Annotated in this window: 81 protein-coding genes (1 of these 81 cut by a window edge); 43 read left to right on the top strand and 38 right to left on the bottom strand. The window is 60.1% G+C overall.

Annotated features, from left to right (window positions below; all coding sequences use genetic code 11):
• Nucleotides 1-10 precede the first annotated feature (10 nt).
• The 10 genes from AK821_RS03905 to AK821_RS03865 all read left to right on the top strand — a co-directional run bounded on the left by AK821_RS03905 (nt 11) and on the right by AK821_RS03865 (nt 10930).
• Complete coding sequence (locus AK821_RS03905) at nt 11-472, top strand: Lrp/AsnC family transcriptional regulator (RefSeq protein WP_064388226.1); 462 nt, start codon at nt 11-13, stop codon at nt 470-472.
• A 223-nt stretch (nt 473-695) separates the two neighbouring features.
• On the top strand, nt 696-2378 hold the full coding sequence (locus AK821_RS03900; protein WP_064388224.1) for a flavin monoamine oxidase family protein: 1683 nt from the start codon (nt 696-698) through the stop codon (nt 2376-2378).
• Between the two features lie 12 nt (nt 2379-2390).
• Nucleotides 2391-3185, top strand: a complete 795-nt coding sequence (locus AK821_RS03895) for a carbon-nitrogen hydrolase family protein (protein ID WP_064388222.1) — start codon at nt 2391-2393, stop codon at nt 3183-3185.
• 38 nt (nt 3186-3223) lie between these two features.
• Nucleotides 3224-5626, top strand: a complete 2403-nt coding sequence (gene pqqF / locus AK821_RS03890; RefSeq protein ID WP_064388221.1) for a pyrroloquinoline quinone biosynthesis protein PqqF — start codon at nt 3224-3226, stop codon at nt 5624-5626.
• A gap of 168 nt (nt 5627-5794) precedes the next feature.
• On the top strand, nt 5795-5869 hold the full coding sequence (pqqA, locus tag AK821_RS29285) for a pyrroloquinoline quinone precursor peptide PqqA (RefSeq protein ID WP_003422658.1): 75 nt from the start codon (nt 5795-5797) through the stop codon (nt 5867-5869).
• An 81-nt stretch (nt 5870-5950) separates the two neighbouring features.
• The gene (gene pqqB / locus AK821_RS03885) at nt 5951-6862 is read left to right on the top strand and encodes a pyrroloquinoline quinone biosynthesis protein PqqB (RefSeq protein WP_064388219.1); all 912 of its coding nucleotides are present in this window, start codon (nt 5951-5953) and stop codon (nt 6860-6862) included.
• Nucleotides 6863-6996: 134 nt separating this feature from the next.
• The gene (gene pqqC, locus AK821_RS03880; RefSeq protein WP_064388217.1) at nt 6997-7749 is read left to right on the top strand and encodes a pyrroloquinoline-quinone synthase PqqC; all 753 of its coding nucleotides are present in this window, start codon (nt 6997-6999) and stop codon (nt 7747-7749) included.
• Nucleotides 7746-8021 carry a pyrroloquinoline quinone biosynthesis peptide chaperone PqqD gene (gene pqqD / locus AK821_RS03875; RefSeq protein WP_064388215.1) on the top strand — a complete coding sequence of 92 codons (276 nt, stop codon included), beginning with the start codon at nt 7746-7748 and terminating at the stop codon, nt 8019-8021. The genes pqqC and pqqD overlap by 4 nt, the downstream gene beginning before the upstream one ends.
• Nucleotides 7993-9153 carry a pyrroloquinoline quinone biosynthesis protein PqqE gene (gene pqqE, locus AK821_RS03870; RefSeq protein WP_064388212.1) on the top strand — a complete coding sequence of 387 codons (1161 nt, stop codon included), beginning with the start codon at nt 7993-7995 and terminating at the stop codon, nt 9151-9153. Before pqqD ends, pqqE begins: the two co-directional genes overlap by 29 nt.
• Entirely contained in the window at nt 9119-10930 is a 1812-nt protein-coding gene (locus tag AK821_RS03865; protein WP_064388210.1) for a S9 family peptidase, read from the top strand. The genes pqqE and AK821_RS03865 overlap by 35 nt, the downstream gene beginning before the upstream one ends.
• Nucleotides 10931-11041: 111 nt before the next feature.
• On the opposite strand, the gene AK821_RS29280 is transcribed toward AK821_RS03865, so the two are convergent.
• Both AK821_RS29280 and AK821_RS03860 read right to left on the bottom strand, forming a co-directional pair.
• Entirely contained in the window at nt 11042-11200 is a 159-nt protein-coding gene (locus tag AK821_RS29280) for a YqaE/Pmp3 family membrane protein (RefSeq protein WP_003228885.1), read from the bottom strand.
• A 193-nt stretch (nt 11201-11393) separates the two neighbouring features.
• Nucleotides 11394-12677, bottom strand: coding sequence for an aspartate aminotransferase family protein (locus AK821_RS03860; RefSeq protein WP_064388208.1), 1284 nt, complete (start codon nt 12675-12677; stop codon nt 11394-11396).
• A 169-nt stretch (nt 12678-12846) separates the two neighbouring features.
• Here AK821_RS03860 and AK821_RS03855 point away from each other — a divergent pair, with 169 nt between their 5' ends.
• A complete protein-coding gene (locus AK821_RS03855; protein ID WP_064388206.1) occupies nt 12847-13761 on the top strand; it encodes a LysR family transcriptional regulator in 915 nt (304 codons plus the stop codon).
• 227 nt (nt 13762-13988) lie between these two features.
• On the opposite strand, the gene AK821_RS03850 is transcribed toward AK821_RS03855, so the two are convergent.
• The 10 genes from AK821_RS03850 to bioB form a co-directional block, all read right to left on the bottom strand.
• Nucleotides 13989-15767 (bottom strand): acyl-CoA dehydrogenase C-terminal domain-containing protein, encoded by a 1779-nt coding sequence (locus tag AK821_RS03850; RefSeq protein ID WP_064388204.1) that lies wholly within the window; start codon nt 15765-15767, stop codon nt 13989-13991.
• Nucleotides 15768-15994: 227 nt separating this feature from the next.
• Nucleotides 15995-17791: an acyl-CoA dehydrogenase C-terminal domain-containing protein gene (locus AK821_RS03845; protein WP_064388203.1), complete on the bottom strand. Its 1797-nt coding sequence runs from the start codon at nt 17789-17791 to the stop codon at nt 15995-15997.
• 90 nt (nt 17792-17881) lie between these two features.
• Nucleotides 17882-19171, bottom strand: coding sequence for a GGDEF domain-containing protein (locus AK821_RS03840; RefSeq protein ID WP_064388201.1), 1290 nt, complete (start codon nt 19169-19171; stop codon nt 17882-17884).
• A gap of 192 nt (nt 19172-19363) precedes the next feature.
• Nucleotides 19364-21169, bottom strand: coding sequence for a phenylacyl-CoA dehydrogenase (locus tag AK821_RS03835; RefSeq protein WP_008085151.1), 1806 nt, complete (start codon nt 21167-21169; stop codon nt 19364-19366).
• 275 nt (nt 21170-21444) lie between these two features.
• Nucleotides 21445-21741 carry a hypothetical protein gene (locus AK821_RS03830; protein WP_064388199.1) on the bottom strand — a complete coding sequence of 99 codons (297 nt, stop codon included), beginning with the start codon at nt 21739-21741 and terminating at the stop codon, nt 21445-21447.
• 108 nt (nt 21742-21849) lie between these two features.
• The gene (gene bioD / locus AK821_RS03825; protein ID WP_064388198.1) at nt 21850-22530 is read right to left on the bottom strand and encodes a dethiobiotin synthase; all 681 of its coding nucleotides are present in this window, start codon (nt 22528-22530) and stop codon (nt 21850-21852) included.
• Entirely contained in the window at nt 22527-23336 is an 810-nt protein-coding gene (bioC, locus tag AK821_RS03820; protein WP_064388196.1) for a malonyl-ACP O-methyltransferase BioC, read from the bottom strand. Before bioC ends, bioD begins: the two co-directional genes overlap by 4 nt.
• Nucleotides 23329-24060 (bottom strand): alpha/beta fold hydrolase, encoded by a 732-nt coding sequence (locus AK821_RS03815; RefSeq protein ID WP_064388194.1) that lies wholly within the window; start codon nt 24058-24060, stop codon nt 23329-23331. The genes bioC and AK821_RS03815 overlap by 8 nt, the downstream gene beginning before the upstream one ends.
• The gene (bioF, locus tag AK821_RS03810; RefSeq protein WP_064388192.1) at nt 24053-25231 is read right to left on the bottom strand and encodes an 8-amino-7-oxononanoate synthase; all 1179 of its coding nucleotides are present in this window, start codon (nt 25229-25231) and stop codon (nt 24053-24055) included. Before bioF ends, AK821_RS03815 begins: the two co-directional genes overlap by 8 nt.
• Before the next feature lie 129 nt (nt 25232-25360).
• The gene (gene bioB, locus AK821_RS03805) at nt 25361-26416 is read right to left on the bottom strand and encodes a biotin synthase BioB (protein ID WP_064388191.1); all 1056 of its coding nucleotides are present in this window, start codon (nt 26414-26416) and stop codon (nt 25361-25363) included.
• Nucleotides 26417-26506: 90 nt separating this feature from the next.
• Between bioB and AK821_RS03800 the strand changes: the two genes are divergently transcribed.
• The 5 genes from AK821_RS03800 to rarD all read left to right on the top strand — a co-directional run bounded on the left by AK821_RS03800 (nt 26507) and on the right by rarD (nt 32354).
• Nucleotides 26507-27241, top strand: coding sequence for a ComF family protein (locus AK821_RS03800; RefSeq protein ID WP_064388189.1), 735 nt, complete (start codon nt 26507-26509; stop codon nt 27239-27241).
• 183 nt (nt 27242-27424) lie between these two features.
• The gene (locus AK821_RS03795; RefSeq protein WP_064388186.1) at nt 27425-28189 is read left to right on the top strand and encodes a TOBE domain-containing protein; all 765 of its coding nucleotides are present in this window, start codon (nt 27425-27427) and stop codon (nt 28187-28189) included.
• 70 nt (nt 28190-28259) lie between these two features.
• On the top strand, nt 28260-30161 hold the full coding sequence (locus AK821_RS03790) for a PhoX family protein (RefSeq protein ID WP_064388184.1): 1902 nt from the start codon (nt 28260-28262) through the stop codon (nt 30159-30161).
• A 170-nt stretch (nt 30162-30331) separates the two neighbouring features.
• Nucleotides 30332-31306 (top strand): serine/threonine protein kinase, encoded by a 975-nt coding sequence (locus AK821_RS03785; RefSeq protein ID WP_016983182.1) that lies wholly within the window; start codon nt 30332-30334, stop codon nt 31304-31306.
• 160 nt (nt 31307-31466) lie between these two features.
• Entirely contained in the window at nt 31467-32354 is an 888-nt protein-coding gene (rarD, locus tag AK821_RS03780) for an EamA family transporter RarD (RefSeq protein ID WP_064388182.1), read from the top strand.
• 223 nt (nt 32355-32577) lie between these two features.
• On the opposite strand, the gene AK821_RS03775 is transcribed toward rarD, so the two are convergent.
• Nucleotides 32578-33096, bottom strand: a complete 519-nt coding sequence (locus tag AK821_RS03775) for a glycine cleavage system protein R (protein ID WP_064388181.1) — start codon at nt 33094-33096, stop codon at nt 32578-32580.
• Nucleotides 33097-33600: 504 nt separating this feature from the next.
• Here AK821_RS03775 and AK821_RS03770 point away from each other — a divergent pair.
• The gene (locus AK821_RS03770; RefSeq protein ID WP_064388180.1) at nt 33601-35778 is read left to right on the top strand and encodes a malate synthase G; all 2178 of its coding nucleotides are present in this window, start codon (nt 33601-33603) and stop codon (nt 35776-35778) included.
• Nucleotides 35779-36108: 330 nt separating this feature from the next.
• On the opposite strand, the gene AK821_RS03765 is transcribed toward AK821_RS03770, so the two are convergent.
• On the bottom strand, nt 36109-36555 hold the full coding sequence (locus AK821_RS03765) for a response regulator (RefSeq protein WP_064388178.1): 447 nt from the start codon (nt 36553-36555) through the stop codon (nt 36109-36111).
• 252 nt (nt 36556-36807) lie between these two features.
• On the opposite strand from AK821_RS03765, the gene AK821_RS03760 reads away from it, so the two are divergent.
• From AK821_RS03760 to AK821_RS03725, 8 genes are all read left to right on the top strand, one after another.
• Nucleotides 36808-38748, top strand: a complete 1941-nt coding sequence (locus tag AK821_RS03760) for a DUF294 nucleotidyltransferase-like domain-containing protein (RefSeq protein ID WP_064388176.1) — start codon at nt 36808-36810, stop codon at nt 38746-38748.
• Nucleotides 38745-39452, top strand: coding sequence for a 3'-5' exonuclease (locus AK821_RS03755; RefSeq protein ID WP_064388174.1), 708 nt, complete (start codon nt 38745-38747; stop codon nt 39450-39452). Before AK821_RS03760 ends, AK821_RS03755 begins: the two co-directional genes overlap by 4 nt.
• A 353-nt stretch (nt 39453-39805) precedes the next feature.
• Complete coding sequence (locus AK821_RS03750) at nt 39806-40282, top strand: RNA polymerase sigma factor (protein WP_236429421.1); 477 nt, start codon at nt 39806-39808, stop codon at nt 40280-40282.
• Entirely contained in the window at nt 40279-41253 is a 975-nt protein-coding gene (locus tag AK821_RS03745) for a FecR domain-containing protein (protein ID WP_064388172.1), read from the top strand. Before AK821_RS03750 ends, AK821_RS03745 begins: the two co-directional genes overlap by 4 nt.
• A 207-nt stretch (nt 41254-41460) precedes the next feature.
• Nucleotides 41461-43899 carry a TonB-dependent siderophore receptor gene (locus AK821_RS03740; protein WP_064388171.1) on the top strand — a complete coding sequence of 813 codons (2439 nt, stop codon included), beginning with the start codon at nt 41461-41463 and terminating at the stop codon, nt 43897-43899.
• Nucleotides 43900-43973: 74 nt separating this feature from the next.
• A complete protein-coding gene (locus AK821_RS03735) occupies nt 43974-45104 on the top strand; it encodes a PepSY-associated TM helix domain-containing protein (protein ID WP_064388233.1) in 1131 nt (376 codons plus the stop codon).
• On the top strand, nt 45101-45280 hold the full coding sequence (locus AK821_RS03730; RefSeq protein ID WP_064388170.1) for a hypothetical protein: 180 nt from the start codon (nt 45101-45103) through the stop codon (nt 45278-45280). The genes AK821_RS03735 and AK821_RS03730 overlap by 4 nt, the downstream gene beginning before the upstream one ends.
• 176 nt (nt 45281-45456) lie before the next feature.
• The gene (locus AK821_RS03725; protein WP_008078080.1) at nt 45457-46086 is read left to right on the top strand and encodes a glutathione S-transferase; all 630 of its coding nucleotides are present in this window, start codon (nt 45457-45459) and stop codon (nt 46084-46086) included.
• 181 nt (nt 46087-46267) lie between these two features.
• Here AK821_RS03725 and creD read toward each other — a convergent pair whose 3' ends face one another.
• Nucleotides 46268-47638 (bottom strand): cell envelope integrity protein CreD, encoded by a 1371-nt coding sequence (gene creD, locus AK821_RS03715; RefSeq protein WP_064388168.1) that lies wholly within the window; start codon nt 47636-47638, stop codon nt 46268-46270.
• A gap of 141 nt (nt 47639-47779) precedes the next feature.
• Here creD and AK821_RS03710 point away from each other — a divergent pair, with 141 nt between their 5' ends.
• Complete coding sequence (locus AK821_RS03710) at nt 47780-48781, top strand: acyltransferase family protein (protein ID WP_064388167.1); 1002 nt, start codon at nt 47780-47782, stop codon at nt 48779-48781.
• A gap of 2 nt (nt 48782-48783) precedes the next feature.
• Here the strand turns inward: AK821_RS03710 and creC are convergent, their stop codons facing one another.
• The 3 genes from creC to rloA2 form a co-directional block, all read right to left on the bottom strand.
• Entirely contained in the window at nt 48784-50202 is a 1419-nt protein-coding gene (creC, locus tag AK821_RS03705) for a two-component system sensor histidine kinase CreC (protein ID WP_064388166.1), read from the bottom strand.
• Nucleotides 50202-50882, bottom strand: a complete 681-nt coding sequence (gene creB / locus AK821_RS03700; RefSeq protein ID WP_064388165.1) for a two-component system response regulator CreB — start codon at nt 50880-50882, stop codon at nt 50202-50204. The genes creC and creB overlap by 1 nt, the downstream gene beginning before the upstream one ends.
• Before the next feature lie 73 nt (nt 50883-50955).
• Entirely contained in the window at nt 50956-51459 is a 504-nt protein-coding gene (gene rloA2 / locus AK821_RS03695; RefSeq protein ID WP_008078089.1) for a retropepsin-like aspartic peptidase RloA2, read from the bottom strand.
• 257 nt (nt 51460-51716) lie between these two features.
• On the opposite strand from rloA2, the gene AK821_RS03690 reads away from it, so the two are divergent.
• Nucleotides 51717-52604 carry an acyltransferase gene (locus tag AK821_RS03690; protein WP_064388164.1) on the top strand — a complete coding sequence of 296 codons (888 nt, stop codon included), beginning with the start codon at nt 51717-51719 and terminating at the stop codon, nt 52602-52604.
• A 1-nt stretch (nt 52605) separates the two neighbouring features.
• On the opposite strand, the gene AK821_RS03685 is transcribed toward AK821_RS03690, so the two are convergent.
• Nucleotides 52606-53163 carry a DUF2780 domain-containing protein gene (locus AK821_RS03685; protein WP_064119218.1) on the bottom strand — a complete coding sequence of 186 codons (558 nt, stop codon included), beginning with the start codon at nt 53161-53163 and terminating at the stop codon, nt 52606-52608.
• A gap of 148 nt (nt 53164-53311) precedes the next feature.
• Here AK821_RS03685 and AK821_RS03680 point away from each other — a divergent pair, with 148 nt between their 5' ends.
• Together AK821_RS03680 and AK821_RS03675 are read left to right on the top strand one after the other, a co-directional pair.
• On the top strand, nt 53312-53947 hold the full coding sequence (locus AK821_RS03680; RefSeq protein WP_064388163.1) for a sigma-70 family RNA polymerase sigma factor: 636 nt from the start codon (nt 53312-53314) through the stop codon (nt 53945-53947).
• Nucleotides 53944-54618 (top strand): anti-sigma factor, encoded by a 675-nt coding sequence (locus AK821_RS03675; RefSeq protein WP_064388162.1) that lies wholly within the window; start codon nt 53944-53946, stop codon nt 54616-54618. The genes AK821_RS03680 and AK821_RS03675 overlap by 4 nt, the downstream gene beginning before the upstream one ends.
• Before the next feature lie 120 nt (nt 54619-54738).
• On the opposite strand, the gene fdhA is transcribed toward AK821_RS03675, so the two are convergent.
• The 8 genes from fdhA to AK821_RS03635 form a co-directional block, all read right to left on the bottom strand.
• Nucleotides 54739-55938 carry a formaldehyde dehydrogenase, glutathione-independent gene (gene fdhA, locus AK821_RS03670; protein ID WP_064388161.1) on the bottom strand — a complete coding sequence of 400 codons (1200 nt, stop codon included), beginning with the start codon at nt 55936-55938 and terminating at the stop codon, nt 54739-54741.
• 153 nt (nt 55939-56091) lie between these two features.
• Complete coding sequence (gene purU, locus AK821_RS03665) at nt 56092-56949, bottom strand: formyltetrahydrofolate deformylase (RefSeq protein ID WP_008086918.1); 858 nt, start codon at nt 56947-56949, stop codon at nt 56092-56094.
• A gap of 215 nt (nt 56950-57164) precedes the next feature.
• Nucleotides 57165-57797 carry a sarcosine oxidase subunit gamma gene (locus tag AK821_RS03660; protein WP_064388160.1) on the bottom strand — a complete coding sequence of 211 codons (633 nt, stop codon included), beginning with the start codon at nt 57795-57797 and terminating at the stop codon, nt 57165-57167.
• A gap of 158 nt (nt 57798-57955) precedes the next feature.
• Nucleotides 57956-60973 (bottom strand): sarcosine oxidase subunit alpha, encoded by a 3018-nt coding sequence (locus AK821_RS03655; RefSeq protein ID WP_064388159.1) that lies wholly within the window; start codon nt 60971-60973, stop codon nt 57956-57958.
• Nucleotides 60970-61299 carry a sarcosine oxidase subunit delta gene (locus tag AK821_RS03650; protein ID WP_007913119.1) on the bottom strand — a complete coding sequence of 110 codons (330 nt, stop codon included), beginning with the start codon at nt 61297-61299 and terminating at the stop codon, nt 60970-60972. Before AK821_RS03650 ends, AK821_RS03655 begins: the two co-directional genes overlap by 4 nt.
• A gap of 14 nt (nt 61300-61313) precedes the next feature.
• Nucleotides 61314-62564, bottom strand: a complete 1251-nt coding sequence (locus tag AK821_RS03645) for a sarcosine oxidase subunit beta (RefSeq protein ID WP_003206307.1) — start codon at nt 62562-62564, stop codon at nt 61314-61316.
• 20 nt (nt 62565-62584) lie between these two features.
• A complete protein-coding gene (locus tag AK821_RS03640; RefSeq protein WP_007913117.1) occupies nt 62585-63838 on the bottom strand; it encodes a serine hydroxymethyltransferase in 1254 nt (417 codons plus the stop codon).
• Between the two features lie 257 nt (nt 63839-64095).
• On the bottom strand, nt 64096-64806 hold the full coding sequence (locus AK821_RS03635) for a TraX family protein (RefSeq protein WP_064388158.1): 711 nt from the start codon (nt 64804-64806) through the stop codon (nt 64096-64098).
• Between the two features lie 126 nt (nt 64807-64932).
• Here AK821_RS03635 and AK821_RS03630 point away from each other — a divergent pair, with 126 nt between their 5' ends.
• The gene (locus tag AK821_RS03630; RefSeq protein ID WP_064388157.1) at nt 64933-65973 is read left to right on the top strand and encodes a threonine aldolase family protein; all 1041 of its coding nucleotides are present in this window, start codon (nt 64933-64935) and stop codon (nt 65971-65973) included.
• A gap of 173 nt (nt 65974-66146) precedes the next feature.
• Nucleotides 66147-66971 carry an SDR family oxidoreductase gene (locus tag AK821_RS03625; protein ID WP_064388156.1) on the top strand — a complete coding sequence of 275 codons (825 nt, stop codon included), beginning with the start codon at nt 66147-66149 and terminating at the stop codon, nt 66969-66971.
• 181 nt (nt 66972-67152) lie between these two features.
• Here AK821_RS03625 and gbcB read toward each other — a convergent pair whose 3' ends face one another.
• The gene (gene gbcB, locus AK821_RS03620) at nt 67153-68253 is read right to left on the bottom strand and encodes a glycine-betaine demethylase subunit GbcB (protein ID WP_064388155.1); all 1101 of its coding nucleotides are present in this window, start codon (nt 68251-68253) and stop codon (nt 67153-67155) included.
• 297 nt (nt 68254-68550) lie between these two features.
• On the opposite strand from gbcB, the gene gbcA reads away from it, so the two are divergent.
• Entirely contained in the window at nt 68551-69846 is a 1296-nt protein-coding gene (gene gbcA / locus AK821_RS03615; RefSeq protein ID WP_064388154.1) for a glycine-betaine demethylase subunit GbcA, read from the top strand.
• Nucleotides 69847-70795: 949 nt separating this feature from the next.
• Here gbcA and etfB read toward each other — a convergent pair.
• The 6 genes from etfB to AK821_RS03585 all read right to left on the bottom strand — a co-directional run bounded on the left by etfB (nt 70796) and on the right by AK821_RS03585 (nt 78599).
• Complete coding sequence (gene etfB / locus AK821_RS03610) at nt 70796-71566, bottom strand: electron transfer flavoprotein subunit beta (RefSeq protein WP_064388153.1); 771 nt, start codon at nt 71564-71566, stop codon at nt 70796-70798.
• 9 nt (nt 71567-71575) lie between these two features.
• Nucleotides 71576-72796: an electron transfer flavoprotein subunit alpha gene (etfA, locus tag AK821_RS03605; RefSeq protein WP_064388152.1), complete on the bottom strand. Its 1221-nt coding sequence runs from the start codon at nt 72794-72796 to the stop codon at nt 71576-71578.
• Complete coding sequence (gene dgcB, locus AK821_RS03600) at nt 72796-74745, bottom strand: dimethylglycine demethylation protein DgcB (RefSeq protein ID WP_064388151.1); 1950 nt, start codon at nt 74743-74745, stop codon at nt 72796-72798. Before dgcB ends, etfA begins: the two co-directional genes overlap by 1 nt.
• A 162-nt stretch (nt 74746-74907) precedes the next feature.
• Nucleotides 74908-76968: a dimethylglycine demethylation protein DgcA gene (gene dgcA / locus AK821_RS03595; RefSeq protein ID WP_064388150.1), complete on the bottom strand. Its 2061-nt coding sequence runs from the start codon at nt 76966-76968 to the stop codon at nt 74908-74910.
• Nucleotides 76969-76983: 15 nt separating this feature from the next.
• The gene (locus AK821_RS03590) at nt 76984-77514 is read right to left on the bottom strand and encodes a DUF5943 domain-containing protein (protein ID WP_064388149.1); all 531 of its coding nucleotides are present in this window, start codon (nt 77512-77514) and stop codon (nt 76984-76986) included.
• Between the two features lie 107 nt (nt 77515-77621).
• Nucleotides 77622-78599 carry a dipeptidase gene (locus AK821_RS03585; protein ID WP_007962626.1) on the bottom strand — a complete coding sequence of 326 codons (978 nt, stop codon included), beginning with the start codon at nt 78597-78599 and terminating at the stop codon, nt 77622-77624.
• Nucleotides 78600-78833: 234 nt separating this feature from the next.
• On the opposite strand from AK821_RS03585, the gene AK821_RS03580 reads away from it, so the two are divergent.
• The 3 genes from AK821_RS03580 to AK821_RS03570 all read left to right on the top strand — a co-directional run bounded on the left by AK821_RS03580 (nt 78834) and on the right by AK821_RS03570 (nt 80009).
• Entirely contained in the window at nt 78834-79235 is a 402-nt protein-coding gene (locus AK821_RS03580) for a lysozyme inhibitor LprI family protein (RefSeq protein ID WP_008083168.1), read from the top strand.
• A gap of 212 nt (nt 79236-79447) precedes the next feature.
• On the top strand, nt 79448-79702 hold the full coding sequence (locus AK821_RS03575) for a type II toxin-antitoxin system RelE family toxin (protein WP_064388148.1): 255 nt from the start codon (nt 79448-79450) through the stop codon (nt 79700-79702).
• On the top strand, nt 79686-80009 hold the full coding sequence (locus AK821_RS03570) for a helix-turn-helix domain-containing protein (protein WP_064388147.1): 324 nt from the start codon (nt 79686-79688) through the stop codon (nt 80007-80009). Before AK821_RS03575 ends, AK821_RS03570 begins: the two co-directional genes overlap by 17 nt.
• A gap of 63 nt (nt 80010-80072) precedes the next feature.
• Here the strand turns inward: AK821_RS03570 and AK821_RS03565 are convergent, their stop codons facing one another.
• Complete coding sequence (locus tag AK821_RS03565; protein WP_064388146.1) at nt 80073-81038, bottom strand: tyrosinase family protein; 966 nt, start codon at nt 81036-81038, stop codon at nt 80073-80075.
• A gap of 229 nt (nt 81039-81267) precedes the next feature.
• On the opposite strand from AK821_RS03565, the gene AK821_RS03560 reads away from it, so the two are divergent.
• The gene (locus tag AK821_RS03560) at nt 81268-81684 is read left to right on the top strand and encodes a DUF3010 family protein (protein ID WP_064388145.1); all 417 of its coding nucleotides are present in this window, start codon (nt 81268-81270) and stop codon (nt 81682-81684) included.
• Between the two features lie 84 nt (nt 81685-81768).
• Here the strand turns inward: AK821_RS03560 and AK821_RS03555 are convergent, their stop codons facing one another.
• Nucleotides 81769-82713: a GlxA family transcriptional regulator gene (locus AK821_RS03555; protein WP_064388144.1), complete on the bottom strand. Its 945-nt coding sequence runs from the start codon at nt 82711-82713 to the stop codon at nt 81769-81771.
• 191 nt (nt 82714-82904) lie between these two features.
• Between AK821_RS03555 and AK821_RS03550 the strand changes: the two genes are divergently transcribed.
• From AK821_RS03550 to AK821_RS03525, 6 genes are all read left to right on the top strand, one after another.
• The gene (locus AK821_RS03550) at nt 82905-83849 is read left to right on the top strand and encodes a choline ABC transporter substrate-binding protein (protein ID WP_064388143.1); all 945 of its coding nucleotides are present in this window, start codon (nt 82905-82907) and stop codon (nt 83847-83849) included.
• Between the two features lie 82 nt (nt 83850-83931).
• Nucleotides 83932-84819, top strand: coding sequence for a 3-keto-5-aminohexanoate cleavage protein (locus AK821_RS03545; RefSeq protein WP_016983621.1), 888 nt, complete (start codon nt 83932-83934; stop codon nt 84817-84819).
• A 142-nt stretch (nt 84820-84961) separates the two neighbouring features.
• Entirely contained in the window at nt 84962-85927 is a 966-nt protein-coding gene (locus AK821_RS03540; RefSeq protein WP_064388142.1) for an L-carnitine dehydrogenase, read from the top strand.
• Nucleotides 85928-86168: 241 nt separating this feature from the next.
• Nucleotides 86169-86645 carry a thioesterase family protein gene (locus AK821_RS03535; protein WP_064388141.1) on the top strand — a complete coding sequence of 159 codons (477 nt, stop codon included), beginning with the start codon at nt 86169-86171 and terminating at the stop codon, nt 86643-86645.
• Between the two features lie 24 nt (nt 86646-86669).
• Nucleotides 86670-87833, top strand: a complete 1164-nt coding sequence (locus tag AK821_RS03530) for a gamma-butyrobetaine dioxygenase (protein ID WP_064388140.1) — start codon at nt 86670-86672, stop codon at nt 87831-87833.
• A 345-nt stretch (nt 87834-88178) separates the two neighbouring features.
• On the top strand, nt 88179-88442 hold the full coding sequence (locus tag AK821_RS03525) for a hypothetical protein (protein ID WP_016983943.1): 264 nt from the start codon (nt 88179-88181) through the stop codon (nt 88440-88442).
• Between the two features lie 88 nt (nt 88443-88530).
• Here AK821_RS03525 and AK821_RS03520 read toward each other — a convergent pair whose 3' ends face one another.
• Nucleotides 88531-89634 carry a GlxA family transcriptional regulator gene (locus tag AK821_RS03520; RefSeq protein WP_007949927.1) on the bottom strand — a complete coding sequence of 368 codons (1104 nt, stop codon included), beginning with the start codon at nt 89632-89634 and terminating at the stop codon, nt 88531-88533.
• Between the two features lie 513 nt (nt 89635-90147).
• Nucleotides 90148-91524, bottom strand: coding sequence for an L-serine ammonia-lyase (locus tag AK821_RS03515; protein ID WP_064388139.1), 1377 nt, complete (start codon nt 91522-91524; stop codon nt 90148-90150).
• Between the two features lie 436 nt (nt 91525-91960).
• Here AK821_RS03515 and AK821_RS03510 point away from each other — a divergent pair, with 436 nt between their 5' ends.
• On the top strand, nt 91961-92735 hold the 5' portion of the coding sequence (locus tag AK821_RS03510; protein WP_064388138.1) for a choline ABC transporter substrate-binding protein. 173 nt of this gene lie beyond the right edge of the window; the window shows 775 of its 948 coding nt (coding positions 1-775); it begins with the start codon at nt 91961-91963; its stop codon lies off the right edge, out of view.

Here is a 92735-nt window from a genome sequence, read left to right as displayed (position 1 = left end):
AACCGCCCCCTTGCCAGACACCCGCCCGCCCGTGCTTGATGAAATCGACCGGCAGCTAATCGCCGCCCTGCAAATCAACGCTCGCGAGAGCGTGGCAATGCTTGCCCGCCAATTGGGCATTGCGCGCACCACAGTGACGTCGCGATTGGCGCGTCTGGAAAAAGCCAAGGTGATCACCGGTTATGGCGTGCGCTTGGGTCAGCGGGTGGTCGATGGCGGCTTGCAGGCCTACGTCGGAATCAAGGTGCAGCCGCGTTCTGGCAAGGAGGTGGTGCGCCGGTTGAGTGCGATGGCCCAAGTGCAGCAGTTGTGTGCGGTGAGTGGCGAGTTTGATTATGTGGCGTGGTTGCGTACCGATTCGCCGGAGCAGTTGGATCAACTGCTGGATCAGATTGGCAGCGTGGATGGAGTGGAGAAGACCACCACTTCGATCATTTTGAGTAGCAAGATTGATCGGGGGCAGCCGGTTTAAAGTTTTGATCGAGCTTCTCGGGTGAATTTCAGAGCCTCTTCGCGAGCAGGCTCGCTCCCACATTTTGGTCGGTGTGTATTCGCTACTCGTCATATTGATCGCTAATCTGGCAAAACGACGACAATTTGCGTCTTATTAACGTGTTCCACGCTCCCTAGAATGGCTGGCATCTTTTCCTATACTCAGACGCGCATCCTGCGTCGGGTCGCCAGCAAGGTCAGCCATGAACAAGAACAATCGCCATCCTGCAGACGGTAAGAAACCAGTTACCATTTTCGGCCCGGACTTTCCGTTCGCGTTCGACGACTGGATCGAACACCCGGCCGGTCTCGGCAGCATTCCTGAGCACAATCACGGCGCTGAAGTGGCGATTGTCGGCGCGGGCATTGCCGGTCTGGTGGCGGCTTACGAGTTGATGAAGCTCGGCCTGAAACCGGTGGTTTATGAGGCGTCGAAGCTTGGCGGTCGTTTGCGCTCGCAAGCGTTCAACGGCACTGACGGCATCGTCGCTGAACTCGGCGGCATGCGTTTCCCAGTGTCTTCCACCGCGTTCTATCACTACGTCGACAAGCTCGGCCTGGAAACCAAACCTTTCCCGAACCCGCTGACGCCAGCCTCCGGCAGCACCGTGATCGATCTGGAAGGCAAAACCCATTACGCACAGAAACTGGCGGATCTTCCTGCATTGTTCCAGGAAGTGGCTGACGCTTGGGCGGATGCGCTGGAGGCCGGTTCGCAGTTCGCCGATATCCAGCAAGCCATCCGCGATCGCGATGTGCCCCGTCTGAAAGAGCTGTGGAATACCTTGGTGCCGCTGTGGGACGACCGCACGTTCTATGACTTCGTCGCCACCTCGGAAGCCTTTGCCAAACTGTCGTTCCATCACCGCGAAGTGTTTGGTCAGGTCGGTTTCGGCACCGGCGGCTGGGACTCGGACTTCCCCAACTCGATGCTGGAAATCTTCCGCGTGGTGATGACCAACTGTGACGATCACCAACACTTGGTGGTCGGCGGCGTTGAGCAAGTGCCGCAAGGCATCTGGCGGCATGTGCCGGAGCGCTGCGTGCACTGGCCGGAGGGCACCAGCCTGAAATCCCTGCACCGTGGTGCGCCGCGTTCCGGCGTGAAGAAAATCGCCCACGCGCCGGATGGCCGTTTCGCGGTCACCGACAACAACGGCGACACCCGCGAATACGCCGCTGTGCTGACCACTTGCCAGAGCTGGCTGCTGACCACGCAGATCGAATGCGACGAAAGCCTGTTCTCGCAGAAGATGTGGATGGCCCTCGACCGCACCCGCTACATGCAGTCGTCGAAAACCTTTGTGATGGTCGACCGGCCGTTCTGGAAGGACAAGGATCCGGAAACCGGCCGCGATTTGATGAGCATGACCCTCACTGATCGCCTGACCCGTGGCACTTACCTGTTCGACAACGGCGACGACAAACCGGGGGTGATCTGCCTGTCGTACTCGTGGATGAGCGATGCGCTGAAGATGCTGCCGCATCCGGTGGAGAAACGCGTGGAGCTGGCGTTGAATGCATTGAAAAAGATCTATCCGAAAGTCGACATCGCCGCGCGGATCATTGGTGATCCGATCACCGTTTCCTGGGAAGCCGATCCTTACTTCCTCGGTGCGTTCAAGGGCGCCCTGCCCGGCCACTATCGTTACAACCAGCGCATGTACGCGCACTTCATGCAGGACGAGATGCCGGCCGAGCAGCGCGGGATTTTCATCGCCGGCGACGACGTTTCCTGGACGCCGGCATGGGTTGAAGGCGCGGTGCAGACCTCGCTCAACGCGGTGTGGGGGATCATGAAGCATTTCGGTGGTTCGACACATAAAGCGAACCCTGGCCCGGGTGATGTGTTCAAAGACATCGGCCCTATCGCCCTGCCCGAGTAAGAGGAATCCCTGATGCGTGTAGCCCTTTACCAATGCCCGCCGCTGCCCCTGGACCCCGCCACCAACCTGCAACGCCTGCATCAAGTGGCGATGGAGGCCAAGGGCGCTGACCTGCTGGTGCTGCCGGAGATGTTCATGACCGGCTACAACATTGGCGCCGAAGCGGTCAGCACATTGGCCGAGGTCTACAACGGTGAATGGGCGCAGCAGATCGGACGAATCGCCAAAGCCGCAGGTTTGGCGATTGTTTACGGCTATCCGGAGCGCACTGCCGACGGGCAGATCTACAACGCCGTGCAGCTGATCGATTCGAGCGGTGAGCGCCTGTGCAACTACCGCAAAACGCATCTGTTCGGTGATCTGGATCGCTCGATGTTCAGTCCCGGCGATGATGACTTCCCCATCGTCGAGCTCAACGGCTGGAAGCTGGGTTTCCTGATCTGCTACGACCTGGAATTCCCGGAAAACACCCGACGTCTGGCGCTCGCCGGCGCCGAGCTGATTCTGGTGCCGACGGCGAACATGATCCCATTCGATTTCGTCGCCGACGTCACGGTGCGTTCGCGTGCCTTCGAAAACCAGTGCTACGTGGCTTACGCCAACTATTGCGGCAGCGAAGGCGAGATCCATTATTGCGGGCAAAGCAGCCTCGCCGCGCCGGACGGCAGCCGTATTGCCCAGGCCGGACTCGACGAAGCGCTGATCATCGGCGAACTGGATCGACAGTTGATGCTCGACTCGCGCGCGGCCAATCGCTACCTCAGCGATCGCCGCCCCGAGCTTTACGGCGCGCTCAACCAGCGTTAATCCGCTAGCATTGGCACTTCACTGTTCTGGAAGTGCCCATGCCTGCGCTGACTCACCCCCGCCCCCACACTGAAACCCTGGCCAACGGCTTGCGTGTGACCCTGCGTCATGTGCCCGGTCTGAAGCGCAGCGCCGCCGCGTTGCGCGTAGCTGCAGGTAGCCATGACGTGCCATTGGCGTGGCCGGGGTTGGCGCATTTTCTCGAGCATTTGTTGTTTCTCGGCACTGAGCGTTTTCCTGCGGGCGAAGGGCTGATGGCCTATGTGCAAGGTCACGGTGGCCAAGTGAATGCCAGCACCCGCGAACGTACTACAGATTTTTTCTTTGAGTTGCCAACACGTTCGTTCAGCGCTGGGCTGGAACGTCTGTCAGACATGCTCGCCAAGCCGCGTATGAATCTGCACGATCAGTTGCGGGAACGCGAAGTGTTGCAGGCGGAATTTGTCGCCTGGTCGCAGGATCCTGCAGCGCAGCAGCAGTTTTCCTTGTACGAAGGTTTACCGGCAGAGCATCCGCTGCGCGGATTTCATGCGGGTAACCGGGAAAGCCTGAGCGTGGAAGATCCGGCGTTTCAGCAGGCGTTGAAAGATTTCCACCAACAGTTTTATCAGACCGGGCAAATGACCTTGAGTCTGACGGGCCCGCAAAGTCTTGAAGAACTCAAAGCGCTGGCTGAGTCATTCGCGTCCAAGTTGCCGGTTGGGGATAAAGTTGCGCAGGCCGCGCCCCTGCCGCTGGCGGTGAAAAGTTATCAACAGGTCGCTGAGAGACGCGGCAATCTTTTATTCGCGCTTGATGCTTTGCCTGAGTCATCTGTCGAAGCTTTGGCGTTTCTCTGCCATTGGCTAAGCAGCGCCAAGCCCGGCGGACTGCTGGCGTATTTGCAGCAACAACAACTGGCGGATGGGTTGAAAGCCACGCCGGTTTATCAGTTTGCCGGGCAAGCGTTGTTGCATCTGGAACTCACCGCCCCCTCGGAGCCGTTAAACGCCATTCGCGAACAACTGCTGGATTGGCTGAGCTTCTTTGCTCAGCAGGATTGGACACCATTGCGCAAAGAATACGCGGCCTTGCTTCAGCGGCATCAGCAAGTCAGCGGCGCACTGCAACTGGCGCGACTCGACAGCGAACAGCTGGATAATGGCCTGTCCGAGGCGGGCGTAGCAGCCCTCACGCAGATCCTCCGTGAAATCGGCACTGTGGATAACTTCGCCAACCAATGGCACCTGCCCGCCGCCAATCCTTTTCTGCGAACCGGCGAACCGTTGGCCAACGCCGGACTGATTCGCGGCCAGACCAGCGCCCACCGTGGCCTGCGCACGTTTGCTCAGGATCGCTCGCGCGGCCGGCGCGAACGCTCACCGATGCAGTTCAGCCAGGCGTTGCCGGACGGCGGCGATGAAGGCGCGATTTATCTACGCTGGCAGGTGGAGGCCGCCGCCAGCGCAGATCTGCAATCGCGGTTGCAGCGTAGTCTCTGGCAAACGCAGCAGGACGCGCGCGAGGCCGGCGTTGACTTGTCTTTCAGCGCCACGGGCAATCAATGGCTATTGAAACTGACCGGCCTGCAGGAGCCAATGCCCAGCGTCCTTGAGCACGCGCTGAAATGTCTTACGCAAGTTGAGGCGGATTCGCCGCTTACTGCGCCTAAAACGCCGCTGATCCCCATTCGCCAATTGCTTGAAGTGCTGCCGGAACGGGTTCTGCAATCTGCCAAAACCGGTGACGATGCCAAACAGCTGTGGACAACTTCGCGCTGGGACGGACTCGCGCTGGGTCTGAACCAACAAACGCAATCTGCCATGGGCCTGGCGCTGAGCCGTATTCCCGGCATTCCGGACAATCAGTTGCCCGCGCCGACGGCGCTCACCGCGCAAAAACAGTGGCGCCACATCGACACCGCCTCCAGCGAACATGCCTTGCTGCTGTTCTGCCCAACCGCCAGCGGCGACATTGCCGACGAAGCCGCATGGCGCCTGCTCGCGCAGCTTTGCCAGACGCCGTTCTATCAGCGCCTGCGAGTCGAATTGCAATTGGGTTACGCGGTGTTCAGTGCCCTTCGCCAGGTTCAGGGACAAACCGGCCTTTTATTTGGCGTGCAATCGCCAAGTGCCAAACCCGCGGAGTTGCTCGAACACATTCAACAGTTCCTCAAAGGCGTTCCCGCCTTGATCGAACAGCTTGATGACGCCAGTCTCGACCGGCACCGGCAAAACCTCGCCAATCAATTCGATGCTGCCACCCTGGCGGACAAAGACGCCGCTGAACTGTTGTGGCAGGCCAGACTCGCCGGCCACTCGTCGGATTATCTTGAGCAACTGATAGCCGCCATCGGCCAACTGAATCGCCAAACACTGCTCAACGCAGCGCAGCGCTTGATCGACGCAGAGAGCGGCTGGCTCAGCCTCGCCAGCGATCCAGCGCCCGAAACCCCGTGGTGAGCGGCAAATTGATCATTACCGAGGCTGCAAGGAGCTTTCTCAAAGATTCATGGGCATTTACCCGGAAATTTTGAGTAACATAGCAGCCTAACTATTTGGAACATCTATGCACTGCCGTGGACTATAACTATGGACAGCGCTATCCCACCACCCCTGAAGGAGACACCCATGTCCTGGACAAAACCAGCTTACACCGACCTGCGTATCGGCTTCGAAGTCACCATGTACTTCGCCAGCCGCTGAGTTCTGCTTACGTAGAATTGCAGTGCAACGCCTCGGCTCGCCGGGGCGTTTTATTTTCCGCGTTGAAATGATGGAGTGTTCATGTTCGTCCAGATTCTGGGTTCGGCCGCTGGCGGCGGTTTTCCGCAGTGGAACTGCAACTGCGTCAACTGCGCAGGTTTTCGCGACGGCAGCCTGAATGCCAAGGCCCGTACCCAATCGTCCATCGCGATTTCCGATGACGGCGTGAACTGGGTGCTGTGCAACGCCTCGCCGGACATCCGCGCGCAGCTGCAAAGCTTCGCCCCGATGCAACCGGGTCGCGCCCTGCGTGACACCGGCATCAGCGCGATCATCCTGATGGACAGCCAGATCGACCACACCACCGGTCTGCTCAGCCTGCGCGAAGGTTGCCCGCATCAGGTCTGGTGCACGGACATGGTTCATGAAGACCTCAGCACCGGTTTTCCGCTGTTCAAGATGCTCACGCACTGGAACGGCGGGCTTGACTGGAACCGCATCGAACTCGACCAGAGTTTCACCGTGGCCGCGTGCCCGAACCTGCGTTTCACTCCGCTGCCGCTGCGCAGCGCCGCGCCACCGTACTCGCCGCACCGTTTCGATCCGCATCCGGGCGACAACATTGGCTTGATCGTTGAAGACCTGAAGACCGGCGGCAAACTGTTCTACGCGCCGGGTCTGGGCAAGGTCGATGCGCCGTTGCTGGAAATCATGGCCGGCAGCGATTGCCTGTTGGTCGACGGCACGATGTGGGATGACGATGAGATGCAGCGTCGTGGTGTTGGCACCCGCACCGGTCGCGAGATGGGACATCTGGCGCAGAACGGACCTGGCGGCATGCTGGAAGTGCTGGAGCAGTTGCCGGAGCAGCGCAAAGTGCTTATCCACATCAACAACACCAACCCGATTCTCGATGAGGATTCGCCGGAGCGTGCGGAGTTGGCGCGGCGTAATGTTGAAGTGGCGTTCGATGGCATGAGTATTGTGCTGTAGCGGATGGCCCCATCGCTGGCAAGCCAGCTCCCACAAGGTTCTGTGGCGTACACAAAACCTGTGGGAGCTGGCTTGCCAGCGATGACGTCCTGACAGACACCACAGAATCCAACGGTTGTTCCCGGAGAACAGACATGACTGACACGCCAATGTCCCCCGCCGAATTCGAAGCGGCCCTGCGCGCCAAAGGCGCCTACTACCACATCCACCATCCGTATCACGTGGCGATGTACCAAGGCCGCGCCACGCGCGAGCAGATTCAGGGCTGGGTCGCCAACCGCTTTTACTATCAGGTGAACATCCCCCTGAAAGACGCGGCGATCCTCGCCAATTGCCCGGATCGGGAAATCCGCCGCGAATGGATTCAGCGCCTGCTCGACCACGACGGCGCCCCTGGCGAAGACGGCGGTATCGAAGCCTGGCTGCGTCTCGGTCAAGCGGTCGGTCTCGACCCGGATCAACTGCGTTCCCAGGAACTGGTATTGCCCGGCGTACGCTTTGCCGTCGACGCCTACGTCAACTTCGCCCGCCGCGCCAGTTGGCAGGAAGCCGCCAGCAGTTCGTTGACCGAGCTGTTCGCGCCGCAGATCCACCAGTCGCGCCTCGACAGCTGGCCGCAGCATTACCCGTGGATCGATCCGGCCGGTTACGAATACTTCCGCACCCGCCTCGGTCAGGCGCGGCGTGATGTCGAGCATGGTCTGGCGATCACGCTGGAGCACTACAAGACTCGCGAAGGTCAGGAGCGCATGCTGGAAATTCTCCAGTTCAAACTGGACATTCTTTGGAGCATGCTCGATGCCATGAGCATGGCCTACGAACTGAACCGCCCGCCGTATCACAGCGTGACCGAACAACGGGTCTGGCATAAAGGAATCACCTTATGAGTTTCGACCGCAGCAAAGTCCCGAGCTGGCGCCCTGGCTACCGCTTCCAGTACGAACCGGCGCAGAAAGGTCACGTGCTGCTCTATCCGGAAGGCATGATCAAGCTCAATGAAACCGCGGCGTTGATCGGCGGCTTGATTGACGGCGAACGCGATGTGGCGGCGATCATCGCCCAACTCGATGAGCAGTTCCCCGGCGTGCCCGAGCTCGGTGACGACATCGAGCAATTCATGGAGGTTGCCCGTGCGCAGCACTGGATCACCCTTGGCTGATCTGCCGGCAAAACCTGAAATCGGCCTGCCGCTGTGGCTGCTCGCCGAGCTGACGTATCGCTGCCCGCTGCAATGCCCGTACTGCTCCAATCCACTGGATTTCGCCGAGCAGGGCAAAGAGCTGAGCACCGAGCAGTGGATCAAAGTCTTTCGCGAAGCGCGGGAGATGGGCGCGGCGCAACTGGGCTTTTCCGGTGGTGAACCGCTGGTGCGGCAGGATCTCGCCGAGCTGATTCATGAAGCGCGGCAGTTGGGTTTTTACACCAACCTGATCACTTCCGGCATCGGCCTGACTGAGCAAAAAATCAGCGACTTCAAGAAGGCTGGTCTCGATCACATCCAGATCAGTTTCCAGGCCAGCGACGAGCAAGTGAACAACCTGCTCGCCGGTTCGAAAAAGGCTTTCGCGCAGAAGCTGGAAATGGCCCGCGCGGTGAAGGCCCACGGTTATCCGATGGTGCTGAACTTCGTCACCCATCGGCACAACATCGACAAGATCGACCGCATCATCGAACTGTGCATTGCGCTTGAGGCCGACTTTGTTGAACTCGCCACTTGCCAGTTTTACGGTTGGGCGCAGCTCAATCGTGTCGGCCTGCTGCCGACCAAAGAGCAATTGGTGCGCGCCGAACGCATCACCAATGAATATCGGGCGAAGCTGGAAGCCGAAGGGCATCCGTGCAAGCTGATTTTCGTCACCCCGGATTACTACGAAGAACGCCCGAAAGCCTGCATGAACGGCTGGGGTAGCATCTTTCTGACGGTCACTCCGGACGGCACCGCCCTGCCCTGCCATGGCGCCCGACAGATGCCGGTACAATTTCCCAATGTGCGCGATCACAGCATGCAGCACATCTGGTACGACTCGTTTGGCTTCAATCGCTTTCGCGGTTACGACTGGATGCCGGAGCCGTGCCGCTCCTGCGACGAGAAAGAAAAAGACTTCGGCGGCTGCCGCTGCCAGGCATTCATGCTCACCGGTGATGCGAGCAACGCTGACCCTGTGTGCAGCAAATCCGAACATCACGGCGTGATCCTCAAGGCCCGCGAAGAAGCCGAGACCGCCACCCAAACCATCGAACAACTGGCCTTTCGCAATGAACGAAACTCGCGCCTCATCGCCAAGGGCTGAGCCTTTCAGCGCTTCGCAAGCCGTCGCTGCCGGCATGGACTTCGCCGAGTTGCAGCTCGGCGCCAATGGCCTGTTCTGGAATGAATATCGCCCGGAAGATGCTGCGTGCCGGATCTGGCACTGGCGCGACGGCGTGGCGAAATGTCTGACGCCGAACGGCTTCAGTGTCCGCAGTCGCGTGTACGAATATGGCGGTGGCGCGTTTTGTCTGACGCCGGATGGGGTGGTTTTCGTCGCGGAGGCGGATCAGCAGCTGTATCGGCAGACGCTGGATGGAGCACCTGAGGCGCTGACGTCGGGCGAGTGTCGGTTTGGCGATCTGCATTTTGCGTTCGGCCAAGTGCTGGCGGTCGAAGAACAGCAAGATCAGCATCGGCTGGTGGCGATTGATCTGGCTGACGGGACGCGGCATTCATTGGCTGAAGGCGCGGATTTTTATGCGGCGCCAATCCTGAGTGTGGATGGCCAGCGTTTAGCATGGATCGAGTGGAGTCGCCCGCATCAGCCATGGACGTCGACTCGGTTGATGGTGGCTGAGCGATTGACTGACGGGGCATTTGGTTCGCCGCGATGCGTTGCCGGCGCCGAGTTTGAAGAGTCCATCCAACAACCGCGATTCGATGCCGAAAATCGCCTGTATTGCCTGACCGATCGTGGTGGATTCTGGCAGCCGTGGGCTGAGCCTCCCGACGGTTTGGACCCATTGCCTGCTGCACAAGCCGATCACGCGCCAGCACCGTGGCAACTGGGCGGCTGCACTTGGCTGCCTGTTGATAATTCGTATTTGGCGAGCTGGAGCGAAGGTGGTTTTGGCCGCCTGACGCTCGGTGACGAAGATTTCACGGGTGACTACAGCCGCTTCCGTCATCTCGCTGTGGATGAGCGACTTATCTACTGCATCGCCGCCTCACCGATCAGTCCTTCGGCGGTCATCGCCATTGATCGAACCACGCGAGAAGTGAACGTGCTGGTGGGTGGCGTGGCGCCCTTGCCTGCTGAACGCATCAGTCGTCCGCAAACACTGCGCTACCCAAGTGGTTCAGGCCAAGCTCACGGGTTCTTTTATCCAGCCATGAGCGGCGAGGCAAAACCGCCGCTGGTGGTGTTCATCCACGGTGGCCCGACATCGGCCTGCTACCCGATGCTTGATCCGCGCATTCAGTACTGGACGCAACGTGGCTTCGCCGTTGCTGATCTCAACTATCGCGGCAGCAGTGGATATGGCCGGGAATATCGCCAGGCCTTGTACCTGAGCTGGGGTGAGGTGGATGTCGAGGATGCTTGCGCGGTGGTGAGTTATCTGGCCGAGCAGGGTTTGATCGACGGTGATCGCGCGTTCATTCGGGGCGGCAGCGCGGGCGGTTACACAACGTTGTGTGCGCTGGCGTTCAAGCAGGTCTTCCGCGCCGGCGCCAGCCTTTACGGTGTCAGTGACCCGGTAGCGTTGGCTCGGGCGACGCACAAGTTCGAGGGGGATTATCTGGACTGGCTGATCGGCGATCCCGAACAGGACGCCGAACGCTACGCTGCCCGCACGCCGTTACTGCACGCGAGCAACATCCGCGTGCCGGTGATTTTCTTTCAGGGTGAACTGGACGCTGTGGTGGTCCCGCAACAGACCCGCGACATGGTCACGGCCCTGGAGCAGAACGGCATCCCGGTCGAAGCCCATTACTACCCCGACGAACGCCACGGCTTCCGCCGTGCGGCCAATCAGGCGCATGCGCTGGAGCAGGAGTGGAAGTTCTATCGGCGGGTGATGGGATTTACAGACTGAAACCCTCTCCCTGTAGGAGCTGCGGCACGCTGCGATCTTTTGATCCTGATCCTCGAATTAAAATCAAAAGATCGCAGCGTGCCGCAGCTCCTACAGGTTTATGCCGCTGACTCAGCGCTTGGCGATGATGTACACCGCATGCACGATCCCCGGAATATACCCGCACAACGTCAGCAGAATGTTCAACCAGAACGCCCCGCCAAACCCGACCTGCAGAAACACACCCAGTGGTGGCAACAGAATAGCGATGATGATGCGAATGAAATCCATGGGGCAGCTCCTGTATGGGGGTTGGCTCACTTGAGCCATACAAGCTAATCGACCTGCGCCGTTCGTCAGGGTTCAGTGCAACTGCCATTTGATCGCCACCACCTCAAAAAAAACGCCCCACGCCAAAAGAATCAGGCGTGGGGCGTGCGTTATACCGCGAGACGGTTCTGGAAATCAGGTAGGAAACTTCAGCTCAGACGGCAATCCCTTTGCGGCATTGCAGTTGTGCGGTGCGCACTCGCGAGAACGCGCGGCCCAGGCGCAGGAGCATTTCGTCGATGTTGGCTTTGCTGACCGTGAGTGCCGGGGTGAAGCGCAGGCAGTTGGCTTGCGGGGCGTTGAGCAGCAGGCCTTCGTGGAGGGCGGCGTGGACCACGGCTTCGGCGGAATCGTCTGACAGGGTCAGTCCGTAGAACAGGCCTTGGCCGCGCAGTTCGCCGTGGTCGTAGCGGTGCGCCAATCGAGCCAGACCCTCGCGCAGGTGCTGACCGTTGTCGTTGACCTGCTGGAGAAAGCTGCGGTCGTGCACGCTGTCGAGCACCACCAGACCGGCGGCTGTCATCAGTGCGTTGCCGTGATGCGTACCACCGAGTTCGCCCGGCTCGAAACAGCAGGCCTTGCCCCGCGCCAACAGCGCCGCCAACGGCACGCCGCCGCCCAGCCCTTTGCCGAGCACGACGATATCGGCGCGCACGCCGTAGGATTGTTCGGCGAGCAAGGATCCGCAGCGGCCGATGCCCGTTTGCACTTCGTCGAGGATCAGCAGAATGCCCAGCTCACGGCACAGGCGCTCAACACCTTTGAGGTAATGTTCGGTGGCCGGCACAACCCCGGCATCACTCTGGATCGGTTCAAGCATGATTGCCACGGTTTGCGCATCGACCGCCGCATGCAGCGCCGGCAAGTCGTTGAATGGCACCAGATCGAAACCTGGCAACAGCGGCGCGAAACGGTTGTGCAGGTTGCAACTGTCCGAGGCAGAAATCGTCGCCAGACTACGGCCATGACACCCCTGCTTCGCGACAATAATCCGCGAGGCGCCGCCGCGATGCAGTTGGCCCCATTTGCGCGCCAGTTTGATTGCCGCTTCACAGGCTTCGCTGCCGCTGTTGAGCAAGTACGCCTGATCGCTGGAAGTGGCGGCGCACAGACGCTCGGCGAGGTTGAGCATGCCGCGATTATGCAGATTGAAACCGGGGTTGATCAGTGCTTGCGCCTGACTGCTGATGGCTTTGACCAACGCCGAGGGGCTGTGGCCAAGGCTATTGGCGCCACCGGCCTGGGAAAAGTCGAGATAAGCGCGGTCATTACTGTCCCACAACCACGATCCCTGCCCCCGGACGAACACCTGTTGCGGTCGTTCGACGCTGGGCATCAGGCGCTCGGCGCTGAGATTTTCGCTGTGGTCAGAAGGATTGGCCTCGAAAGCAAGGTCATCAAGACTCGGCATCTGGCGCCGCAAACTGAACAGATTCATTGAAAAACACCTCGTTTGAGGTGTTTTGAACTGCCTATGTAAATACTATCAAAGCGAACGCTATTCATCGCGCTTTCTGGCCCTGTAAGCCTTGTGAATGCGGTTAGACTAGGCTTACTGACGCTTTCGGGCCATTTCGATTTCCCAGCATTTTCGATAAGCATTACTTATGGATTTCAAACAACTGCGTTATTTCGTCGCGGTCTACGAAGAAGGCCATGTCGGCCGTGCCGCTGAACGCCTGTCGATCTCGCAACCGGCGCTGTCGCAGCAGATTCGCCAGCTCGAACAGAATCTTGACGTCACCCTGTTCGAGCGCAGCAGCAAACGCCTGCTGCCCACCCTCGCCGCGCATACGTTGTACAACCACGCACTGCCGCTACTCGATGGTTTGCAACGGGCACGCGAGGCGCTGGGCAACTTCAAGGGACAGGCCTTGCGCACGCTGGCGATCGGCGTACTGCAAACGGTTCACACCAGTCTGGTGCCGCAAATGCTTGAGCGGGTGCGCAAGGCGCAGCCGCATCTGGTGGTGCAGATTTACGAATTGACCGGGCTTGAGATCGAACGACGTCTGCTCAACGGCTCCCTGGATATCGGCATCAGTTATCTCCCGCCGCGCCAACCGGGCTTGCACGGCGTGATGCTCTACGAAGACGAACTGACACTGGTGATCCCGGCGGATCATCCGCTGCGCGAATTCAAGAAAGTCTCGATGCGCCAGGCCGCTGAATTGCCGATGTTGCTATTGGGCGAAGAGTTTCAGATCCGCCAGATCTGGCAGGCACAACTCACTGCCCTCGGGCGACGTCCGCAGGTGCAGGCCGAGCTGAATAATATGGTGGGGATTCTCGACAGTCTGCCGCACACCAAACTGGCGACGGTGCTGCCAGGGCGTTCGCAGAAGGAATACGACGATCAGGACCTGTTGTGGAAACCGCTGAGCGAACCACGGGTGCCACTGAAGGTTGGTTTGGTCTGTCGTGATGTACAGCGCCAGCAAGCACCTTTGGCGCTGTTGCAGACATTGCTGGAGGAAGTGATGCAGCGCGAAGTGAGGCCTGAGCAGGAACCTCTGGGCTGATCACTTTTCTGCGGGCAAAAGAAAACCCCGCCGAAGCGGGGCTTTGCAGACTGTTTCCCTGACATCCATTTCACTCCGCCACCCTGGCAGAATCCTACGTGTCCGTGTTGTTGCTTTGCGCTTCCTGCGCGACGTCCATGAAATGTAGATTAGCCGTGGATCCAATCTACGCATATGGGAGAACAGCAGCACGTCATGTAAGAGAATGCTTACATGACGCTATCGCATCAGAATTGCGCTGCATCCAACAGGAACAACGACTCGCTACCGGCCTTCACTGAGGCGCTCAACGAGTGGATGCGCGGCAGCAGACGGGCGAAGTAGAAGCGCGCAGTGCCAAGCTTGCTGGCGTAGAAATCGTCCTGCGTTTCTTTGCCCAGCGAAGCCTTGGCCATCAGTGCCCACATGTAGGCGTACGCCGTGTAACCGAACGCTTGCAAATATTCGACCGAAGCCGCGCCGATTTCGTTCGGATTGTTTTTCGCCCGATCCAGCAACCACGACGTCAGTTCGTCGAGGGTGTCGACAGCGTCGTTCAACGGTCTGGTGAATTCGCCCAGATCGGCACTGGCCGTTGCGGTGAAATGACGGATCTCGTCAGCAAACAATTTGTAGAACGCGCCGCCGCTGCCGACGATCTTGCGACCAACCAGGTCCAGCGCCTGAATGCCGTTGGTGCCTTCGTAGATCTGGGTGATGCGCACGTCACGCACCAGTTGCTCCTGCCCCCACTCGCGGATGTAACCGTGGCCGCCGAAAATCTGCTGGCCGTGCACGGTGGTTTCCAGACCCAGATCGGTAAGGAAAGCCTTGGCCACTGGCGTCAGCAGAGCGACCAGATCCTCGGCTCGCTTACGCGTTGTAGCGTCTTCACTGAACTTGGCGGTGTCGAGTTGCATCGCCACGTAGGTGGAGAACGCACGGCCACCCTCGTTCGAGGCTTTCATGGTCAGCAGCATGCGACGCACGTCCGGGTGGACGATGATCGGGTCAGCGACTTTGTCTTTGTTCTGCGCGCCGGTTGGCGAACGGCTTTGCAGACGGTCGCGGGCGTATTCAACGGCGTTCTGGTACGAACGCTCACCAGTCGCCAGGCCTTGGATACCAACGCCCAGACGCTCGTAGTTCATCATGGTGAACATCGCGGCCAGGCCTTTGTTTGGCTCGCCGACCAGATAACCGAAAGCTTCGTCGAAGTTCATCACGCAGGTCGCGGACGCCTGGATGCCCATTTTATGTTCGATCGAACCGCAGTTCGCCGGGTTGCGTGCGCCCAGGCTGCCGTCGGCATTGACCATGAACTTCGGCACCAGGAACAGCGAAATGCCTTTCGGGCCCGCCGGGGCATCTGGCAGTTTGGCCAGCACCAGGTGAATGATGTTTTCGGTAAGGTCGTGTTCGCCACCGGTGATGAAGATCTTGGTGCCGCTGACCTTGTAGGAACCGTCGGCCTGAGGCTCGGCCTTGGTGCGAATAATCCCCAGGTCGGTGCCGGCGTGCGGCTCGGTCAGGCACATCGAACCGGCCCAGACGCCGGCGTACATGTTCGGCAAGTAGGCGGCTTTCAGCTCTTCGCTGGCGTGGGCGTTGATCGACAGGCAGGCGCCAGCGGTCAGCATCGGGTACAGACCGAAGGACAGGCTGGCAGAGTTGACCATTTCTTCGACCTGCGCCGACACGGCTTTGGGCATGCCCATGCCGCCGTATTGCGGATCGCCACCGACGCCAACCCAACCGCCTTCAGCATAAGTCTGATAAGCCTGTGGGAAACCGGCCGGGGTGGTGACGGCACCGTCCGACCAGTGACAACCTTCTTCGTCAGCCGCACGGCTCAGAGGCGCGATGCTTTTGCTGGTGACCTTGCCGGCCTCTTCGAGAATGGCTTCAACGGTTTCGGCGTCGACGGTCTCGGCCAGCGCCGGCAGTTCGGCCCAGAGTTTGGCGACTTCGAACACTTCATTGAGGACGAAGCGCATATCGCGCAGCGGCGCTTTGTAGTCAGCCATGGCAAACCTCGCAAGATCTAAACAGGTGATTCGTGGAATGGTGTTTTCGTTGAGCCGGAGTGTACCTCAACAACTTTTGCGACACATAGGGTCAACCGGTGACTGATTTGTTATTTTTAGTCACAACAAAAAAGATCGCAGCCTTCGGCAGCTCCTACAGAGAAATTAGATCCCGTGTAGGAGCTGCCGAAGGCTCGGGCCGCGATCGGACGATCTTTTGATCTTCCTTAAAGCGCAAACACCTCCGCCGGCAACTTCATCAAACAATCACTCCCCGCCTCGATCGCCGCTCGATGCGCCGCCGTACGCGGCAACAATCGCTTGAAGTAAAACTCGCTCGTCGCCAATTTTCCCCGCAGGTAATCCGCCTCACCCTCGCCCGCTTCCAGTTGCGCCTGCGCCACCAACGCCATGCGCAACCACAGATAACCGAGAATGATGTAACCGCTGTACATCAGGTAATCCACCGACGCCGCGCCCACTTCATCCGGATTCTTCATCGCCGCCATGCCGACCTTCATGGTCAGGTCGCCCCACTGCTGGTTCAACTGATTGAGTTGCGCAACGAAACTGCCCAGTTGCGGATGTTCGGCGTTGGCTGCGCAGAATTTGTGGACGATTTTGGTGAAGCCACGCAGCAACTTACCCTGACTGCCCAGCACCTTACGTCCGAGCAGATCCAGCGCCTGAATGCCATTGGTGCCTTCGTAGATCGGTGCAATCCGACAGTCGCGAACCAACTGCTCCATGCCCCACTCGCGAATAAAACCGTGGCCACCAAACACCTGCATGCCGTGGTTGGTCACTTCCAGCCCGGTGTCGGTCATGAACGCCTTGCAGATCGGCGTGAGGAACGCCAACAGGTCTTCCGCCTCCTGCCGTGCCTCGGCGTCGCTGCTCAGATGCGCGACATCGAGCAACTGCGCGGTGAAGTAGGTCAACGCGCGGTTGCCTTCGTTGAAAGCTTTCATGGTCAGCAACATGCGCCGCACGTCCGGGTGGACGATGATCGGGTCGGCCGCTTTTTCCGGGGCTTTGGCGCCAGTCAGTGAGCGCATCTGCAAGCGGTCGTTGGCGTATTTGATCGCGCCCTGAAAGCTTGCCTCGCCCAGACACAACCCCTGCATGCCGGTGCCGAGCCGCGCGTGGTTCATCATGGTGAACATGCAGTTCAGGCCCTTGTTCGGTTCGCCGATCAGGTAGCCCTTGGCGCCGTCGAAGTTGAGCACGCAAGTGGCCGACGCTTTGATGCCCATCTTGTGCTCGATCGAACCGCAAGACACGCCGTTGCGCTCGCCTGCTTCGCCCGCCGCATCCGGCAAGAACTTCGGCACGATAAACAGCGAAATCCCTTTGGTCCCTGCCGGCGCGTCCGGCAGTTTCGCCAACACCAGATGGATGATGTTGTCGCTCATGTCGTGCTCGCCGGCGGAGATGAAAATCTTGCTGCCGGTGACCGCATAACTGCCGTCAGCCTGAGGTACGGCGCGGGTCTTGATGATGCCCAGGTCGGTACCGCAATGGGCTTCGGTCAGGCACATGGTGCCGGTCCATTGGCCGGCGGTGAGTTTGCTCAGGTAAGTTTCTTTTTGCTCGGCAGTGCCGTGGGCATGGATTGCCGACATCGCGCCGTGGGTCAGGCCCGGGTACATGCCCCAGGAGGTATTGCTGGAGCCGACCATTTCGCTGATCACCAATCCCAGCGAACTCGGCAAGCCCTGGCCGCCGTAAACCGGATCTGCTGCCAGACCGTGCCAGCCGCCCTCGACGTATTGTGCGAAGGCTTGCTTGAAGCCTGTAGGCGTTGTCACCACACCGTTGTCGAAATGGCAGCCCTCTTCGTCACCGCTGCGATTGAGCGGCGCGAGGACGTTCTCGCAGAACTTCGCACCCTCTTCGAGAATCGCGTTGATCATGTCCGGGCTGGCGTCGTGCGCGCCGAGGGCAGCGTAATTGGCGTGGAAGTCGAAGACGTGGTTGATCAGAAAGCGCATGTCGCGCAGGGGAGCTTTGTACTCAGGCATGGTGGCTTCTCCGTCAGCAGATTTCTCCAACCTACTGCTGGCCACCACGCCCCACAATCACTGTGCAGACGCTGAATGCGCCGTCATCACTCAACCTGCGGCCGTGTCCATGCGCACCGCGCCGCGGCGGTTTTGTCCGTATGCCACCACGCAGTTACGCCCCGCGCCCTTAGCGGCGTAAAGCGCCTCGTCGGCGGACTTCAGCACTTGCTCCGGATTGCGCTGTTCCACTCGTTCGGCGACGCCGATGCTCACCGTCACCGATACGCTGGAGGCACCCGAGCCGGCGCGGCGCTGACGACCCTGTTGGTCATCCTGCGGACGGTTTTCCTGATTGCGCAATTGAATGCTGTAGGAAGCAATCGACTCGCGGATCACTTCCAGATGCGGCATGCACTCTTCAAGGGTTTTGCCTGCAAACACCAAGGCGAATTCCTCACCACCATAGCGATACGCCCTACCGCCACCGCTGATTTTCGACAGTTTGCTGGCGACCAGACGCAGCACCTGGTCACCGACATCGTGGCCATGGGTGTCGTTGAATTTCTTGAAGTGATCGACGTCACTCATCGCCAGCACGTAGTTACGGCCAAGGCGCTGCATGCGTTCGTTGAGCGCGCGGCGCCCAGGTAGACCGGTGAGTTCGTCGCGGAAGGCCATTTGATATGCCTCATGCGCAACTGCTGCGGCAATCATCAGCATCACCTGGCTGCACATGATGTTCAGGGTGAACGGCAGGATGAAGGTTTTCGGCAGCATCCAGAACACGCCGAGCAAGCCGACCAGTTGCGCCGCATGCAGTGGGCGCGGATTGCGCCAGTATTGCCAGGCGAGCAACAGGAATGCCGAGATAAACACGGGATAGGATAGCTGGATCAGACTCATCCATGCGCCGTGCAGCGCCGGCCAGCGGATCTCCGACAGCCAGATCAGCAAAGCCTGGGGATAACTTTGCTCAAGGCCCAACGCCACGCTGCCGAATGCCAGTAAAACGGCAAACCGCGCGACCATGTCCTGAAACAGATGCGTGCGCTCCTGCCACGCGGCGAAGAGGCCGAACAGTAAGGGCAGCAACAGGCAGACCAGATGAAACACTACCGCAGCGTCTTCGCGCACCTTGCCGTTGTCACGGTAATAATCGGTCTGGGTATCGAGAAGAAAGTAGGCGATGTACACCGTGAGCATCAGAAACAGTTCCCGCTGACGGCGGTAAACCGCGCAATAAGCACCACCCAACAACAGCACCAACGTCGGCAACACATTGAACAGCGAAGTGAAGAACACGTTGAGGTCTTTGACGTACGCAGCCGCCAACCCCGCGAGTAACAACAGCAGTGAAGGTAGGAAATGACTGAAACGTACAGCGGAAGAACGTGGCAAGGGTAAAGCTCCGACCCGTCATGGCAAAGAGATGGCATTGTGCCTGCAAAGTGCAGCCAAGCCCACACAATGTGATCCAGATCACACACTGTCTCTTTAACGGCCGGAAGCTCGACTATCTGAGCGATTCGCCAACAAAAAAACCGCTGCCCCCTAACGGGAGCAGCGGTTTTCATGAGACAGCGCTAGAGCTTAGTAACCCAGCGCGAAGTCTTCTTCTTTCATGTCCATCAGGTTGTTGGCGCCCGACAGCATGGTGGCCACGTGCGTACGGGTACGCGGCAGGATGCGCTGGAAGTAGAAGCGCGCAGTTTGCAGCTTGGCGGTATAGAACGCTGCGTCGCCAGTGCCTTCTGCCAGCTTCTCGGCAGCCAGACGCGCCATGTCGGCCCAGAAGTAAGCCAGGCAGGCATAACCGGAGTACATCAGGTAATCCACGGAGGCCGCGCCGACTTCTTCGCGATCTTTCATGGCAGCCATACCGACCTTCATGGTCAGCTCGCCCCACTCTTTGTTGATTGCCGCCAACGGTGCGACGAACTCTGCAACGGCTTCGTTGCCTTCGTTGTTCTGGCAGAACTTGTGGACGATCTTGGTGAAGCCTTTCAGAGCTTCGCCTTGAGTCATCAGCACTTTACGGCCGAGCAGGTCGAGCGCCTGAATACCGGTGGTGCCTTCGTACAGCATCGAAATGCGGCTGTCGCGAACGTTCTGCTCCATGCCCCACTCGGCGATGAAGCCGTGGCCGCCGTAGATCTGCACGCCGTGGTTGGCGGATTCGAAACCGACTTCGGTCATGAACGCCTTGGCGATCGGAGTCATGAAGGCCAGCAGTGCGTCGGCTTTCTTCTTCTCTTCTTCGTCCACACCGTATTTGACGATGTCGACCTGTTTGGCGGTGAAGTACACCATCGCACGGTTGCCTTCGGCGAACGCCTTCATGGTCAACAGCATGCGGCGTACGTCAGGGTGCACGATGATCGGGTCAGCGGCTTTTTCCGGCGCTTTCGGGCCAGTCAGGGAGCGCATTTGCAGACGATCGCGAGCGTATTTCAAGCCACCCTGGAAACCGATTTCGGCGTGGGCCAGACCTTGCAGCGCGGTGCCCAGACGTGCGGTGTTCATAAAGGTGAACATGCAGTTCAGGCCTTTGTTCGCCGGGCCGATCAGGTAACCGGTAGCGCCGTCGAAGTTCATCACGCAAGTGGCGTTGCCGTGGATGCCCATCTTGTGTTCCAGCGAACCGCAGGTCACTGCGTTGCGCTCACCGACAGTGCCATCGGCATTCGGCATGAACTTTGGAACGATGAACAGCGAGATGCCTTTGGTGCCAGCCGGCGCGTCCGGCAGGCGAGCCAGCACGATGTGGACGATGTTGTCGGCCATGTCGTGTTCACCGGCCGAGATGAAGATCTTGGTGCCGGAGACTTTGTAGGAACCATCAGCCTGAGGTTCGGCCTTGGTACGCAGCATGCCCAGGTCGGTGCCGCAGTGCGGTTCGGTCAGGCACATGGTGCCGGTCCATTCGCCGGAAACCAGTTTGGTCAGATAGGCTTCTTGCTGCTCAGGGGTGCCGTGCTCGGAGATGGTGTTCATCGCGCCGTGCGACAGGCCTGGGTACATGCCCCACGACCAGTTGGCTTCACCAACCATTTCGCTCACTGCCAGACCCAGCGACTCAGGCAGGCCTTGACCGCCGTGCTCGACGTCGTGAGCGAGGCTCGGCCAGCCGCCTTCGACAAATTGCTTGTAAGCCTCTTTGAAGCCGGTCGGGGTTTTCACGCCGGACTCGCTCCAGGTGCAACCTTCGAGGTCGCCCACGCGGTTCAGCGGTGCCAGTACCTGCTCACAAAACTTGGCGCCTTCTTCGAGAATGGCGTCAACCATGTCCGGAGTTGCGTCTGCGCAAGCCGGAAGGCTCTGATAGTGCGCTTCGTAGCCGAGCAGCTCGTCACGAACGAAGCGAATATCACGCAAGGGGGCCTTGTAGTCAGGCATAGCGATAAACCTCTGCTGATGTAACCGGGAATGAACGACCGTGTTGATTTGTTGTGACGGTCAAACAGTTGTTTGAAACATACGTTTACGCCGAAATCTTGTCAAGCATCGATCTTTTGCCGTTCGTCATCAGATTTTTAAAACGTCGGACACAGCAAACCGCCATGCACTCGAACGAGCCACGGGCGCTGAAAAAAGATTAGTTGAGGGAGAAGGACTTACAACAAAAAACGCCGCGAAAGGTCGCGGCGTTCAGCGTGCAGAAGACAAGAAAATCAGGCGAACGTATCGATGATCGTACCGAGCACTTCATCGGAAGCCTTGGCGACTTTCACACCCAGCTCTGCCTGGATCTTGCCCTGAGACATCTCGACCACATTGCTGGCCAGATCCGATTGCTGGGCACGATCGACACCACGCAGACGATCGATTTGCACTTCGGACGACTGGCTGGTCACCGAGCGTTCGATGGTGTTGTTGGCTATCTGGCTGGCCGCTTGATCGACGCGGTTCTGACCGCTCTGGATCGAGCTCAAACCTGCATAAAAAGCTGTGTTACCGGAGATTTCCATAACAGTTCTCATCCTTGGGAAGGATCAATGACCGCCATTGAAGCAGAGGCGTCAGAAAAACACCCGTCAAAAACACTAATGGCACAGTGCCTGCCCATAGAGAAAAGCTTAGTCGAGCAGATCCAGCTGTAAATGATCTGCCACCGCTTCTGCACTCAAGGCCTTGAGTTTAGGCACGCGTCCAAGACACGGTGCCGGAATCCGCTCAGCCAGCGTCGCGAGATTCTCCTCCAGCCGCGAAGTCTTCGGGTCGATGATATTCGCCACCCATCCCGCCAGTTGCAAACCATCACGGGCAATCGCCTCGGCCGTCAGCAGGGCATGACTGATGCACCCCAACCGCACGCCCACCACCAGAATCACCGGCAGCTTCAGCGCAATCGCCAGATCCGACAGATTATCCTGATCGGCCAACGGCACGCGCCAGCCACCTGCACCTTCGATCAGAGTGAAATCGGCGTTCATCGCCAGAATCTCGCGCATCGGCGCCAGCAGCGATTGCACGGTCAGCGCCACACCCGCTTCACGCGCCGCCAGATGCGGAGCGATCGCCGGTTCGAACGCCACCGGATTGACCTGTTGATAAGTCAGCGGCACGGAACACTCGGCCAACAGCGCCAACGCGTCCGAGTTGCGCAAACCCTTGGGTGTCACTTCGCAGCCGGAAGCTACCGGCTTGCCCGCCGCCGTGCTCAGCCCGGCCGAGCGCGCCGCGTGCAGCAACCCGGCGGCCACCGTGGTCTTGCCGACATCGGTATCGGTTCCGGTGATGAAATAGGCTGCGCTCATACGGGTTTCTCCAACACGGCGTAGACCACCTGATAAGTCGCCGGCAATCCCGACGCCTCACGGAACTGCTCGTAAGCTTCGACCAACCCAAGAATCCGCGCGCGCCCGGTCAAACCGCCCGGTCGCCCCGGATTCAGATTGTGCGCACCCAACGCTTTCAATTCATGGGTCAGGCTGCGCACATCCGGGTAATGCAGTACATGCGCCTGATTCTCCAGACTCAGCGTGCGCAAACCACTCGCCGTGCACAGTTGCTGATAGCGGGTGAACTCGCGGAAGCGGTTGACGTGCACCAGCCCGTCGACCTGCCGCCAGCTATCGCGCAGCTCAAACAACGTCCCTGTACAAAGACTAGCAAACGCAAAGATTCCGCCCGGTTTCAATACGCGAAACGCTTCGTTGAGCACTGCGTCGAAATCCGCACACCACTGCACCGCGAGGCTGGAGAAGATCAGGTCGCAGGTCGAATCCTGTAACGGCAGCCGTTCCGCATCGCCGGCAATGAAATGCTGCGCGCCACCCAACGGACGTGCGTGCTCGAGCATGCCCTCGGCAATGTCCAGCGCCACACCGTGGCTCTCGGCAAACCGCGAAGCCAACGCGCGGGTGAAGTAACCCGTGCCACAACCGAGATCCAGCCAGCGCGCCGGGACGAAATCCGTCGACAGGCGCTGAATCAACTGTGTACCAACATCACGTTGCAACTCGGCGACGCTGTCGTAACTGGCCGCTGCACGGGAAAAAGACGCTGCGACCTGACGCTTGTCAGGCAAGCCGCCAGGCAGCACAAGAGACAAATCAGTCATCACCGCACTCATGTAAAAAAGCCTGGATCGCACCCGCCAGTCCGTGGGGGTCTTCCAGAAGAAACGCATGACTGGCCTGTTCGATCAGGCCAATTTCGATATCCGGCAAAAGCGCGAACAACGCCCCCGCCGCTTCGGCCGGGACCAGACCGTCCTGCCCGCCGAACAAATGAAACTGCGGGCCACGAAACGCCTGCAGCGCGTCGCGGGTGTCGATCTGCGCGAGCAATTCCAGTCCCGCCATCAACGCCGCCGGCGTAGTCTGCGGTACGCCGCCGAGCATCAATCGCGACAAGCCGCGCGGATCCTGCGCACCTTGAGCACACAGCAGCGAGAAACGTTTGAGGGTCATCCGCGAATCAGCCTGGCAACCGGCAAGAAACGCATCGAAGGTCTCACCCGGCATCGCGTTCGGCCAATGTTCATGGGCAACAAAGGAAGGATTGCTCGCCAGCGTCAGCAAACCACAGCAACGCTCGCCACGCCGTGCCGCCAATTCGGCCGCAAGCATGCCGCCCAGCGACCAGCCGCCCAGCCACACGTCCTGAGGAATGCGCTCGTCGAGTTCGTCGAGCCAGTCTTGCAGGTCGCTGGAATCCAGCTCCGGCAACGGCTCGATTTCAACGTTGAGATGTTCATCGAGCCCCTGCAGTGCCGCCGCCAGAGGCTCCATCGGCGAAATACCGAGGCCCCAGCCGGGCAGCAGAATCAGGCGATTACGCATGCTTTGGCTCCGGCGTCAGTTGGGCAAAGCAATCAGCCAGTCCCTCTAACAATAGCTGCACCTGCGCCTCGCTGTGAGCAGCGGTCAGGGTCACGCGCAGCCGAGCGCTGCCGGCAGGAACGGTCGGCGGGCGAATCGCAGTGACCATCAGCCCACGCTCGCGCAACATCTGCGACAGACGCACCGCGCGCCCGGCATCGCCGATCATGATCGGCTGGATCGGTGTGAAGCTGTCCATCAACTCCAGCCCGATCTGCTCGGCGCCACGGCGGAACTGGCGGATCAACGTCTGCAGATGCGCTCGGCGCCAATGCTCGGTGCGCAGCAGTTCAAGACTTTTCAGCGTTGCACACGCGAGCGCCGGCGGCTGGCTGGTGGTGTAGATGTACGGGCGGGCGAACTGGACCAGACTTTCGATCAACTCCTCGCTGCCAGCGACAAATGCCCCAGCGGTGCCGAACGCTTTACCAAGGGTGCCGACCAGTACCGGCACATCCTCCTGGCTCAAACCGAAATGCTCGACGATGCCACCGCCATTTGCCCCCAGCGGCCCGAAACCGTGAGCGTCATCGACCATCAGCCATGCACCTTTGGCCTTGGCTTCGCGGGCCAGTGCCGGCAGGTCGGCCAGATCGCCGTCCATGCTGAACACGCCGTCGGTGACCACCAGCGTGTTGCCGGTGGCTTTCTCCAGGCGCTTGGCCAGACTGTCCGCGTCGTTGTGTAGATAGCGATTGAAACGCGCACCGGACAACAAACCGGCATCCAGCAGCGAAGCATGATTGAGGCGGTCTTCCAGCACCGTATCGCCCTGCCCGACCAGCGCAGTGACCGCGCCGAGGTTGGCCATGTAGCCGGTAGTGAACAGCAGCGCACGCGGGCGACCGGTGAGGTCGGCCAAGGCTTCTTCGAGGGCATGATGCGGACTGCTGTGGCCGATCACCAAGTGCGAAGCACCGCCACCGACGCCCCATCGCTGCGCGCCGTGACGCCAGGCTTCGATGACTTGCGGGTGATTGGCCAGGCCCAGGTAATCGTTGTTGCAGAAGGCGAGCAACGGTTTGCCGTCGACCACCACTTCGGGCCCCTGCGGGGACTCAAGCAGCGGGCGCTGGCGATAGAGGTTTTCGGCACGGCGGGCAGCAAGGCGTGCGGCGAGATCGAAAGACATGCAGGCCTCACATCTGAAAAATGACTGTGTAGGAGCTGCCGAAGGCTGCGATCTTTTGATGTTGTTTTTTAAAGACAAGATCAAAAGATCGCAGCCTTCGGCAGCTCCTGCATGGGATCCGTGGGGCGATCAGACGGCGGCGTTGTAGAACTGCTCGCTGCTCTTCTGCTCCACCAACGCCTGCTCGATCGCAGCCTGGTGAACCTCGTCGGCATGCTCTTCACGCGCTTCCGGCTGTATACCCAGACGCGCAAACAATTGCATGTCCTTGTCCGCCTGCGGGTTGGCGGTGGTCAGCAGTTTGTCGCCGTAGAAAATCGAGTTGGCGCCGGCGAAGAACGCGAGCGCCTGCATCTGCTCGTTCATCGCTTCGCGGCCGGCGGACAGGCGCACGTGGGATTGCGGCATGAGAATGCGAGCCACGGCGAGCATGCGGATAAAGTCGAACGGGTCGATGTCTTCGGCATTTTCCAGCGGCGTGCCGGCGACCTTCACCAGCATGTTGATCGGTACCGATTCCGGATGCTCCGGCAGATTGGCCAACTGGATCAACAGATTGGCGCGGTCATCCAGCGATTCGCCCATGCCGAGAATGCCGCCGGAGCAGATCTTCATCCCCGACTCACGCACGTAGGCCAGCGTTTGCAGGCGCTCGCTGTAAGTGCGGGTGGTGATGATGCTGCCGTAGAACTCAGGCGACGTGTCGAGGTTGTGGTTGTAGTAATCGAGGCCAGCCTTGGCCAGCGCTTCGGTCTGATCCTGATCGAGGCGGCCGAGGGTCATGCAGGTTTCCAGGCCCATGGCCTTCACGCCTTCGACCATCTTCAGCACGTACGGCATGTCTTTCGCCGAGGGGTGCTTCCACGCCGCCCCCATGCAGAAACGCGTCGAGCCGATGGCTTTGGCGCGGGCAGCCTCTTCGAGGACTTTCTGCACCTCCATCAGCTTTTCTTTTTCCAGACCGGTGTTGTAGTGACCGGACTGCGGGCAGTACTTGCAGTCTTCCGGGCAGGCGCCGGTCTTGATCGACAGCAGAGTCGAAACCTGAACACGGTTGGCGTTGAAATGTGCGCGGTGCACCGTCTGCGCCTGGAACAGCAAGTCGTTGAATGGCTGTACGAAGAGTGCTTTGACTTCGGCCAGAGACCAGTCGTGACGCAGGGTGGCGGTGGTGCTCGCGCTCATGGCTAATTCCTTGGTTATGCTTGCTGGCGGCTGCGGGAACGGAATACCCACAGGCGCTACACGGATGTTCGGCATATTTAAGGAAGAGACATGCGCTGTCAACCACCATGCAAAGAGTCGGTTTACATCTGTTTAAAAAACGTACAAACCTGTTTGTTGTGTGATGAGCCGGCAGAAGCAGAAATGCCAATGTGCGTGGCCTGCGAAACTGAATTGCCCTGGCTCGGCGATCACTGCATCTCCTGTGCTTTGCCGCTTCCCTCCGCCGGTCTGACCTGTGGCGAGTGCCAGCTAGAGCCGCCGGCGTTCGAACAGGTTGTGGTGCCGTGGTTGTATGGCTTCCCGATCGACAGTTTGGTTACACGGTTTAAACACAACGCAAAATGGCCGTTTGGCCACCTGCTCGCCGACGTTCTCGGGCAATACCCGCAACATCGCTTCGATGAGGGTTTGCCCAGACCCGATGCGTTATTGCCGGTGCCGTTGGCGCGTAAACGTCTGCGCCAACGGGGATTCAATCAGGCTGCGATGCTGGCGCAGTGGCTGAACAAGTCGCTTGATCTGCCAATTGAGGAGACTGTTCTGCGTCGCATCAAAGACACTGATGCCCAACAGGACCTCGATGCCAAGTCGCGTAAACGCAATCTGCATAAAGCCTTCGACCTCATGCCGGACGCGCAGGTGAAAGGCCGGCATCTGGCGCTGGTTGATGATGTGCTGACCACTGGCGCCACTGCGCAGGCGCTTGCGCGTCTATTGGTGGACGCTGGCGCTGCGCGGGTCGATGTCTATTGCCTGGCGCGCACGCCGAAACCCGGAAGCTGAAGCCAACACAATCCCCCTGTAGGAGTGAGCCTGCTCGCGATAGCGTCATCAATGCCAACATCTATGCTGACTGAACCACCGCTATCGCGAGCAGGCTCACTCCTACAGGGATTTGGGTTCGGCTTGACTCTCGCGTCGCTAGCGGCCAACTTCCACGTCCACCGCCACAAAAAGCACCCATCCATGTCCATGCCTTCCCTGTTGTCCCAGCACATCGTCCGCCGTCCGCAGCGTATCGCCCTGCTGCAACACATCGCCGAACAGGGCTCGATCACCCGCGCGGCGAAAAGCGCAGGCCTGAGCTACAAAGCGGCGTGGGACGCGATCGATGAGCTGAACAACCTCGCGCAGAAACCGCTGGTCGAGCGTGCCGTCGGCGGCAAGGGCGGCGGCGGCGCGAAACTCTCCAGCGAAGGCGAGCGCGTTTTGCGTCTGTACCAAAAATTGCAGGCCTTGCAGGCGCAGGTGCTGGAGGCAGCGGAAGATGCCAGCGACCTCGATCTGCTCGGTCGGTTGATGCTCAGAACCAGCGCGCGCAATCAGTTGCACGGCAAAGTCGTGGCAATCGAAACGCAGGGCCGTAATGACCTGATCCGCCTCGAACTGGCCGAAGGGCTGTGCCTCGACGCGCAGATCACCCACGACAGCACCGTGCATCTGGAGCTGCAAGCCGGTACCGAAGTGGTGGCCCTGATCAAGGCCGGCTGGCTGGAATTGCTCGGCAGCGAGCAATCTGCAACGTCTGGTCACAATCTTCTGCAGGGCACCATCGAAGCGATTCTCGACGCCGAAGACGGCCCGAGCGAAGTGCGGATTACCCTGCCCAACGGCCATACCCTCTGCGCCCTGGCTGAGCCGCTCGACTTGCGCACGCGCGGATTGAGCGTGGAACAACCGGTGCAGGTGCAGTTTTCGCCGTCCAACGTGCTGATCGGCACACCGCTGTAATCAGGCGCTGCAACGAAAGCGTCATCGACGCTCATTAAGGTGGCTGCCAAAACCAAGCAGGGAGCCTGATGTGAGCCTATTAGAAGAAAACCAATCCACTGACCTGGAAAAAATGGTCGGCCTCAGCCGTCGCGGTTTCATCGGCGCCGGTGCGCTGTGCGGTGCGGCGATGTTCCTCGGCGGCAGCCTGTTGAGCCGCAGCGCGCTGGCCACAGGCATTAGCGCCGGCAACAGCCGTTTGCTCGGCTTCGAGAGCATTCCTGCCGCGACCACCGACGTCATCACACTGCCCAAAGGCTACAAGTCTTCGGTGCTGATCAGTTGGGGCCAGCCCCTGCAAAAGAACGGCCCGGCGTTCGACCCGAGCGGTAACGGCACCGCTGCCGCACAGGAAGTGCAGTTCGGCGACAACAACGACGGCATGAGCTTGTTCGCCTTCCCCGACGACCGCAACCGCGCGTTGATGGCGATCAACAACGAATACACCAACTACCGCTACCTCTACCCGCACGGCGGCATGCCGCAATCGGCCGAAGACGTGCGCAAGGCACTGGCTTGCGAAGGCGTGTCGGTGATTGAAGTGCAACGCAAGAACGGTCAGTGGCAGTTCGTTCAAGGTTCGCGCTACAACCGGCGCATCCACGGCAACTCGCCGCTGCGTATCAGCGGCCCGGCGGCCGGTCACGATCTGATGAAGACCGCTGCCGACAAGCACGGCAAGAAAGTCCTTGGCACGTTCCAGAACTGCGCCAACGGTAAAACTCCGTGGGGCACCTATCTGACCTGCGAAGAAAACTTCACCGACTGCTTCGGCAGCAGCAATGCCCAGCAGCAGTTCGACCCTGCGCAAAAACGCTACGGCGTCTCGGCTGCCAGCCGCGAGATCAACTGGCACCCGTACGACCCGCGCTTCGACATGGCGAAGAACCCCAACGAACTTAACCGTCACGGCTGGGTGGTCGAGATCGATCCGTTCGATCCGCAATCGACCCCGGTCAAACGCACGGCACTGGGCCGCTTCAAACATGAAAACGCCGCCCTGGCCGAGACCGACGACGGTCGCGCCGTGGTGTACATGGGCGACGACGAGCGTGGCGAATTCATCTACAAATTCGTCAGCCGTGACCGCATCAACCATCGCAACGCCAAGGCCAACCGCGACATTCTCGATCACGGCACCCTGTACGTGGCGAAATTCGATAATGGCGACAGCAACCCCGATCACCCGAAAGGCCAGGGCCAGTGGATCGAGTTGACCCACGGCAAAAACGGCATCGATGCCAGCAGCGGCTTTGCCGATCAGGCTGAAGTGCTGATCCATGCGCGCCTTGCCGCCAGCGTAGTTGGCGCAACGCGCATGGACCGTCCGGAATGGATCGTCGTCAGCCCCAAGGATGGCCAGGTTTACTGCACCCTGACCAACAACGCCAAGCGTGGCGAGGACGGCCAGCCGGTGGGTGGGCCGAACCCGCGTGAGAAAAACGTCTACGGGCAGATTCTGCGCTGGCGCACCGACCGTGACGATCACGCGTCGAAGACGTTTGCCTGGGACCTGTTTGTGGTCGCTGGCAACCCGGGCGTGCACGCCGGGACGCCGAAGGGCGGCTCAAAGAACATCACCCCGCAGAACATGTTCAACAGCCCGGATGGCTTGGGTTTCGACAAGGCTGGGCGCTTGTGGATTCTCACTGATGGTGATTCGAGCAACGCCGGCGACTTTGCCGGGATGGGCAACAACCAGATGCTGTGTGCCGATCCGAAGACCGGTGAGATTCGCCGGTTCATGGTCGGGCCGATTGGTTGCGAGGTGACGGGGATCAGCTTCTCGCCGGATCAGAAAACCCTGTTTGTCGGGATTCAGCATCCGGGGGAGAACGGCGGTTCGACCTTCCCTGAGCATTTGCCGAATGGCAAGCCACGGTCTTCGGTGATGGCGATTACCCGCGAAGACGGCGGGATCGTCGGCGCCTGACAGGCCCTCATCGCGAGCAAGCTCACTCCTACATTTGGCATGCGTGCGTTCCCCTGTAGGAGTGAGCCTGCTCGCGATGGCGTCAGCACAGACACCAACCACCTGCCCCGCTGCCATCTGCGCTACCATGCTGGGCCGGACGCGGCAGCCTGCTGCGCGCAGGAGTCAGCATGGCCCACCCGTTTGAAACCCTCACACCCGACCTCGTGCTCGATGCCGTTGAAAGCATCGGCTTCCTCAGCGATGCGCGCATCCTGGCGCTCAACAGCTACGAAAACCGTGTCTATCAGGTCGGCATCGAAGACTCCGAACCGCTGATCGCCAAGTTCTACCGCCCGCAGCGCTGGACCAACGAAGCCATCCTCGAAGAACACAAGTTCACCTTCGAACTGGCCGACGTCGAAATCCCGGTGGTGGCGCCGCTGATCCACAACGGCGAAACCCTGCACGAACATGCCGGTTTCCGCTTCACGTTGTTTCCGCGTCGCGGCGGCCGGGCGCCGGAGCCGGGCAATCTTGACCAGCTGTATCGCCTCGGTCAGTTGCTCGGGCGCATTCATGCGGTTGGCGCGACCAAGCCCTTCGAACACCGTGAAGCCCTCGCCGTGCAGAACTTCGGCCACGCCTCGCTGAACACCTTGCTCGAAGGCAATTTCATTCCGAAAAGCCTGCTGCCGGCCTACGAGTCCGTCGCCCGCGATCTGCTCAAACGCGTGGAAGATGCCTACGCCAACACACCGCACCAGAACATCCGCATGCACGGCGATTGCCACCCCGGCAACATGATGTGCCGTGACGAAATGTTCCACATCGTCGACCTCGACGATTGCCGCATGGGCCCTGCGGTGCAGGACATCTGGATGATGCTCGCCGGTGATCGTCAGGAATGCCTGGGGCAGTTGTCGGAATTGATGGATGGCTACAACGAGTTCCACGATTTCGATCCGCGTGAACTGGCGCTGATCGAACCGTTGCGTGCCTTGCGCCTGATGCACTACAGCGCCTGGCTGGCGCGGCGCTGGGATGATCCGGCGTTCCCGCACAGCTTTCCGTGGTTCGGCACCGAGCGTTATTGGGGCGATCAGGTGTTGGCGCTGCGTGAGCAACTGTCCGCGCTTAACGAAGAACCACTGAAACTCTTCTGATCAAAGATCAAAAGATCGCAGCCTTCGGCAGCTCCTACCCTGGAATACATTCCCATGTAGGAGCTGCCGAAGGCTGCGATCTTTTTGCGTTCTGACACGACACATCTATACAACCTCCTTACAATCCCTCCTTTGTCAGCTGCCTGAGCAAGGATTCTGCATGCAAGCCGCCAACCCGCGTCGCGGGTACATTCTGGGCCTGAGTGCCTACATTATCTGGGGCCTGTTCCCGATCTACTTCAAAGCCATCGCCGAGGTGCCGGCGGTCGAGATCATCATCCATCGGGTGCTGTGGTCGGCGCTGTTCGGCGCGCTGCTGCTGATGGTGTGGAAACACCCGGGCTGGTGGCGCGAACTGCTGGACAACCCGAAACGTCTGGCAATTCTGGCGTTGAGCGGGACGTTGATCGCGGCCAACTGGCTGACCTATGTGTGGTCGGTGAACAACGGACGCATGCTCGAGGCCAGCCTCGGTTACTACATCAACCCGCTGGTCAACGTGCTGTTGGGGATGTTGATTCTTGGTGAGCGTCTGCGGCGGATGCAGTGGCTCGCGGTCGGTTTGGCGGCGGTTGGTGTGGCGCAGCAGGTATGGCAAGTCGGCAGTCTGCCGTGGGTGTCGCTGGTGCTGGCGTTGACCTTCGGTTTCTACGGCCTGATTCGCAAACAGGCACCGGTCAAGGCGTTGCCAGGGCTGGTGGTGGAAACCTGGATGCTGGTGCCGATTGCCATTGCCTGGCTGCTGTTCAACCAGACCGCGACCAGCGCGCAACCGGAGTTCTGGACCACGTCCCAAGCCTGGTGGCTGGTGGCGGCCGGCCCGGTGACATTGGTGCCGCTGGTGTGCTTCAACGCCGCCACGCGCCACTTGCCGTACACCACCATCGGTTTCCTGCAATACCTGGCGCCGACCCTGGTGCTGTTGCAAGCCGTGCTGTTGTTCGGTGAGCATCTATCGTCCAGCACACTGATCGCGTTCATCTTCATTTGGGCCGGTCTGGCCGTTTATAGCGTCGACGCCGTGATCAGTTTGCGCCGGCGCAGCTGATCAAAAACCGCACAAACCCTCGCAGGCCGCGGTTCTCGTGGCCTGCATCGTTCTTTCCCAAGGTTATCCACAGCGTGATCCCCGCCGTTTGTGCGCAAGTCACTGAATGTTGGCGGTTTTTTGATCAACTCCAGCAAAGCCACGGCGGGCTTGGCGATGCGGGCAGTCTCTACAGGTTATCCACAGGCAGGTGCACGTTTAAACTGGATAACCCGGGAGACGCTCAAAGGTCTGTGCGTAACACCAGTTCGACCATCAGATCATCGGCCAGGGTTTCCAAGCGCGACTGCAAGACGTCGAGTGACAAAGTCAGCGGTACCGCGAGAATCGCCTCAGCATGGAACAGCGGCTCGCTGCTCATCGGTGCCGGGCGCACTTCGGTTACAAGCCGCTCAAGGTTGACGCCCTGCTCGCTCAACAAGCGGGTGATGTCGCGCACAATCCCCGGCCGATCATTGCCCACCAACTCCATGGCGATCGGTTTCCAGGTGCAGGACTGCTCGATACCACTCTCGGCAATCAATACGCGGATGCCATGCGTCGACAGTGCTTGTAGGGAATCGACTAATTCGTCGTAAGCCTCCGCCGGCACGCCCACCCGAAGAATCCCGGCGAACTGCCCGGCCATCCGCGACATGCGGCTTTCCAGCCAGTTACCGCCGTGCTCGGCGATGCATTGGGCGATGCGCTCGACCTGTCCAGGTTTGTCCGGGGCGAAAACAGTGAGTACGAGATGGTCCATGGCGTCGCCCTCTTGTCATGACTTTTGTTATAGAAGGGGAAGTATAGGCAAGGGTCGATTTTGCGTTGAGGCGACCGACGCTTTCGCGAGCAGGCTCGCTCCCACATAAACCGCTGCCATAGCCGCCAAATAGTATTTATGTGTACAACTTTTGATATTTAGCTGGAACAATCCAATGGTTTTTTGAGAACATCCTGTTCCGCGATGTGACCGCAATGCGACATGAGGTCGCAGAACGACGTAATTAGTCTGATTTTCACAAGCGCAACTCATCATGTAGTATGCCGCAGCGCGCACTACATAACGCTGAATCGATGTCTGCCCAAGGCATGTTCGCAACCCTGAAAGCCCCGTCAGCAAGGCCCCAAGCCTTTGATTGGTCCCAGCCCAGCCGCCAGCAATGGCATGTACTGGTCGGCAGGTTTGTGGTTTAAATGGCCAGAGGCTTCATTGTCAAAATTGAAGAGCTGAAAAGCGAAATAGCTGAGCAGAGTGAGGCAAGCAATGACTGAACACGTTCAAGTCGGTGGCCTGCAGGTCGCCAAAGTCCTGTTCGACTTCGTGAACAACGAAGCCATTCCCGGTACCGGCCTCACCGCCGAAAAATTCTGGGAAGGTGCCGACAAGGTCATTCATGACCTGGCGCCGAAGAACAAAGCCCTACTCGCCAAACGCGATGACTTCCAGGCTCGTATTGACGCTTGGCACCAGGAACGCAACGGTCAGGCGCACGACGCCGTGGCCTATAAAGCCTTCCTGCAAGAAATCGGTTATCTGCTGCCAGAAGCGGCTGATTTCCAGGCAACGACGCAAAACGTCGATGATGAAATCGCCCGTACCGCCGGTCCGCAACTCGTTGTGCCGGTGATGAACGCCCGCTTCGCTCTCAATGCCTCGAACGCCCGCTGGGGTTCGCTGTATGACGCCCTCTACGGCACCGACGCGATCAGCGAAGAAGGTGGCGCGGAAAAAGGCAAAGGCTACAACAAGGTGCGTGGCGACAAAGTCATCGCCTTCGCCCGAGCCTTCCTCGACGAAGCTGCGCCATTGGCGGCTGGCTCTCACGTCGATTCGACCGGCTACAAAATCGCTGACGGCAAACTGCTGGTCACCCTCAAGGGCGGCAGCAACACTGGCCTGCGCGATGACGCACAACTGATCGGTTTCCAGGGCGACGCCAACGCGCCAATCGCGATCCTGCTGAAACACAACGGTCTGCACTTCGAAATCCAGGTCGATGCCACCACTCCGGTCGGCCAGACCGATGCTGCCGGCGTCAAAGACATCCTGATGGAAGCGGCGCTGACCACCATCATGGATTGCGAAGACTCCGTGGCTGCCGTCGATGCCGACGACAAAGTGGTGATCTACCGCAACTGGCTCGGCCTGATGAAGGGCGATCTGGCGGAATCCGTGTCCAAGGGCGGCCAGACCTTCACCCGCACCATGAACCCGGATCGCACCTACGCCGCGCCGAATGGCGGTGAAGTGACGCTGCACGGTCGTTCGCTGTTGTTCGTGCGTAACGTTGGCCATCTGATGACCATCGACGCGATCCTCGACAAAGACGGTAACGAAGTGCCGGAAGGCATTCTCGACGGTCTGGTCACTTGCCTCGCGGCGATGCACAACCTCAACGGCAACACCTCGCGTCGCAACACCCGCACCGGTTCCGTGTACATCGTTAAACCGAAGATGCACGGCCCGGAAGAAGCAGCGTTCACCAACGAGCTGTTCGGTCGCATCGAAGACGTGCTGGGCCTGAAACGCAACACCCTGAAAGTCGGGATCATGGACGAGGAGCGCCGCACCACGGTCAACCTCAAGGCCTGCATCAAGGCTGCCAGCGAGCGCGTGGTGTTCATCAATACCGGTTTCCTCGACCGCACCGGCGACGAAATCCACACCTCCATGGAAGCCGGCCCGGTTGTACGCAAGGCTGACATGAAGGCTGAGAAGTGGATCGGCGCCTATGAAAACTGGAACGTCGATATCGGTCTGAGCACCGGCCTGCAAGGTCGTGCACAAATCGGTAAAGGCATGTGGGCGATGCCGGATCTGATGGCCGCGATGCTTGAGCAAAAAATCGCTCACCCGCTGGCCGGCGCGAACACCGCTTGGGTTCCGTCGCCGACCGCCGCTGCACTGCACGCGCTGCATTATCACAAGGTCGACGTGTTCGCCCGTCAGGCCGAACTGGCCAAACGTGCTCGCGCTTCGGTGGACGATATCCTGACCATCCCGCTGGCGGTCAATCCGAGCTGGACCCCGGAGCAGATCAAGAACGAACTGGACAACAATGCCCAGGGCATTCTCGGTTACGTGGTGCGCTGGATCGACCAGGGTGTCGGCTGCTCGAAAGTGCCGGACATCAATGACGTCGGCCTGATGGAAGACCGTGCCACGCTGCGTATCTCCAGCCAGCACATCGCCAACTGGCTGCGCCACGGTGTCGTCACCGAAGCACAAGTGATGGAAAGCCTCAAGCGCATGGCGCCGGTGGTGGATCGTCAGAACGCCAACGACCCGCTGTACCGTCCACTGGCCCCGAACTTCGACAGCAACATCGCCTTCCAGGCGGCGGTCGAACTGGTGATTGAAGGCACCAAGCAGCCGAACGGTTACACCGAGCCGGTATTGCACCGTCGTCGTCGCGAGTTCAAGGCTGCCAATGGCCTGTAAATTTGCGTAGATGGTGGATATGAAAAAGCCCTGATCGAGAGATCAGGGCTTTTTTGTTTATGCGGCGGGGCTGGGTTTTCTGGTCGACTTAAGATCCATCCCCCTCACCCCAGCCCTCTCCCCCATGGGGTAGAGGGGAAAGGGAGCAGATCTGTATGCCTTTCAAAATCTGAGCTCGGCTCAGGAATTGCCAAGGATAGAGGGGCAACGGAGCAGATCTTGGTGCTTTTCAAAACCTGAGTTCGGCTGGGAATCTCAGGTCGGTGTACCTCGAACATCCACCGCGGTCAGTCCCCTCTCCCTCCGGGAGAGGGCTAGGGTGAGGGGCTCTTAGGGTTCAATCCCCAATTCATGTTTCACCAGCGCCAACAACTTGCCCGTATCAATCGGCTTGAGCAGAAAATCCACCACGCTCAAATGCATCGCCGCAATCGCGTCTTTCACATCGGCATCGCCGGAGACGATGATGATCGGCAGCGCCGCCCGCACCGACTCACGCACCTGGCGGATCAGTTCAAGGCCATCGACATTGCCCATGCGCAGATCGGTGATCACCAGGCCAATCGAAGGTTTCTCGGCGAGCATCTTCAGGGCTGTCTCGCCACTGGCCGCCGTCATGCAACGAATACCGTCCAACGCGAGAATCTCCGACAACAGCTCCCGGGCGTCCTTGTCGTCATCGACGATCAATACGCGCTGCGGTGGAAGATCAGGTTCGAGCATGACTGCACTGAGCGCTTCTCGCTCGGCATCGCTCAAAATATCGTGGTCGGACATGGCGTTCTCTAAGTGTTCAAAACAGTCCCTTGGCAAGTGGTCAGACATCGCTGGGCAGAGCTTCAATGTGCACTTCGTCGGATTTTTTTCCAAGGGGGTAATCGAGGGAATTTCCGACTGTTTGCGTAGGGCATCTCCGAAACTTCGCCAATGGTGGCAAAACCTAGACTTACGTCCAATGGGCACCCTGTCCGTAGGGGCCGACCATGGCCATAACGATCCGACAACAACAATTCGAAAAAGACTGCGGTAATGGTTATGAGTAAAGCGGATGCCTTCACCCAGGCAGGGAAAACCGCGGTATTGCAGAACATTCAGGGCACCCTGCAATTCCTCCAGCGCTTCCCGCCCTTCAATCAGATGGAACACGCCCACCTCGCTTATCTGGTGGAACAATGTCAGCTGCGGTTTTACGCTCAGGGCGAGAGCATCATCAAACCCAGCGACGGCCCGGTCGAACACTTCTATATCGTCAAGCAAGGCCGGGTGGTCGGCGAACGCCAGCACATCACCAAACCCGGTACCGAAACCACTTTCGAGATCACCACGGGCGAATGCTTCCCGTTGGCCGCGCTGCTTGGCGAGCGGGCAACGCGTACCGAACACCTGGCTGGCGATGACACCTTCTGTCTGCAACTGAACAAACTGGCGTTCATCAAACTGTTCGCGCTCTCCAGCAGCTTCCGTGACTTCGCCTTGCGCGGGGTCAGCAGCCTGCTTGATCAGGTCAATCAGCAAGTGCAGCAGAAAGCCGTGGAAACCCTCGGCACACAGTATTCGCTGAATACCCGCCTCGGCGAACTGGCGATGCGTCATCCGGTGACGTGCAGCCCGGACACGCCACTGCGCGAAGCGGTGAAGTTGATGCACGAACAGCAGGTCGGCAGCATCGTCGCGGTGGATGAGCACAAGGCACCGCTGGGGATTTTCACCCTGCGCGATTTGCGTCATGTCGTGGCGCAAGGCATCGGCGACTTCAGTGAAGCCATCGAGCGTCACATGACTCGCGCGCCCTTCTATCTTTCACCGGATCACAGCGCATTCGATGCGGCCATTGCGATGACCGAACGGCATATCGCCCACGTCTGCCTGGTCAAGGATCAGCGCCTGTGCGGCGTGGTCTCCGAGCGTGATCTGTTTTCCCTGCAACGGGTCGATCTAGTGCATCTGGCGCGCACCATCCGCAGCGCCCAACGTGTCGAGCAACTGGTGACCTTGCGCGGCGAGATCGGTCAACTGGTCGAGCGCATGCTCGCCCACGGTGCGTCGTCGACGCAGATCACCCACATCATCACCTTGCTCAACGACCACACCGTGTGCCGGGTGATCGAGTTGACCCTCGCCGAAAAAGGCGACCCCGGCGTGCCGTTCAGTTGGCTGTGTTTCGGCAGCGAAGGCCGCCGCGAACAGACACTGCACACCGATCAGGACAACGGCATTCTGTTCGATGCCCGTGATGCGGCACATGCCGCCGAGATTCGCGGCAAGCTGTTGCCGATTGCCCAGCAGATCAACCAGAGCCTGGCGCAGTGCGGCTTCACCCTGTGCAAGGGCAACATCATGGCCGGCAACCCTGAGCTGTGTTTGTCGCGGGCGGAATGGGCGCGGCGTTTTGCGGCGTTTATTCGCGAGGCGACACCGGAGAATCTGCTGGGCTCGAGCATCTACTTCGATCTGCGCGTGGTCTGGGGCGATGAACAAGGTTGCGCGCAACTGCGCCGGGGCATTCTTGATCAGGTCGGCGACAACCGTTTGTTCCAGCGCATGATGGCCGACAACGCGCTGCGCAATCGTCCCCCGGTGGGACGCTTCCGCGAGTTTGTGCTGGCGCGCAAGAATGGCGAGAAAGCCACGCTGGATCTAAAAGTCCAGGGCCTGACACCGTTCGTCGACGGCGCGCGCTTGCTCGCATTGGCCAACGGTATCGACGCCAACAACACCCTCGAACGTTTCCGCCAGTTGGTCGACAAAGAGGTCATCGAACGGCTCGACGGCGCGGCGTATGAAGAGGCGTATCACTTCATTCAACAGACGCGCATGCAGCAGCATCAGTTGCAGACCCGCGAGAATCTGCCGTACTCCAATCGCGTCGATCCCGACAGCCTCAATCACCTCGACCGGCGCATCCTGCGTGAATCCCTGCGCCAAGCGCAGCGCCTGCAAACCAGCCTGACCTTGCGGTATCAGCTATGAGCCTGTTTTCGTGGCTGCGCCCGGCCAGTCCGGTGGTGCCGGCGCAGTTGCAGCAGCGTTTGGCGAAGCTGCCGGCGACCGGCGAGTTGAGCGACTGTACCCTGCGCGAGCAGCGTTGGGTGGTGCTGGATCTTGAAACTACAGGGCTCAATCTGAACAAGGATCGGGTGTTGTCGATTGGCGCGGTGGTGATCGAGGATGGCGCGATCGATTTCCGTCAACAGTTCGAACGCACGCTGCAGTGCCGCGAATTGAAGTTGAGCCCCAGCGTGCTGATTCATGGCTTGGGGCCGAATGCGATTGCAGCCGGCAGTGAACCCGCCGAGGCCTTGCTGGAACTGCTCGAGTTTATCGGCGACAGCCCGGTGCTGGCATTTCATGCGCCGTTCGATCAGCACATGCTCGGGCGTGCGTTAAGGGAACATCTGGGGCACAGGTTGCAGCAGGTGTTTCTGGATGTCGCTGATATTGCGCCGCTGCTGTGTCCACAGGCGCAGATTCGCGAGGCCGGGCTGGATGAGTGGATCGAGTGGTTCAAGCTTGAAGTGTTCGAGCGGCATAACGCGAGTGCCGATGCGCTGGCCACGGCGGAGCTGGCGTTGATTCTGTTCAGCCGGGCGCGTCAGCAGCAGATTCATAGTCCGATAAACCTTCAGCAACGCCTGAGCCAGTGGAAGCGGCGGCAGCAGGCGCCGTCGTTCTGAAGTTCAGTCAAGTCCAAGATCCATCCCCCTCACCCCAGCCCTCTCCCAGAGGGAGAGGGGGCCGACCGTGGTGTCTGAAGCTTTTCATCGACCTGAGAAATCGAGTCGGTTATGGATTCACTGAAAATCGTTCAGGGCGGTGCACCTCCAGAATATCCCCCGATCAGTCCCCTCTCCCTCCGGGAGAGGGTTAGGGTGAGGGCAGCCCTTCAACGGCTCACCTGACCAGTGGCCAATTGCTAACCATTCCCACCTCTGCCAGAATCGCGAACAATTCGCGTTAGTTAATATTTCCCAATCGGTGATATTTGGTGTCTTCAGCTCAGAGCCCTCACAGTGAACTCGTTGGTGCGATGTATCGCGACCATCGCGGTTGGCTATTGGCCTGGCTGCGACGCAATGTGGCGTGCCCGCAACGCGCCGAGGATCTGAGTCAGGACACTTTCGTGCGCCTGCTCGGCCGCGATGAATTGCTGACACCCCGCGAGCCACGAGCGTTTCTGGTGGCGATCGCCAAAGGCCTGCTGTTCGACTATTTCCGTCGCGCCGCGCTGGAACAGGCCTACCTCACCGAACTGATGCTGATCCCCGAAGGCGAACAGCCTTCTATAGAAGAACAGCAACTGATCCTCGAAGACCTCAAGGCCATCGACCGCTTGCTCGGCCAACTGTCGACCAAGGCCCGCGCCGCTTTCCTCTTTAACCGCCTCGATGGCCTCGGTCATGCCGAGATTGCCGAGAAGCTCGGCGTTTCGGTGCCGCGTGTGCGCCAATACCTGGCGCAGGGCATTCGGCAGTGCTACATCGCCCTGTACGGTGAGCCGACGTGAGCCCGGCCAGTTCCCGCCCCGTCCCGGCGCATGTGCTGGACGCGGCGATTGCCTGGCAACTGACCCTCGATTCGAGCAGCCCGCTGGAACGCGAAGAGTTCGCCAAATGGCACGCGGCGCATGAAGAACACGCCCGCGCCTGGCGCCAGTTGGGCATGCTTGATCAACGTTTCAGTGTGGCCAAAGGCCCGGCGCGCAATGCACTGCTGCAATCACGCGAAGGCATTCGCCGGCGAGTGCGCAAGCTCGGCAGCGGACTGGCCAGCGTTGTGGTGATCGTCGGTCTCGGGCTGTTCGCCAGTGAACAGTGGCTGCCGCTGGACTACTGGCTCGCCGATCAGCGCACAGCCACCGGCGAACAACGCACCCTGCACCTTGCCGACGGCACCGTACTCAACCTCAACACCCACAGCGCGGTAGATGTGCGTTTCGATGACAAGCGCCGACTGATCGTTTTGCAGGAAGGCGAGATTCTCGTCGAAACCGGTCATGGCGATGCGCGGCCGTTTATCGTCGAAACCCGCGAGGGCAGCATGCGCGCCCTCGGCACGCGGTTCCTGGTCAAGCGCGAGGAAGATGGCACCCGCCTGAGCGTGTTGCAGTCGGCTGTCGCCGCCCATGCGCAGGCGAATCCTGATGAACAGATCCTGCGTGAAGGCCAGCAAGTGCTGCTGCGCAGTGATGGCCTGGGCTCGATTGTCGCCCTTAATCCCGGCGCCGATGCCTGGACGCGCGGGATGCTGGTGGTCGACAACGCACGACTGAGCGATCTGGTGCATGAGCTCGGACGTTATCGCCGTGGGCATCTGGGCGTGGCGCCGGACGTGGCGGACTTGCGTATTACCGGCAGCTTCCCTCTGCATGACACCGATAAGGCTTTGAGCGCGCTGCTGCCAACTTTGCCGGTGCAGATCGAGCGGCATACGCCGTATTGGGTCACAGTCGCGAAGGCTGATTCCAAGCCTGAATGATCGGGTGGCTGAGCGGTTGCCATCGCGAGCAGGCTCACTCCTACAGTTGAAATGCGTTCCCCTGTAGGAGTGAGCCTGCTCGCGATGGCGTCATCCGCCACACCGCTGTTTTCCTTAATCAAAATTATTTTCATCCAGCCCTATCACTTTTCGAGTTTCATCCGGCACACAGGCAATTGAGAAATATTTCCATTCAGGAGCCGCCGTATGTCCCGTTCGCTAGACACCTTGTTGCGCCCCAGTCTGCTGGCCGTCGCCATCGCGCTCAGCGCGCCGCTGATCAGCAACCCGTTGCTCGCTGCTGAACAAGCGTCCAGCGTGCGCGCCTACAACCTGCCGGCTGCTCCGCTGTCGACCACCCTCAACCAGATCGCCAGCCAGGGTGGCCTCGCGCTGTCGCTGAGCCCGGCACTGGCGGTGGGCAAGACCTCGGCACCGGTCAACGGCCAATACGACGCAGCCGGCGCTCTGCGCGCAGCCCTGCGCGGCACCGGTCTGCAACTGGAGCAGAGCGGCGCTGGCACCTACACTTTGGTCGCCGTGCCTGACGGCGCGATGGCCCTGCCGGAAACCGCGATCATTGGCGTGGAAAACAGCGAAAGCGCCTGGGGCCCGGTCGAAGGCTACACCGCTACTCGCACCGCCGCCGGCACCAAGACCGACACCGCGCTGGTCGAAGCGCCGCGGTCGATCTCCGTGGCCACCCGTCAGCAAATGGAAGATCGTGGCGTGCACAGCCTCGACGACGCGGTGCGTTACATGCCCGGCATCACCGCCAGCAGCTACGGCAGCGACACCCGCATCGACTGGCTGCGCGTGCGTGGTTTCGAACCGACCCAGTACCTCGATGGCCTGGCGCTGCCACGCGGCATTTACGCCAACCCGAAACCGGAAACCTGGAACCTCGACCGCCTCGCCTTGCTCCGTGGCCCGGCGTCTTCGGTGTACGGCCAAACCCCGCCAGGCGGCCTGCTCGACATGGTCAGCCGTCGTCCGAGCGCCGAAGCCAGCAGCGAAATCCAGTTGCAGTACGGCAGCGACAACCACCGCCAGATCAACTTCGCCAGCACCGGCAAGATCGATGAAGCAGGCCAGTTCCTGTATGGCATCAGCGGCGTCGTGCGTGACAGCGATACGCAGATCGACCACATCGAAAACAAGCGCTACAACATTGCGCCGAGCCTGACCTGGAACATCGACGACGACACCAGGCTGACCTTGCTCACGCAGTTCACCCGTGACGATACCGGGGTCACCAGCCAGTTCTACCCGATCCAGGGCACCAAGATCGACATGCCCTTCGGCAAGATCTCCCACCACAAGAACCTCGGCGATCCTGACTACGATTTCTACGACCGCACCTACTACGCGCTCGGTTATGCCTTCGAACATCGCCTGAACGACGTCTGGCAATTCAAGCAGAACCTGCGCTACACCAAGTCGGATCTGGCGTTCCAGACCGTCACCGTCAATAGCTACAACCCCTCGTTCGCCGGTTTCACCGTGGACAACCAGGGCAATGTCGGTCGCGGTACCACCAACGTCGATGAGGACATCAGCCAGTTCGCCGTGGACAACAACTTCCAGGCCGACTTCGCTACTGGCGACATCCGTCATACCCTGCTGCTGGGTCTCGATCACCAGCGCAGCAACGACAACTACACCTCGATCTTCGGCAGTGCGCCGGACATCAACGTCAACAACCCGATCTACGGCCAGACCATCGTTCGTCCACCGCGCTCCAGCGCGTTTTACGATTACGACCAGAAGACCACCCAGACCGGCCTCTATGTGCAGGACCAAATGGCCCTGGACCAATGGCGTCTGACCCTGGGCGGGCGCGAAGACTGGGTGCACACCAGCACCAGGTTCTTCAACAAGGACGACGCCACCAACACCCAGCGTGACAAAGCGTTCAGCGGCAACGCAGCGATCAGCTACGTGTTCGACTCGGGCTTCGTGCCGTACCTGTCGTACGCCGAATCCTTCCAGCCGACCGCTGGCGCCGATGCCACCGCCACGGACTCCTTCAAGCCGACCGAAGGCAAGCAGTGGGAACTGGGCATCAAATACCAGCCACCGGGCAGCAAAACCCTGCTCAGCGCCGCGGTGTATGACCTGACCCAGAAGAACGTCTCGGTCAACAGCATCGTCAACAACGTGACCATCACCAGCCAGACCGGCGAAGTGAAAGTCAAAGGCCTGGAGCTCGAAGCGGTCTCCGACGTGACCGACAACCTGAAAGTCATCGCCGCCTACACTCTGGCCAAATCCGAAGTGCAAAAAGGCGTCGACAAGGGCAATCGCCTGCAACTGATGCCGAACCAGCAAGCTTCGCTGTGGACTGATTACACCTGGCACTCCGGCGTGCTCGATGGCTTCGGCATCGGTGGCGGTGTCCGATACACTGGCAACACCTACGGCGACAAAGGCAACACCTGGCTGGGCAAGGCGGACGCCTACACCGTGTTCGACGCGGCCGTGCATTACGACCTCGGTCGTCTGGACAACAGCCTCAAAGGTGCGTCGCTGGCACTCAACGCGACCAACCTGTTCGACAAGGACTACATTTCCACCTGTGACGGTTTCTATTGCTACTACGGCGACCAGCGCAGCGTCGTCGCCAGTGCCACTTACAAGTGGTAAACCACTGAGCTGAAACAGGCCCTGTTACCAGGCCGTCCTTCGTGGACGGCTTTGGTGTTTTTGAAGGTCATGAAATGAAAAGTAAAACAATTCGTCGCTGGGCGTTTATCCACACCTGGACCAGCCTGATCTGCACCGTGTTTTTGCTGATGCTGGCCTTGACCGGTCTGCCGTTGATTTTCAGTCACGAAATCGACCATTTGCTCGGTAACGCCCCGGAATTGCGGGAGATGCCGGCCGACACGCCGCAGCTCAATCTGCAGCAACTGGTGGATGCCGCGCAGCAACATCGACCGGGCGAGGTCATGCAGTACTTCGGTTATGACGACGAAGACCCGAATGCAGCGTTCGCGATCATGGCGAAAACCGCCGGCACCGAACCCAACTCCTCGCACACCTTCATGCTCGATGCGCGTACGGGTGAAGCACTGGAAACCCCGTCGGCCAACGGCGGTTTGATGCTGTTTATCCTGCGCCTGCACGTCGACATGTTCGCCGGACTGCCGGGCAAGTTGCTGCTGGCGTTCATGGGGCTGCTGTTTGTCGTGGCCATCGTGTCGGGGACGGTGTTGTATTTGCCGTTCATGCGCCGCTTGAACTTCGGTACGGTGCGTCAGGACAAGTCCACGCGGTTGCGCTGGCTCGACCTGCATAACCTGATCGGCGTGGTCACCCTGACTTGGGCGTTGGTGGTCGGCGTGACCGGCGTGATCAGCGCCTGCGCCGATCTGCTGATTGCCGCCTGGCGCAACGACGCACTGACCGCGCTGATCGAGCCTTACCGCGATGCGCCACCGCTGACACACCTGGCACCGGCCACCCGCTTGCTCGACATCGCCGCTGAAGTCGCCCCGGGCATGAAGCCGGATTTCATCGCGTTCCCCGGCACGCGGTTTTCCAGCGAGCACCATTACTCGGTGTTCATGAAGGGCGGCACGCATTTGACTTCGCACTTGCTGACGCCGGTGCTGATCGACGCCACTACCCTGAAGGTCACCGCCGTAGCCGAAAGGCCGTGGTACATGGACGCCATGGGCATGTCGCAACCGCTGCACTTTGGTGACTACGGCGGCATGCCGATGAAGATCCTCTGGGCCGCGCTTGATGTGCTGACCATCATCGTCCTCGGCAGTGGCGTGTATCTGTGGGTGGTGCGACGCAAGGCCGCCAAGCCCGTGCTGGAAACGGCGGAGGCGTCTGCATGAAGCCGCGTCAGTCGAATTTCTGGAAAGTCTTCAGCACGCCGATCGTGATAGCGCTGCTCAGTGCGGCGGGGTTGTTTGCGGCGTTGCTGGGGGATGGCATCTGGGATGCGTTGAGCTGGGTCGGCTTGGGTGTTCCTGCGGTTCTGGCCATAAGAGGTCTACTGCTGAGAAGCTGAAAAACCTTGGTAGGAGTGAGCCTGCTCGCTATAGCGGTGGGCCATCCAACATTGATGTTGAATGTGATTGCGCTATCGCGAGCAGGCTCACTCCTGCATTGGGTCCGGCGTGAGGCTTGAGCTCGTGCGCTGACGCGCTATGCTGCTCCCTCATCGTTCTGATCGAGACCCTGCCAATGTCCGCCCCCAGCATGACCCTTTACCACAACACGCTCTCCCCGTTCGTACGCAAAGTGATGGTGTTGCTGCACGAGACAGGTCAGCAGGATCGCGTCGCGCTGCAAGACTGCGTGCTCAGCCCGGTCAGCCCCAGTGCTGAACTCAATGCCGACAATCCGCTGGGCAAGATTCCGGCCCTGCGTCTGGCCGACGGCAATGTCATCCATGACAGCCGCGTGATCCTCGAATACCTCGACCATCAACATGTCGGCAACCCGCTGATTCCGCGCGAAGGCGCAGCCCGCTGGCGCCGTCTGACCCTCGCCTCGATGGCCGACGGGATCATGGATGCCTCGGTGATGGTGCGTTATGAACAAGTATTGCGGGCCCCGGAAAAACACTGGGACGAATGGCTGGAGGCGCAACGCGAGAAGATCCGCCGTGCGTTGAACCTGCTGGAAAACGATGCGATTGCCGAGCTGACCAGCCACTTCGACGTGGCGGCGATCAGTGTGGCCTGCGCGTTGGGCTACCTCGATCTGCGTTTCCCCGATCTGGGCTGGCGTGAAGCCAACCCGCAACTGGCCAACTGGTTTTTTGAAGTGAGCCAGCGACCGTCCATGATCGCGACCATGCCCAAGCCTTAGTTTTTTGGCGCCTGCTCCGGCATCATCGCGAGCAGGCTCACTCCTATAGTTGAGCGCATTTCCCTGTGGGAGTGAGCCTGCTCGCGATGGCCCCACCTCGGTTCCACAGGCAAAGAACCGATAATCCGCGTCACCAACTCATCCTTCCAGCGCTGATCCTCACGCAACCCCAGCGACCGGCTCATTCCACCACCCCGATATCAAACTCCAACGGCTTGCCCGGCTTCTGCCCGATCCCGTACCAGTCCAGTTTTCGCGTCAGCACCATAAACACGCCAAGCAAGCCGAACAGCAACAGCGAGCCCATCAGCAACGCGTAATCCTCGGCACTCAGCAATCCATACAGCAGGCCATACAAGGCCGCCAGCCCCGCCGAAAAACTCAAGCCATGACGCACGCTGTGCAGCACATGGCAGACATAAAAGCCGATCAACAACACACAACCACTGGCCGACAGCAAATACGCCAGAGCGAACCCGATGTGTTCCGACAACGACAGCAACAACAGGTAAAAGAACGCCAACGCTACGCCCACCAGTGCGTACTGCACCGGGTGCACCGCCAGGCTTTTGAGCACTTCGAACAGAAAGAAACCGGCGAACGTCAGAACGATGAACAGCAGCGCATATTTGATCGCCCGGTCACTCTTCAGGTACTGATCCACCGGGTCGATAAAACTCACGCCGAAACTGCGGCCGTTGAACGCCGCGCAATCATTGCTGGCCACACAACGGCTCATCGCGTCCTGCAAATTGGTGGAAAAGAATGTGGTCTGCCAATCAGCGTTGAAGCCCTGATCATTGATCTCGCGCTTCGCCGGCAGGAAGTTGCCGATGAAGCTTGGATGCGGCCAGTTGGCACTGAGGCTGACACTGCTGGTTTTGCCCACTGGCAGCACTTGCAATGAACCGGTGCCTTGCAGGCGCAGGTCGAACGCAAAGGCCAGCTCGGTGTTTTTGCTGGTATCGAGCAGCGGCAACGTCACGCGCACACCTTCGCCGAGCCAGCCGACCTGCGTGCCCGGCACAAAGTCCAGACGCTGTCCCTCGAACTCCAGTTTCAGGGCATTTTCGATCCCGCGAATGTCGCTGATACCGACCGCGAGAAATGGCGCATCAAACCGATAGTCAGTGAAATCTTCCTTGATGCCCAATTGCGCCGGTAGCGAGAAATGTCCGTCGATGCGATTGTCGGCGTGGAACAGCCGCGCCTCGTAAATGCCCCGGGCGCGCAGTTCAGTCTGCACCTGGCCATCAAGCTCGAAACGCTCCGGCAGGAAGTACAGACGCCCGCGCTCCTCGTGTGGATCGTCGTAGCGCTGATTGGTCTTGTCGTTGATCTTCCAGTTGTGAATCACTTTGCGATACGGTACCACCATCACCGGCCCGCTCAGTTGTTGGCTGTAACTGGAGCTGCGGGCGATGTCTTCGAGTACGCCGTCACGCAGTTGCTGACGCTCGTCGATGACGCCATCGATCATCAGCAGGGGAATCAGCAACAGCAGGATCAGCAGGGCAATCGCCCCCAGTTTCAGTGCCAGACTTCGGTTCATCAGGACGCTCCCTTGTTGGAATGGGGCGAGTCTGCGAGCGCTGTGTGGTTTTGTGATGGAGGTTGTGTGGGATTTGCGTGGAAATACCTGTAAAAGGTTTTTCCCATTTACGGGGCAGTGCTCAGACAAAGGACGATCACGTTGCGCAACAACTCTTTCGATTTGATCAGGCACCTGGCGGCGCTGATGGTGCTGGTCAGTCATCACTTTGCCCTGTCGGGCCTGGAAGAACCGGGCATTGCCGGTTACAACTCGCTGGGCGGTATCGCCGTGACGGCGTTCTTTTCGATTTCCGGCCTGCTGATCAGCCAAAGCTTTTTCAACTCGCGCAGCTTTGCCGATTATCTGGGCAAGCGCGTTGTGCGCATCTTCCCGGCTCTGATCCTTTGTGCGTTTGTGATGACCTACCTCGCCGGGGCGGTGTTTGCCGACGGCTATGTTGCGAGCTTCGGCGCCCTGGCTGACTTTCTGCGCATCTCGCTGTTCGGGCGGGCCAACATCGAACCGATCACCCAGGGGTTTATCCTCAGCGAATCCTTCAACGGCAGCCTCTGGACGCTGAAGATCGAATTCGGCTTTTACCTGTTGCTGGCGCTGGCGTTGGGCATGTATCGACGGGCACTGATGCCGTGGGTTTTGCTGGCTGTGTTTGCAGTAGCGACCTACGCTCTGGGCAATCACGTGCCCGGCGCGCTGGCGCAAAAGCTGGCGGTTTACAGCGCGGCCGGCATCGCGTTCTTTGCCGGCGCAGTGATTGCCTTCAACCAGCAATACCTGAGCGATCGCCGCGTACTTGCAATCGCTCTGGTGACAGCGGCAGGCTTGATATTTTTCAGCCTCGGCACGCCGCTGGCCAGCGTGCTGGCGACCCTGGGTGTGTGCCTCGCGACCCTGAGCCTGGGCTTGCTGTACGTCGACAAAACCATCCGCAGACGATTCGATATTTCCTACGGTATGTATCTGTACGCCTTCCCGGTGCAGCAACTGATCATCAACAAGACCTCACTGACGTTTATCCCGTCGATGCTCGTGTCGGCCTTGATCGTCATCGTTCTGGCCACGGTTTCGTGGCGCTTGGTCGAGCAACCAGCGCTGCAGTTTGTCCATCGCAGAAAGCACGCGCTGGCCGCCACGCAGCCCTGACGTTACGGCAGGCTGAGCGTCACTTCGACGCCGCCGGGCACATTGCGCACTGCCAGCCGGCCACCATGCAACTTGGCCACTTCTTCGACGAAGTTAAGTCCCAGACCGGTGCTTTTGCGGCCGCTGTCGGGACGAGGCAGTGAGTAAAAGCGTTCGGTCAGACGCGGCAAGGCGTAATCGGGAATCGGTGCGGTTTCATTGAACAGCTGCACCTCGATGTACTCGCCATGCCGTGCAGCACTGAAGCGCAGCAGGCACTGTGGCGCGGTGAAATCGAGCGCATTTTCCAGCAGATTGCCCAGCGCCTGACGCAATAGAAACGGCTCACCAATCAGCAGAAGATCCGCCGCAATCGTCTGTTCGACATGCAATTGTTTGCCTTCAATCCGCGCGGCCTGCCCTTGCAACAATTCGTCGACCAACACGGCCAGCGGCACGGCGACCCGCTCCTCCAATCCTTGGCGTTGTTCGACCTGCGCCAGATTCAGCAAGCGTTCGATCAACTGCTGCATGCGTGCACTTTCACTGTCGATATTGCCGACAAAACGCAGACGCTGAATCGGCGACATTTCCTCTTGCAGCAATTCCGCCGCACCACGAATCGCCGCCAGCGGGCTCTTCAATTCATGGGTCAACGTGTGCACGTAACGCTCGACGTAAGCCTTGCCCTCCAGTTGCGTGCGCATCTGTTCGACCGCCGAAGCCAGTTGCTCCAGCTCGCCGCCGCGATAGTGCGGCACTTCCACGCGCCGGCCTTCGCTCACGGCCTGGGCATAACCGGTCAAGCGATGCAGCGCACGGCTCAGCCACCACGACAGCAGCGCGCCAAACAACAGGCCGAGGCCGATCAGGCCGGCGCCGTAAAACAGCAAACGCCGTTCGGTGCGATCGACATAGGGCTGCAATGAGCTGTTGGGCTTGGCCACAGTGACCACGCCGATAATCTGGCCGTTGTCGCGGATCGGCGCGCCGACGTGCATCACCGATGAACTCGCATCATGCGGATCGCTGCGGCTCGAACGTGCGCCGTACTCACCGCGCAGGGTCAGGTACACGTCATTCCAGCGCGAGTAATCCTGACCGACCGCGACACCACTGGAATCGAGCACGACGATGCCCTTGGCGTCAGTCACGTAGATGCGGTGGTTGACCTGATTTTTCGACAAGCCCCAGATCGTCGCTTGTGGCTGACGTTCGCCGTAAGCGCGGAGCAATTCTGGCCAGCGGTTCTCGCTGAGGGTGTCGGCCTTGAAATCGTCGCGCAGGATTTCCGCCATCAGGTTAGCGGTATCGACCAGGGTTTCTTCGGTGGACTGGCGCACGCCGGGACGGATTTCTTCCATCACCGTGTTGAGCACGAAATAACCGGTAAGGCCGATGAACAGCACGTACACCAGAAAAATCCGCAGCCCCAGGGACATCAACTGTGCCCCGGGCTGTAGCTGTAACCGAGACCGCGATGGGTCTGGATCGGCTCGGCGTCGGCGCGCACCAGGCGCAGTTTGGCGCGCAGGCTTTTGATGTGGCTGTCGATGCTGCGCTCGTAACCGGCGTCTGCGGCCACGCCCAGTGCGTCGAGCAATTGCTCGCGGCTGAACACTCGCTCGGGTTGTTCGAGCAGGCATTGCAACAGACGGAATTCGTGGCGGGTCAGGCTCAGGTTCTGGCCGCGATAACTGATTTGCACACGTTCAGGATCGACGCGAAACAGCGCTGAAGAGGCTTCAATCGGGGGGCGCGGCGCCATGCGCTTGAGAATGGCCTTCACCCGCGCGGCGACTTCCCGCGGGCTGAACGGCTTGACCACGTAGTCGTCGGCACCAATTTCCAGGCCCACCACGCGATCAATCTCGGCATCGCGCGCGCTGAGGAACAGCACCGGCACTTCACTGAAGCGCCGCAGCTGTTTGCAGGTTTCGAAACCGCTGATGTCCGGCAGGCCGATGTCGAGGATGATCAGGTCGGCCGGCGTCTGCCGCTGATGCTCCAGCGCCGCCGCGCCGAGGCTCAGCCACGTGGTGGTGAAGCCCTCGCCCTGCAAGGCAAAAATCAGCGTGTCGGCAATCGCCGCTTCGTCTTCGACAATCAGGATATGAGGCATGGCGTCCGAGCCCGTAGGTTAAGTGCGCGAACGGTGCCCCAAGCCTGACGTTACGTCAATCAGACCACTTGGCTCAGCAGTCAGGTTTGTCTGCGGTAAAGCGACGCGCCGGGTTCACCGCCGCGCCGAATTCGCGCAAGGCCTTGGCACCGATCAGCAACGGATAATTGAAGTTGCTGCGGTCGGTCAGGTTGACCTCGACAGTACGCTTGACGTTACCCAGACACAGCTCGAGATCGACCACCGGGCGTTTGGCGACTTCGGTGCTTTCGCCCTCGTCCTCTTCATCCGAACGGCTCTTGATCTTGCTGATCCGCGCGACCTTGTGTTCGTAGACCTTGTTGCTGGCGTCCTTGGTGCCGAGGCGGAAACGCACCCAGTCATCGCCGTCGCGAGTGAAGGTTTCGATGTCCTTGGCCGACAGCGAGGCGGTCAGTGCACCGGTGTCCATCTTGGCCTTGAGCACTTCGCCGCCGATTTCCGGCAGCGCAATGTATTCGTAGCGCCCGTACAGGGTCGGCTCGGCGGCCATGACCGGCAGGGCGACGAGGGCAAACAGTGCAAGGAGGGATTTCACGTAAGGGGCTTCCTTGGGGAGTTGGGCAACGGGATTTTAGACCGTTGCGCGCTTGATCGTTCCCACGCTCTGCGTGGGCATGCATCCAGTGACGCTCTGCGTCACAGGGACGCGGAGTGTCCCGGGCGGCGTTACCACGCAGAGCGTGGGAACGATCAGGTTAACGCGACTGAAGTGAAACATTCGTCACCGCCGATTTGGCCTGCCGCGCGAAGCTGCTTATCATGGCGCGCCCATCCGTTTGCAAAGAGTTGCTTATGCGCCGCCTGCTCACCGGCTGTTTCGTCACCCTGCTGCTGTTGCTCAACACCCTGATCCTGATCGGGCCGTTGCTGGTGTTTGCCCTGCTCAAACTGGTCGCACCGGGCCGCTGGCGTGACTACGCATCGGCGGCGGTGATGTGGATCGCCGAGACCTGGGCAGAAATCGACAAACTGATTTTCCGCCTGTGCATTCCCACCCAGTGGGACATTCGTGGCGGCGAAGATCTGCGTGGCGACACCTCGTATCTGGTGGTCAGCAATCACCAGTCGTGGGTCGATATTCCGGCACTGATCCAGACGCTGAACCGACGCACGCCGTTCTTCAAATTCTTCCTCAAGAAAGAGCTGATCTGGGTGCCGTTCCTCGGGCTGGCGTGGTGGGCGCTGGATTACCCGTTCATGAAGCGCTACACCAAGGCGTTCCTGGCGAAGAATCCGGAATTGGCGGGCAAGGATCTGGAAATCACCAGACAGGCCTGCGAGCTGTTCAAGCGTCAGCCGGTGACCGTGGTGAATTATCTGGAAGGTACGCGCTACACCGCCGCCAAAAGTGTCGAGCAACAATCACCGTTCAACCACTTGCTCAAGCCCAAGGCCGGCGGCGTGGCGTTCGTGCTGGCGGCGATGGGTGAACAGCTGGACGCCATTCTCGATGTCACCGTGGTTTATCCACAGGCGAACATACCGGGCTTCTGGGATCTGATCAGTGGCAACGTGCCGCGCGTGATCATCGACATCAAGACCCGCGAACTCGACCCGGCGTTGTGGCAGGGTGATTACGAGAATGATCCGGCGTTTCGGCAGACGGTCCAGAGCTGGGTCAACCAGCTCTGGAGCGAGAAAGATCAGCGCATCGCCGAACTGCACAGCGAGCGCCGCTGAATCAGCTACCGGTGCCGGCGCCCCAGATGCTGCCCAGGCTTTGCAGCAGCGGGCCGCCGACGCCTTGGTCACCCAGATACTTGAGCAGCACCGGGGCAAACTGGCCGACCATGCCGCTGTCCATGCCCAGCGCGCCGAAGGCGTTGTTCAGGTCATTGGTGTCCTTGACGTTGCCCAGGGCGTTTTCCAGACCGGCGGACTTACCGGACTGACCGAGCAAACCACTCAACGCCGCCAGGTTGCCGCTACCGCCCGACAGCTTGTCGATGCCTGGCACTTCTTTGGCCAGTTGCGAATAATCGGTGCTGCTCAATTGATTCTTGGCCAGGCCCAGCATGGCGCTGGTGCCGCCAACCGCTTGCTGCGGCGTAACACCCAGACCGGTGACGGCCTGCAGCAGACCGGCGGTTTCCGAAGTCGGCGCGGCGGCGGTGGCAGCGTTGCCGCCCTGCATGCTCGAAGCAGCCTTGGTCACGTCGTCCAGGCTGAAACCGGCAAACACCGGGCTGGCCGCAAGGGTCATCAGCGAAGCCATTGCAATACCGCGTGAAATCTTCATTCAGACATCCTCTTGCGCTGTGAAAACCGTCCGTCGATAGACGATAAAACTGCCGGTTTGACCGGGTACTCGCGGGCATGTTCCTTACCTGCGCATCCATTTTCATCATACCCACGTATATGAATCGTGAAACCCTGGAATTACCGCGATGAATGGCACAACCGCTATCGCTGAACTAGCCTGTGAACATTCCGAGTCTAGCCCTCGTGCACTCAGCCTTGTCTGGAGAGTCGTCATTTCCATCGCCGACACCGATCAGTTGCGACAGCTGTTGGCCCAGTGTTCATTGGGTGATCGTCGCGCCTTCGAAACCCTCTACCGCAGTGTCGGCCCGCGTCTGCATGGCGTGGCCTTGCGCTTCATGGGCCGGACTGATCTGGCCGAAGAAGTGTTGCAGGAAGCCTTCGTGCGCATCTGGAACAACGCCTCACGCTACGAGGCGCACCTGTCGGCACCGCTGACCTGGATGATCAACATCACCCGCAATCAAGCCATCGACCAGTTGCGCAAGCACCGCGACCGGGCGCTGACCGACCTCGAACAAGACGCCTTGCCGGACCAAAGCCCGTCAGCCCATGACCAGTTGAACAGCGCCCGCGAGGCCACGGCCCTGAACCGTTGTCTGGAAACCCTGGAAAGCATGCAGCGCCAATCGATCAGCGTGGCTTACTTTCAGGGCTTGTCCTGCTCGGAACTGGCCGAACACCTGGCGGCGCCGCTCGGTTCGGTGAAATCGTGGATCCGCCGGGGTATGGAACGCCTGCGCCGGTGCCTTGAATCATGAATTACCAGACCCCTGCCCTGCGCCGAGCCCTCGCAGCCGATTACGCCATCGGCCTGATGTCGGCGGCGGCGCGTCGACGGTTTGATCAGCTATTGCTCGATGACGCCGCGCTCCGGGCGGAGTTGGCGCAGTGGCAGGAAACGCTGGTCAGCCTCACCGAATCCCTGCCGGAACATCCAGTGCCCGACCGCGTCTGGCAAGGCATCACCGCGCGGATCGAACCCCAAGTGCTGCATGTCCCCGAGAAACGACCGTTCTGGAACTGGCTGCGACTCACCGCAGCGGTGTGCTCCATCGCGGTGCTGGTGCTCCTCGGCTCGCTGTACAACCGCGACGACGCCCGCTATCGCGCCACCCTGCTGACCGCCGACGCGCAACCGGCGTTGAAGGTCGAGGCGCATGAAGATTATCTGCAGGTTGAGCCACTGACATTGGCGGCGGTCGATGCGGATCGCAGCCTGGAACTGTGGGCGATTCCGGCGGATGGCAAACCGATCTCGCTGGGGGTGATTCCGGCGGGGGGCAAAGGCAAGGTTGAGTTGAGTGAGGTGCAGCGGGGGTTGATCGAGCAACCGATTGCGTTGGCGGTGAGTCTGGAACCGAAGGGTGGTTCACCGACCGGGCAGCCGACTGGGCCGGTTTTGTATCAAGGGGCTTTGGCGGCTCTCTGATTGCATAAGATCAAAAGATCGCAGCCTTCGGCAGCTCCTACATTGATCCGTGTAGGAGCTGCCGAAGGCTGCGATCTTTTGATCTAAAAAAAAGGCGACCCGAAAGTCGCCCTTGCTTACTTATGCCGCACTAAACAACTTGTGCGGATCAATCACAAACTTCTTCGGCACGCCCGCATCGAACTCGCCGTAACCTTCCGGCGCCTGATCGAGGCTGATCACCTGCACGCCCACCACTTCAGCGATGTTGATGCGATCCCACATGATCGCCTGCATCAGTTGGCGGTTGTATTTCATCACCGGGGTCTGGCCGGTGTGGAAACTATGCGACTTGGCCCAGCCCAGACCGAAACGAATGCTCAGGCTGCCCATTTTTGCGGCAGCGTCGACGGCACCCGGATCTTCGGTGACGTAGAGGCCCGGAATACCGATCTTGCCGGCAACACGTACCACACCCATCAGCGAGTTGAGCACGGTGGCCGGGGCTTCGGCTTTCACGCCGTCGTGGCCGTGGCCGCGCGCTTCGAAGCCGACGCAGTCCACTGCGCAATCCACTTCCGGCTCGCCCAGCAGTGCGGCGATCTGCTCATGCAGCGGCGTGTCTTGCGACAGGTCGACGATCTCAAAACCCTGAGCCTTGGCGTGGGCCAGGCGGATGGTGTTGACGTCGCCGACGATCACCACCGCCGCCCCGAGCAGACGCGCGGAAGCAGCAGCGGCCAGACCGACCGGGCCGGCGCCAGCGATATAAACAGTGCTGCCCGGGCCAACGCCTGCAGTGACCGCACCATGGTAACCGGTTGGCAGAATGTCGGAGAGGCAGGTCAGGTCGCGGATTTTCTCCATGGCCTTGTCGCGATCCGGCAGTTTCAGCAGGTTGAAGTCGGCGTACGGCACCAGCACGTATTCGGCCTGGCCACCGGTCCAGTCACCCATGTCGACGTAGCCGTAAGCACCGCCGGCACGGGCCGGGTTGACGGTCAGGCAGACTCCGGTGTGTTGCTCCTTGCAGGAACGGCAGCGCCCGCAAGCGACGTTGAACGGTACGGAAACCAGGTCACCGATTTTCAGGTTTTCGACGTCGGAGCCTTTCTCGATCACCTCGCCGGTGATTTCGTGGCCCAGCACCAGACCGGTCTGCGCCGTGGTACGGCCGCGCACCATGTGCTGGTCGGAGCCGCAGATATTGGTGGAAACCACTTTGAGAATGACCCCGTGCTCGATCTTGCGACCGCGCGGGTCCTGCATTTTCGGATAGTCGATTTTCTGTACTTCGACCTTGCCAGCGCCGAGATACACCACACCACGATTGCCAGACATGCTTTCACCTCGCTGTTGTTTTTATGGAACCGCGTTGCCCAGGCAGGCAGCGCGTTAAGTGCTCGGTAAATCAAAAGATCGCAGCCTTCGGCAGCTCCTACATGAATCGCATCCCCCTGTAGGAGCTGCCGAAGGCTGCGATCTTTTAGCGATCTAAAGTACGACCGTACGATTGGCGTTCAAAAAAACCCTTCTTTCGATGTGATACCCAACGGCACGGGCAAGGGTCAGGCCTTCGATATCCCGCCCCTTGGCAATCAGATCCTCGGGGTAATGACTGTGATCCACCGCCTCGACGCCCTGGGCAATGATCGGCCCTTCATCGAGGTCGTTGTTGATGTAATGCGCCGTCGCGCCAACCAGCTTCACGCCCTTGTTGTAGGCCTGGTGATACGGCTTGGCGCCCTTGAAGCCCGGCAGCAACGAGTGATGAATGTTGATCGCCTTGCCATCGAGCTTGCGGCACAACTCCGGCGACAGCACCTGCATATAGCGCGCGAGGATCACCAGTTCGGCGCCGGACTCTTCGATCACCTGCCACACCTGACGCTCCTGCGACGGTTTGTCGTTGGGGTCGAGGGGGAAATGGTAGTAGGGAATCTGGTGCCAGTCGGCCAGCGGCTTGAGATCCGGGTGATTGGACACCACCGCCGCGACGTCCATCGACAACTGACCGATGCGCTGGCGATAGAGCAAATCGTTAAGGCAGTGATCGGCCTTGGAAACCATGATCACCACTTTCGGCCGGTAGTTCGGCGCTGTCAGCTCGAAGATCATGCCAAAGGCCTGACCGCGTTCGGCTAAACCGGCGCGGAAGGACTGTTCGTCGAAACCATCGGGTTGGCGGAATTCCACGCGGATGAAGAAACGCCCCGAGAGGCGGTCATCGAACGAGTGGTGCTCGGTGACGTAGCAACCCTGCTCGAACAGAAAACGCGTCACCGCGTCCACGGTGCCGAGGACGCTGGGGCAGTCGGCGGTCAGAATCCATGTGTCTGGGGCGCGGCTCATGGTGCGGTGACTCCTGTTCTTTGTGCGGGGTGGCAGGTTTTTCCCTCACCCTAGCCCTCTCCCAGAGGGAGAGGGGACTGACCGAGTTGTTCTCTCGTGTTACGCCGACCTGAGATATCGGGTCGAACTCAGGCTCGAAAACCACACAAATCTGCTCCCTTTCCCCCTCTCCCCCTGGGGGAGAGGGCTGGGGTGAGGGGGGTGGCTTTTGATCTTCAGGCCTGAACGCTCAACCCGTACTCAGCCGAAGCATCCTGCAACCACAACCACCAGTAATCCGAAAAGCTGCGACGAATCAGCAGTTCCCAAGTGTCTTCGGCGGTATGACGAATCATCAGCTGCGACTTGGCGAACACCGTGCCGACCGCTTTACCGACCGGGAAGCTGTTCGGGTGCACGTCATAGCTGGTCGATTTCATCAGCACCTGACGCACGTTCGGCCCGCTGAGTTCGAGCACCTGCTGGCCGCCGCTGACGTTGACGATCGCGATGTGCAGATCGCCCAGTGCTTCACGCAGTTTCTGTTCGGCAGCGAATTCTTCGCCGCTCGGCACGATCAGCAGCCACTCGTCCGGGCCCATCCATTGCAGGCTGGTTTCGCCTTTGACGATCACGCTCAGGGCGCCGGGCAATTCGATGCCCAGCGCTTTATGGACGCCGGCGGCGAACGCCGCATCGTGGCCATCGCCACGGATGGTCAGGTGACCGAGGAGTTTCTTTTCACGCACGATCACACCGGCGTTCTTGCGGCCCTTGCCGACCAGGCTGGCGAGGTCGGCATGGTGCAGCGACGACTCGGCCTTGGCGCCGGTGGTCGGGCGTTGTTGGTAAACATTGGCTGTGGTCATAAAGCACCTTCTGAATTCTGACTTGAGCCCTGTGTAGGCAGATCTACCGCTATCGCGAGCAGGCTCACTCCTACAAGGGGTACGCGATCACCTGTAGGAGTGAGCCTGCTCGCGATAAAGTCACCGCGGTGCAACTGCACTCCCCAGGAGCCGAACCATCAAATGTTCTGGCGATCACCCTTCGGATCGAAGAACACCGAAGACACGATTTCCGCCTCGATCACGCTGCCATCGGCCAGCGGTGCAAACACCCGCTCACCGAGGCGCTTCAGACCACCCTTGACCACACCCATGGCAAACGAGTAACCGAGGGAGTTGTGCGCGTAGCTGGAAGTCACGTGGCCAACCATGGTCATCGGAATCGCCTGCTTGGTGTTGAACACCAGCTGCGCACCTTCCGGCAGCCATACATTCGGATCGATCGGTTTCAAGCCCACCAACTGCTTACGCTGATCCTTCACGCAGTCTTCACGGTTCATGCCACGCTGGCCGATCCACGAGAACGGTTTGGTGCGACCCACGCACCAGCCCATGTTCAAGTCGTCCGGGGTCATCGAGCCGTCAGTGTCCTGGCCAACGATAATGAAACCCTTCTCGGCACGCAGAACGTGCATGGTTTCAGTGCCGTACGGGGTCAGGTTGTACTGCTTGCCGGCCTCGACGATTTTCTCCAGCACGCCCATCGCATAGTCGGCCTGCACGTTGACTTCGTACGACAGCTCACCGGTGAACGAAATGCGGAACACCCGCGCCGGCACACCGCCGACCAGACCTTCTTTCCAGGTCATGAACGGGAACGCTTCGTTGCTCAGATCAATGTCGGTCACGGCGCTGAGCAGCTTGCGGCTGTTCGGCCCGGACAGGGTCATGGTCGCCCAGTGGTCGGTGACGGAGGTGAAGTAAACCTTCATGTCCGGCCATTCGGTCTGGTGGTACAGCTCCAGCCACTGCAATACGCGAGCGGCGCCGCCGGTGGTGGTGGTCATGACGAAATGGTTGTCGGCCAGACACGCCGTGACACCGTCGTCGAAGACCATGCCGTCTTCTTTGCACATCAAACCGTAGCGGGCCTTGCCCACGTCGAGCTTGGTCCAGGCGTTGGTGTACACGCGGTTAAGGAACTCGCGGGCATCCGGGCCTTGAATGTCGATCTTGCCGAGGGTCGAGGCGTCGAGCAGGCCGACGCTGTCGCGCACGGCTTTGCATTCGCGCTTGACGGCGGCATGCAGATCTTCACCGTTTTTCGGGAAGTACCATGGACGCTTCCACTGACCGACGTCTTCAAACTCGGCGCCGTTCTTCACATGCCAGGCGTGCAGTGCGGTATGACGCACCGGCTCGAAGATGTGCCCACAGTGACGACCGGCCACGGCGCCGAAAGTCACCGGCGTGTAGTTCGGGCGGAACATCGTGGTGCCCATTTGCGGGATGGTCACGTTCAGCGAGCGGGCGGCGATGGCCAGACCGTTGACGTTGCCGAGCTTGCCCTGATCGGTGCCGAAGCCCAGCGCGGTGTAGCGTTTGACGTGCTCGACCGACTCGAAACCTTCGCGGGTTGCCAGTTCGATCGCTGCAGCGGTCACGTCGTTTTGCAGGTCGACGAATTGCTTCGGCGCCCGTGCGGTGTTCTTTTCATGCGGCACCTGGAACAGCGCCAGCGTCGGTTCTTCGTGACGGCTCAGGGCTTTCGGCAGCACGCCTTCGACAGTCTGGAAACCGGCTTCGGCAGCAGCGCGCACGCCGCCTTCAAAACCATCGGCCAGAGAATCACCGAGTCCGTAAACGCCGTTGATGCCACCGACGCACACGCGTTTCTGCGGTGCGTCGCCCGGTACGAAACCGAGGATGTCTTCACGCCAGGTCGGCTTGCCACCGAGGTGCGAAGCCAGGTGGACGACCGGGCTGTAACCGCCGGAACTCGCAACTACATCGCAGTCGAGCCACTCACCAGGACTGGTCACGGCGTGGGCTTTGACATCAATCGCCGCAACGCGGGCAGCGGTCACACGCTTGCTGCCACGGGCTTCGATCACGGCGCTGCCGGTGAGAATCCGAATGCCTTTGGCGCGGGCTTCTTCCACCAGTGCACCGCGCGGATTGCTGCGCGCATCGGCGATGGCGACCACTTGCAGACTGGCATCGAGCCAATCCAGAGCAACGCGGTAGGCGTGATCGTTGTTGGTCGAAAGAACGAGCTTCTTGCCCGGTGCCACGCCATAACGGCGCACGTAAGTCGACACAGCGCCGGCCAGCATGTTGCCCGGCACGTCGTTGTTGCCGTAAACCAGCGGACGCTCGCAAGCACCGGTTGCCAGCACGACACGCTTGGCGCGAACACGGTGAATACGCTGACGCACCTGGCCAATCGGCGCGCGGTCACCGAGGTGATCGGTGAGGCGCTCGTGAATGGTCAGGAAGTTGTGGTCGTGGTAACCGTTGACCGTGGCGCGCGGCAACAGCAGCACGTCCGGGGTGTTCTTCAGTTCAGTGATGACACTGGCAACCCAATCCATCGCCGGTTTGCCGTCGAGGCTTTCACGAGAGTCGAGCAGGCTGCCGCCAAACTCTTCCTGCTCATCGGCAAGAATCACTCGGGCACCGCTGCGCGCAGCGGCCAAGGCAGCCGCAAGACCGGCCGGGCCAGCGCCGACGATCAGCACGTCGCAATGCTGGTTCATGTAGTCGTAGGTGTCCGGATCGACTTCAGTCGGCGAGCGGCCCAGACCGGCAGCCTTGCGAATGTACTTCTCGTACGTCATCCAGAACGATTGCGGGTACATGAAGGTTTTGTAGTAGAAACCCGGCGGCATCAGCTTGCCGCCGACCTTGCCGAGAATGCCCATCATGTCGTTGTTGACGCTCGGCCAGCCGTTGGTGCTGGTCGCGACCAGACCTTGATACAACGCCTGTTGCGTGGCGCGCACGTTGGGGATCTGCGTAGCTTCGGTGGCACCGATCTGCAGCACCGCGTTCGGCTCTTCGGCACCGGCAGCAAAGATCCCGCGAGGACGCGAATACTTGAAGCTGCGGCCAATGATGTCGACGCCGTTGGCGATCAGCGCGGCGGCCAGCGAGTCACCCTCGAAGCCTTTGTAGCTCTGACCGTTGAAGGTGAAGCTCAGCACTTTGTTGCGGTCGATCCGTCCACCGTTGGACAGGCGATTGGTCTGGCTCATACCTTCTCTCCCAGCGCCGTCGTGGCTGTTTTCGCCGAATCAGCCTTGTCGGTGAATTGCGGCTTGGTGCCGATCTTGTAGGTTTCGAGAATCTCGTAGGTCACGGTGTCGCGGGTGACGTTGAAGTACTGACGGCAACCGGCAACGTGATCCCACAGTTCGTGGTGCAGACCGCGCGGGTTGTCGCGGAAGAACATGTAGTCGCCCCACTCCTCGTCGGTGCAGGCGCCTGGATCGAGCGGGCGCGGAATGTGCGCCTGACCGGATGCGTGGAATTCCTCTTCGGAGCGCAGTTCGCCGCAGTGAGGACAGAAGATATGCAACATGGGGATTTCTCCTGTTAGTGGGCGACGGCAGCAGCGCCGTGTTCGTCGATGAGTGCGCCGTTGTGGAAACGGTCGATGGAAAACGGTGCGGCCAGCGGGTGCATTTCACCCTTGGCCAGACTGGCGGCAAACACGTTGCCCGAGCCAGGCGTTGCCTTGAAGCCACCGGTGCCCCAACCGCAATTGAAGAACATGTTCGGCACCGGGGTTTTCGAAATGATCGGGCAAGCGTCCGGGGTGGTGTCGACGATGCCGCCCCACTGACGGTTCATGCGTACGCGGGACAGCACCGGGAACATCTCGACGATGGCCTGAATGGTGTGCTCGATCACCGGGTACGAACCACGCTGGCCGTAGCCGTTGTAGCCGTCGATACCGGCGCCGATCACCAGGTCGCCCTTGTCGGACTGGCTGATGTAACCGTGCACGGCGTTGGACATGATCACGCTATCGATAATCGGCTTGATCGGCTCCGACACCAGCGCTTGCAGCGGATGGGATTCGATCGGCAGACGGAAACCGGCGAGCTTGGCCATGTGCCCGGAGTTACCGGCGGTGACCACGCCGACGCGTTTGGCGCCGATGAAACCCTTGTTGGTTTCAACGCCGATGCACACGCCGTTTTCCTTGCGGAAACCGATCACTTCGGTCTGCTGAATCAAGTCCACGCCCAAGGCGTCAGCGGCACGGGCAAAGCCCCAGGCCACGGCATCGTGACGGGCGACGCCGCCGCGACGCTGAACAGTCGCGCCCATCACCGGGTAGCGGGTGTTTTTCGAGCAGTCGAGGTACGGAATCTCGTCAGCCACTTGCTTGGCGTTGAGCAGTTCGCCATCGACGCCGTTGAGGCGGTTGGCGCTGACCCGACGCTCGGAATCACGGATGTCCTGCAGGGTGTGGCACAGGTTGTAGACGCCACGCTGAGAGAACATCACGTTGTAGTTGAGGTCCTGCGACAGGCCTTCCCACAGTTTCATTGCGTGTTCGTAGAGGTGCGCCGACTCGTCCCACAGGTAGTTGGAGCGCACGATGGTGGTGTTGCGCGCGGTGTTACCGCCGCCCAGCCAGCCTTTCTCGACCACGGCCACATTGGTAATGCCGTGTTCTTTTGCCAAGTAGTAGGCAGTCGCCAGACCGTGCCCGCCGCCGCCGACGATGACCACGTCGTAGACCTTTTTCGGCGTCGGCGTGCGCCACATGCGCTGCCAGTTTTCGTGGTGGCTGAGGGAGTGTTTGAAGAGGCCGAAGCCCGAATAGCGTTGCATAGTCAGTTACTCCAGAACACTCAGCGATAAACCGGGAAGTCTGCGCACAGGGCCGACACTTGCTGGGCAACATTGGCCTCGACGTCGGCATCACCGAGGTTGTCGAGGATGTCGCAGATCCAGCCAGCCAACACTTCGCACTGGGTCACCTTGAAGCCGCGAGTAGTGACCGCCGGGGTACCGATGCGCAGGCCCGAGGTCACGAACGGCGATTGCGGGTCGTTCGGCACGGCGTTCTTGTTGACGGTGATGTGCGCACGGCCAAGGGCGGCGTCAGCATCTTTGCCGGTCAGGCCCTGACGGATCAGGCTGACCAGGAACAAATGGTTGTCGGTGCCGCCGGACACTACATCGTAGCCACGTTTGATAAACACGCTGGCCATCGCCTGAGCGTTGTCGATCACTTGCTGCTGATAAGCCTTGAAGCCTGGCTCCAGCGCTTCCTTGAAGCACACGGCTTTACCGGCGATGACGTGCATCAGCGGGCCACCCTGAGCGCCGGGGAATACGGCAGCGTTGAGCTTCTTCTCGATCTCTTCGTTGGACTTGGCCAGGATCAGGCCGCCACGTGGGCCGCGCAGGGTTTTGTGCGTGGTGGTGGTGACCACGTCGGCGTACGGCAGCGGGTTCGGGTACAGACCGGCAGCGACCAGGCCGGCGACGTGGGCCATGTCGACGAACAGCAGCGCACCGACCTTGTCAGCGATCTGACGAAAGCGCGGGAAGTCCAGAGTCTTCGAGTAAGCGGAGAAACCGGCGACGATCATTTTCGGCTTGGATTCGACGGCGAGACGCTCGACTTCGTCGTAATCGATCAGCCCGGTGTCGGTGTTGATGCCGTACTGAACAGCGTTGTAGAGCTTGCCCGAGGACGACACTTTGGCGCCGTGGGTCAGGTGACCGCCGTGGGCCAGGCTCATGCCGAGGATGGTGTCGCCCGGCTGGATCAACGCCAGGTACACGGCGCTGTTGGCCGAAGAACCGGAGTGCGGCTGGACGTTGGCGTAATCGGCGCCGAACAGTTGCTTGGCGCGCTCGATGGCCAGCGCTTCGACTTTATCGACGTGCTCGCAGCCACCGTAGTAGCGCTTGCCCGGATAGCCTTCGGCGTATTTGTTGGTCAGGCCGCTGCCTTGCGCTTGCATCACGCGTTTGCTGGTGTAGTTCTCTGACGCGATCAGCTCGATGTGATCTTCCTGACGTTGCTCCTCGGCATTCATCGCCGCCAGCAGTGCATCGTCGTAACCCTGGATCTGGTCTTGCTTGCTGAACATCGCGTCTCTCCCAGCGGCATCTGTGCGCCATTCGTCTCGGTAAGGCACTGGCAATCACGGCAGTGCCCTTTGATGCCGATGGTATGACCGGCGCAGACAGCTCAAATGCCTGCGCGCGCCACGCAAAGGTGCGTTTACGACATGGCTGAAAATGACCCGAAGAATGCATCCCCCTGTAGGAGCTGCCGAAGGCTGCGATCTTTTGACTTTGATTTTCAAGATCAACAGATCGCAGCCTTCGGCAGCTCCTACAGGGGTTATGCGAGCAATTGGCGGACGGCGAGCAGCAGGAGGAAATGAGCGGGGTAGAGGGCGTAGGCCCAGCGCCTCATCGGCGGTGGCTGAAGGTGTCGCACATGTCGCAACAGGAACACTCCGAGCATTGGCGCGAACAGACAGGTGGCGATGCCGAAAATGGCGACGCTATTACCGAAGATTGCCGACTCATACAGCACCTGCCACTGATTGGCGGCGAGACAAATCAATCCCGACAGCACGCTGAAATACCACGGGCGGCGAAACACCAGCAGCATCGCCAACGGCAGCAACACCCCGAAGAAACCAAACATCAGTCGTTCCGGAAACATGGCGGCCAGCACCAGCGCGGCGACACCCAGTAATCGCGACATGGGCGATGGATCCTGCCACCCCCGCGCCACTAACAACCCCAACGCCAGCGTCGGCATCACGTTCAGCGTGTCGGGGTCGGGAATGTACAGTCGATAAGGAATCTCGCTCACCGCACTGAACAGCAACAACCAGCCCAGATAGCGCCATTCCGTCTTCCGCGAACCATCGCGCGCCAGATTCGCCGCCATCGCCAGACAAAACCATGGAAACGCCAGCCGCCCCGGCACGTACAGCCAATCGGCGGAGAACCCAACATATCGCAGGTGATCGAGCAACATGCTCAGCAGCGCCAGCCACTTGAGCAGATCCAGCGCGCCGTCGCGTTTAGTCAGGTGCATAATCGGCCTGCGTCCATGTAATGTTCTGACAGCGACATCCCGTGTGCTCCCCGGAAGATCTTCGGTAAAGTGCGCACCATCATTGACCACGAGCCTTCACAAGAGTCTCGACCACGGAAGCCGGCCATGACCGACAAGAGCCAACAATTCGCCAGCGACAACTATTCCGGTATCTGCCCTGAAGCCTGGGCTGCCATGGAACAGGCCAACCACGGCCACCAGCGCGCTTACGGCGACGATGAATGGACCGCTCGCGCGTCCGATCATTTCCGCAAACTGTTCGAAACCGACTGCGAAGTGTTCTTCGCCTTCAACGGCACCGCCGCCAACTCGCTGGCGCTGTCGTCGTTGTGCCAGAGTTACCACAGCGTGATCTGCTCGGAAACCGCCCACGTCGAAACCGACGAATGCGGCGCTCCGGAATTCTTCTCCAACGGTTCGAAACTGCTGATCGCCGGCACTGAAAACGGCAAGATCACCCCGCAGTCGATCCGCGAAGTCGCGCTCAAGCGCCAGGACATCCACTACCCGAAACCGCGCGTGGTCACCCTGACCCAGGCCACCGAAGTCGGCAGCGTCTACATCCCGGAAGAAGTCCGCGCCATCAACGCCACTTGCAAGGAGTTGGGCCTGCACCTGCACATGGACGGCGCGCGTTTCTCCAACGCCTGCGCGTTCCTCGGTTGCTCGCCAGCAGATTTGACCTGGAAGGCTGGCGTCGACGTGCTGTGTTTCGGCGGCACCAAGAACGGCATGGCCGTGGGTGAGGCGATCCTGTTCTTCAACCACAAACTGGCCGAAGACTTCGACTATCGCTGCAAACAGGCCGGGCAACTGGCGTCGAAAATGCGCTTTCTGTCAGCACCGTGGGTCGGCATCCTCGAAAACGACGCCTGGCTCAAATACGCCCGCCACGCCAACCACTGCGCGCAGTTGTTGGCAGAACTGGTCAGCGACATTCCCGGCGTCGAACTGATGTTCCCGGTCCAGGCCAACGGCGTGTTCCTGCAACTGTCGGAACCGGCCATCGCTGCATTGACCGCGAAGAACTGGCGTTTCTACACCTTCATCGGCAAGGGTGGCGCGCGCTTCATGTGCTCGTGGGACACCGAAGAAGAACGCGTCCGCGAACTGGCCCGCGACATCCGCGAAGTCATGTCCGCCTGACCTGACTCCACACCCTCCCCTGTAGGAGCTGCCGCAGGCTGCGATCCTTTGATCTTGAAAAACAAAATCAAAAGATCGCAGCCTTCGGCAGCTCCTACACAGGTTGTGCTTCTGCTTGGTCTACATTGTCTGTCGAGCCCTTCGCTCACATAACAATAAGCAGGAGCATCGGCATGTCGTTACAAGGCAAAACCCTGTTCATCACCGGTGCCAGCCGTGGCATTGGCCGTGAGATTGCGCTGCGTGCCGCGAGGGACGGGGCCAATATCGTGATTGCGGCGAAAAGCGCCGAACCCCACGCCAAACTGCCCGGCACCATTCATAGCGTCGCCGCTGAAGTCCAGGCGGCGGGCGGCAAGGCGTTGGCGTTGCAGGTGGATGTGCGTGATGAGGACGGCGTACGCCGGGCTCTCGCCCAAGCCAACGAACATTTCGGCGCTATCGATGCGCTGGTAAACAACGCCGGGGCGATCAAGTTGACCGGTGTGCAGCACATCGAACTCAAGCGCTTTGACCTGATGCACCAGATCAACACCCGTGCGGTGCTGCTGTGCAGTCAGGCCGCCCTGCCCTATCTGAAGAAATCCGCCGGGCATATTCTCAATCTGTCGCCGCCGCTGAATCTGGCGAGCAAGTGGTTTGCGCAGTTCAGCCCGTACACGGTGACCAAGTACGGCATGAGCATGCTGACGTTGGGGATGAGCGAGGAATTTGCCAGTTACGGGATCAGCGTCAACTCACTGTGGCCGCAAACGATGATTGCCACGGCGGCGATTGAGTTTCAGTTGGGCAATCGCGAGTCGTTCAAACAAGCGCGCCAGCCTTCGATCATGGCGGATGCCGCGCATGTGATTCTGGATAGCAGCAACCGGCAGATCACCGGGCGGTTGTTGATTGATGAGGAGATTTTGCGGGAGAGCGGCGTTGGCGAGTTTGAGCATTACCGGTTTGATCGGGAAAGCGAGGCGGCGTTGATGCCGGATTTGTTTGTTGACTGAAATAGCCCCTCACCCTAGCCCTCTCCCAGAGGGAGAGGGGACTGACCGTGGTGTTTATCAGAGTTACGCCGACGTGAAATACCGAGCCGAACCCACATTTTGAAAAGCCCAAAAATCGGCTCCCTCTCCCTCGGGAGAGGGCTGGGGTGAGGGGCAAGCCGTACGCAAAAATTCGAACCACTCAAAAATCGATACGCACATCCCCCTTCGGCACACTGCAACAAGACAAGATAAACCCTTCCGCCTCATCGTCCTCGGTAATCCCGCCGTTATGCTCCATCTCCACCTCACCGCCCAGCTTGAGCACCTTGCACGTCCCGCAAATCCCCATGCCGCAGGCTTTCGGAATCATCAGCCCCAGCTTGGCCGCCGCCGCATGCACGGTCTCACCCGGTGCCACACGAATGCTCTTGCCGGACGAGGTGAATTCGACCTGATGCAGGTCGGCGATATCGATTTCCGGCGCATCCGCTGCCTGCTCGGCCTGTTCCACCGCATCGGCACGGGCTTCCGGTGGCGTCGCACCGAAGGATTCCTCGTGATAACGCGACATGTCGTAACCGGCCACTTCGAGCAGGCGCTTGACCGCGTTCATGTACGGCGTCGGGCCGCAGCAGAACACCTCGCGCTCAAGGAAGTCCGGCACCATCAATTCGAGCATCTTGTGATTCAGGTAACCGCGATATCCGGCCCATGGCTCACCCAAGCCATGCTTCTCGCAAATCAGATGCAGGCTGAAGTTGTCGATCCGCGACGCCATGTGCTCCAGCTCGCGGTGATAAATGATGTCTTTGGGCGAGCGTGCACTGTGGATAAAGGTCATGTCGACGTTGGCGTTGGTGTCGTAAAACCAGCGCGCCATCGACATGCACGGCGTGATACCGACGCCGCCGCTCAGATAGAGGACTTTCGGGCTCGGGAAATCGATGGCATTGAACAGCCCGACCGGCCCGTGCACCGCCAACTCCTGCCCCTCGTGAAGCGTGTCGTGCAGCCAGTTGGAAACCTTGCCCCCCGGCACCCGTTTGATCGTCACCGAAAAGCTGTACGGCACCGACGGCGAACTGGAAATCGTGTACGAGCGCATGATCGGCTGCCCTTCGATTTCCAGCTCCAGGGTGACGAACTGCCCGGGCTTGAAGAAGAACAGGATCGGCTGGTCAGCCATAAAGCAGAAGGTGCGCACGTCCCAGGTTTCCTGGATGACTTTGACGCAACGGACGATGTGTCGGCCATTGGCCCAGGTCTGGGTGGTGACCGGATTCAGGAAGCTGTTGGACATGCTGTTCTCCACGGCCGACTGTCGGCCTCATGTCGGCGATTCTGCGTATAGCGCGAACCGCCCGTTTACCTATCCGCGACATCGGCATACTTATCGCGACCAGCCCCCAACCACCGGGGGTTGCGCGTCGGGAACAGATTGCACCATGTCGCCCATGGATAAGGTTGCGCCCTGCGCCGGGCCCACACTCGCCCCAACACCAAGACAGCTTCTTTACACCTTGCGTAGCAACCGTTAGCAGCACACCTGATCAGCCACTTTTCGCCGGCCACGCAGATGGCCATGAGGATCACATCGATGGACGTCACCGCAAAAATCAGCCTGGGCGATCCGCTGGAACCCGCACGCAAGGCCACCGCACAAATGCTCCAGGAGCGCGAGCGGACGTTTTCGCTGCCGCAACCGTTCTATAGCGATGAGCGGCTGTTCGATATCGACATGCAGGAGATCTTCCAGAAAGAATGGTTGATCGCCGGCATGACCTGCGAAATCCCGGCCAAGGGCAACTACCTGACCCTGCAGATCGGCAAGAACCCGATCATCGTCATCCGGGGTGCCGAAGGCGTGGTGCATGCCTTCCACAACGTCTGCCGTCACCGTGGCTCGCGTCTGTGCACCAGTGAAAAAGGCAAGGTCGCCAAACTGGTCTGCCATTACCACCAGTGGACGTACGAGCTGGACGGTCGCCTGCTGTTCGCCGGCACCGAAATGGGCGCCGACTTCGACATGAAGCAGTACGGCCTGAAACCGGTGAACGTGAAGACCGCCGGCGGCTACATCTTTATCAGCCTGGCCGAGAATCCGCCGGCCATCGATGACTTCCTGTCGACGCTGAACCATTACATGGAACCGTACGACATGGAGAACACCAAGGTGGCAATCACCACCACCTTGATGGAAAAAGCCAACTGGAAACTGGTGCTGGAAAACAACCGCGAGTGCTACCACTGCAACGCGTCGCACCCGGAACTGCTGAAAACTCTGCTGGAATGGGACGACGTCACCGACCCGCGCGCCGATCAGGCGTTCAAGGACCACGTCGCCGCGTCCGCCGCTGCCTGGGAAGCCGAGAAGATTCCTTACGCCCACGCCAGTTTCGGCCTGCGCAACCGCATCGTGCGCATGCCGCTGCTCAAGGGAACCGTGTCGATGACCCTGGATGGCAAACAGGGCTGCGCGAAACTGATGGGCCGGATCAAGAACCCGGATCTGGGCTCGATGCGCATCCTGCATCTGCCACATTCGTGGAACCACTGCATGGGCGACCACATCATCGTCTTCACCGTGTGGCCGATCAGCGCACAGGAAACCATGGTCACCACCAAGTGGATCGTGCACAAGGATGCGGTTGAGGGGGTCGATTACGACGTGGAGCGCATGCGCCAGGTGTGGGATGCGACCAACGATCAGGACCGGCGTCTGGCGGAAGAGAACCAGCGCGGGATCAACTCCACGGCGTATCAGCCTGGGCCTTACTCGAAGACGTATGAGTTTGGTGTGGTCAACTTCGTTGATTGGTACAGCGAGCGCCTGTTGAGCAACCTCGGCGCCGAGCCTGCGCCGTACCTCAAAGGCGTGCCTGTGCAGGGCTGATCAAGATCAAAAGATCGCAGCCTTCGGCAGCTCCTACAGGTGGAATGCGTTCCCCTTGTAGGAGTGAGCCTGCTCGCGATAGCTATCTCACCTTCACCACATCCCTGAACCTTGATTGCACAATTTCTGATCAATCACCCCACACCCCATACCCACCAAGCCTCCCAGCCTTTCGCAAACAAGTTATCCACATAGCCACCCACAGCAAATGGGGGTAACTGTGGATGAACGAAAAAATAACTGACTGATTTATGAAGAAAAATCGTGACTTATCCAGAAGTACGGTTTGCAAGACGCATTGGTTGTTTTTTGATCATATTCCTGTAAGCCACGTTCTGCATGGTCTGTAGAGGATGACGAACACGTTATCCACAGAAGCGCCAACAGAGTTCGGGGGTAACTTTGCCTTATCTGTGGAAAAGCCTTGGAGGCTGTGTGAAATCGGGATTTGCGCGGGAGTTTTTCGTCGAAACAGATTAATTGATTGTTTTTTGATCGATTCTTCACAGGCCACGTTTTATAAGGGTCTCAGCGGATAGCGAACATCTTATCCACAGAAGCGCCAACAGAGATTGGGGGCAACTTGCTGAGTTATCCTGGCGAAAAAGCCCTGAAAATCCGTGACTTAGGCTGGCTGTTTTTTGATCGGATAGCTGCAGGGCTTGAATGACGTGGGGTGTAGAGAGGGGCGAACATGTTATCCACAGATCGACCAACAGGGACTGTGGGTAAACCGCTACCCTCATCGGAACGCCGCCCGCCCAGCCCTCTCCCGGAGGGAGAGGGAGCCGACCGAATCGCCTATTTGAACTCCATCGACCTGAACGAACATTGTGATCTCAGGCTTGGCCAAACCAACGTCACCGCGCAATCGCAGGTCGATGTAATTAGCCAATACCACTCGGTCGGTCCCCTCTCCCTCTGGGAGAGGGCTAGGGTGAGGGGCTTTTCAGCGGACGACGCCTTCTTCGATCAGCAGTTTGAGGATGGCTTCGGCACCGGCCTGCGCGGTAACTCCTTTGAGCACCTGTCCACCGCCGCCACTGGCTTTGGCGGTCGCGGCTTTCATGCGGTCGGCGCCGCTTTTGGCTTTGATCACTTTCAGGCGCTTGGGCCTTGGTTTGGCCGGTTGCAGGGTGGCGGCAGCGAGGAGTTCATCGTCGATAACTTCAACGTCGTCCGCCTCCAGCACCCCACGACGCGCCGGGCCGTAGGCACTCTGCCGAGGCTTCGGCGCAGCGTTATCCACAGTTGCCATAAACGGCAGCTTCACCTTCAACCGCCGCCGCTGCCCACGCGGCAACGCTTGCAGCACTAGCGCCGAACCGTCATTGATCGACTCCACCTGAGCCAGCCCCACTACCAGCGGCCAGCCCAGACCTTCCGCCAGCAGGAACGGCAACATCCCCGAACCTTCACCGGTTTCTGCCTGGCTGCCGGTCAGCACCACCTGCGCACCGGCATCGCGCAGATACGCGGTCAGCGCCGGCAGCGCATCGGCGCCAGCCGGTTGCTCCAGCACGTGCATCTGTTCCAGCCCCATGCCCAGGTAGGCGCGCAACGCCGGTTCCGCAACGTCGCCGGCATGCAGCACTTGCAGGTTATCCCCAGCCAGTTGCAGACCCAGTTCCACGGCGCGCGCGTCCTGATCAGCACGGCGTGGCCGCCCGGAAGTCGGGTGAGCGCCGATTGAAACCAGACTGATTACTTTCGTGTTCATAGCGTTTCCTTAAGCCGCATCGCGCTTGGCTTCGTTGCGGTAAGCCGCGACCGCTTCGATCAACGCCTGAAGAATCTCCGCGCTCTCGCCGATCACCGACAAATCGGCACGCTTGATCATGTCGCAACCCGGATCAAGGTTGATTGCCACGACCTTGTCGCAGGCACCAATGCCTTGCAGGTGCTGGATCGCGCCTGAGATACCCACAGCCACATACACCCGCGCGGTCACCCAGGTGCCGGACGCGCCGACCTGGCGATCACGGGCCATGAAGCCATCGTCCACGGCGACCCGCGAAGCGCCTTCGGTAGCGCCGAGCACTGCGGCCGTTTCGTGGAACAGCGCCCAGTCTTTGACGCCGTTGCCGCCGGAGAAAATGAACTCCGCTTCGGCCATCGGAATCGTCGCCGGGTCCACTGCCACCGCACCGAGATCCTCAATCCGCGACAGGCTGCGCGCGACACTTGTGGATAACTCCACCGGTAATGCTTCATGACGGGTTTCACTGACCGGTTCGGCGCACTCCGCCGCCGCCAGGATCAACCGAGCGACGGGACGGGCGAGATCTTGCAAACCGGCGCCAGCGCGGCCTATACATTCCTGATCCTTGACCTGCCAGACCCGCGTCGCCGGGCGCTCGCCCAATGCTGCAGCAAAACGCCGACCGAGTTCACCACCACCGCTGCGACTGTCCGGCAGCAGCCAATGCCGTGGATTGAACTGGTTATCCACAGCGCGCAAACCTTGCACGCGTTGCTCCGGTGCATAACCGCTGAATTCTTCACCTTCGAGCACCAGCAAGCGATCCACCCCGGCAGTGGCGAAAGCATTTTCCTTGTGCTCGCCAAAGACCACCGCCAACACCGCGCCGTCCTGGCCAGCGAGTTGATGGGCAAGGCCGAGCAAGTCACGGTCGTGGCTGCTCAAGCGGCCACCGACCATGTCCGGCACCACGCTGATGTAGAACGCCGGGGCCGGCACTTGATGCAGCGGCAATTGCACTTCAACAGCCGCCGAACGTTTGACCGCCCCGCCCTGTTGCGCGCCGCTGCGGTCGATCCGTTTGATGCCGTTGGGGCCGATAAAACCGATGCCGTGCAGGTTCTTGCGGATAACGCCGTTGGGCCCCATCCAGCTGTGTTGCGCCGGTTGCATGGCCGCATGCAGCGGATGCAGGCGGTTACGCGCAATCCATTCGGCGCGTGGGTCGCGGCGGATAATGTCGCTCATCAGTGGGCCTCCGCAGGTTCACGTTTGGCCGGGGTGGCAGGCTTGCTCGGCGCGGCGTCTTCGAGCAGCGCGTCGGCCACCAGTTCAGCGATGTCCTTGATCAGCGGACGCGGTTCGACCACGCCTTCGAGCATCGCCGTGCACTGTGGACAACCCACGGCCACCAGTTCGGCGCCGGTCTCGCGGATGTCTTCCATGCGCATATCAGGTATCCGTTGCTTGCCCGGAATGTCGGTGATCGGCGCCCCGCCACCGCCGCCGCAGCAGCGCGAACGGAAGCCGGAACGTTGCATCTCTTTGACTTCAATACCGAGCGCACGCAGCACTTCACGCGGCGCTTCGTACTCGCCGTTGTAGCGGCCGAGGTAGCACGGATCGTGATAAGTCACGCTGTTGCCTTTGTGCTGTCCGAGATTGAGTGCACCGGCCTGAATGATTTCCGCCATGTAGGTGCTGTGGTGCTGCACCAGGTAGTTGCCGTCGAACGCGCCGTACTCGTTTTTCAGCACGTGGAAGCTGTGCGGATCGCAAGTGACAATGCGGTTGAAGCTGTATTTGGCCAGAGTCTGGATGTTGCGTTTGGCGAGCAACTGGAAGGTCGCTTCATCGCCGAGACGCCGCGCCACATCGCCACTGTCACGCTCTTCGAGACCGAGCACGGCGAAGTCGATTTTCGCCGCTTTCAGCACTTTGACGAACGCGCGCAGGGTGCGCTGGTTACGCATGTCAAAAGCACCGTCGCCAACCCAGAACAGCACGTCGGTGGATTTCTTTTCGCTGAGCAGATTGAGGTTCAGATCCGCCGCCCAGTTCATCCGCCCGCCCGGCGCAAAACCGCCCGGGTTGTCGGTAGCGATCAGATTTTCGAGGACTTCGGCGCCCTTGTTCGGCGTCGCGCCTTTTTCCAGGGTCAGGTGACGGCGCATGTCGACGATGGCGTCGACGTGCTCGATCATCATCGGGCATTCCTCAACGCAGGCACGGCAGGTGGTGCACGACCACAGGGTTTCAGCGTCGACCAAGCCGTTGACGATCGGTTGATGCGGATTGCCGCTGTGTTCGCCCACAGGTTTGCCAGGATAAGGACTGCCGGCAAACTTGGCATCGGTGCCACCGGCGAGGCCGACGACCATGTCCTGAATCAGTTTTTTCGGGTTCAGTGGCTGGCCGGCGGCGAAGGCCGGGCAGGCTGCTTCGCACTTGCCGCACTGCACGCAGGCGTCGAAACCGAGCAACTGGTTCCAGGTGAAATCCTTGGGTTTTTCCACCCCCAGTGGTGCGTTCGGATCGTTCAGATCCAGCGGCTTCAAACCGGTGGAACGACCGCCGCCAAAGCGTTCGGCGCGACGATGCCAAGCCAAGTGCAAGGCACCGGCAAAGGCGTGTTTCATCGGCCCGCCCCAGGTCATGCCGAAGAACAACTCCGACACGCCCCACAGCACACCAATCCCCAGAATCGCCGCAAGCACCCAGCCGCCGAAGTTCTCCGGCAGGATTCCAGCCACTGGCAAGGTCAGCAGGAAGAACGACGCCGAGACCGCCGGCAGGCTTTTCGGCAGGCGCATCCACGGGCCTTTCGACAGCCGCGCGGGCGGGTTGCGCCGACGCAGATAAACGAAGATCGCGCCGACGAACATCACCGCCGTCATCAGCAGCAAGGCGTAACCGAGAATGCGGTTATGCAGGCCGAAACCGTGCACCAGCAGCGCCAGCACAATCGACGCCACCGCACCGCCGGCCGTGGCCACGTGGGTGTTGGCGATGTATTTGTCCCGCGCCACCACATGGTGCAAATCGACCATGTAACGCTTGGGCATGGCCAACAGGCCGCCGATCAGATCGACCTTCGAGGCCCGGCCCCGACGCCACATGGCCACCCGCCGCAACGCGCCAAGGACACCAAGGCCGATAGCTGCGAACAACAGGATTGGAAGAAGGGTGTTCAACATGGTGAAGCTCCCACCAGTACAACCTGGAGAAACACGGCGTTCAATGATCGTTCCCACGCTCTGCGTGGGAATGCATCCCGGGACGCTCCGCGTCCCAAAGCGGACGCGGAGCGTCCATTGCGGCATTCCCACGCGGAGCGTGGGAACGATCGTTCGCGAGGCTTAGAAATCCTTGCAGAGCCGCAGGGCGTCATAAATGGCGGCGTGGGTGTTGCGCTGCGCCACGCAGTCGCCGATGCGGAACAGCAAGTAGCCGTCGCCCGCCTCGCTCAGCGAAGGTTGTGGCTGGATCGCGAACAACGCTTCGACGTCGATCTGGCCCTTGTTGCGCGAACCCTCTTTGAGCGCGTAGTAGATTTCCTCATCCGGACGCACGCCGTTTTCCACCACCACCTGGTCGACCACCCGCTCCTCTTTGGCGCCGGTGTATTCGTTCTCCAGCACCGCAACCAGTTTGTCGCCTTCGCGATAGACCTTCTCGAGCATCATGTCGCCGGTCATGATCACTTCTTTCGGGTACATGCTGCGGTAGTAGGTCGGGAACGACGTACCGCCGATGGCCACGCCCGGCTTGATGTCGTCGGTGACGATCTCGACCTGGCTGCCCTTGTCGGCGAGGAAGTCGGCGACCGACATCCCGGTGAACTCGCAAATGGTGTCGTAGACCAGCACGTTCTTGCCCGGCGCGACCTTGCCGGCGAGCACGTCCCAGCTGCTGACCGCCAGCCCTTCGGCAGCGCCCCAGTGTTCGTTCTGTTCCAGATACGGATGCCCGCCGACCGCCAGCACCACTACGTCCGGACGCAAGTCCATGATGGTGTCGGCATCAGCCGCCGTGCCCAGACGCAGATCGACTTTCAGCCGCGCCAGTTCCAGCTGGAACCAGCGGGCGATGCCGGCGATCTGGTCGCGCTGCGGTGCTTTCGATGCGGTGGTGATTTGCCCACCGATGAATTCCTTTTTCTCGAACAGGGTCACGTCGTGGCCACGCTCGGCGGCAACGCGTGCCGCTTCCATGCCGGCAGGGCCGGCACCGACGATCACCACTTTGCGTTTCGGCCCGGTGGATTTCTCGATGATGTGCGGCACGCCCATGTATTCACGGGACGTCGCGGCGTTCTGGATGCACAGCACGTCCAGACCTTGGTACTGGCGGTCGATGCAATAGTTGGCGCCGACACACTGCTTGATCTGGTCGATCTGGCCCATCTTGATCTTGGCGATCAGGTGCGGGTCAGCGATGTGCGCACGGGTCATGCCGACCATGTCGACGTAACCGCCTTCAAGAATCCGCGTAGCCTGGTTCGGGTCCTTGATGTTCTGTGCGTGCAGCACCGGCACCTTGACCACTTCCTTGATCCCGGCGGCCAGATGCAGGAACGGCTCCGGTGGATAACTCATGTTCGGAATCACGTTGGCCAGGGTGTTGTGGGTGTCACAACCCGAGCCGACGACGCCGATGAAGTCGAGCATGCCGGTGTCGTCGTAATACTTGGCGATCTGCTTCATGTCCTCGTGGGACAAACCGTCCGGGTGGAACTCGTCACCGCACAGACGCATGCCGACGCAGAAGTCATCACCGACCTCGGCGCGCACGGCTTTCAGCACTTCCAGACCGAACTTCATCCGGCCTTCAAAGGTGCCGCCCCATTCGTCGGTACGCTTGTTGACGCGCGGACTCCAGAACTGGTCGATCATGTGCTGGTGCACCGCCGACAGTTCAACGCCGTCGAGGCCACCGGCCTTAGCCCGGCGCGCGGCCTGGGCGTAGTTGCCGATCACCCGCCAGATTTCTTCCGGCTCAATGGTTTTGCAGGTGGCGCGGTGCACCGGTTCACGGATGCCCGACGGCGACATCAGGGTCGGCCAGTTGAAGCCGTCCCAGCGCGAGCGCCGGCCCATGTGGGTAATCTGAATCATGATCTTGGCGCCGTGCTTGTGCATGGCGTCCGCCAGATTCTGGAAATGCGGAATGATCCGGTCGGTGGACAAGTTCACCGAGCTCCACCACTCCTGCGGGCTGTCGATGGCGACCACGGAGGAACCGCCACAGATCGCCAGGCCGATGCCGCCCTTGGCTTTCTCTTCGTAATACTTGACGTACCGGTCGGTGGTCATGCCACCGTCAGTCGCGTAGACCTCGGCGTGCGCAGTGCTGAGCACGCGGTTGCGGATGGTCAGTTTGCCGATCTGGATCGGCTGGAACATTGCTTCGAAAGCCATGGCGGGTTCCTCGACTTACAACGGCTTGACGGTGAACAGGCCGTCGTCGTGGCCTTCTTCAGAGCCACCGTAAACTTGCTCGGCAACCGTGCGAATCTTGCTGCCGCGCGCCTCAAGAATCTGATCCATGGCACCGGCAAACCAACCGGTGAACATGTAGTCGACTTTGCGCCCGACCTTGCCGTAGACGTAGACGAATGCCGAGTGTTCGAGCTTGACGCTGGCGGTGCCTTTGTCGAGGTCGATGTCCTGGATCCTGAACAGGCCCCAGCCGCGTTGCGACAGACGCTTCATGTAGTGCTCGAACACCGCGACGCCTTCCAGGCCGTGGCATTCAGCTTCTTTTTCGCACCAGTGCCAGGCGGATTTGTAGCCGGCCTTGTAGAGGATCTCGGCGTAGGCTTCAGCGCCCAGAACCTCTTCAATGCCCATGTGGTTGTTGACGAAAAAGTGGCGCGGTACGTAGAGCATCGGCAGGGCATCAGAGGTCCAGACACCGGTCTCGCTGTCGACTTCGATTGGCAATTGCGGGGCGATCTTGGCCATGGAAACTTAACTCCAGAAAAAATAGTGGATTCAGTGGTGACCGCTGCCCTCACCCCGGCCCTCTCCCACAGGAGAGGGGGCAGTTCGGCGGCGGTCTTGAGTCAGCGTTACTCGCCCCAGACGTCTTTGAGGACGTTGACCCAGTTTTCGCCCATGATCTTGCGCACCACGCGCTCGGAATGGCCGCGCTTGAGCAGGGTTTCGGTCAGGTTCGGGAACTCGCCGACGGTGCGGATGCCCAGCGGGTTAATGATCTTGCCGAAGCTGGTCAGACGGCGGGCGTAGCCCTTGTCGTGGGTCAGGTATTCGAAGAAGTCCTGACCGTGACCCTGAGTGAAGTCGGTGCCGATGCCGATGGCGTCTTCGCCAACGATGTTCATGGTGTATTCGATCGCTTCGGCGTAGTCGTCGATGGTCGAATCGATGCCCTTGGCGAGGAACGGCGCAAACATGGTCACGCCGACAAAACCGCCGTGGTCAGCAATGAACTTCAGTTCTGCATCGGACTTGTTGCGGGGGTGCTCTTTGAGACCCGACGGCAGGCAGTGGGAATAGCACACCGGTTTTTTCGATTCGAGGATGACCTCTTCGGACGTCTTCGAACCGACGTGGGACAGGTCGCACATGACGCCGACGCGGTTCATCTCAGCCACGATCTCGCGACCGAAGCCCGACAGGCCGCCGTCACGTTCGTAGCAACCGGTGCCCACCAGGTTCTGGGTGTTGTAGCACATCTGCACAATGCCGACGCCGAGCTGCTTGAACACCTCGACATAGCCGATCTGATCTTCAAAGGCGTGGGCATTCTGGAAGCCGAAGAGGATGCCGGTCTTGCCTTGTTCTTTGGCGCGACGGATGTCGGCGGTGGTACGCACCGGCATCACCAGATCGCTGTTTTCGCGGATCAGCTTCTGGCTGGCAGCGATGTTGTTCACGGTCGCCTGAAAGCCTTCCCACACCGACACAGTGCAGTTGGCCGCCGTCAGACCGCCCTTGCGCATGTCTTCGAACAGCTCGCGGTTCCATTTGGCAATGATCAGACCGTCGATAACGATGCTGTCGGCGTGTAATTCGGCTGGGCTCATCAGGCGTCCCCTTATTGGCGATTCATGCGCCGAATCGTCTGCCGGCGCTTTGGGGCCAGCATATGCCTCGGTGCCGGGGCGACCGGGTGCAAAAACGACAGGGGAATTGCCGAAAGCGTCAATCCGCGACAAAGGGTTGCCAGACGCTCCGATCAGCTACCTGTTCAAGCCCGCAAGCTTGAGCCAGAATCTCCCGCATCTTGGATACACCACTGGATTAGAGCGGCGACAACAATGAAATCGATCTTCCTGGCTTTGGCTTTGATTGCGACCGGCGTACACGCCGCCGAAGAGTCCGACAACAACCCCTGCGACGCCGTCGAAAACGACGTCCAGACCCTGGAATGCTCGACCTACAGCCGCACCACCGCTGAAGACCTGCTCAAGGACAACTACGCCAGCCTGACCGAACGCATGCAGACCGCGTACGGCAAAAACGCCACGCAACTGGCGGATATCACCGCCAAGCTCAAGACCGCCCAGCAACAATGGCTGAAGACGCGGGATGCCGATTGCGCGGTGGAAGCGTTCCCGGCTACCGCTGGCAGCAAGGCGTTCACAATTGCGCAGAATGATTGCGTGGCGCGGATGAGTGATGAACGGTCGGAGTTTTTGGAGTCGATTGGGCAGGAATAGTCCTCAAAATTTGAAGGAAAATTGGCACTGCTTTCTGCAATTGCCTCGTGAATCTCTTCTTCTTACGGCACATGCCGACTTCGCCTACACCTATTGCGTGAAAGCCCCGATCTACGGGCGCTTCACGCAATACCCTGACAACTGTTCTTGATTGGCCACTTTAAAAATATAAGTAAATATTCGCGAATCTTATAAAAGACTTATATTCTTCCATGAACAGCATCCACTGGACACGAAAGGCCGTTAAGCAACTCTTGAAATTGCACTCTGTGCATCAGGTACAGGTTCGAGATGCCGTTACGGCGCTTGCCGACATGCCTGATGTCGGCAATGTCAAAGCACTGATTGGCCATGACTACGCCTACCGCCTGCGTGTCGGTAATTATCGAGTCATGTTCGACTGGGATGGCGCAATCAAAGTGGTCAGTATTCAAGAGGTCAAGAAACGCGATGAACGCACCTACTGACATCCAAATCATCAACGACGCAGAGGGCAACCCAGCCTTCGTGGTCATTCCATACGCGCAATACGTTGCGCAAAAAATGCAGCCCGATCTGATCCCCCATGAGGTGGTTAGCCGCATGGTCGACGGGGCGACACCGATCCGTGCCTGGCGCGAGCACCTCAACCTGACTCAGGAAGAAGTCGCCAAACGCATGGGCATTTCGCAACCGGCGTTTGCTCAACAGGAAACGGTGTCCAAGCCACGAAAAGCAACTCGCGAAAAGATTGCGGCGGCCTTTGGAATCAGCTCTGAGCAGCTTGAGCTCTAGCCGGTAACGGCGTGTTTGCCTGCTGCAAAAGCCAGGCATTCACACCGCCACCCGATGCCAGCATCAGTCGTGAAAAGGAGACCGAGGTTTCGCGTGATCGAGGATCAGACGTGGCGCCTCATATTCATACCCCAGGTCAGCGATGTCGCTCACGTCCCGAGCAGTCTGAGCAAACGGTTCGAGCACATCATCATAGTTATGTCCTTTCGGACCATTAACCAGCGGCGCGTAATGCGGCGCCCAACGTTCGTTGCTCTGGAGCATCAGTGACTGCCAGTCTGCCCACACCTTGTCGACAAAGCAGTGATGCAGGAAGAACACCGGATCATCTGGAGAGGTCATCGGCAACATATTGCCGCCCACCCAAAGGTGGACGCGATTATGCAGTTGTGAACCCGCAGTGGTTACCTGCGGATCACCGCGCTGGGTGATCCAGCCTTCCAGACGATTTCGGAAGCCGCGCACAGTCGGGCCGGAATCATAAGGCGGGGTGTCGTAAAGACTTTCGCGCAAAGCCATTTGCAGATCTTCCGGGGTCGGCAATGAGTTTACAACCAGCCCGAACTGGCGCTTCAAACCAGGACCTGGCAAATCGTCATCCGGATAGGAGGGAACCGGCCATTGACCGTGTTTATAGGCAAACCGACCGGTTGCTACACGCCAGTCATCGCCTTCAACACCATTGCCGCCCATAAAATCCTCAGCCCACACTGGAGAGTTGTGCGGATCGGCTGCATCTTCGGTCCAGTTCCAGTACGGGATCGTGATGGAGGGGTTAATCGCCTGAAGGTCATTTTCGAACTTCAGCAAAAACGCGCGGTGCCAAGGCAGGAACGAAGGCCCACGGTGGGCACCATTGCGGTAGTTCGGATCGTTTGGTTCATGTGGCAGCACGGTGGGCTTCATGACCTGGTGATGCAGATGCACATACTCATCGTATTGGCCTGACTGTTTGAGCTGGAGGCAGGCATCGACGAAGTTGTCTTTTTCGATTGGGGTCAGCGAGCGAATGTTCTTGCGCTGCTTCATGTCTTCAATCCCTTGAGCGAGGTTAGGTGTAGAAAGGGCGACAATCGTCCCAATCCTCCGACAACCAAGCTAGGCGCCAGTCGGAAGGCCGTCTACTGTCAGAAATTACAGGTCAGCGACGATTTCTGACCAGCGGTATTGCACCGTTGGGGCGCCGACGCGAAGTGACTTGACCGCCCGACTGCGTCAACATGACCGCCATCCAATTCGCTCATAAGGTCACTCGCCCATGAACATCTGCGGCATCGAAATCAAAGGCAGCGAAGCAATCATCGCCGTGGCCGCTCTCGACGGTTCGGCTTTGAGCCATGTCCCCCTTGCCACCAAGAAGATCGCCCTCGAAGACGATGACGAGGCGGCCAACGTGAAGCTGTTCGCGGCGCAGGTGGCGTCGTTTGTGCGCGAGAACTCGGTTGACCGGATTGCGATCAAGAAGCGCAGCAAGAAGGGTGAGTTTGCCGGTGGGCCGACGACGTTCAAGATTGAGGGGATTTTGCAGCTGCTGGATGGCTGTGAAGTGACGTTGTTGTCGCCGCAGACGATCAATGCGCAGGCGAAGAAGCATAATTTCGAGCTGCCGGGGACGCTGAACAAGTATCAGCATGAGGCTTACAAGGCAGCGTGTTCGGCGCTGGTGAAGAAGTAAGATCAAAAGATCGCAGCCTGCGGCAGCTCCTACATTGGAATGTATTTCCATGTAGGAGCTGCCGCAGGCTGCGATCTTTTGATGTTAGGCCTGGGCGGTACGCCGGTCTTCGCGCGGGCAGCGCGCAAAGCGTGCCCGGTAGCTGCGGGTGAAGTACGACGGTGATTCAAACCCGCAGGCAATGCTGACTTCGAGCACGCTCATGTCGGTCTGGCGCAGCAGCTGCCGGGCCTTTTCCAGGCGCAGGCGCAGATAGAAATTGCTCGGCGTATCGTTCAAGTGCAGCCGAAACAAGCGCTCCAATTGCCGCCGCGTCACCTTGATCGAATCCGCCAGTTGCAGCGTGGTCAGCGGCGGTTCGCTGTGCTGCTCCATCTCGCCGATCACTTGCACCAGTTTCTTGTTGCTGATCCCGTAACGCGTGGCGACTTCCATGCGCTGGTGGTCTTTGCGCGGACGGATGCGCCCCAGTACAAACTGCTCGCTGACCTGAATCGCCAGCTGCGGGCCGTGGGCCTGGGCGATCAGATCGAGCATCAAATCAATCGAAGCGGTGCCGCCCGCCGAGGTGATGCGCCGACGGTCGATCTCGAACAGCTCTTGGGTCACGCTGAGCTGTGGATAAGATTCCTTGAACGCGTCGATGGCTTCCCAGTGCAGGGTCAGGCGATGGCCATCGAGCAGGCCCGCCTCGGCAAGGACAAAGCTGCCGGTGTCGATGGCGCCGAGTGTCACGCCGTCGTTATCCAGCCGCCGCAACCAGTGCTCCAGCGCTGGCGTGGCGAATTTCAGCGGTTCAAACCCAGCCACCACCAACAACGTCGCGCCTTTCTTCAACGGCTCCAGTGCCGCATCGGCATTGACCGACATGCCATTGCTCGCCAGCACCGCCCCGCCATCAGCGCTCAACACGTGCCAGCGATACAACTCGCCACGAAAGCGGTTGGCCACGCGCAGCGGTTCGATCGCGGAAATAAAGCCGATGGCGGAGAACCCCGGCATCAGCAAAAAGTAGAAATCCTGGGACATGGGCGCACTCGGTTGGCGGGTAGCGTGGGATGTTGATACGCCAGTTGTCTTCGGCATTCAAGACCGCAGGTCGCTACAGTGCAAATGCCAGTCGCCGCAGTGCGCTTTCATGGGCGTATAGCTGCGTAACTTTGCATCACCGGCACGACAGATGCCGGAACTCACAATAACGACCTGCCGAGGAACCCGACATGAAACGACTGATCAGCAGCTGTGTTCTTGCACTCAGCGGTACCGCTTTCTTGAGCGCCAGCGTCATGGCGGCCGAACCCGCCTCGTGCCAGAACGTACGCATGGGCGTGGTCAACTGGACCGACGTGATCGCCACCAGTGCCATGACCCAGGTCCTGCTCGACGGCCTCGGCTACAACACCAAACAAACCAGCGCCTCCCAGCAAATCATCTTCGCCGGGATCCGCGATCAGCGCCTGGACCTGTTCCTCGGTTACTGGAACCCGCTGATGACCCAGACCATCACCCCTTTCGTCGATGCCAATCAGGTCAAAGTGCTTGAAGCGCCGAGCCTGAAAGACGCTCGCGCGACCCTCGCGGTGCCGACCTATCTGGCCGACAAGGGCCTGAAAACCTTCGCCGACATCGCCAAGTTCGAAAAAGAGCTGGGCGGCAAGATTTACGGCATCGAGCCAGGCTCGGGCGCCAACACGCAGATCAAGGCAATGATCGCGAAGAACCAGTTTGGCCTCGGCAAGTTCCAGTTGGTCGAGTCCAGCGAAGCCGGGATGCTCGCCGCCGTTGATCGCGCCGTGCGCCGCAAAGAGGCCGTGGTGTTCTTCGGCTGGGCGCCGCACCCGATGAACGTCAACGTGCAGATGACCTATCTGACCGGCAGTGACGACGCTCTCGGCCCGAATGAAGGCATGGCCACCGTGTGGACCGTCACCTCGCCGAAATACGCCGAGCAGTGCCCGAACATCGGTCGCCTGCTGACCAACCTGACGTTCACCGCCGAGGACGAGAGCCGGATGATGCAGCCGCTGCTCGACCACAAGGACGCCTTCGAATCGGCCAGGCAATGGCTCAAGGATCACCCGGAAGACAAGCAGCGCTGGCTGGAAGGTGTGACCACGTTCGATGGCAAACCGGCCGCTGAAAACCTCCAGCTGACCAGCAAATAACCGCCACCCTCACCCTGACCGACGCTTCGCAGCCCCGAAAAGGGCTGCGGACAGACCCATCACGCCTGAAGGAAACCGCACCATGAACCACGACGTCATCATCACCTGCGCACTCACCGGTGCTGGCGACACGACCGCCAAGAGCCCGCACGTGCCGGTCACCCCGAAACAGATCGCAGCGGCAGCCGTTGAAGCGGCCAAGGCCGGCGCCACCGTCGTGCACTGCCATGTGCGCGATCCGCAGACCGGCAAGTTCAGCCGCGACGTGGCGCTGTACCGCGAAGTGATGGAGCGCATCCGCGAGGCCGACGTCGACATCATCGTCAACCTCACCGCCGGCATGGGCGGCGACCTGGAGATCGGTGCTGGCGAGAACCCGATGGAGTTCGGCCCGAACACTGATCTGGTTGGCCCGCTGACCCGTCTCGCTCACGTTGAAGAGTTGCTGCCGGAAATCTGCACCCTCGACTGCGGCACGCTGAACTTCGGCGATGGCGACACCATTTACGTCTCCACCCCGGCGCAACTGCGTGCTGGCGCCAAGCGCATCACCGAGCTGGGCGTGAAGGCTGAGCTGGAGATTTTCGACACCGGGCATCTGTGGTTTGCCAAGCAGATGATCAAGGAAGGTTTGCTCGATAACCCGTTGTTCCAGCTGTGTCTGGGCATCCCGTGGGGCGCGCCGGCGGATACCACCACGATGAAAGCCATGGTCGACAACCTGCCCGCCGATGCGGTGTGGGCCGGGTTCGGGATTGGCCGGATGCAGATGCCGATGGCGGCGCAAGCGGTGCTGCTCGGCGGCAACGTGCGGGTCGGGCTGGAAGACAACCTGTGGCTGGACAAGGGTGTGCTGGCGACCAATGGCCAATTGGTTGAGCGCGCCACCGAGATCCTCAGCCGCCTCGGTGCGCGCGTGCTGACCCCGGCGGAAGGTCGCAAAAAAATGGGCCTGACCCAGCGCGGCTAACGAACTCACCTCAAAACCCTGTGGGAGCGAGCCTGCTCGCGAAGAGGCCGGTACATCCGAAGCATCTTCAGCAGCAGAGCCAGCGCATTCGCGAGCAGGCTCGCTCCCACAGTTGATCGCCGAACTATTCAGGAATGTCGCCATGAGCTTTATCACCGAAATCAAAACCTTCGCTGCGCTGGGCAGCGGTGTCATCGGCAGCGGCTGGGTCGCGCGCGCCCTCGCCCACGGCCTCGACGTGGTGGCTTGGGATCCGGCCCCCGGCGCCGAAGCAGCACTGCGCAAACGTGTGGCCAATGCCTGGGGCGCGCTGGAGAAAAACGGTCTGGCGCCGGGCGCTTCGCAGGATCGTCTGCGCTTTGTCGCGACCATCGAAGAGTGCGTGCGCGATGCCGATTTCATTCAGGAAAGCGCCCCGGAACGTCTCGAGCTGAAACTCGATCTGCACAGCAAGATCAGCGCCGCGGCCAAGCCCAATGCGTTGATCGGTTCGAGTACCTCGGGCCTGCTGCCAAGTGAGTTCTACGAGAGCTCAAAGCACCCGGAACGCTGCGTGGTCGGCCACCCGTTCAACCCGGTTTATCTGCTGCCGCTGGTGGAAGTGGTCGGTGGCAAGAACACCGCGCCGGAAGCTGTGCAAGCAGCGATGAAAGTCTACGAATCCCTCGGCATGCGTCCGTTGCACGTGCGCAAGGAGGTGCCGGGGTTCATTGCCGACCGCCTGCTTGAAGCGTTGTGGCGTGAGGCCCTGCACCTGGTCAATGACGGCGTGGCGACCACTGGCGAAATCGACGATGCGATCCGTTTTGGCGCCGGGTTGCGCTGGTCGTTCATGGGCACGTTCCTGACTTACACGCTGGCCGGTGGCGATGCGGGCATGCGTCACTTCATGTCGCAATTCGGCCCGGCGTTGCAGTTGCCGTGGACCTATCTGCCGGCGCCGGAGCTGACTGACAAGTTGATTGATGATGTGGTGGATGGCACCAGCGATCAGCTTGGTCGTCACAGTATTTCGGCGCTGGAGCGTTATCGTGATGATTGTTTGCTGGCGGTGCTGGAGGCGGTGAAGACTACCAAGGAGAAGCATGGGATGGCGTTCAGCGAGTGATGTTTCTGGCATGACATCGTGGCCCTCACCCTAGCCCTCTCCCAGAGGTAGAGGGGACCGACCGCGGTGTTTATGCGAGCCGCACCGACCTGATTTATCGAGCCGAACTCAAGTTTTGAAAGGCCCCCGATCGGCTCCCTTTCCCCCTCGCCCCCTTGGGGGCGGTCCGACGTTTCGGGAGGGCTGGGGTGAGGGGGTAGCTTTTGATCTTGAAAACCACCTAACTGCCGGAACCCAAACCATGCCCCAGCTCACCACCTACCAAACCAAAATCATCCCCGACTGGGTCGACTACAACGGCCACCTGCGCGATGCCTTCTACCTGCTGATTTTCAGCTACGCCACCGATGCCCTGATGGATCGCCTCGGCATGGACAGCAACAACCGCGAAGCCAGCGGCCACTCGCTGTTCACCCTCGAACTGCACCTCAACTATCTGCACGAAGTGAAGCTCGATACCGAGGTTGAAGTGCGCACGCAAATCATCGGCCACGACAGCAAACGCCTGCACCTCTATCACAGCCTGCACAAGGTCGGTGACGAACAGGAACTGGCCGGCAACGAACAGATGCTGCTGCACGTCGACCTCGCCGGCCCGCGTTCGGCACTGTTCAGCGCGGACACCTTGAGCCGCCTGCAAAGCATCGTCGCCGAACAACAAGACCTGCCCGCTCCCGCTTACATCGGCCGCGTCATCGCGCTGCCACCTGCAAGGTAAATCCATCCATCGCAAGGAGCCGCCATGAACACCGCTGCCGCTGTTGCCGATTTCCGTACTTATCCGTTGATCAGCGCGCTCGGTGGCGTGCAGACCCTGGCGGATCGCGTTGCCATCGAATGGGCTGACGGTCGCGTCAGCCCGTTTCACCATGTCTGGCTGCGGGACAACTGCCCATGTCAGCAGTGTGTCTACAACATCACCCGCGAACAGGTTTTCGAGATCGTCGACGCGGCTGATGACCTGAAACCAGCGGCCGCGCACATCGATACCGATGGCTGCCTGCGCGTCGACTGGCAGGACGGTCACCTCAGCCGTTTCGATCCGGGCTGGTTGCGCGCGCATGCCTACGATGATGAATCCCGCGCCGAACGCTTGGCCGCCAAACCCAAGCCCTTTCTATGGCGTAGCGATCTGCAACTCCCGGTGTTCGAATACGCGGCGCTGATGAACGACAACGCCGCTCTGCTGCAATGGTTGCTCGCCGTGCGCGACATCGGCCTGACGCAAGTGCGCGGCGTACCCACCGAACCCGGTTCGCTCAAGCTCATCGCGCAACGTATTTCCTTCATTCGTGAAAGCAACTTCGGCGTGCTGTTCAACGTGCAGTCCAAGGCCGATGCCGACAGCAATGCCTACACCGCTTTCAATTTACCGTTGCACACCGATCTGCCCACCCGCGAGCTGCAACCGGGCCTGCAGTTTCTGCATTGCCTGGTGAATGACGCCGAGGGTGGCGAGAGTATTTTTGTCGACGGGTTTGCGATTGCCGATGCGTTGCGCCAGGAAGATCCCGAGTCATTCAAGGCCCTGTGTGAAATCCCCGTGGAGTTTCGCAACAAGGATCGGCACAGCGACTATCGCTGCCTGGCGCCGATCATTGCTCTGGATACGTTGGGGCGTGTCGCTGAAATCCGCATGGCGAACTTTCTTCGCGGGGCGTTTGATACCTCGGTGGAGCAGATGCCACGGTTGTATCAGGCTTATCGACGTTTCATTGCGATGACCCGTGAGCCACGGTTTCGGCTGATGCAGCGGCTCGTTCCCGGTGAGCTGTGGTGCTTCGATAATCGCCGCACGCTGCATGCGCGCAATGCGTTTGACCCGGGCACGGGGGCGCGGCATTTTCAGGGCTGCTATATCGACCGGGATGAGTTGTTGTCGCGGATCCTCGTGTTGCAACGCTAGACCGTTAAAAGATCGCAGCCTTCGGCAGCTCCTACATTGGAATACGTTCCCTGTAGGAGCTGCCGAAGGCTGCGATCTTTCGCTTTGCAGCAGGCAAAAAAAAGCCCCAATACCAGCCGTGACAGGATCGGGGCGCAAGCTACTGTTGAGGAGCTGCCGTGCGAGGGTGACCAAACCTTCGTGTTGCAAGCTGAGTTCAGTGTGCCCACTCCCTTGAGCGGCGAGTTAGCCGAAAACGACCTGTTCATAGCCGTCGCAGCCACTGCGACAAATCGCCCTTGCCGTACCCCGGCATGGCTACCAGAATCGAGCCACGACCTCCGTTACCGAAGAAGGATGCGCGTCATGATGTATGCCGATTTGATCGATCAGGAAGATTTGCTGGGCCAGCTCAAGGCGTTGGGTATTCAAGTACCCAGTGGCACGACCGCCGATCAGGCGTGCGAGTGTGCAGTGCGCGGCCTGGATAATGTGCGCGCGTTTGAACTGCGCAAGATGGTCAAGGACATGTACACCAGCGGCGCCAGTATCCAGCCGGCGGTGCGGCAGGCGATCGACAAGCAGTTGTTGCCGGCATTGGCGGACTATCAGCAAAGCCATAGCGCCTGACAGCAGATCAAAAGATCGCAGCCTTCGGCAGCTCCTACATTGGAATGCATATCCCTGTAGGAGCTGCCGAAGGCTGCGATCTTTTGCTTTATAGCCTTACGCTGGCAAACGTCGATTCATTGCGCGCCTGACTCAACGCCGACATCGGCCCCGACAGCGGCGACATCACGATCGCCTGCGGCAGCGGCAGCATCGCCACTTGCTGGGTGGTGTTGGAGCCTACGCGCTCGTCACGCGGCGGAATGCCGAAGTATTCGCGGTAGCACTTGGAGAAGTGCGGCGTCGAGACGAAACCACACACCGACGCCACTTCGATGATCGACATCGGCGTCTGCTTGAGCAACTGCCGGGCGCGAATCAGGCGCAGCTTCAGGTAGTAACGCGACGGCGAGCAGTGCAGGTATTTCTGGAACAGCCGCTCCAGCTGTCGACGCGACACGGCGACATACACCGCCAGCTCGTCGAGGTCGATCGGCTCTTCCAGATTGGCTTCCATCAACGCGACGATTTCCTGCAGCTTTGGCTGGTTGGTGCCGAGCATGTGCTTGAGCGGCACGCGCTGGTGATCCTGCTCGTTGCGGATGCGTTCGTAGACGAACATTTCCGAGATCGCCGCAGACAGTTCACGGCCGTGATCGCGGCTGATCAGGTGCAGCATCATGTCCAGCGGCGCGGTGCCGCCGGAGCTGGTGAAACGATTACGGTCGAGGGTGAACAAACGGGTGCTCATGGCCACGCGCGGGAAAGCTTCCTGCATCGCCGCCAGACATTCCCAGTGCACGCTGCAATCGAAACCGTCGAGCAGGCCGGCGCAAGCCAGTGCCCAACTGCCGGTGCACACGGCGCCGAGGCGCTTGGACTGACGCGCCTGGCTTTGCAGCCACGAGACGTGTTCACGGGTAACGGTGCGTTGAATGCCGATACCGCCGCAGACGATCACGGTGTCCAGGGGCGGAGCTTTGTGCATGGAAGCGTCAGGGGTGATTTGCAGACCGTCACTGGCCCACACCTGACCGCCATCGACGGTGAGTGTGCTCCAGCGATACAGCTCGCGACCGGACAATTGGTTGGCCATGCGCAGGGGTTCTACTGCGGAGGCCAGAGAAATCAGCGTGAAATTGTCCAGCAGCAGAAAGCCGATGGATTGAGGCGCACGGTTCTGGGGTTGGGCCCCGGAGTTGAACGACGTCATCGCGGTATCTCCTCACACAAAGCGGGTGATGGCCTCAGGCGAGGCTCTTGTTATTGCCAGCGTTCTCGCGTGGGAGACGGGCTTTGTTATGACAGAGCAATTGCCATGCCTAAAATTGAATGGCTGTTCAATAACTCCTGAAAACGACGTCGCGACGTGTCTATACGAGCGGTCCGACGAGAGGTATTTCGAAGTGCCATTAGCGACTGAGGAAGCCCTGCCCCAAGGTGCGTGAGCAAATCGGTAGCACTTGTGGGAACTGGCCTGCGCGCGATTTGCGGGGAGTGTCACCGCAAGCACGGGTGACGGACGGTAGGGAGGCTGGGCGCGTGTAACAGGTGGGAAAGACTCTTATCTGATTGCGACGCGCTAAAAGGTGGCGTGGTTTATTGTCTGTGTTCACTTGGTGAGCAGTTTTGACTGGTCTGACGCTATCGCGAGCAGGCTCACTCCTACATTTGGAATGCGTTCACCTGTAGGAGTGAGCCTGCTCGCGATTGGGCCGATGCGGTCTCAGCACTCCACAGCGCTGACCGCCAGGCCACCGCGCGAAGTCTCTTTATATTTGTCATGCATATCGGCACCGGTATCGCGCATGGTGCGAATCACCCGATCCAGCGAAATAAAGTGCTGACCATCGCCGCGCAATGCCATCTGTGCCGCGTTGATCGCCTTCACCGCCGCAATCGCATTGCGTTCGATACACGGCACCTGCACCAAACCGCCGACCGGATCGCAAGTCAGCCCAAGGTTATGCTCCAGGCCAATTTCCGCCGCGTTGCACAACTGCTCCGGCGTAGCGCCAAGAATCTCCGCCAGCCCCGCCGCTGCCATCGCGCACGCCGAACCCACTTCGCCCTGACAGCCAACCTCGGCACCGGAGATCGAAGCATTCTTCTTGCACAGAATCCCCACCGCCGCCGCACCCAGGAAGTAGTCGACCACGTTGGCGTCAGTCACCGCTTCGCTGAACTTCATAAAGTAGTGCAGCACCGCCGGAATGATCCCCGCGGCGCCATTGGTCGGCGCCGTGACCATGCGCCCACCCGCCGCGTTCTCTTCATTAACAGCCAGCGCAAACAGATTGACCCACTCCATCGCACTGAGCGTCGAGCCGATCACATTGGGCTTGCCCAATTCCTGCAGACTGCGATGCAACTTCGCCGCACGCCGCCGCACATCCAACCCACCGGGCAAGATGCCTTCGTGCTTGAGCCCCTGCTCGACGCAACCCTGCACCCCCCGCCACAACTTCATCAGCCCGGCGCGGATCTCTTCTTCTCTGCGCCAGACCTTTTCGTTGGCCATCATCAGTTCGGCAACGCGCAGGTTGTTGCTCTTGCACAGTTCCAGCAATTCAACCGCGCTGGAAAAGTCGTAAGGCAGTTCAGTGCGACCCAGACCGTCCACGCCACTGGACGCCTGCGCTTCATCAACGACGAAGCCGCCACCAACCGAATAGTAGGTGTCGCGATGCAGCTCGCCGTGATCGCCCTCGGCAACAATGGTCATGGCATTGGGGTGGAACGGCAGGTTCTCATCGATCAGGCGCATGTCCCGTGCCCAGACAAACGGCACCGCCAAGCGGCCATCCAATAACAGTGTGTGAGTTTCACGCAGGGCCTGGATGCGCGGGCCGATCTGCGCCGGGTCGATTGCGTCCGGCCACTCGCCCATCAGGCCCATGATCACCGCGTTGTCGCTGCCGTGACCGATCCCCGTGGCCGACAACGAACCGTACAGCTGCACCTCGATTCGCCGCACCTGTTCCAGTTGATGCTTGCCCCTTAAGGACTCGACGAACAACGCCGCCGCGCGCATCGGCCCGACGGTGTGGGAACTGGAAGGGCCAATGCCGATTTTGAACAGGTCGAAAACGCTGATAGCCATTGCTGCAGAGCTCCTGAGGATACCGGTCCGGGGCGCAAAAGCGCCCGCTGGCGGAGCTGCTACGCTCAAGCTGCGATCCGCCGGAATGCCCGCATCATCAGGCTTTTGTCGGGACGCACGGCGTCTGACACCGACGCACTCATGTCCACCAGCGCCGCGCCGTTTTCACCCCGGTTTTCACCGTTTTCATGCGGTTCAGATGGCCAATCGGGGCGAAAAAAAGCTGTAAACGACGTCACTGACACTGGATACGACCATCCCTGTACTGGATACGACCCCCCCTGTAGGCGTCAGATTTTCACTGGTACATGATCGTTATGACTCGATTGCAAGGCGCCGTGACAGAGCTGTCTCCAGAACGCCATCCAACCGCAACCTATAAGTGCGGTGGTCCACAGTCGGAACACTGCCAAAAAAAACACCAAGGAGTCCATCCATGAAAGGTTCCCCGTCGTTGTTGTTGGCCGCCATGCTGAGTCTGCCGTTACTGGCGCAAGCTGCAGAACCGGCGCAGTGCAGTACCGTTAACTTCTCCGATGTCGGCTGGACCGACATTACCGCGACCACCGCCACCACCTCCGTCGTGCTCAACGCCCTCGGCTACAAGACCAAGACCACCATGATCTCCGTGCCCGTGACCTATAAGTCGCTGGCTGACGGCAAGAACATGGACGTGTTCCTCGGCAACTGGATGCCGACCATGGAAAACGACATCAAGGCCTACCGCGACGCCGGCACCGTGGAAACCGTGCGCACCAACCTCAAGGGCGCCAAGTACACCCTCGCCGTGCCGCAAGCCCTGTATGACAAAGGTCTGCATGACTTCGCCGACATCGCCAAATTCAAGAAGGAACTCGACGGTAAGATCTACGGCATCGAGCCTGGCAACGACGGCAACCGGCTGATCCAGAGCATGATCGACAAGGACGCCTTCGGCCTGAAGACCGCCGGTTTCAAAGTCGTCGAATCCTCCGAAGCAGGCATGCTCTCGCAAGTGGATCGCGCGCAAAAACGCGACACCGCCGTGGTCTTCCTCGGCTGGGCGCCACACCCGATGAACAAGCGCTTCAAGATTCAATATCTGACCGGTGGCGATGATTTCTTCGGCCCCGATTTCGGTGCGGCGACCGTGGCGACCAACACCCGCAAGGGTTACGCCGCGGAATGCAGCAACGTCGGTCAGTTGCTGAAGAACCTGGAGTTCACCGTCG

The organism is Pseudomonas sp. RIT-PI-r, assembly GCF_001297015.1.
Taxonomy (GTDB): Bacteria; Pseudomonadota; Gammaproteobacteria; order Pseudomonadales; family Pseudomonadaceae; genus Aquipseudomonas.
The sequence above is the reverse complement of the archived record's forward strand: the minus strand, read 5'-3'. Positions and strand labels throughout refer to the sequence as shown.

Bases quoted from the DNA above. Each gene is read 5' to 3' on its own strand.
- pqqF (WP_064388221.1), top strand. From the start codon at position 3,224: ATGCCTGCGCTGACTCACCCCCGCCCCCACACTGAAACCCTGGCCAAC.
- AK821_RS03765 (WP_064388178.1), bottom strand. From the start codon at position 36,555: ATGTCCGACCACGATATTTTGAGCGATGCCGAGCGAGAAGCGCTCAGT.
- AK821_RS03725 (WP_008078080.1), top strand. From the start codon at position 45,457: ATGTCCGCCCCCAGCATGACCCTTTACCACAACACGCTCTCCCCGTTC.
- AK821_RS03590 (WP_064388149.1), bottom strand. From the start codon at position 77,514: ATGGCCAAGATCGCCCCGCAATTGCCAATCGAAGTCGACAGCGAGACC.
- AK821_RS03530 (WP_064388140.1), top strand. From the start codon at position 86,670: ATGAACACCGCTGCCGCTGTTGCCGATTTCCGTACTTATCCGTTGATC.
- AK821_RS03560 (WP_064388145.1), top strand. From the start codon at position 81,268: ATGAACATCTGCGGCATCGAAATCAAAGGCAGCGAAGCAATCATCGCC.
- AK821_RS03785 (WP_016983182.1), top strand. From the start codon at position 30,332: ATGGCCCACCCGTTTGAAACCCTCACACCCGACCTCGTGCTCGATGCC.
- pqqB (WP_064388219.1), top strand. From the start codon at position 5,951: ATGTTCGTCCAGATTCTGGGTTCGGCCGCTGGCGGCGGTTTTCCGCAG.
- etfA (WP_064388152.1), bottom strand. From the start codon at position 72,796: ATGAGCGACATTATCCGCCGCGACCCACGCGCCGAATGGATTGCGCGT.
- AK821_RS03730 (WP_064388170.1), top strand. From the start codon at position 45,101: ATGAAGCCGCGTCAGTCGAATTTCTGGAAAGTCTTCAGCACGCCGATC.
- pqqD (WP_064388215.1), top strand. From the start codon at position 7,746: ATGAGTTTCGACCGCAGCAAAGTCCCGAGCTGGCGCCCTGGCTACCGC.
- creB (WP_064388165.1), bottom strand. From the start codon at position 50,882: ATGCCTCATATCCTGATTGTCGAAGACGAAGCGGCGATTGCCGACACG.
- gbcA (WP_064388154.1), top strand. From the start codon at position 68,551: ATGGACGTCACCGCAAAAATCAGCCTGGGCGATCCGCTGGAACCCGCA.
- AK821_RS03690 (WP_064388164.1), top strand. From the start codon at position 51,717: ATGCGCCGCCTGCTCACCGGCTGTTTCGTCACCCTGCTGCTGTTGCTC.
- AK821_RS03800 (WP_064388189.1), top strand. From the start codon at position 26,507: ATGCGCTGTCAACCACCATGCAAAGAGTCGGTTTACATCTGTTTAAAA.
- AK821_RS03535 (WP_064388141.1), top strand. From the start codon at position 86,169: ATGCCCCAGCTCACCACCTACCAAACCAAAATCATCCCCGACTGGGTC.
- gbcB (WP_064388155.1), bottom strand. From the start codon at position 68,253: ATGTCCAACAGCTTCCTGAATCCGGTCACCACCCAGACCTGGGCCAAT.
- AK821_RS29280 (WP_003228885.1), bottom strand. From the start codon at position 11,200: ATGGATTTCATTCGCATCATCATCGCTATTCTGTTGCCACCACTGGGT.
- AK821_RS03775 (WP_064388181.1), bottom strand. From the start codon at position 33,096: ATGGACCATCTCGTACTCACTGTTTTCGCCCCGGACAAACCTGGACAG.
- AK821_RS03760 (WP_064388176.1), top strand. From the start codon at position 36,808: ATGGTTATGAGTAAAGCGGATGCCTTCACCCAGGCAGGGAAAACCGCG.
- AK821_RS03865 (WP_064388210.1), top strand. From the start codon at position 9,119: ATGAACGAAACTCGCGCCTCATCGCCAAGGGCTGAGCCTTTCAGCGCT.
- AK821_RS03540 (WP_064388142.1), top strand. From the start codon at position 84,962: ATGAGCTTTATCACCGAAATCAAAACCTTCGCTGCGCTGGGCAGCGGT.
- AK821_RS03860 (WP_064388208.1), bottom strand. From the start codon at position 12,677: ATGAATCTGTTCAGTTTGCGGCGCCAGATGCCGAGTCTTGATGACCTT.
- AK821_RS03545 (WP_016983621.1), top strand. From the start codon at position 83,932: ATGAACCACGACGTCATCATCACCTGCGCACTCACCGGTGCTGGCGAC.
- AK821_RS03845 (WP_064388203.1), bottom strand. From the start codon at position 17,791: ATGCCTGAGTACAAAGCTCCCCTGCGCGACATGCGCTTTCTGATCAAC.
- AK821_RS03575 (WP_064388148.1), top strand. From the start codon at position 79,448: ATGAACAGCATCCACTGGACACGAAAGGCCGTTAAGCAACTCTTGAAA.
- AK821_RS03900 (WP_064388224.1), top strand. From the start codon at position 696: ATGAACAAGAACAATCGCCATCCTGCAGACGGTAAGAAACCAGTTACC.
- AK821_RS03515 (WP_064388139.1), bottom strand. From the start codon at position 91,524: ATGGCTATCAGCGTTTTCGACCTGTTCAAAATCGGCATTGGCCCTTCC.
- dgcA (WP_064388150.1), bottom strand. From the start codon at position 76,968: ATGGCTTTCGAAGCAATGTTCCAGCCGATCCAGATCGGCAAACTGACC.
- purU (WP_008086918.1), bottom strand. From the start codon at position 56,949: ATGAGCCGCGCCCCAGACACATGGATTCTGACCGCCGACTGCCCCAGC.
- AK821_RS03580 (WP_008083168.1), top strand. From the start codon at position 78,834: ATGAAATCGATCTTCCTGGCTTTGGCTTTGATTGCGACCGGCGTACAC.
- AK821_RS03655 (WP_064388159.1), bottom strand. From the start codon at position 60,973: ATGAGCCAGACCAATCGCCTGTCCAACGGTGGACGGATCGACCGCAAC.
- AK821_RS03525 (WP_016983943.1), top strand. From the start codon at position 88,179: ATGATGTATGCCGATTTGATCGATCAGGAAGATTTGCTGGGCCAGCTC.
- AK821_RS03855 (WP_064388206.1), top strand. From the start codon at position 12,847: ATGGATTTCAAACAACTGCGTTATTTCGTCGCGGTCTACGAAGAAGGC.
- AK821_RS03815 (WP_064388194.1), bottom strand. From the start codon at position 24,060: ATGCGTAATCGCCTGATTCTGCTGCCCGGCTGGGGCCTCGGTATTTCG.
- AK821_RS03835 (WP_008085151.1), bottom strand. From the start codon at position 21,169: ATGCCTGACTACAAGGCCCCCTTGCGTGATATTCGCTTCGTTCGTGAC.
- bioD (WP_064388198.1), bottom strand. From the start codon at position 22,530: ATGAGCGCAGCCTATTTCATCACCGGAACCGATACCGATGTCGGCAAG.
- pqqC (WP_064388217.1), top strand. From the start codon at position 6,997: ATGACTGACACGCCAATGTCCCCCGCCGAATTCGAAGCGGCCCTGCGC.
- AK821_RS03625 (WP_064388156.1), top strand. From the start codon at position 66,147: ATGTCGTTACAAGGCAAAACCCTGTTCATCACCGGTGCCAGCCGTGGC.
- AK821_RS03755 (WP_064388174.1), top strand. From the start codon at position 38,745: ATGAGCCTGTTTTCGTGGCTGCGCCCGGCCAGTCCGGTGGTGCCGGCG.
- AK821_RS03830 (WP_064388199.1), bottom strand. From the start codon at position 21,741: ATGGAAATCTCCGGTAACACAGCTTTTTATGCAGGTTTGAGCTCGATC.
- AK821_RS03570 (WP_064388147.1), top strand. From the start codon at position 79,686: ATGAACGCACCTACTGACATCCAAATCATCAACGACGCAGAGGGCAAC.
- AK821_RS03680 (WP_064388163.1), top strand. From the start codon at position 53,312: ATGAATGGCACAACCGCTATCGCTGAACTAGCCTGTGAACATTCCGAG.
- AK821_RS03750 (WP_236429421.1), top strand. From the start codon at position 39,806: ATGTATCGCGACCATCGCGGTTGGCTATTGGCCTGGCTGCGACGCAAT.
- AK821_RS03565 (WP_064388146.1), bottom strand. From the start codon at position 81,038: ATGAAGCAGCGCAAGAACATTCGCTCGCTGACCCCAATCGAAAAAGAC.
- creC (WP_064388166.1), bottom strand. From the start codon at position 50,202: ATGTCCCTGGGGCTGCGGATTTTTCTGGTGTACGTGCTGTTCATCGGC.
- AK821_RS03685 (WP_064119218.1), bottom strand. From the start codon at position 53,163: ATGAAGATTTCACGCGGTATTGCAATGGCTTCGCTGATGACCCTTGCG.
- creD (WP_064388168.1), bottom strand. From the start codon at position 47,638: ATGAACCGAAGTCTGGCACTGAAACTGGGGGCGATTGCCCTGCTGATC.
- AK821_RS03740 (WP_064388171.1), top strand. From the start codon at position 41,461: ATGTCCCGTTCGCTAGACACCTTGTTGCGCCCCAGTCTGCTGGCCGTC.
- AK821_RS03640 (WP_007913117.1), bottom strand. From the start codon at position 63,838: ATGTTCAGCAAGCAAGACCAGATCCAGGGTTACGACGATGCACTGCTG.
- AK821_RS03895 (WP_064388222.1), top strand. From the start codon at position 2,391: ATGCGTGTAGCCCTTTACCAATGCCCGCCGCTGCCCCTGGACCCCGCC.
- AK821_RS03795 (WP_064388186.1), top strand. From the start codon at position 27,425: ATGTCCATGCCTTCCCTGTTGTCCCAGCACATCGTCCGCCGTCCGCAG.
- AK821_RS03650 (WP_007913119.1), bottom strand. From the start codon at position 61,299: ATGTTGCATATCTTCTGTCCTCACTGCGGCGAACTGCGCTCCGAAGAG.
- AK821_RS03770 (WP_064388180.1), top strand. From the start codon at position 33,601: ATGACTGAACACGTTCAAGTCGGTGGCCTGCAGGTCGCCAAAGTCCTG.
- AK821_RS03550 (WP_064388143.1), top strand. From the start codon at position 82,905: ATGAAACGACTGATCAGCAGCTGTGTTCTTGCACTCAGCGGTACCGCT.
- AK821_RS03735 (WP_064388233.1), top strand. From the start codon at position 43,974: ATGAAAAGTAAAACAATTCGTCGCTGGGCGTTTATCCACACCTGGACC.
- AK821_RS03850 (WP_064388204.1), bottom strand. From the start codon at position 15,767: ATGGCTGACTACAAAGCGCCGCTGCGCGATATGCGCTTCGTCCTCAAT.
- AK821_RS03675 (WP_064388162.1), top strand. From the start codon at position 53,944: ATGAATTACCAGACCCCTGCCCTGCGCCGAGCCCTCGCAGCCGATTAC.
- AK821_RS03660 (WP_064388160.1), bottom strand. From the start codon at position 57,797: ATGACCACAGCCAATGTTTACCAACAACGCCCGACCACCGGCGCCAAG.
- etfB (WP_064388153.1), bottom strand. From the start codon at position 71,566: ATGAACACGAAAGTAATCAGTCTGGTTTCAATCGGCGCTCACCCGACT.
- AK821_RS03635 (WP_064388158.1), bottom strand. From the start codon at position 64,806: ATGCACCTGACTAAACGCGACGGCGCGCTGGATCTGCTCAAGTGGCTG.
- bioF (WP_064388192.1), bottom strand. From the start codon at position 25,231: ATGTCTTTCGATCTCGCCGCACGCCTTGCTGCCCGCCGTGCCGAAAAC.
- AK821_RS03520 (WP_007949927.1), bottom strand. From the start codon at position 89,634: ATGACGTCGTTCAACTCCGGGGCCCAACCCCAGAACCGTGCGCCTCAA.
- dgcB (WP_064388151.1), bottom strand. From the start codon at position 74,745: ATGTTGAACACCCTTCTTCCAATCCTGTTGTTCGCAGCTATCGGCCTT.
- AK821_RS03645 (WP_003206307.1), bottom strand. From the start codon at position 62,564: ATGCAACGCTATTCGGGCTTCGGCCTCTTCAAACACTCCCTCAGCCAC.
- bioB (WP_064388191.1), bottom strand. From the start codon at position 26,416: ATGAGCGCGAGCACCACCGCCACCCTGCGTCACGACTGGTCTCTGGCC.
- bioC (WP_064388196.1), bottom strand. From the start codon at position 23,336: ATGACTGATTTGTCTCTTGTGCTGCCTGGCGGCTTGCCTGACAAGCGT.
- rarD (WP_064388182.1), top strand. From the start codon at position 31,467: ATGCAAGCCGCCAACCCGCGTCGCGGGTACATTCTGGGCCTGAGTGCC.
- AK821_RS03555 (WP_064388144.1), bottom strand. From the start codon at position 82,713: ATGTCCCAGGATTTCTACTTTTTGCTGATGCCGGGGTTCTCCGCCATC.
- AK821_RS03630 (WP_064388157.1), top strand. From the start codon at position 64,933: ATGACCGACAAGAGCCAACAATTCGCCAGCGACAACTATTCCGGTATC.
- AK821_RS03585 (WP_007962626.1), bottom strand. From the start codon at position 78,599: ATGAGCCCAGCCGAATTACACGCCGACAGCATCGTTATCGACGGTCTG.
- fdhA (WP_064388161.1), bottom strand. From the start codon at position 55,938: ATGTCTGGCAATCGTGGTGTGGTGTATCTCGGCGCTGGCAAGGTCGAA.